Origin of the sequence: Deinococcus betulae, from assembly GCF_020166395.1 — a bacterium.
Classification (GTDB): domain Bacteria; phylum Deinococcota; class Deinococci; order Deinococcales; family Deinococcaceae; genus Deinococcus; species Deinococcus betulae.
Map to the genome: position 1 here is coordinate 1 of NZ_JAIQXU010000018.1, position 111,132 is coordinate 111,132.

The 111,132-nt window shown below is 67.2% G+C and carries 106 protein-coding genes; 66 read left to right on the forward strand and 40 right to left on the reverse strand.

The genetic code is table 11. From position 1 onward, the window contains the following. Positions 1 to 83: 83 nt before the first annotated feature. On the reverse strand, positions 84 to 1,505 hold the full coding sequence (gltX, locus tag K7W42_RS13725) for a glutamate--tRNA ligase (RefSeq protein WP_224575385.1): 1,422 nt from the start codon (positions 1,503 to 1,505) through the stop codon (positions 84 to 86). Between the two features lie 55 nt (positions 1,506 to 1,560). On the opposite strand from gltX, the gene K7W42_RS13730 reads away from it, so the two are divergent. Both K7W42_RS13730 and K7W42_RS13735 read left to right on the forward strand, forming a co-directional pair. Further along, entirely contained in the window at positions 1,561 to 2,094 is a 534-nt protein-coding gene (locus tag K7W42_RS13730; RefSeq protein ID WP_224575386.1) for a flavin reductase family protein, read from the forward strand. A gap of 300 nt (positions 2,095 to 2,394) precedes the next feature. Continuing rightward, positions 2,395 to 3,315 (forward strand): aminoglycoside phosphotransferase family protein, encoded by a 921-nt coding sequence (locus K7W42_RS13735; protein ID WP_224575387.1) that lies wholly within the window; start codon positions 2,395 to 2,397, stop codon positions 3,313 to 3,315. A 218-nt stretch (positions 3,316 to 3,533) separates the two neighbouring features. On the opposite strand, the gene K7W42_RS13740 is transcribed toward K7W42_RS13735, so the two are convergent. After that, a complete protein-coding gene (locus K7W42_RS13740) occupies positions 3,534 to 4,532 on the reverse strand; it encodes an MBL fold metallo-hydrolase (protein WP_255639365.1) in 999 nt (332 codons plus the stop codon). Between the two features lie 279 nt (positions 4,533 to 4,811). On the opposite strand from K7W42_RS13740, the gene K7W42_RS13745 reads away from it, so the two are divergent. Then, a complete protein-coding gene (locus tag K7W42_RS13745) occupies positions 4,812 to 5,441 on the forward strand; it encodes a hypothetical protein (protein WP_224575391.1) in 630 nt (209 codons plus the stop codon). On the opposite strand, the gene mutL is transcribed toward K7W42_RS13745, so the two are convergent. Continuing rightward, positions 5,428 to 7,080, reverse strand: a complete 1,653-nt coding sequence (mutL, locus tag K7W42_RS13750; RefSeq protein WP_224575393.1) for a DNA mismatch repair endonuclease MutL — start codon at positions 7,078 to 7,080, stop codon at positions 5,428 to 5,430. The genes K7W42_RS13745 and mutL overlap by 14 nt on opposite strands. A 267-nt stretch (positions 7,081 to 7,347) precedes the next feature. On the opposite strand from mutL, the gene K7W42_RS13755 reads away from it, so the two are divergent. Together K7W42_RS13755 and K7W42_RS13760 are read left to right on the forward strand one after the other, a co-directional pair. After that, the gene (locus tag K7W42_RS13755; RefSeq protein WP_224575394.1) at positions 7,348 to 8,112 is read left to right on the forward strand and encodes an ABC transporter ATP-binding protein; all 765 of its coding nucleotides are present in this window, start codon (positions 7,348 to 7,350) and stop codon (positions 8,110 to 8,112) included. Further along, positions 8,109 to 9,800 carry a putative ABC transporter permease subunit gene (locus tag K7W42_RS13760; RefSeq protein ID WP_224575396.1) on the forward strand — a complete coding sequence of 564 codons (1,692 nt, stop codon included), beginning with the start codon at positions 8,109 to 8,111 and terminating at the stop codon, positions 9,798 to 9,800. Before K7W42_RS13755 ends, K7W42_RS13760 begins: the two co-directional genes overlap by 4 nt. Before the next feature lie 11 nt (positions 9,801 to 9,811). Here K7W42_RS13760 and K7W42_RS13765 read toward each other — a convergent pair whose 3' ends face one another. Next, positions 9,812 to 10,075: a hypothetical protein gene (locus K7W42_RS13765; RefSeq protein WP_224575398.1), complete on the reverse strand. Its 264-nt coding sequence runs from the start codon at positions 10,073 to 10,075 to the stop codon at positions 9,812 to 9,814. 323 nt (positions 10,076 to 10,398) lie between these two features. Between K7W42_RS13765 and K7W42_RS13770 the strand changes: the two genes are divergently transcribed. Next, the gene (locus K7W42_RS13770) at positions 10,399 to 12,105 is read left to right on the forward strand and encodes a hypothetical protein (RefSeq protein WP_224575399.1); all 1,707 of its coding nucleotides are present in this window, start codon (positions 10,399 to 10,401) and stop codon (positions 12,103 to 12,105) included. A 37-nt stretch (positions 12,106 to 12,142) separates the two neighbouring features. Here the strand turns inward: K7W42_RS13770 and K7W42_RS13775 are convergent, their stop codons facing one another. From K7W42_RS13775 to K7W42_RS13785, 3 genes are read right to left on the reverse strand one after another with little or no spacing between them, the layout of a single operon-like run. Then, positions 12,143 to 12,448 carry a YciI-like protein gene (locus K7W42_RS13775; RefSeq protein WP_224575401.1) on the reverse strand — a complete coding sequence of 102 codons (306 nt, stop codon included), beginning with the start codon at positions 12,446 to 12,448 and terminating at the stop codon, positions 12,143 to 12,145. Positions 12,449 to 12,458: 10 nt separating this feature from the next. After that, complete coding sequence (locus tag K7W42_RS13780) at positions 12,459 to 13,196, reverse strand: class I SAM-dependent methyltransferase (RefSeq protein ID WP_224575403.1); 738 nt, start codon at positions 13,194 to 13,196, stop codon at positions 12,459 to 12,461. Positions 13,197 to 13,201: 5 nt separating this feature from the next. Then, positions 13,202 to 14,419, reverse strand: a complete 1,218-nt coding sequence (locus K7W42_RS13785; RefSeq protein WP_224575404.1) for a saccharopine dehydrogenase family protein — start codon at positions 14,417 to 14,419, stop codon at positions 13,202 to 13,204. Between the two features lie 56 nt (positions 14,420 to 14,475). Here K7W42_RS13785 and K7W42_RS13790 point away from each other — a divergent pair, with 56 nt between their 5' ends. The 11 genes from K7W42_RS13790 to K7W42_RS13840 all read left to right on the forward strand — a co-directional run bounded on the left by K7W42_RS13790 (position 14,476) and on the right by K7W42_RS13840 (position 28,863). Further along, a complete protein-coding gene (locus K7W42_RS13790) occupies positions 14,476 to 14,877 on the forward strand; it encodes a hypothetical protein (RefSeq protein ID WP_224575406.1) in 402 nt (133 codons plus the stop codon). Next, positions 14,874 to 15,209: a hypothetical protein gene (locus K7W42_RS13795; protein ID WP_157458572.1), complete on the forward strand. Its 336-nt coding sequence runs from the start codon at positions 14,874 to 14,876 to the stop codon at positions 15,207 to 15,209. The genes K7W42_RS13790 and K7W42_RS13795 overlap by 4 nt, the downstream gene beginning before the upstream one ends. A 508-nt stretch (positions 15,210 to 15,717) precedes the next feature. Then, a complete protein-coding gene (locus tag K7W42_RS13800; protein WP_224575408.1) occupies positions 15,718 to 16,683 on the forward strand; it encodes an NAD-dependent epimerase/dehydratase family protein in 966 nt (321 codons plus the stop codon). After that, a complete protein-coding gene (locus K7W42_RS13805; RefSeq protein WP_224575410.1) occupies positions 16,680 to 17,495 on the forward strand; it encodes an MBL fold metallo-hydrolase in 816 nt (271 codons plus the stop codon). The genes K7W42_RS13800 and K7W42_RS13805 overlap by 4 nt, the downstream gene beginning before the upstream one ends. Then, the gene (locus tag K7W42_RS13810) at positions 17,492 to 18,811 is read left to right on the forward strand and encodes a F390 synthetase-related protein (RefSeq protein ID WP_439648863.1); all 1,320 of its coding nucleotides are present in this window, start codon (positions 17,492 to 17,494) and stop codon (positions 18,809 to 18,811) included. The genes K7W42_RS13805 and K7W42_RS13810 overlap by 4 nt, the downstream gene beginning before the upstream one ends. Further along, positions 18,808 to 19,797 (forward strand): 3-oxoacyl-[acyl-carrier-protein] synthase III C-terminal domain-containing protein, encoded by a 990-nt coding sequence (locus K7W42_RS13815; protein WP_224575412.1) that lies wholly within the window; start codon positions 18,808 to 18,810, stop codon positions 19,795 to 19,797. Before K7W42_RS13810 ends, K7W42_RS13815 begins: the two co-directional genes overlap by 4 nt. A 293-nt stretch (positions 19,798 to 20,090) precedes the next feature. Continuing rightward, on the forward strand, positions 20,091 to 20,690 hold the full coding sequence (locus tag K7W42_RS13820) for a macro domain-containing protein (RefSeq protein WP_224575413.1): 600 nt from the start codon (positions 20,091 to 20,093) through the stop codon (positions 20,688 to 20,690). A 378-nt stretch (positions 20,691 to 21,068) separates the two neighbouring features. Further along, positions 21,069 to 22,388 carry a 3-phosphoshikimate 1-carboxyvinyltransferase gene (aroA, locus tag K7W42_RS13825; RefSeq protein WP_224575414.1) on the forward strand — a complete coding sequence of 440 codons (1,320 nt, stop codon included), beginning with the start codon at positions 21,069 to 21,071 and terminating at the stop codon, positions 22,386 to 22,388. 359 nt (positions 22,389 to 22,747) lie between these two features. After that, positions 22,748 to 23,029, forward strand: coding sequence for a YiaA/YiaB family inner membrane protein (locus tag K7W42_RS13830; protein ID WP_224575415.1), 282 nt, complete (start codon positions 22,748 to 22,750; stop codon positions 23,027 to 23,029). A gap of 55 nt (positions 23,030 to 23,084) precedes the next feature. Next, complete coding sequence (locus K7W42_RS13835; protein WP_369411363.1) at positions 23,085 to 24,206, forward strand: PQQ-dependent sugar dehydrogenase; 1,122 nt, start codon at positions 23,085 to 23,087, stop codon at positions 24,204 to 24,206. Positions 24,207 to 24,486: 280 nt separating this feature from the next. Then, the gene (locus K7W42_RS13840) at positions 24,487 to 28,863 is read left to right on the forward strand and encodes an SNF2-related protein (protein ID WP_224575416.1); all 4,377 of its coding nucleotides are present in this window, start codon (positions 24,487 to 24,489) and stop codon (positions 28,861 to 28,863) included. A gap of 32 nt (positions 28,864 to 28,895) precedes the next feature. On the opposite strand, the gene K7W42_RS13845 is transcribed toward K7W42_RS13840, so the two are convergent. Together K7W42_RS13845 and K7W42_RS13850 are read right to left on the reverse strand one after the other, a co-directional pair. Next, positions 28,896 to 29,456, reverse strand: a complete 561-nt coding sequence (locus K7W42_RS13845; protein WP_224575417.1) for a hypothetical protein — start codon at positions 29,454 to 29,456, stop codon at positions 28,896 to 28,898. After that, on the reverse strand, positions 29,453 to 29,776 hold the full coding sequence (locus K7W42_RS13850; RefSeq protein WP_224575418.1) for a hypothetical protein: 324 nt from the start codon (positions 29,774 to 29,776) through the stop codon (positions 29,453 to 29,455). Before K7W42_RS13850 ends, K7W42_RS13845 begins: the two co-directional genes overlap by 4 nt. 254 nt (positions 29,777 to 30,030) lie before the next feature. Here K7W42_RS13850 and trpE point away from each other — a divergent pair, with 254 nt between their 5' ends. From trpE to K7W42_RS13875, 5 genes are read left to right on the forward strand one after another with little or no spacing between them, the layout of a single operon-like run. Continuing rightward, positions 30,031 to 31,473 carry an anthranilate synthase component I gene (gene trpE, locus K7W42_RS13855; protein ID WP_224575419.1) on the forward strand — a complete coding sequence of 481 codons (1,443 nt, stop codon included), beginning with the start codon at positions 30,031 to 30,033 and terminating at the stop codon, positions 31,471 to 31,473. A 50-nt stretch (positions 31,474 to 31,523) separates the two neighbouring features. Then, a complete protein-coding gene (locus K7W42_RS13860) occupies positions 31,524 to 31,805 on the forward strand; it encodes a four helix bundle protein (protein ID WP_224575420.1) in 282 nt (93 codons plus the stop codon). Between the two features lie 43 nt (positions 31,806 to 31,848). Further along, positions 31,849 to 32,508: an anthranilate synthase component II gene (locus K7W42_RS13865; protein WP_224575422.1), complete on the forward strand. Its 660-nt coding sequence runs from the start codon at positions 31,849 to 31,851 to the stop codon at positions 32,506 to 32,508. Between the two features lie 20 nt (positions 32,509 to 32,528). Further along, positions 32,529 to 33,530, forward strand: coding sequence for an anthranilate phosphoribosyltransferase (gene trpD / locus K7W42_RS13870; protein ID WP_224575538.1), 1,002 nt, complete (start codon positions 32,529 to 32,531; stop codon positions 33,528 to 33,530). Positions 33,531 to 33,540: 10 nt separating this feature from the next. Beyond that, complete coding sequence (locus K7W42_RS13875) at positions 33,541 to 34,437, forward strand: ATP-grasp domain-containing protein (protein ID WP_224575423.1); 897 nt, start codon at positions 33,541 to 33,543, stop codon at positions 34,435 to 34,437. A gap of 19 nt (positions 34,438 to 34,456) precedes the next feature. On the opposite strand, the gene K7W42_RS13880 is transcribed toward K7W42_RS13875, so the two are convergent. Together K7W42_RS13880 and K7W42_RS13885 are read right to left on the reverse strand one after the other, a co-directional pair. Continuing rightward, positions 34,457 to 35,107, reverse strand: coding sequence for a hypothetical protein (locus tag K7W42_RS13880; RefSeq protein ID WP_224575425.1), 651 nt, complete (start codon positions 35,105 to 35,107; stop codon positions 34,457 to 34,459). Positions 35,108 to 35,112: 5 nt separating this feature from the next. Then, positions 35,113 to 35,574 (reverse strand): Lrp/AsnC family transcriptional regulator, encoded by a 462-nt coding sequence (locus K7W42_RS13885; protein ID WP_157458558.1) that lies wholly within the window; start codon positions 35,572 to 35,574, stop codon positions 35,113 to 35,115. 164 nt (positions 35,575 to 35,738) lie between these two features. Here K7W42_RS13885 and K7W42_RS13890 point away from each other — a divergent pair, with 164 nt between their 5' ends. The 3 genes from K7W42_RS13890 to K7W42_RS13900 are packed head-to-tail and all read left to right on the forward strand — an operon-like array spanning position 35,739 to position 38,919. After that, a complete protein-coding gene (locus tag K7W42_RS13890; protein WP_224575427.1) occupies positions 35,739 to 37,172 on the forward strand; it encodes a KamA family radical SAM protein in 1,434 nt (477 codons plus the stop codon). A gap of 14 nt (positions 37,173 to 37,186) precedes the next feature. Next, entirely contained in the window at positions 37,187 to 37,561 is a 375-nt protein-coding gene (locus K7W42_RS13895) for a hypothetical protein (protein ID WP_224575429.1), read from the forward strand. Beyond that, the gene (locus K7W42_RS13900; protein ID WP_224575431.1) at positions 37,558 to 38,919 is read left to right on the forward strand and encodes an acetyl ornithine aminotransferase family protein; all 1,362 of its coding nucleotides are present in this window, start codon (positions 37,558 to 37,560) and stop codon (positions 38,917 to 38,919) included. The genes K7W42_RS13895 and K7W42_RS13900 overlap by 4 nt, the downstream gene beginning before the upstream one ends. 75 nt (positions 38,920 to 38,994) lie before the next feature. Here the strand turns inward: K7W42_RS13900 and K7W42_RS13905 are convergent, their stop codons facing one another. Both K7W42_RS13905 and K7W42_RS13910 read right to left on the reverse strand, forming a co-directional pair. Next, positions 38,995 to 39,744 carry a hypothetical protein gene (locus K7W42_RS13905; protein WP_224575434.1) on the reverse strand — a complete coding sequence of 250 codons (750 nt, stop codon included), beginning with the start codon at positions 39,742 to 39,744 and terminating at the stop codon, positions 38,995 to 38,997. 43 nt (positions 39,745 to 39,787) lie between these two features. Continuing rightward, a complete protein-coding gene (locus K7W42_RS13910) occupies positions 39,788 to 40,276 on the reverse strand; it encodes a peroxiredoxin (protein ID WP_224575436.1) in 489 nt (162 codons plus the stop codon). A 45-nt stretch (positions 40,277 to 40,321) separates the two neighbouring features. Between K7W42_RS13910 and tilS the strand changes: the two genes are divergently transcribed. The 10 genes from tilS to K7W42_RS13960 all read left to right on the forward strand — a co-directional run bounded on the left by tilS (position 40,322) and on the right by K7W42_RS13960 (position 52,073). After that, positions 40,322 to 41,923: a tRNA lysidine(34) synthetase TilS gene (gene tilS / locus K7W42_RS13915; RefSeq protein ID WP_224575437.1), complete on the forward strand. Its 1,602-nt coding sequence runs from the start codon at positions 40,322 to 40,324 to the stop codon at positions 41,921 to 41,923. Positions 41,924 to 42,108: 185 nt separating this feature from the next. Then, positions 42,109 to 42,300: a hypothetical protein gene (locus K7W42_RS13920; RefSeq protein WP_224575438.1), complete on the forward strand. Its 192-nt coding sequence runs from the start codon at positions 42,109 to 42,111 to the stop codon at positions 42,298 to 42,300. 326 nt (positions 42,301 to 42,626) lie between these two features. Beyond that, complete coding sequence (locus tag K7W42_RS13925) at positions 42,627 to 43,394, forward strand: sulfite exporter TauE/SafE family protein (RefSeq protein WP_224575439.1); 768 nt, start codon at positions 42,627 to 42,629, stop codon at positions 43,392 to 43,394. Next, the gene (locus K7W42_RS13930) at positions 43,391 to 43,663 is read left to right on the forward strand and encodes a hypothetical protein (protein WP_224575440.1); all 273 of its coding nucleotides are present in this window, start codon (positions 43,391 to 43,393) and stop codon (positions 43,661 to 43,663) included. Before K7W42_RS13925 ends, K7W42_RS13930 begins: the two co-directional genes overlap by 4 nt. A gap of 200 nt (positions 43,664 to 43,863) precedes the next feature. Next, on the forward strand, positions 43,864 to 45,831 hold the full coding sequence (locus tag K7W42_RS13935; protein ID WP_224575441.1) for a radical SAM family protein: 1,968 nt from the start codon (positions 43,864 to 43,866) through the stop codon (positions 45,829 to 45,831). After that, positions 45,828 to 46,718, forward strand: a complete 891-nt coding sequence (locus K7W42_RS13940; protein WP_224575442.1) for a phosphotransferase family protein — start codon at positions 45,828 to 45,830, stop codon at positions 46,716 to 46,718. Before K7W42_RS13935 ends, K7W42_RS13940 begins: the two co-directional genes overlap by 4 nt. Positions 46,719 to 46,844: 126 nt before the next feature. Continuing rightward, positions 46,845 to 49,205 (forward strand): 3-hydroxyacyl-CoA dehydrogenase/enoyl-CoA hydratase family protein, encoded by a 2,361-nt coding sequence (locus K7W42_RS13945; RefSeq protein WP_224575443.1) that lies wholly within the window; start codon positions 46,845 to 46,847, stop codon positions 49,203 to 49,205. A gap of 25 nt (positions 49,206 to 49,230) precedes the next feature. After that, positions 49,231 to 50,412, forward strand: coding sequence for an alpha/beta hydrolase family protein (locus tag K7W42_RS13950; protein ID WP_224575444.1), 1,182 nt, complete (start codon positions 49,231 to 49,233; stop codon positions 50,410 to 50,412). Further along, the gene (locus tag K7W42_RS13955; RefSeq protein ID WP_224575445.1) at positions 50,409 to 50,846 is read left to right on the forward strand and encodes a hypothetical protein; all 438 of its coding nucleotides are present in this window, start codon (positions 50,409 to 50,411) and stop codon (positions 50,844 to 50,846) included. The genes K7W42_RS13950 and K7W42_RS13955 overlap by 4 nt, the downstream gene beginning before the upstream one ends. A 27-nt stretch (positions 50,847 to 50,873) precedes the next feature. Next, complete coding sequence (locus K7W42_RS13960) at positions 50,874 to 52,073, forward strand: thiolase family protein (protein WP_224575446.1); 1,200 nt, start codon at positions 50,874 to 50,876, stop codon at positions 52,071 to 52,073. A 57-nt stretch (positions 52,074 to 52,130) separates the two neighbouring features. Here the strand turns inward: K7W42_RS13960 and K7W42_RS13965 are convergent, their stop codons facing one another. Next, positions 52,131 to 53,036 (reverse strand): Ig-like domain-containing protein, encoded by a 906-nt coding sequence (locus tag K7W42_RS13965; protein ID WP_224575448.1) that lies wholly within the window; start codon positions 53,034 to 53,036, stop codon positions 52,131 to 52,133. 260 nt (positions 53,037 to 53,296) lie between these two features. Here K7W42_RS13965 and K7W42_RS13970 point away from each other — a divergent pair, with 260 nt between their 5' ends. The 4 genes from K7W42_RS13970 (at position 53,297) to K7W42_RS13985 (ending at position 57,177) form a co-directional block, all read left to right on the forward strand. After that, entirely contained in the window at positions 53,297 to 54,520 is a 1,224-nt protein-coding gene (locus K7W42_RS13970) for a cation:proton antiporter (protein WP_224575449.1), read from the forward strand. 215 nt (positions 54,521 to 54,735) lie between these two features. Further along, positions 54,736 to 55,941 carry a 23S rRNA (cytosine(2499)-C(5))-methyltransferase gene (locus K7W42_RS13975; protein WP_224575451.1) on the forward strand — a complete coding sequence of 402 codons (1,206 nt, stop codon included), beginning with the start codon at positions 54,736 to 54,738 and terminating at the stop codon, positions 55,939 to 55,941. A gap of 30 nt (positions 55,942 to 55,971) precedes the next feature. Further along, a complete protein-coding gene (locus tag K7W42_RS13980) occupies positions 55,972 to 56,385 on the forward strand; it encodes a hypothetical protein (RefSeq protein WP_224575453.1) in 414 nt (137 codons plus the stop codon). A gap of 60 nt (positions 56,386 to 56,445) precedes the next feature. Then, a complete protein-coding gene (locus tag K7W42_RS13985) occupies positions 56,446 to 57,177 on the forward strand; it encodes an HAD family hydrolase (protein ID WP_224575455.1) in 732 nt (243 codons plus the stop codon). Between the two features lie 282 nt (positions 57,178 to 57,459). Here K7W42_RS13985 and K7W42_RS13990 read toward each other — a convergent pair whose 3' ends face one another. After that, positions 57,460 to 58,257 carry a glycine-rich domain-containing protein gene (locus K7W42_RS13990; RefSeq protein WP_224575457.1) on the reverse strand — a complete coding sequence of 266 codons (798 nt, stop codon included), beginning with the start codon at positions 58,255 to 58,257 and terminating at the stop codon, positions 57,460 to 57,462. Between the two features lie 90 nt (positions 58,258 to 58,347). After that, positions 58,348 to 59,532: a GTP pyrophosphokinase gene (locus tag K7W42_RS13995; RefSeq protein WP_224575459.1), complete on the reverse strand. Its 1,185-nt coding sequence runs from the start codon at positions 59,530 to 59,532 to the stop codon at positions 58,348 to 58,350. Between the two features lie 35 nt (positions 59,533 to 59,567). Here K7W42_RS13995 and K7W42_RS14000 point away from each other — a divergent pair, with 35 nt between their 5' ends. The 8 genes from K7W42_RS14000 to K7W42_RS14035 all read left to right on the forward strand — a co-directional run bounded on the left by K7W42_RS14000 (position 59,568) and on the right by K7W42_RS14035 (position 68,471). Further along, on the forward strand, positions 59,568 to 61,421 hold the full coding sequence (locus tag K7W42_RS14000; RefSeq protein WP_224575461.1) for an N-acetylmuramoyl-L-alanine amidase: 1,854 nt from the start codon (positions 59,568 to 59,570) through the stop codon (positions 61,419 to 61,421). Continuing rightward, positions 61,418 to 62,113, forward strand: a complete 696-nt coding sequence (gene nfi, locus K7W42_RS14005) for a deoxyribonuclease V (RefSeq protein ID WP_224575463.1) — start codon at positions 61,418 to 61,420, stop codon at positions 62,111 to 62,113. Before K7W42_RS14000 ends, nfi begins: the two co-directional genes overlap by 4 nt. Next, the gene (locus K7W42_RS14010; protein ID WP_224575465.1) at positions 62,110 to 62,463 is read left to right on the forward strand and encodes an inorganic diphosphatase; all 354 of its coding nucleotides are present in this window, start codon (positions 62,110 to 62,112) and stop codon (positions 62,461 to 62,463) included. Before nfi ends, K7W42_RS14010 begins: the two co-directional genes overlap by 4 nt. A 10-nt stretch (positions 62,464 to 62,473) precedes the next feature. Beyond that, a complete protein-coding gene (locus tag K7W42_RS14015; RefSeq protein ID WP_224575467.1) occupies positions 62,474 to 63,163 on the forward strand; it encodes an SDR family oxidoreductase in 690 nt (229 codons plus the stop codon). Next, the gene (locus K7W42_RS14020; protein ID WP_224575469.1) at positions 63,160 to 64,110 is read left to right on the forward strand and encodes an NAD(P)/FAD-dependent oxidoreductase; all 951 of its coding nucleotides are present in this window, start codon (positions 63,160 to 63,162) and stop codon (positions 64,108 to 64,110) included. Before K7W42_RS14015 ends, K7W42_RS14020 begins: the two co-directional genes overlap by 4 nt. Positions 64,111 to 64,138: 28 nt before the next feature. Beyond that, positions 64,139 to 64,780: an HAD family hydrolase gene (locus K7W42_RS14025; RefSeq protein ID WP_157458535.1), complete on the forward strand. Its 642-nt coding sequence runs from the start codon at positions 64,139 to 64,141 to the stop codon at positions 64,778 to 64,780. A gap of 576 nt (positions 64,781 to 65,356) precedes the next feature. After that, on the forward strand, positions 65,357 to 67,825 hold the full coding sequence (hrpB, locus tag K7W42_RS14030) for an ATP-dependent helicase HrpB (protein ID WP_224575471.1): 2,469 nt from the start codon (positions 65,357 to 65,359) through the stop codon (positions 67,823 to 67,825). 1 nt (position 67,826) lies between these two features. Further along, a complete protein-coding gene (locus K7W42_RS14035) occupies positions 67,827 to 68,471 on the forward strand; it encodes a class I SAM-dependent methyltransferase (RefSeq protein WP_224575472.1) in 645 nt (214 codons plus the stop codon). 543 nt (positions 68,472 to 69,014) lie between these two features. On the opposite strand, the gene K7W42_RS14040 is transcribed toward K7W42_RS14035, so the two are convergent. Then, the gene (locus K7W42_RS14040; RefSeq protein WP_224575473.1) at positions 69,015 to 69,797 is read right to left on the reverse strand and encodes a methyltransferase domain-containing protein; all 783 of its coding nucleotides are present in this window, start codon (positions 69,795 to 69,797) and stop codon (positions 69,015 to 69,017) included. A 214-nt stretch (positions 69,798 to 70,011) separates the two neighbouring features. Continuing rightward, a complete protein-coding gene (locus K7W42_RS14045) occupies positions 70,012 to 70,614 on the reverse strand; it encodes a Rad52/Rad22 family DNA repair protein (protein WP_157459844.1) in 603 nt (200 codons plus the stop codon). A gap of 128 nt (positions 70,615 to 70,742) precedes the next feature. Here K7W42_RS14045 and hisB point away from each other — a divergent pair, with 128 nt between their 5' ends. From hisB to K7W42_RS14060, 3 genes are all read left to right on the forward strand, one after another. Then, positions 70,743 to 71,330 (forward strand): imidazoleglycerol-phosphate dehydratase HisB, encoded by a 588-nt coding sequence (hisB, locus tag K7W42_RS14050; RefSeq protein ID WP_224575475.1) that lies wholly within the window; start codon positions 70,743 to 70,745, stop codon positions 71,328 to 71,330. Further along, on the forward strand, positions 71,327 to 71,962 hold the full coding sequence (hisH, locus tag K7W42_RS14055; protein ID WP_224575477.1) for an imidazole glycerol phosphate synthase subunit HisH: 636 nt from the start codon (positions 71,327 to 71,329) through the stop codon (positions 71,960 to 71,962). Before hisB ends, hisH begins: the two co-directional genes overlap by 4 nt. Positions 71,963 to 72,209: 247 nt before the next feature. Next, a complete protein-coding gene (locus tag K7W42_RS14060; RefSeq protein WP_224575479.1) occupies positions 72,210 to 73,256 on the forward strand; it encodes a branched-chain amino acid aminotransferase in 1,047 nt (348 codons plus the stop codon). 117 nt (positions 73,257 to 73,373) lie between these two features. Here K7W42_RS14060 and K7W42_RS14065 read toward each other — a convergent pair whose 3' ends face one another. Beyond that, complete coding sequence (locus K7W42_RS14065; protein ID WP_224575481.1) at positions 73,374 to 74,018, reverse strand: TetR/AcrR family transcriptional regulator; 645 nt, start codon at positions 74,016 to 74,018, stop codon at positions 73,374 to 73,376. A 212-nt stretch (positions 74,019 to 74,230) separates the two neighbouring features. Here K7W42_RS14065 and hpf point away from each other — a divergent pair, with 212 nt between their 5' ends. From hpf to tsaD, 4 genes are all read left to right on the forward strand, one after another. After that, entirely contained in the window at positions 74,231 to 74,797 is a 567-nt protein-coding gene (gene hpf / locus K7W42_RS14070; protein WP_224575540.1) for a ribosome hibernation-promoting factor, HPF/YfiA family, read from the forward strand. Positions 74,798 to 74,911: 114 nt separating this feature from the next. After that, positions 74,912 to 76,027 (forward strand): butyrate kinase, encoded by a 1,116-nt coding sequence (locus K7W42_RS14075; protein ID WP_224575483.1) that lies wholly within the window; start codon positions 74,912 to 74,914, stop codon positions 76,025 to 76,027. Continuing rightward, positions 76,014 to 76,385, forward strand: coding sequence for a hypothetical protein (locus K7W42_RS14080; protein ID WP_224575485.1), 372 nt, complete (start codon positions 76,014 to 76,016; stop codon positions 76,383 to 76,385). Before K7W42_RS14075 ends, K7W42_RS14080 begins: the two co-directional genes overlap by 14 nt. Positions 76,386 to 77,001: 616 nt before the next feature. Beyond that, positions 77,002 to 78,045, forward strand: a complete 1,044-nt coding sequence (tsaD, locus tag K7W42_RS14085) for a tRNA (adenosine(37)-N6)-threonylcarbamoyltransferase complex transferase subunit TsaD (protein ID WP_224575487.1) — start codon at positions 77,002 to 77,004, stop codon at positions 78,043 to 78,045. Between the two features lie 90 nt (positions 78,046 to 78,135). Here the strand turns inward: tsaD and K7W42_RS14090 are convergent, their stop codons facing one another. Next, on the reverse strand, positions 78,136 to 79,848 hold the full coding sequence (locus tag K7W42_RS14090) for a long-chain-fatty-acid--CoA ligase (RefSeq protein WP_224575489.1): 1,713 nt from the start codon (positions 79,846 to 79,848) through the stop codon (positions 78,136 to 78,138). A gap of 297 nt (positions 79,849 to 80,145) precedes the next feature. Between K7W42_RS14090 and K7W42_RS14095 the strand changes: the two genes are divergently transcribed. The 5 genes from K7W42_RS14095 (at position 80,146) to K7W42_RS14115 (ending at position 82,721) form a co-directional block, all read left to right on the forward strand. Next, complete coding sequence (locus K7W42_RS14095; RefSeq protein WP_224575491.1) at positions 80,146 to 80,688, forward strand: nucleoside deaminase; 543 nt, start codon at positions 80,146 to 80,148, stop codon at positions 80,686 to 80,688. Positions 80,689 to 80,693: 5 nt separating this feature from the next. Then, entirely contained in the window at positions 80,694 to 81,587 is an 894-nt protein-coding gene (locus K7W42_RS14100; RefSeq protein WP_224575493.1) for a ribokinase, read from the forward strand. Positions 81,588 to 81,661: 74 nt separating this feature from the next. Beyond that, positions 81,662 to 82,162, forward strand: a complete 501-nt coding sequence (locus K7W42_RS14105) for a DUF1999 domain-containing protein (protein WP_224575495.1) — start codon at positions 81,662 to 81,664, stop codon at positions 82,160 to 82,162. Beyond that, the gene (locus K7W42_RS14110) at positions 82,162 to 82,386 is read left to right on the forward strand and encodes a heavy-metal-associated domain-containing protein (protein WP_157459851.1); all 225 of its coding nucleotides are present in this window, start codon (positions 82,162 to 82,164) and stop codon (positions 82,384 to 82,386) included. Before K7W42_RS14105 ends, K7W42_RS14110 begins: the two co-directional genes overlap by 1 nt. Positions 82,387 to 82,394: 8 nt before the next feature. Next, on the forward strand, positions 82,395 to 82,721 hold the full coding sequence (locus K7W42_RS14115) for a DUF503 domain-containing protein (protein WP_224575497.1): 327 nt from the start codon (positions 82,395 to 82,397) through the stop codon (positions 82,719 to 82,721). A 58-nt stretch (positions 82,722 to 82,779) separates the two neighbouring features. On the opposite strand, the gene lepB is transcribed toward K7W42_RS14115, so the two are convergent. Both lepB and K7W42_RS14125 read right to left on the reverse strand, forming a co-directional pair. Then, positions 82,780 to 83,562, reverse strand: a complete 783-nt coding sequence (gene lepB / locus K7W42_RS14120) for a signal peptidase I (protein WP_224575499.1) — start codon at positions 83,560 to 83,562, stop codon at positions 82,780 to 82,782. 81 nt (positions 83,563 to 83,643) lie between these two features. Further along, the gene (locus K7W42_RS14125; protein ID WP_224575501.1) at positions 83,644 to 84,492 is read right to left on the reverse strand and encodes a patatin-like phospholipase family protein; all 849 of its coding nucleotides are present in this window, start codon (positions 84,490 to 84,492) and stop codon (positions 83,644 to 83,646) included. Positions 84,493 to 84,685: 193 nt separating this feature from the next. On the opposite strand from K7W42_RS14125, the gene K7W42_RS14130 reads away from it, so the two are divergent. Continuing rightward, complete coding sequence (locus K7W42_RS14130) at positions 84,686 to 85,438, forward strand: serine/threonine-protein kinase (RefSeq protein ID WP_157459854.1); 753 nt, start codon at positions 84,686 to 84,688, stop codon at positions 85,436 to 85,438. Between the two features lie 490 nt (positions 85,439 to 85,928). Here the strand turns inward: K7W42_RS14130 and K7W42_RS14135 are convergent, their stop codons facing one another. The 8 genes from K7W42_RS14135 to K7W42_RS14170 all read right to left on the reverse strand — a co-directional run bounded on the left by K7W42_RS14135 (position 85,929) and on the right by K7W42_RS14170 (position 94,473). Continuing rightward, on the reverse strand, positions 85,929 to 87,530 hold the full coding sequence (locus tag K7W42_RS14135; protein WP_224575503.1) for an alpha-amylase family glycosyl hydrolase: 1,602 nt from the start codon (positions 87,528 to 87,530) through the stop codon (positions 85,929 to 85,931). A gap of 241 nt (positions 87,531 to 87,771) precedes the next feature. Continuing rightward, positions 87,772 to 88,914 carry an LCP family protein gene (locus tag K7W42_RS14140; RefSeq protein ID WP_369411365.1) on the reverse strand — a complete coding sequence of 381 codons (1,143 nt, stop codon included), beginning with the start codon at positions 88,912 to 88,914 and terminating at the stop codon, positions 87,772 to 87,774. Positions 88,915 to 88,949: 35 nt separating this feature from the next. Next, positions 88,950 to 89,537, reverse strand: a complete 588-nt coding sequence (locus tag K7W42_RS14145; protein ID WP_224575508.1) for a GNAT family N-acetyltransferase — start codon at positions 89,535 to 89,537, stop codon at positions 88,950 to 88,952. A gap of 413 nt (positions 89,538 to 89,950) precedes the next feature. After that, on the reverse strand, positions 89,951 to 90,448 hold the full coding sequence (locus K7W42_RS14150) for a hypothetical protein (protein WP_224575509.1): 498 nt from the start codon (positions 90,446 to 90,448) through the stop codon (positions 89,951 to 89,953). Positions 90,449 to 90,525: 77 nt separating this feature from the next. After that, positions 90,526 to 92,745 carry an AAA family ATPase gene (locus tag K7W42_RS14155; protein WP_224575511.1) on the reverse strand — a complete coding sequence of 740 codons (2,220 nt, stop codon included), beginning with the start codon at positions 92,743 to 92,745 and terminating at the stop codon, positions 90,526 to 90,528. A gap of 106 nt (positions 92,746 to 92,851) precedes the next feature. Beyond that, positions 92,852 to 93,169 (reverse strand): ATP-dependent Clp protease adapter ClpS, encoded by a 318-nt coding sequence (gene clpS, locus K7W42_RS14160; RefSeq protein WP_224575513.1) that lies wholly within the window; start codon positions 93,167 to 93,169, stop codon positions 92,852 to 92,854. Between the two features lie 106 nt (positions 93,170 to 93,275). Next, positions 93,276 to 93,851 carry a desiccation-associated late embryogenesis abundant protein gene (locus K7W42_RS14165; RefSeq protein ID WP_224575515.1) on the reverse strand — a complete coding sequence of 192 codons (576 nt, stop codon included), beginning with the start codon at positions 93,849 to 93,851 and terminating at the stop codon, positions 93,276 to 93,278. A gap of 247 nt (positions 93,852 to 94,098) precedes the next feature. Then, positions 94,099 to 94,473: a hypothetical protein gene (locus tag K7W42_RS14170; RefSeq protein WP_224575517.1), complete on the reverse strand. Its 375-nt coding sequence runs from the start codon at positions 94,471 to 94,473 to the stop codon at positions 94,099 to 94,101. Positions 94,474 to 94,554: 81 nt separating this feature from the next. Here K7W42_RS14170 and K7W42_RS14175 point away from each other — a divergent pair, with 81 nt between their 5' ends. Both K7W42_RS14175 and K7W42_RS14180 read left to right on the forward strand, forming a co-directional pair. Beyond that, the gene (locus K7W42_RS14175; protein ID WP_224575519.1) at positions 94,555 to 95,517 is read left to right on the forward strand and encodes a DUF1517 domain-containing protein; all 963 of its coding nucleotides are present in this window, start codon (positions 94,555 to 94,557) and stop codon (positions 95,515 to 95,517) included. Between the two features lie 386 nt (positions 95,518 to 95,903). Further along, on the forward strand, positions 95,904 to 96,230 hold the full coding sequence (locus K7W42_RS14180; protein WP_224575521.1) for an HNH endonuclease: 327 nt from the start codon (positions 95,904 to 95,906) through the stop codon (positions 96,228 to 96,230). Positions 96,231 to 96,437: 207 nt separating this feature from the next. On the opposite strand, the gene K7W42_RS14185 is transcribed toward K7W42_RS14180, so the two are convergent. Together K7W42_RS14185 and K7W42_RS14190 are read right to left on the reverse strand one after the other, a co-directional pair. Next, positions 96,438 to 97,172 carry a c-type cytochrome gene (locus K7W42_RS14185; protein WP_224575523.1) on the reverse strand — a complete coding sequence of 245 codons (735 nt, stop codon included), beginning with the start codon at positions 97,170 to 97,172 and terminating at the stop codon, positions 96,438 to 96,440. Positions 97,173 to 97,208: 36 nt separating this feature from the next. Continuing rightward, positions 97,209 to 98,033 carry a phosphatase PAP2 family protein gene (locus K7W42_RS14190; protein ID WP_224575525.1) on the reverse strand — a complete coding sequence of 275 codons (825 nt, stop codon included), beginning with the start codon at positions 98,031 to 98,033 and terminating at the stop codon, positions 97,209 to 97,211. Between the two features lie 74 nt (positions 98,034 to 98,107). On the opposite strand from K7W42_RS14190, the gene K7W42_RS14195 reads away from it, so the two are divergent. Next, the gene (locus K7W42_RS14195) at positions 98,108 to 99,682 is read left to right on the forward strand and encodes an ABC transporter ATP-binding protein (RefSeq protein WP_224575527.1); all 1,575 of its coding nucleotides are present in this window, start codon (positions 98,108 to 98,110) and stop codon (positions 99,680 to 99,682) included. Between the two features lie 592 nt (positions 99,683 to 100,274). On the opposite strand, the gene K7W42_RS14200 is transcribed toward K7W42_RS14195, so the two are convergent. From K7W42_RS14200 to murD, 3 genes are all read right to left on the reverse strand, one after another. Then, positions 100,275 to 101,093, reverse strand: a complete 819-nt coding sequence (locus K7W42_RS14200; RefSeq protein WP_224575542.1) for an EamA family transporter — start codon at positions 101,091 to 101,093, stop codon at positions 100,275 to 100,277. Between the two features lie 91 nt (positions 101,094 to 101,184). Further along, complete coding sequence (locus K7W42_RS14205) at positions 101,185 to 102,297, reverse strand: FtsW/RodA/SpoVE family cell cycle protein (RefSeq protein ID WP_224575528.1); 1,113 nt, start codon at positions 102,295 to 102,297, stop codon at positions 101,185 to 101,187. Continuing rightward, complete coding sequence (murD, locus tag K7W42_RS14210) at positions 102,294 to 103,595, reverse strand: UDP-N-acetylmuramoyl-L-alanine--D-glutamate ligase (RefSeq protein ID WP_439648864.1); 1,302 nt, start codon at positions 103,593 to 103,595, stop codon at positions 102,294 to 102,296. Before murD ends, K7W42_RS14205 begins: the two co-directional genes overlap by 4 nt. A gap of 76 nt (positions 103,596 to 103,671) precedes the next feature. Here murD and K7W42_RS14215 point away from each other — a divergent pair, with 76 nt between their 5' ends. Then, positions 103,672 to 104,850, forward strand: a complete 1,179-nt coding sequence (locus K7W42_RS14215) for a hypothetical protein (protein ID WP_224575530.1) — start codon at positions 103,672 to 103,674, stop codon at positions 104,848 to 104,850. 304 nt (positions 104,851 to 105,154) lie between these two features. Here the strand turns inward: K7W42_RS14215 and trmFO are convergent, their stop codons facing one another. From trmFO to K7W42_RS14230, 3 genes are all read right to left on the reverse strand, one after another. Further along, positions 105,155 to 106,564 carry a methylenetetrahydrofolate--tRNA-(uracil(54)-C(5))-methyltransferase (FADH(2)-oxidizing) TrmFO gene (gene trmFO / locus K7W42_RS14220; RefSeq protein WP_224575531.1) on the reverse strand — a complete coding sequence of 470 codons (1,410 nt, stop codon included), beginning with the start codon at positions 106,562 to 106,564 and terminating at the stop codon, positions 105,155 to 105,157. A 49-nt stretch (positions 106,565 to 106,613) separates the two neighbouring features. Then, positions 106,614 to 106,967: a hypothetical protein gene (locus K7W42_RS14225; RefSeq protein WP_224575532.1), complete on the reverse strand. Its 354-nt coding sequence runs from the start codon at positions 106,965 to 106,967 to the stop codon at positions 106,614 to 106,616. A gap of 240 nt (positions 106,968 to 107,207) precedes the next feature. Further along, on the reverse strand, positions 107,208 to 108,005 hold the full coding sequence (locus tag K7W42_RS14230) for a YdcF family protein (RefSeq protein WP_224575533.1): 798 nt from the start codon (positions 108,003 to 108,005) through the stop codon (positions 107,208 to 107,210). Between the two features lie 41 nt (positions 108,006 to 108,046). Between K7W42_RS14230 and K7W42_RS14235 the strand changes: the two genes are divergently transcribed. Then, positions 108,047 to 108,649 (forward strand): DUF305 domain-containing protein, encoded by a 603-nt coding sequence (locus tag K7W42_RS14235; protein ID WP_224575534.1) that lies wholly within the window; start codon positions 108,047 to 108,049, stop codon positions 108,647 to 108,649. Positions 108,650 to 108,942: 293 nt separating this feature from the next. On the opposite strand, the gene K7W42_RS14240 is transcribed toward K7W42_RS14235, so the two are convergent. Further along, positions 108,943 to 109,251, reverse strand: a complete 309-nt coding sequence (locus tag K7W42_RS14240; protein WP_224575535.1) for a hypothetical protein — start codon at positions 109,249 to 109,251, stop codon at positions 108,943 to 108,945. 84 nt (positions 109,252 to 109,335) lie between these two features. Beyond that, positions 109,336 to 110,199 (reverse strand): GNAT family N-acetyltransferase, encoded by an 864-nt coding sequence (locus K7W42_RS14245; RefSeq protein WP_224575536.1) that lies wholly within the window; start codon positions 110,197 to 110,199, stop codon positions 109,336 to 109,338. Between the two features lie 295 nt (positions 110,200 to 110,494). Between K7W42_RS14245 and K7W42_RS14250 the strand changes: the two genes are divergently transcribed. Continuing rightward, the coding region (locus K7W42_RS14250) for a DUF4258 domain-containing protein (RefSeq protein WP_224575544.1) at positions 110,495 to 111,132 on the forward strand (638 nt) is incomplete at its 3' end.

Here is a 111,132-nt window from a genome sequence, read left to right on the forward strand (position 1 = left end):
GACATCAGAAAGAGTCGCCTCTTGCCGTACACGTCAAAGGGCGGGCCACATCAACGCCCGCCCCGCTGCTGTGCCTGTGCGCCTTACCGCGCGGCCCGTTCCACGCGCGCCACCACCCGCGCCTGGCCCAACGTGGCCAGCAGCTCGGGCAGATCGGGGCTTTCCAGGGTGCCGGCCACCGCCGCACGCACCGGGGGCATCACCTTGCCCAGCTTCAGGCCGCGTTCTTCAGCGAAGCCCTGGAAGGCGGCCTTGATACTGGCCGCATCGAAGCTGGGGAGGTTCTTCAGGCGCGCGGCCAGATCGGGCAGGAGTTCCTTTGCGCCGTCCACGGCCGCCTGCGCCTTCTCGGTGACGGGGTACTCCTCGCTCCAGAAGTATGGCGTCTTGTCCAGAAATTCGCTGAAGACCTCGATGCGTGGGGTCATCAGGCGGGTCACGGCGCGGAAATAGTCGTCCAGGGGCAATTCGGCTTTCTGTCCGGCCAGGAAAGCGTGCAGGCGGCGGGCCACCTCGTCCTCCCCCAGCACCTCGCGCAGGTATTTGCCGTTGTACCAGCGCAGCTTGTCCAGGCTGAAGACGGGGCCGCCCAGCGTCACGTCTTCTAGCTTGAACACCCGCTGAAATTCGGCCAGGTCAAAGACTTCCAGGCCGTCCGGGTGGGTCCAGCCCATCGTGGCCAGAAAGTTCAGCATCGCTTCGGGCAAAAAGCCCTGATCCATGTACCACTCCACGCTGGTGGGGTTCTTACGCTTGCTGATTTTGGATTTGTCGGCGTTGCGCAGCAGGGGCATGTGGGCCCAGACGGGCTCGGGCCAGCCAAAGGCGCGGTACAGCAGCACGTGAATGGGGGTAGAGGTAATCCATTCTTCCGCGCGCACCACCTGGGTCACGCCCATCAGGCGGTCATCCACCACGTTGGCCAGGTGGTAGGTGGGAAAGCCGTCGGCCTTGAGCAGCACCTTGTCGTCAATCTCGCGGTTCTGAAAGTGAATGGGGTCGCGCAGCTGGTCGTTGACGACGGTTTCGCCCTCGCGCGGCACCTTTAGGCGAATCACGGCCGCCTCCCCGGCCTCTACGCGGCGCTCCGCTTCGGTGGGGTCCAGGTCGCGGCTGGGCACGGCGATTACGCGGCCCTCCTGCTGGGCAGTTTCGCGCAGGGTGCCCAGTTCCTCGGGGGTTTCGAAGGCGTAGTAGGCGTGGCCCGAGGCGACGAGCTGCCGGGCATAGTCGCCGTACAGGTCAAACCTCTCCGACTGGCGGTAAGGCCCATGCTCGCCGCCTTGCAGGGGCGACTCATCGGGGGTCAGGCCCAGCCACTGCATCATCTGAAAGATGCGCTTTTCACTGTCTGGCACGTAGCGGCCCCGGTCGGTGTCCTCAATGCGCAGGATGAACTTGCCGCCGCCCTGACGCGCCAGGGTGTAATTGAAAAGGCCAATGTACGCGGTGCCCACATGGGGGTCGCCGGTGGGGCTGGGGGCAATACGGGTCACGACAGACATGGGGCACAGCATACGGGGCGGCGTGCAGCGCGGAGGGCCGCTATCCTCAGGGGCGATGCTGCGCGAACGCACAGACCGCTTTTTCGGCTACTACCCCGGCACCGTGGCCCTGGTGACCGCCGTGCATGACGGCGTGCGCAACGTGATGGCGGCGGGCTGGCACACCGCCCTGAGCGCCGAACCGCCGCTGTACGGGGTTGCGGTGGGACGGGCGCGGGCCACCCACCCCCTGATTGAGGCCAGCGGCCGGTTTGGCGTGAACTTCCTGCCGTACAGCCGGGCGGGCGCGGTGCAGGGCAGCGGCGTGTACAGCCTGCACGGGGGCCACGACAAGCACGCGCTGCTGAGCCTGCCCACTCTACCCGGCGAGCCGCTGGCGCTGGCGAGCGCCTACCTGCACTATACCTGCACCCTGAGCGCGGTGCTGCCCACCGGCGACCACGACCTGATGGTGGGTCAGGTGCAGGCCGTCCACTACGACCCTGACGCCTACGACGACCAGGGCCTGCTGGTGGCCCAGCCCGCCATTTATCTGGGGCGCAGTCTGTACACGACCACGACCAAGGCCCGCACACAGCACGGTGGCTGAGGCGCCGCTGCGGCGTGCGGTGGCCCTCTGGCACCCTGACGGGCGGCGGGTCTGGCGCACAGCGGCGGGGCACTGGCCAGCGGTGAGACTGGATGCTGGGCAGCCGTTGGAGGCGGCGTTACGGGCAACGTTAGGTGAGGTCTGGCCCCTTCACTATTCGGACAAGCGGGTCTCATCCATGCCCAGGCGCTGAATGATAGCCAATGGTCAGGCGAAGGCGCCTGGAGCGAGGTCCAACCAGGCCTCATCACCCACGCCCGCCGCTGGCAGCGCCCCGGCTGGCCGGCGTAGGTAACCGCCTTGGCCGATGGGCTCTTAAAGACCGCCGGCCTGACGCGGCAGGGCGAGGTCGAGTGGCACAGCGCCCATGACCTGACCGCCACCCACACAGTCTCCACCGAGGCGGGCCGGGCCTGGCTGAATGTTAGCGAAACTGGGCAGGAGGCCGCCCTGAGTGCCCACCTGGGCGCGTGTCACCCTGGCCTCCTGCCGCCAGTCCTGGCGGCCGACCCGGCCCGGTGTGCCCTGCTGACCCTGGACGGCGGTGAGTTACTCGACAGCGCATCTGACCCACAGGCCTGGATACAGGCCCTAGAACGCCTGGCCGGGTTTCAGCGCAGCGCCGACGCGGCGGCCCTGGTTGGCCTGGGTGCGCTGGGCCTCCCCCTGACTGAAATGGCTGAGCGTGTGGACGCCCTCCTGGGCGAGACCGCCGCACTCCAGACCTGGGGCCTGGCGGCCGAGACCCTGACCACCTTGCAAGATGCGCGCTCCCGCATCCGCGCCGCGTTCAGCGACCTGCACGGTCACGGCCTGCCCAACCTGCCCGCCCACGGCGACGCCCACCCGCGTAATGCCCTCTATAGCCCGGCGCGCGGCGCGCTCCGGTTTGACTGGAGCGAGGCGGCCAGCGCCGCCCACCCCTTTATGGACGCCGGGTGGTTTCTGGCCTTCGCGCTTCACCCCGGCCGCGAGGGGCTGCCGGTTCGTCAGGCGGTGCCTGACCTGCCCCAGCGGCTGGTCACGGCCTATCTGCGTGTCCTGGGGGCACCGGACGCCGCGCCGCTGCTCTGGCGGGCACTGCCCCTGGCCCTGCTGCACCGGGCCGCCGTCTATGACCGCACCTTCCGCACCTGGACGGGCACGGTGCCGGGCGTGCGCCCCAATTACACGCCCTACTATTTGCGGCTGGCCGCGCGTGAAGTGGCCCGGCTCACTTAGAGCGGTCTTCAGTGTGGTTGAGTATGACCTCAAGCGTACTGAAGCGAGGGACCGTCACGGACGGCAGGCTTATGAAATGGATTGGTGTCTCGCTGCCCTGGGGGTGCAGGGGAACTCCGTTGGAGGCGCCGGGGTCCTCGTTGCGGGCAGCAGATTTAGGGTGGCAACAGAGGTCTGGGTGATCTCAGCGCTCTGTAGCTATGACAGCCTGCCCCCTCTCAGCCTGACAGAGTCCAGTCGTCGGGGAAGGCGGTGGCTGCAAAGGCTTCCTGCGCCACCGTCAGAAACTCGGGCCAGCGCTCGGGGGCGTAGCGGCGCGAGAGGTGCAGCAGCCGCAGCGCCCCCACGCCGCTGTCGGCGGCCAGCCGCGCCACCCTGTCGGCGGTGGTGTGGTGGTGGCGGGCGGCCAGGTCGGCGTCTTCTGGCAGGTACTGGGCCTCGGCGTACAGGATCTCTACCCCGGCCAGCCAGGAGGTCAGTCGGGTGTGCGCCGCGTCGTCCAGCAGAAAATCAGTCAGGTAGGCCAGGCTCTGGCCCGGTTCGCGGCGCAGCAGGGTGCGGCGAAGTTGCTCGGCGTCGCGGGGGCCAGCGGGGGTGTCGAGCAGCCCCGGCTGGCCGCTTTTCAGGGCACTCAGCCACGGCCCGCCCGGCAGGCCCAGCGCCCGCAGCGCCGCCGGGTCAATGTTTATCCGCTCGGGTTCCTGCACCCGGAAGCCCAGGCTGGCCCCGTGATGGGCCAGTGTCACTGCCGAGACGCTCAGGTGCGGGGTGCTCAGCAGCGGGCCGCCTTGGGCCCGCTGACCCGCGCTGTGCATCACGGCAAAGGCCTCCTCTGCCCGGAACAGAAAGGTCTGTATCTCGCCCGGCCCCACGTCGTGGACGTGCCACACGCCGCGCAGGTCAGGCGCGTGGTTCCACCAGAAGCCCTGAAAGCGGTGGTGCAGGATGCGCGCCGTTCCCGGCGGTCCCCAGATGTGGTTCTCGCGCGTCTGGCGGTCAAAGTTGACGCGGAAAAAGGCGTCAAAGCCACTGATATGGTCCATATGAAGGTGCGAGAGCAGCAGGTGGTCAACCTCCTGCACGGTGGCCAGGGGCAGGCTTTCGGCGGTGCCGGCGCCGCAGTCGAGCAGCAGGCGCGTGCGGCCCTGGCCCGATTCAGCGCTGACCAGCAGCGCGTTGTCGGCCGCTGGGCGGCCCAGAACAGTGACGTGAAGCATGGGGGGAGCCTCCACCTGACTCGGGGTCAACGGGTCAGGTTCAGTGAGAAGAGTGGGTGCCAAATAGGGCGCTGACCAGCTGGCGCTCTTGCGGCCGATAGATGGAAGAAAGACCGAGGCCTTCCAGTGGTTCGCCGGAGCGGAGGGAGGCGCCCGCATGGTGGCATCCTGCGACGCCAGGCAGCATCCGCCCAGTGACGTAAGCCTGACGCACGCCGCTGTAACGAACTTCACGCTGGCCGACATGAGATTGACGCGCCCGGCCCATGCTGCCGCCCGATGACTCTTCTCGCCCGGATGTTCCTTGTGCTGAGCTTCTTTTCGCCGCTGGCCTCGGCCGCCACCCTGGAAATCGGCGGTGAGATTCGCAATCCGCAGGCGCTGAGCCAGGTGGGGCCGGGTGCCGTGAGCATCTTGCTGACCAACCTCAGTGAAGGCTGGCTGCTGGGGGCAGGCCGGGTCAGTGGGGCGCGCTTTCACATCGCTCTTCCGCAGACGTTTAGGCCGCCGGTTCAGCCCCTGAGTGTCTGCGCGGGGGTCAAGGTGGCCCCGGCGGGCGCCCGCACCTACACCGCCGAAACCCTGCTGGCCTTTCATGCGGGAAGCAATTCGCTGGCCACCGTCGTGCAGGCCGATCACCCCACCAGCCCCACCCGGCGCGGGCAGTGGATGTACAGCGACCGCACCGTGACCATAAAGGGGCGCTGCGCCGGGCTGAACACCTATTACAACCTCACGCTGCGCCAGGGCTGGACTGGCGTGATGACCGTGTCGCGCGACGGCCGCTTTGAGGTCACGAACGCGGCGGCCCGGCTGCCCTACTGGGTGCAGCCCGTCATGACCCGCGCGGCCCGCACCACCTTTCCGGTGCTGTTCAGCGGCCAGCGCAGCGCCCTTACCGCCCGCTGACGCCGGGCGCGGCGTCGCGGCCCCGCGGCACGTCGCGCACGCCCCGGCGCCCGAAGGCGTGGGCCAGGTCACGCTCGCTCAGGCGCAGGGTGGTGGGGCGGCCGTGGGGACAGGCCCAGGGCTGCTCGCAGCCTGACAGCGCCGCCAGCACCGCCTCGCCCCGTGCGTGGTTCAGCATGCCGGCTTTCAGGGCCGGGGCGCAGGCCAGCCGCGCCAGCACGTCCCGCGCCGGGTCGCTGCCGGTGCCCAGCGCGGCTTCGACAATCTGCTCGTGTAAGCGGGGCACCGGCAGCGCGGCCAGGGCGGCGGGCAGCGCGCGCAGCCGCGCCAGACCGGCCCCAAAATCCTCGATGGCCAGACCCCAGGCGTGCAGGGCCGGGGCGCGTTCGTGCAGGCAGGCCAGTTGCTCGGGCGTCAGGTGCAGCAGCTCGGGCTCGGGGAGTTCCAGGGGGGGCGCGGCCTGCACCTCGCGGCGCAGCTGCTCGTAGAGGGCGCGCTCGTGCGCGGCGTGGGCGTCCACCACCCACAGGTCGCCCTCGCCCTGGGCCAGCAGGTACAGCTCCTGATACACGCCCACCAGGCTCAGCGCTGGAAAGTGGCCGTGCGGAGTGGGCGGCGCAGCATCTGGCGTCAGCAGGGCGGGCGCGGCGCGCGCCAGCGGGTGTCCGGCCAGCGCCTCCTCCACGGCCGCGCGCACCCCAGCTGCCACCGCGCCCAGATCGGCCAGGGCCACGACCTGCTTGGCGGGGTGAACGTTGGGGTTGTGTTCCTCCGGGGCCACCGTCAGGTCCAGCACGCACAGCGGCGCCGTCCCAGCAGGCAGAAGCTCGGCGTAAGCGTCAATCACGGCGCGTTCCAGTTCAGGTGGGGCCAGCACCGGGCGGCCATTGACGCTGAAATGCATACGGTCGCGCCGGGGCCGCGTGAGTTCGGGGCGCGAGACCACCCCGCGCACGGCGCCGCTGCTCACGGGCAGCACGCGGTTAGCGTTCAGGGGACCGTACACACTGGCGACGGCGCCCCGGTGGTCGGCAGGGGCGTGCGTCAGCCGCACCTCGCCGTCCACGGTCAGGCGCCAGTGCAGCCCCGGCCAGTGCAGCACGTAGCGGCCCAGCAGCGCTGTGACCTCGCGCGCCTCGGTGGCGGGGGGCGCCTGGGTGCGCAGGCGACCGGGCAGCCGCGCAAACAGCCGCCGAACTGTCACGGTGGTGCCGGCCGGGGCTGAGGTTCGGCCGACCCCCACCTCGTCGCCGCAGGCCTGCACCTCGGCTGCGCCCACCTGCGCGGCCGGGCGCGTGACCAGCTGCAGCTCGCCGGCCTGCGCCGCCGCCCACAGCGCCTCGCCCCGGAAGCCCAGGGTGGTCACGCGCAGCGCCGCCCCGCTGTCGGGGGCCAGCTTGCTGGTGGCGTGCCGCAGCGGCGCCAGCCCCACCGACCCGGCCGGAATGCCCGCGCCGTTGTCCCGCACCCGCACCAGGGTCAGGCCGCCGCCGTCCAGTTCGACCTCGATGCGGCTGGCGCCCGCATCCAGCGCGTTGTCCACCAGCTCACGGACCACGTCCAGCGGGCGTGACACGACCTCACCCGCCGCAATCAGGCGCGCGACGTGGTCGGGCAGAACGTGAATAGGGTGGCCCATGTGCCCGGTCAGGGTAGCGCCCTCTTTGCCGGGCATTGCTGAGCTGGATTCCAGTCGTGGGCGGCCTCGGGGCGGCGGGAAAAGTGTGGAACAGGCCATGAAGCAGGGGCAGACTAGTCTTGGCCGCGCCCCACAGCCCAGGAGCATCAGCCCTATTCAGAGCCTGGTGTGATCTGCCCTCATGGCGCATCCGGCACAGCTCACCTCAACGCCCTCCCGCCCAGAGCGTAACCCCCCTGTCAGACGCGGCCCCCTACGCTGGCCCACATGATCGAAGTCCAGAACTACACCAAGCGCTACGGGCGGCACGAGGCGGTCAGCAACCTGAGCTTCACGGTGCAGCCCGGCGCGGTGTTTGGGCTCCTGGGCAGCAACGGCGCGGGCAAAACGACCACTATTCGCGCCCTGGTGGGGCTGACCCGCCCCACGGCCGGCACTGTGCGCGTGCAGGGCCACGATGTCTGGACCGAGCCGCTGCATGCCAAGGCGGCCTTTGGTTACATCCCCGACCGGCCCTACCTGTACGGCAAACTGACGGCCCGCGAGCTGCTGCGCTTCGTGGGCCAGTTATATGGGGTGCAGGGCCCCGACGCCGAGATTGACCGCTGGCTGGCTTTCTTTCGCCTGACTGAGTTTGGGAACGAGCCCATCGAAACCTATTCCCACGGCATGCGGCAAAAGGTCGCCATCATCGCCGCGCTGCTGCCCGACCCCCCAGTCCTGATTGTGGACGAGCCGATGGTGGGCCTAGACCCCCACGCCGCGCGCCAGGTGCGCGAACTCTTCCGGGCACACGCCGACCGGGGCCGCACGGTGCTGCTGACCACCCATTCCCTGCCACTGGCCGAGGCCGTGTGTGACCGTCTGGTGGTGCTGGACCGGGGTAAGGTGTTGGGCGAGGGCACGATGGATGAGCTGCGGGCGCAGACCGGAACGGCCGCTGGCGGCGTACACGGTGACAGCCTGGAGCGCATTTTCTTCCGGCTGCTTGAAGAGGAGCAGGCCGCGCAGGCCCAGGTGGCCGGGGCATGACAGTTCGCCCTGCACCTGGGACCCGGCCTGGGCCACCCCCTAGTCTGTGGGCCTTGAAGCTGCGGGCGCTGCGGCGCACGGTCCAGCGTGGCCCCAGGTGGGGCTATGGGCTGGTGGGCCTGCTGGCCGCCCTGCTGCTGACCGGCGAGGTGTACGGTACCTGGCGGGCACTGACCTTTCTGGGCCGCTTCGGGGACATCGGCCTGAATGTGTTTGCGCGGGTGCTCGAAATTGGTCTGATTACCCTGTCTAGCGGCGTGACGTTCAGTGCGACGACAGCGGCCATCTCGACGCTGTACCTCAGCGACGACCTGAATTTTCTGTTAACGCAGCCCATTGCCACGGTGCGCGTCTTTGCCCTGAAGGTGAGCGAGACCTTCCTGAATGCCGCCCTGGTGCCCCTGTTCCTGAGTGTGCCGCTGCTGATGACGGTGGCCGTGTACTTTGGGGCGCCGCTCTGGGCCTACGGCGTCATGCTGTTGGCGGCTGTGCTGGTCTTTGCGGCCCCGGTGGGGCTGGGCGCCCTGCTGGCCGTGGGGCTGATGCGCGTCGCCCCAGTGGGCCGCGTACGGGAAGTCAGCACGGCCCTGGGCGTCCTGATCAGCGCCGGACTGGTCTATGCCATTCGCGCCCTGCGCCCCGAGGTGCTGGTGCAGAGGCTCCAGGACCCGGCCCAGGTCGAAACCGTGCTGCGTAACTTTGCTGGGCCGGGCAGTCCTTTGCTGCCGCCTTCGTGGGCCGCGCAGGGGGTGTGGCAGGCCGCGCAGGGCCGACTGGCGCCGGCGCTGCTGCCCCTGGTGTTGCTGACTGCAGGGCTGCTGGTGGCCGCCACCCTGTTGGCGGCCCGCGCCTACCAGGAGGGCTGGGCGCGGGCGCTGGACTCCAGCACGCCGAGGCTGGACCCCCGGCCGCGCCGCGCCGGCTGGGCCGAGCGGTCGCTGGTCAGGTTAGGACGCGGCGGCAGCCTGGCCAGCAAAGACCTGCGCGTGACCCTGCGTGACCCGACGCAGTGGAGTCAGCTCCTGGTCGTGGCCGCCCTGGCGGGTGTGTATCTGGTCAGTGTGCGGGCCGTGCCCATTCCGGTACCGCAGTTCCGGGGCATCCTGGGCTATATCCAATTGGCGTTTCAGGGCTTCATCGTGGCGGGGGTGGCGGTGCGGCTGGCGTTTCCCGCCGTTTCGACCGAAGGCCGCGCCTACTGGCTGCTGCGCACGGCTCCTATCGCTCCGCGCCAGATTGTCCTGAGCAAGTTTCTGGGCGTATTGCCTGTCACGCTGACGCTGGGGCTGGGCATGGGCCTGGCGGGCGCCCTGAGCCTGAATCTGGGGCCGACGCTGCTGCTGCTGAGCGGCTTGGTGAGTGTCAGCAACGCCTTTGTCATTACCGCGCTGGGTGTGGGTTTGGGGGCGGCGGCGCCCCGGTTTGACGCCGATAACCCTGCCGAAATTGGGGTCAGCCCTGGCGGCCTGGCCTTTATGGGCCTGAGCCTGGCGTACTCGGTGCTGTGCTTGCTGCTGCTGGCGCGTCCAGCAGCGGGGAGCGTGCTGCGCCCTGACCTCTATCCGGGGTATTCCGCGCTGGTGACGGTCGAGGGGGTACTGGGATTGATATGTCTGGCGCTGGTGACGGGACTGGGAACGTGGCTGAGCTTGCAGGCGGGGTGGAGGCGGCTGGACGGGTTGGAGTGAAGCTGTAAAAGTTATGCCGCCTGTTGCCGATTGCTGACCATCCGCAGCAGATCGAGGGTCGAGTTGAGGTCTGGTAGCAATTGGCCTAAGTAGACGAGTTCATCGAGAAGCGGGAGAATGATTTGGCATTCCTCGTGCGCGAATTGCGTGGGTGGGGTTAACTTAAATGCCAAAGCCAACGTGTGTATCGCGACCGAGGGATGCGCCATGCGATTAGCATCCACAGCTTGGAGATACAGATGAAGTCGGATATTGCTGGGGTAGGCGCTGACCATATATTCAGAGGCTACGAGAGGTATGGAACACGTGATCGACTAGAGCCCGCTAAATTCAAGTTATATAAAAATCTGAGTGTGGGTCTATCAGATATAATGATATTTTGATCTAGTGTTGACCGTCCAGAGATCGTTTATACTTAGCGAATGGTGAGACGTTTACTTCAGATTTTTGTGGCTTTGTTTTGCTTTTACAGTAATTGTACGGTTCATGCTGCTAAGTGCGTACCTAGTAGCAGTTGCTTGCACGGAGATCCTGCGGTAGATCCAGCGGAGCGGGGAGAACCAAATGTTGGTCTTACATGAGCTTTATAGATGCGTAAATGGATTACGACATTCCAAATCTGTTCGATTATTCTGAGTTTATTGATTGGGTTGACAGACGGGAGGCAGTCGGAGCCGATCCAAATGAAATAGCTGACTCCCTTCTGGCACTGAACACTCCCATTGGATATTTTAGAGCTGCTTCGTTGGCTCTAAAAATACGTCCCAAGCCTGTTGGTGATATTGAGGCTTGGTTAGAATATGCCTACAAACATGGAGACTTAACACTCAGGCTGCTCTGTTCTGTATTTAGAGTTTATGCCCAAGTTCAAATTTCCCGTTTTGATGACACACCTGAAGACAAAGCTTCCCAATACGCTATTGAGAAATATATAGATTTAAGTGCTAGAGCTAATAGATTGCCGCCTCATGTATTAAAAGCTGAAATAGGGTACTTGATCTTAGATGGCTTAATTAGGTCATATAAAAGAGTTAATGACATTGGAGAAATTGAAAAAATTTCTAAGAGTTTTATTGATAGGGCTAAAGAATTTGACAGCCCTTTAATCTATCAGAACTCTATTATAAATCTAGCGAACGCATACGCCTTCGTGGGGCGTATGAGTGATGGATTGGAAATACTGTTAGACAGCGATCTGATTGGCAGTATTAGATCCAACAGTGAAAAAATATTTTTCAATATGAATGTTGCCAGCTTATCTATGAATTTAGGAAATATTAAAAGATCCCTAAATGCAATAGATGTGGGAATTGAAGATGAAGTGAAGAATGATGTATCACGCAGTATGTCGCAGATGATACGTGCCTATTATGGTTTTGAGAGCGGAGAATTTGTGATACCTGATATTCCTCGCTATCATTGGCATGTTGAAGTGATGCAAAAGTTCGCTCAGGTTGCATCCATTGCTCCTATTGGAAAGTTACTTCATCAACAAGAGCAGCATCTTCGTGTGGTCTTGACCCTTTCTGAACGCTCAGTGACTAAAGAGTCGTACGAAACGGACAAACTATTTGGACACTGGGTTAGAGGCCGTGCGCGCCTTATGCTAGGTGAATATGGAATGGCCATCCAGGAAATTACTCCTGTTACATCTCTAGGTTATGAGGAACTTTATAATCGGGCTCTCCTAGCGGCAATTGACCTAGAACTGGCGATGACGCCTCTGGATACGCTTCGTCGGCCGATTTCTGAACTTGAACAGCGCTTTCGTCAAGTCTTCGATGATGCGCGTAATATTCGCTACGCCGATCCCGAAGGGCTAGCAGGATTAGTCTTACGTTGGCATCCACAGGCCGCCGCTTATGCCGCGCTTATGCCTAACCCTGTTCGAGAATGTTTCCCCGCTATGGACTTCATTATGCGGGTATCGGGTCGTACATCCTGGCGTGGCCAAGCGATACCTGCCCCTCTCGTGCCCCATTTGATTCGTCTCGGTTTACGGGTGCCGACTCTTGGGATCACAGTAGGTGGGAACGTGGCCTATCAGATCAATCGACTGACCCGACAACAAGAGAGGGTGACTATCTGGGGCCCCGTCGTTTCTGTATTTCCGTTGTTAGTTGCCTTGGCGCGGGGTGGACAGGATCATCTGTCGGTTGCACGGCGCGCGTGGCGGGATTTCGGCGTGTTGCCAGGTGGTCAGCACGGTGATTTAGAGCTGCAGGATATCGTGGAAGTGTGGCACGCAGTCTTGGAGGCACAGCGCCCTCTGGATGATGGTTTACGCGCGCTCCAGCGGCTTTAGCACGGTATCCATATCAACTATAGTTGATCTCCCTCTCTCAAAGCAGTTCGGGGAGAAGAACTGCTTCTCGTCCCACCACCGTCATCCAGCGCCGGACTTCCCAGTGCCCCACCAGCCCGTTCAGAACGTAGGGGGCCGCCAGGGCGAAGGCTTCGGCTGCTTCCGGCCCTTCGCCCTGGAACAGCAGAACGGCGCCGTCGGCTGGGTTAGCCAGGGCGCCGGCCAGTACCAGCTCGCCCCTAGCCTCAGCCGCTTTGGCGTGGGCCAGGTGGAGGGCGCGGAGGGGCTCACGGCGGGTCAGATAGTCGGGCACGAGGTCGCGGTAAAACAGCAGATAGTGCATAGATCTCCTTTCAGCCCTGGGCCTGCGCGTCAATCAGGAGCGTCTGGGGCACCTGCGCCATCAGGCCCGCGCCGCCCGTCAGTTCGTGTAGACCACGCAGGAGAAACCCGGCGGCCAAGAGATCGTTGACCAGCGTCGAGAGGGTCCGGTGATACGCTCCCAGTCGCCCGCGCACGCCACTGCCGCCGGACTGCCAGTGTCCTTCTTGCTGGTACGTCTGCACCCGGTAGGCCAGGCGCTCCCCAGCCTCATCCAGCACGAAGCGGGGCGCTGTCTCTTCGTGAAACGGCGCCTCAAAGCAGGGGTGGAGCAGCGAGAAGACGAAGGGGCCCCCTGGCACCAGCACCCGCGCGGCGGCGCCGAACAGGGCGCGGTGATCGGGAATGTCCATTAGGGCCAGCTTGGACACGGCTATGTCCACCGAGGCAGTCGGCACCGTGGACAGGGTGTGCGCGTCGTCTACCCGGAAGGTCAGGTGGGGGTCGGCGGCGCGCTGATTGGCCACCTCAACCAGGGCTGGGGCCAGGTCAATGCCCAGCACCGACGCTGGCCCAAAGGCACACAGCCGCCGGGCCAGGTGCCTCTCACCGCAGGCGATATCCAGCACGCGGGCACCGGGCAGGTCTGGCCCCAGCAATTCGTCGTAGCGGGCCAGCAGGGGATGCCAGAAACTCTCTGGGTCGGCCAGCAGCCTGTCCACGAAGGCGACGTAAAAGTCAGCCGCCTCCTCGTAGACCGGCCGCGGCATGGCCCTCAGTCCTTGACCAACTCAATGCCCGCCAGCTCGTCAATCGGCAGGCCCCACTTGTTCATGGCGTCGAAGAAGGGATCGGGGTCCAGCTGCTCCACATTCCAGACGCCGGGCTGCAGCCAGTCGCCACTGAGCATCAGCATGGCGCCGATCATGGCGGGCACGCCGGTCGTGTAGGACACGCCCTGCGCCTGCACCTCGCGGTAACAGTCGGCGTGGTCCTTGACGTTGTAGACGAAATGCACCTTGGGCTGGCCGTCCTTGCCAATGCCCTTGGCCTGCACGCCGATGCAGGTCTGGCCAGTGTAGTTTTCAGCCAGACTTTCGGGCGCGGGCAGCACCGCCTTCAGGAACTCGATGGGCGCAATCTGCTGTCCCTTAAAGTCAATGGGTTCAATAGAGGTCATGCCGATGCCTTCGAGCACGTTCAGGTGCTTGATGTACGCCTCGCCGAAGGTCATCCAGAAGCGGGCGCGCTTGATGGTCGGGAAGTGCTTGACCAGCGATTCCAGTTCCTCGTGGTACAGCACGAAGCTCTTGCGGGTGGCGACTTTGGGGTAGTAGATGTCCTGGGAGATTTCCAGCGGCTGGGTCTCGATCCACTCGCCGTTGTCCCAGTAGCGCCCGTTGGCCGTGATCTCGCGGATGTTGATTTCTGGGTTGAAGTTGGTCGCAAAGGCCTTGCCGTGGTTGCCGTTGTTGCAGTCCACGATATCCAGGTAGTGAATTTCAGAGAAGTGATGCTTGGCGTGGTGCGCGGTGAAGGCCTGGGTGGCGCCGGGGTCAAAGCCGCAGCCGAGCAGCGCCGTCAGGCCGGCCTCCTTGAAGCGGTCCTGGTAGGCCCACTGCCACGAATACTCGAACTTGGCCACGTCCTTGGGCTCGTAGTTGGCGGTGTCGAGGTAGTGCACGCCGGTTTCCAGGCAGGCGTCCATAATCGTCAGGTCCTGGTAGGGCAGGGCCACGTTGATGACCATCTTCGGGCCAAAGCGGCGAATCAGCTCCACCAGCTCGGGGACGTTGTCGGCGTCCACGGTGGCGGTCGTGAACACCGCTTTGCTGTCCGGCATGTGCTGCTTGATCTCCGCAACGATCTTGTCGGCTTTGCTGACCGTCCGGGTGGCAATCAGGACTTCCGAGAACACGCTGTCGTTCTGGGCGCACTTCTTGGCGACCACGTTGGCGACGCCGCCAGCTCCGATGATGATGACCTTGCTCATGGGGTGCAGTGTACCGTGAGGCTTCTGGCCTGGGCCGGCGCGCTACGCTGGACCGCGTGAGCAAGCGCCGCCCGGTTCCCACCCCACCGCCCCCCCCAGCCCCGGCGGGCCTGCGCGGCAGCGGCGACCTGCGCGAGGTCACGCCGGAGGTGCGCGCCCGTACCCAGCGCACGTTCTTGACCATCATTGTGGGCTTTTTTGCCCTGATTGGCGTGGTGGTCGCCACCCTGGCGGTGCAGGGCCGCGTGGTGCGCGACTACGCCGTGCGGGTGGCCGAGGCGGTGCAGGCGGCGGCGCCGCCCTCCAGCGTTGGCTACACCCAGACCTGCGCTCAGGTGCTGCCCGGCGCATTGCCACGCGGCGCCCAGGCGTGCGAGGTGGCCGTGGACGGCGGCCAGGTCACCGTGACGGTGACGGTGCAGGGCGAGCGGCAATACCGCGTGACGAGGCCCGAATGAACACTCTTGCGCTGCGCCGCGCGCTGGTGCTGGGGGCGTTTGTGGCGATGCCGCTGCTGCTGGGGTGGCAGGCGCAGCAGGACCGCGCCGCCCGGACCCGCACCGCCCACACCTATACCCAGGCCGTCACGGACGCCGCGCGCCGTGCCTGGCAGGACGACCCTGGTAAGCCGTTTCTGGAGGTGGGCAGCGTGGAAAGCTGTCTGGGTCCCGCCTACCGTGGCGTGGCGGCTCCGGCGCGGCTCACGGCCTGCGAGGTCTCGCGGCTCCCGAACGGGTTTGAAGTCACGCTGACCCTGGGGACCCTGACCCTCTCTACCACCGCCCCCTGAGGGCCAGCACCATATTGGTGACCCCTTCGTTGAGCACTGGTGGCGGGGTCGAGACGCCCCTCAGGGCATCCTGAATCTCAGCAACCATTAGGGTAAAGACCTTGGCCTCGCCCCCTGTCAGCCGCCAGAGTTGATACCCGCTCTCATCGGTGGGCAGGGCGGCGTCGCGGAGAGGCAGGTAGCCCAGTTCAGTTTGCCCACGGCCCGGCCCAGACTGAGGTCACGGCAAGCCGTCCACGCGGACGTGCAGGGTTGGGCCCTCTGGACCATCGTCGCGGCGCGGAAGTCAGCCGGGTGCTGGCGGGTTCCTGCGGGCGGATGCGGGACAGCCAGCGCTACCGGGCGGCAAAGGGAAGGGTCGTCATGGTGCCTGGCGTAAAGTGTGTGGCGGCGCTCTGACCTGGACTTCCCGGCGCAGCCCCCAGTCCGGCAGCTGGTCCGCGGGCTCCTTTTAACCGCGTTCCAAGGTCGCGCTTCACGGGCCCTGAGGTCTCATACTCAGAGACCGATGAACGTCCTGGTTACGGGCGCAACAGGTTTTCTGGGCGGCGCGGTCGCCCGCCGCCTGGTGGCTGCTGGACATGAGGTGCGCGGCCTGGGGCGGGACGCGGCGCGCGGGGCCGAGTTGCAGGCGGCCGGGGTGACCTTTGTGCCCGCCGACCTGCGTGGGGCCGACTGGGGAACGCTGCTGCGCGGCACCGAGGCCGTGGTTCATGCGGCGGCCCGCTCGACCCTATGGGGGCGCTGGGCGGACTTCCAGGCCGACAACATTCGCCCAAGCGGTGAACTGGCCCGCGCCTGCGCGGCGGCTGGCGCGCGTCTCGTTCACGTGAGCACGCCCAGCGTGTACAACGCCACGGGCCTGACCCGGCAGGTGCGCGAGGACACGCCGCTGGGCCCCCACTTTGACAGCCTCTATGCCCGCAGCAAGTGGCTGGCCGAAGAAGCGGTGCGCGCCGCCCTGCCGGACGCCACCGTGCTGCGCCCGCGCGGCATCTACGGCGTGGGAGACACCAGTCTGGTGCCTCGGCTGGCCCGCGCGCTGAAGACTGGGCGGCTGCCCCGCCTGACGCGGGCTGAGGTCTGGACCGAACTGACCCATGTACGCAACGTGGTTCAGGCCGCCGAACTGGCCCTGGCCCGCCCCGCGCCGGGGGTCTTCAACGTGACTGACGGGCAGGCAGTCCCCCTCTGGGCCACGGTTGACCGCCTGGCCGACGCGCTGGCGTTGCCCCGCCCGGCCCGTTACGTTCCCGCGCGGCTGGTGGAGGGCGCGGCCCACCTCCTCGAACTGGGTGCGCGGCTTCACCCGGCCCGGCCCGAGCCGCCGCTGACGGCCAGCGGCGTGCGCCTGCTGACCCGTCCCATGACGCTGGACCTGACCCGAGCCCGCGAGCGCCTGGGCTACGTGCCCGCCGTGACCCCAGAGGCGGGCCTGGCCGACGTTTTCGCCCACCTGAGGAGCCAACCATGAATTCAGTGCGGGTTCTTTCTCTCCAGGCCGGTGAATGCCTCAACCTGGCCGCCATCACCGAGCGCGGCGCCGCGTGGCGGGTGCAGACGTACCCGGCCGGGTTTTCGCTGCTGCTACATCCCACCCGCGGCCCGGTGCTGTTCGACACCGGCTACGGGGCGCCCGTGCTGGGGGCCATGCGCCGCTGGCCGGGGGTGCTCTACGGCCTCGTGACCCCGGTGCGCCTGCGTCCCCAGGACACCGCGCGCGCCCAGCTGGCCGTGATGGGCTTTGCGCCTCAGGACGTGCGCCACATCATCGTCTCGCACCTGCACGCCGACCATGTGGGGGGCCTGCGCGACTTTCCGCAGGCGACCTTTCACCTCAGCCGCGCGGCTTACAGACCCTTGCAGGGCCTCAGGGGCCTGCGGGCGGTGCGACGGGCCTTTTTGCCCGAAGCGCTGCCGGACGACTTTGAAGCCCGCACCGAGTGGCTGAATTTCGTGCCGGCGCCGCCTGAGCTGGCCCCCTTTCCCGAGGTGGCGGACGTGTTTGGTGACGGCACGGTGCAGGCCGTGCCGCTGCCCGGTCACGCACCCGGCATGGTGGGACTGCTGGTGCCCGAGGCCGAGGGCCTGACGGTCCTGGCCGCCGACGCCGCGTGGAGCGTGCGGGCCGGGCGCGAGGCCCGTCCGGTTCATCCCGTGGCCCGCGCCGCCTTTTTTGATCCGGTGCAGGAAGAGGCCAGCGGCGCGCAGCTGCGGGCCTTCTTGCAGGCCAATCCCCGTGCCCGCCTGCACGTCAGCCACGACACCCCGGAAGGCTGGCGGTGAGGGCCTTGCCGACCCTGCTGGCCGCGCTGGATGACACGCGGCTCACCTTTCGCCGCCGCTCCGCCCTGGAAGCCCACCAGGCGCGGCTGGCCCAGGGGCACCTGCGCTGGGTGGCCGCGCACAGTCCGGCAGTGGCCGCGCGGTTCCGGGCGGCTGGGCTGCCCCTGTCGCGCTGGCGCGAGTTACCCCCGACGGACAAGGCACAGATGCTCGCCACCTTTGACACCCTGAACACGGTGGGGGTCACGCTGGAGCAGGCCCTGGCCACGGCCCGCCGAGCGGAACAGACCCGCGAATTTACCCCGCCACTCCTGACTCCACGCGGCCCGGTCACGGTGGGGCTGTCCACCGGCACCAGCGGCACCCAGGGTGTCTTTCTAGTCAGCCCTGAGGAACAGGCGCGCTGGGCCGGCACCGTACTGCGCGCGCTGCTGCCCGGCGGGCTGGGCGGCCTGACGCGGCGGCACCGCGTCGCCTTTTTTCTGCGCGCGGACAGCCCCCTGTACCGCAGTGTGGGCAGCCAGCGGCTGACCTTCCGCTTCTTCGACCTGCTGCGGCCCCTGCCCGACCTGGTGCGGGAGGTGACAGCCTATCGGCCCACCCTGGTGGTGGGGCCGCCTGCGGTGCTGCGGGCCGTGCAGGATGCGGGGGCCGCCCTGCGCCCCGACCGTGTGGTCAGCGTGGCCGAAGTGCTGGAGGACGATGATGCCCGGCAGCTGCGCGCCTGGGGCCCGGTGGTGCAGGTGTACCAGGCCACCGAGGGGCTGCTGGCCCTGCCGTGCGAATACGGCGAGCTGCACCTGACTGAGGCGCACGTTCACTTTGACCTGGAAGCCGTGGGCGGCGGCCTGGTGCGGCCGGTCATCACCGACCTGCGGCGGCGGGCCCAGCCCTTCGTGCGGCACCGGCTGGACGATCTGCTGCGCCTGAAGGATGACCCGTGCCCCTGTGGCCGGGCGGCGCGGCGCGTGGCGGCGGTTGTGGGCCGGCAGGACGACGCCCTGCAGCTGCCGGGTCCGGGCGGCCCGGTGACCGTCTGGCCTGACTTCCTGCGGGGGGCGCTGGCAGGTGTGCCGGACCTGCGCGACTACCGCGCCGAACAGACCGGTGAGGGGGCGCTACGCCTCTTGCTTGAGCCGTGCACCCCAGAAACGGCGCCCGCCGCCACGGCCGCGGTTCTGGCGGCCCTGGCCCGCAGCGGGGCCGACCCGGCGCAGGTGACGCTGCGCGCCTCCACACTGCCGCCCCCCGTGCCCGGCACCAAGCGCCGCCGCGTGACCCGGAGCTGGCGGCCCGCAGCAGAGGAAATCCTATGACCCACTATCTGGGCGTTCGTGTCCTGGCCACCGCGCAGGCGTTGCCGTCGCGCATAGTCCCAACCGCCGAGGTCGCCGCGCTGTGCGGCGTGCCCGCCGAACTGGCCCTGAAACGCAGCGGTGTGCGGGAGCGCCGCTGGATTTCGGGGGCAGAAACGGCCCTGACCCTGGGGGCCCAGGCGGCCCGCGACGCCCTAGCCGCAGCGGGCCTGACGGTGGGCGATGTGGACGTACTGCTGAACGCCAGCGGCAGTCAGCTGCAACCCATTCCTGACGGCGCCGCCCTGTTTGCCCGCGAATTGGGCCTGCGCGGGGCCGCCACCTACAGCCTGCACGGCACCTGCCTGAGCTTTCTGCTGGCCCTGCAGCACGCCGCCCTGCTGATTCACACCGGTCAAGCGCGCCACGTCCTGATTATTTCCAGTGAGGCGGGTAGCCTGGGCCTGAACCCCGCGCAGCCCGAAAGCACGCTGCTGATTGGTGACGGGGCCGCCGCCGTACTGCTGGGGCCGCCCGAGCGGCCTGGGCAAGGCGTGCAGGCCGCGCGCATTGAAACCTACCCGGAAGGCGCCGATCACACCCGCATTCGGGGCGGCGGCACGCTGAAAATGCCGCAGCAGCCGGGGGTGCAGCTCGCCGACCTTACCTTTGACATGCAGGGCCTGCAGGTGCTGAAACTGGCCTCGCGGGTGGTGCCCGCCTTTCTGGAGCGGCTGCGGCCAGGGCTGAGTACCGGATTACCAGGCATTGACCGGGTCGTGCCGCACCAGGCCAGTCAGGCGGGGCTGGACCTGATGGGGCGCTATGAGTGGCCAGCGGCCCAGATAGAAGTGACCCTGCCCACGCTGGGAAATGTGATTGCCGCCAGCCTGCCGCTGACCTTGCATCAGGCGCTGTCGCGGGGGGCGGTGGGGGCAGGGGAGACGGTGCTGCTGGTGGGGACGGGGGCGGGGCTGATCGCGGGCGGGGTAATTTTGAGGTTGTAGAGGGGTTGGGAGTGCTGGCCCCCTCTCCAGACGAGAGAGGTCTTCGCCTGGCTAGGGAGCTCGTCGGTACGCCTGAGACCCTGTGGAGTTTCAAGGATGGTCTTCCTCACGAAAACGACGACTCGAAACTCTGCTTGCAGACGATGATGAGACGACTGCTATGTTCTGGAGGCGCCGACAGTGGCTTTCCATCTATATCTCGCTCTTTTGCACAGCTCTTTGAGTCTGCTTAGAGTTCATCTGGCATGCTGCTGGATTCAATCGGAATCCGTGTGACAAGCTGACACGTAAGGATGCGCCCATCACTCACCCTTTACCTGCGGGACCGGAACGAAGAGGTCGTCTCTGGCTGGCAGCAGCAGTTCGCCTTGCTGCCGAATGTTCACGTCTCGCAGGGCGATATCTTCGATCTCCGTGCAGACGCGGTTCTCAGCCCTGCCAACAGCTTTGGTTTCATGGATGGGGGCATTGATCTGGTCTATACCCAGCGCTTCGGCTGGCAGCTGCAAGAACGCCTGCAAGATGAGTTGCGCCGTCACTTCTTCGGAGAACTGCCGGTTGGTCAGGCCCTGGTGATCGAGACTTACGACGCCGAGATTCCGTACCTGATCTGTGCCCCCACCATGCGCGTACCGAGCCAGGTGCCCGAAAGCGTGAATGCTTACCTGGCGTTCCGGGCTGCCTTACTTGCGGTGCGTGCCTTTCAGCAGGAGCACCCAGGAGCAATCACCTCGGTGCTGAGCCCTGGGCTGTGTACGGCGATTGGCGGGATGCCAGGAAACCGCAGCGCCCAGCAGATGGCGGCGGCGTACGGCGTCTGTGTGCTTGGCCAGGAGAACCGTCCGATGACGCTGGGCCAGGCCGTCCAGGAGCACCACCGCCTGCTGAGCTGAATGCTGAAGTGGTGCTCCTGCGCTGCGGCTCTGCTTCTACAGACAGACCAGTCGTGACACTACCTCTGGCACGAGAGAGAACAGCTGAGGGCACTGGCAAACTGCCATTGCTTCGACTGCGTATGGCGTCCCTATATCCAGCCTCGACGCCATCCTGTCGCTTCTTGCCTGCGCGTCCCAACCCCTCACCTGAATCTGGGCGAGAACAGGGCAAGGTGGCGTGGTGCGTGTTGGCTCCTCTTTTGAAGTGCTCGGTCTTTCCTCTTCAAGCTGGAGAGGCTTTCAGAGGTGTGCTCCACCCTTCAGATCCCTTTTGGCCTTCACCCCTGTCCATTTCCCTGTGCTTCCCCGCCCACTGAGCCCGCTACTCTGACCCGCATGGACGGCCTGCCGGATAAGTTCGATGTCATCGTGTACCCCGCCGCAGAACTGCGCGGTGAACTGCGGGCGCAGCCCAGCAAGAACTACACCACGCGTTACCTGCTGGCCGCCGCGCTGGCCCAGGGCGAAACGCGCGTGGTGGGGGCCGCAACCAGCGAGGACGCGGGGGCCATGCTGCGCTGCCTGCGCGACTGGGGTGCGGGCGTGGCCCTGGTGGGCGAAGACGTGGTCATTCGCGGCTTCGGCGCGCGGCCCAGCGCGGGCGTCACCCTGAATCCGGGCAATGCCGGGGCCGTGGCGCGCTTTCTAATGGGCGTGGCGGCCCTGACCACGGGCACCACCTTCGTCACCGATTATCCCGATTCGCTGGGCAAGCGGCCCCAGGGGGACCTGCTGGAGGCATTAGAGCGGCTGGGCGCGAGGGTACAGAGCCAAGACGGACGGCTGCCCGTCACCATCAGCGGGCCAGTGCGCGGCGGGGTGGTGGAGGTCAGCGCCGAGCGGTCCAGCCAGTACGCCAGCGCGCTGATATTCCTGGCGCCGCTGCTGCCGGGCGGGCTGGACCTGCGCCTGACGGGCGACATCAAGAGTCACGCCCCGCTGCGGCAGACGCTGGACACGCTGGCGGCCTTTGGGGTGCAGGCCAGCGCGGCGGGTGACCTGAGCCGCATCACCATTCCGGGCGGGCAGGCCTACCGCGCCGGGCGCGTGACGGTGCCGGGCGACTATCCCGGCAGCGCGGCGATTCTGGCGGCGGCCGTCACCCGTCCGGGTGTGGTTCGCCTGACCAACCTGCGCGAACACGACCTTCAGGGCGAGCGCGAGGCCCTGGCTGTTCTGCAAGAAATGGGCGCCGATCTGACCCGCGAGAGCGACACTGTGACGGTGCGGGGTGGCCAGCCGCTGCACGCGGTCACGCGCGACGGCGACGGCTTTACCGATGCCGTGCAGGCCCTGACGGCAGCGGCCGCGCTGGCCAGTGGCACAACCACCTGGGAGAATGTCGCTACCCTGCGCCTGAAGGAATGCGACCGCATCTCGGACACCCGGCGCGAGTTGGAGCGGCTGGGCCTGACGGTGGAGGAGACGGCAGACAGCCTCACTGTGACAGGAACTCCGGCCCTGGCCGGGGGCGTCACCGCTGACGGACACGGCGACCACCGCATGATCATGCTGCTAACCGTGCTGGGCCTGAATGCCCAGGCGCCTCTGCGGATTACTGGCGCGCACCACATCCGCAAGAGTTACCCGCAGTTTTTCCGGCATCTGGAAGCGCTGGGCGCCCGCTTCGAGTACCCCGAGGCCACCCGCGCCTGAAGGGGAGGAGGTTTGCGCCGCTCGCTTCTCCCTTTGCAGGGAACTGGGAAAGCTCAGCCCGCATCGCGTCGATTCGGGGCCGACCGCCGCAGGCTCTGAGCAGCCACAGCGATGAGATGGCAGCGATAGAGGAGAAGGCTGGCGCCCTTCCGGCGTGCCCTGGAAGTCAGCGCACTCCTGTGAGGAGCTGGGGGCACTGAGCTGTGTGTCTCGGCCGCTTCGCCCCTTTCTCAGCCCCCGCTTCTCAACGCTGTCACTTTCCCGATGCCCCAACTTGGACGCTGTGCAGATGCGGCAACAGAAAGGCAGAAGCGTCTCTACACTGAGGGTCAGTTCTCTGACAGGAGGCTACAGATCCCATGACCCAGTACACGAACCCCGACATTCACGGTGACTCGCCCGCGTGGCTCAGTTTTATCTGGATTGCGTTTCTCGTCAGTCTTAGCCTGATGGTGCTGGGCATCTACTTCATTCCGGTGGACTGGTGGATTAAGGGCTACCTGTATATGGGTACTCTGTTCCTGACCGCCAGCACCTTGACCCTCAGCAAGAGCCTGCGCGACAAGCATGAACACGAGCGCCTGGTCAACCGCGTCAAGAGTGCGCGCACCGAGCAGGTCCTCAGCAAGTACGAAGGCTAAGCGGCCGCTGAGCGCTCCGCCATCTGCGCCTCACCCCGCCCTGCTGTGATGGGGCATGACCCCACGTGCCTGCGCCGCCCTGCTTACGCTCGCCCTGATGGGCACTGCCTGCACCCAGTCGGGCACCAAGCCTGAGCCCACCCCGCCGGAAACGAGTGGATTTACCGTTCCAGCGGGCTTTACGGTCACCCTGTACGCCGAAGGCTTTAAAAAGCCGCGCCTGATGACGGTGGCCAGCAACGGTGACGTGCTGCTCAGCGACACGGAAGCGGGCACGGTCTACGTCCTGCCCGACCGCAACCGCGACGGCAAGGCCGACAGTAAAGAGGTGTATGCCAGCGGCCTGAATCAGCCGCACGGCCTGGCGATTCAGGGCGGCTTTCTGTACGTGGCCAACACCGACGGCGTGGTGCGCTTTCCCTACGCGGCGGGCGACACGAAGGCCAGTGGGACGGCGCAGGCGGTGGTGGCGCTGCCGGCGGGCGGCGGCCACTCCACCCGCACGGTGGTGTTCGGGCCAGACGGCCGCATGTACGTCTCGGCCGGCAGCACCTGCAATGTCTGCGAGGAAACGGATTCCCGCCGCGCGGCAGTCTGGGTCTACGACGCCGACGGCAAGAACGGCCGGTTGTTTGCCAGCGGCCTGCGCAACGCCGTGGGCCTGGAGTGGTCAGGGGGGCAGCTGTACGCCACCAACAATGGCCGCGACCAGCTGGGCAACGACATTCCCCCTGAAGCCTTCTGGCGGGTAACGGACGGCGGCTTTTACGGCTGGCCGTACTGCTACCCCACCCAGGCTGGCCAGCCACAGGTCTGGGACAGTAATTTTGGCAAACGCACGGCGGCCACCTGCACGGGCGCCGCCCCGGCCCTGGGGCTCACCACCGCGCACTCGGCGCCGCTGGGCCTGGCGTTTTACACGGGCACCACCTTCCCGGCCGCCTATAAGGGGCAGATGTTCGTGGCGCTGCACGGCAGCTGGAACCGCACTGAAAAAAGCGGCTACAAGGTGATTACAGTCAATCCCCAGACCGGCCTGACCGCCGATTTCCTGACTGGTTTTCTGAAAGGCGATGCCGTCGCTGGCCGCCCGGTGGACCTCGCCGTGGCGGGAGACGGCGCCCTGCTGCTCACCGACGACGGGGCTGGCAAGGTCTGGCGGATTCAGGCCCGCTGACAACGGCTGCCTGTTCTATTGAGGGGCCAACCACGCCCCGCCACTCCACTTTTGCCACTGTCTCTGTCGGAGACTCACTGTGTTCGCCCCAGCGTGGTTGAGGATTATCACCCTCGACCACGCCGAGTTCTGCTGTGGGGACCCGCCTCCGGGTCACGTCCAACAACCTCCACCGCTTTTTTCCTGGGCGCGCTAGACTCGGGGGCGTGTTTGTTCCCGCCGCATTGCCGCTCCTCGCCCTTGTGTCGGGACGGGCTGCCCGCTCCGCACCCCGCGCGCCGTGAAGCTCAGCCGCCTGCCGCCTGGGTTCGCCCTGGACACTGCCGCGCAGGGACTGGCGCTGCGCGCCGAAGCCGTGCAGGACATCCAGAGTGCCTGGACTGACCTGGGCTGGCACGCCGAGGCCAATGTGACCGACGGCGGCATGGTGTACCACGCCACGGCCGACCTGCTGCCGCCGCCTGACCCGCAGCTGCGGGGCTCCAGCTGCACCTGTGGCCGCTACCGCTGCCGGCATGTGGCCGCTCTGGTGCTGTCCACCGACCCGCCGCCCGGCCCGCGCCCAGTCCCCAAAGACGCTGCGCCCGAGGACGCGCCGGCTGAAGAACCGCTGGACGCCCGCACCCAGCAGTGGCTGGCCTCCTTTACTGAGAGCCGCAGCCCCGGCCGGGGGAGGCAGTTTGAACTGCGCTACGTGCTCCGCCTGCTGCCCCCCAGCAGCACAGTCGGCGGCGCGCGGCGGGTAGCGCTGCGGCTGGTGCGCCTGCCGGTGCGCAGCGAGGGCGGCGCCGACCTGCGCGGAGCCGAAACCTACGCGCTGCCCCGGACGCTGTCGACGGCCCCTGCCTTCGCTCGGCGTGACGCGGGCCTCCTGCGGCTGCTGGAGGTGGCGGCCACCCCCACCCACGAACCTGGGCGCTGGCAGGAAGAACTGCACGCCCTGAACGACCACCCGGCGGCCGACCTGCTGCTGGAGCAGTTGCTGGAAACGGGCCGCCTCTGCTGGGAGCGCCCTGAACTGCCCCTCCTGCGGGGACCGGACCTGCGCGGCACCCTGGCCTGGCTGGCCGATGGACGCGGCGCCCAGACGCCGACCCTTCACCTGGAAGACGCGCCTAACGCTGTAGTGCTGCCCACCCCGCGCCCCTGGGCGGTGCAGCCCCAGGCGCAGCAGCTCTGCCGCGTGCAGGTGGGCGCGCCCGCCGACACAGTGGCGCGCTTTCTGGCAGGGCCGGCCCTGCCTCCCGCGCAGGCGGTGGCGCTGGCCCACGCCATCACGGCGTCTGGGCTGAACCTGCCCATTCCCCAGACGGTGCAGGTGCGCGAGGAGCGGCTGCCGTACACCCCGCAATTGCACCTGAGCGCGCGCCCAGCCCTCCACCACGCTTATAGCGGCGCCCGCACCCCGGTGACGCTGCCCGTCGCCGAACTGCGCCACGCCTACGCGGGCCTGACGGTGCCGGACGCCCACAGCCCCGGTGGGCCGGCCGTGTTCCGGGGCGGCGTCCTGACCCGCGTGACCCGTGACCCGGAGGCCGAGCGCGAGGCCGCGCACACCGTCGCCCTGGCCGGCTTTCTGACCCTGGACGACGCTTACGGCCACGAATACACCCTGAGTGCCCCCGGCGACACCGAGACCCTGCTGACGGCCGGTGACGACGACGCCTGGATGGACTTCATGCGCCGGGGCCGGGCCGACCTGGAACTGCAAGGGGTCAGTGTCCACGTTCACCCCGATTTTCCTCTGAATTACGCCGAGATCACCGACTGGTACGGCGAGGCCGACGACAGCCACGGCGGCTGGTTCACCCTGGACCTGGGCATCGTGGTGGACGGGCAGCGCCTCTCGCTGATTCCCATCCTGGCCGACCTGATCGCCCGCCAGCCGCACCTCTTTACTCCTGAAGCCCTGGCGGAGCTGCCCGACGATGAGGTGCTGCACGCATCCCTGGACGATGGCCGCCGCGTGGCGCTGCCTGCTGGCCGGGTGCGGGCGATTCTGGGCGTGCTGGTGGAGTTGAATCTGCGTGACCTGCCGCCAGGGCCCCTGAGGCTCCCGCTGCTGGACGCCGCCCGCCTGGCCCAGCTGGAAGAGGCGGTGCAGGCCCGCTGGCTGGGCGCCGAGCGCCTGCTGGAACTGGGGCGCCGCCTGCGCGACTTTACCGGTGTGCGTGACATCGAGCCGCCGCCGGGGCTGAGGGCGGACCTGCGCCCCTATCAGCGCCAGGGCGTGGCCTGGCTGCAATTCCTGCGGGAATACGAGATGGGCGGCATTCTGGCCGACGACATGGGGCTTGGTAAGGCGCAGCCACTGGACGCCCGCCTCCTGACGCCGCTGGGCTGGCGCCGAATGGGCGAGGTGCAGGTGGGGGACCACGTTATCGGCCGTGACGGGCGCCCCACTCGGGTGATTGGCGTCTATCCACAGGGGAAGCGGCCTATCTACCGCGTGACCCTGACCGACGGCGCCAGTGTGGAGGTAGATGAGGAGCATCTCTGGGCCGTGAACACCCCGGTTCGCAAGCGGCGCGGCCTGCCGGAACGGGTGCTGACCACCGCGCAGATTCGGGCCTCGCTGACCGACGCGGCAGGCAACCTTAGGCATTACCTCCCGGTGGTGGAGGCGGTGCAGTTTGCGCCGCAGGCCTTATCCGTTGACCCCTATACCCTGGGTGCTCTGCTGGGCGACGGCCACCTGACGCATGGGTTGGGCATTACGTCAGAAGACGAGTTGGTTGGGGCCCTGGCGTTGCCTGCGGGCGTGGAAGCCCGGCACGCCGAGCGCCTGACGGAGCGGGTCAGCACCTACCGACTGGTGAGTGGCGGGCGCTGGACCCCCAACCCGCTGAAAGATGACTTGAAAGCCCTGGGCCTCCACGGCTGCAACGGCCGGGCCAAGTTCATTCCGGAGGTGTACCTGCGCGGCAGTCCCGAACAGCGGCTGGCCGTGCTGCAAGGCCTCCTGGATACCGACGGTTACGCAGGCGTGGTGATTGAGTACGCCAGCGTGTCCGAAGCCCTGGCGCGCGGCGTGGTGGAACTGGTGCAGTCGCTGGGGGGCACTGCCCGTCTCCGGCAGAAGGTGACCACGCACGTCTATCAGGGAGAGAGGCGCACCGGCCACGCCTGGCGCGTGACACTCAAGCTGCCTGCGCATCTTGACCCTTTCCGGCTGACCGCCAAACTGGCTGCATATCGCCGCCCCACCAAGTACCCCCCCAGCCGGGGCATTAAGAGCATTGAGTACGTGGGCGAAAAGGAAGCCCAGTGCATTGCTGTGGCTGCCGCCGACCGGCTGTACGTCACCGAGGCTTATATCGTCACGCATAACACGGTACAGGCCCTCGCGCACCTGCTTCTGGAGAAAGACTCTGGCCGCGCCGACCGTCCCAGTCTCGTCGTGGCGCCCACCAGCGTCATCGGCAACTGGCAGGCCGAAGCCGCCAAGTTTGCCCCAGAGCTGCGGGTGCTGACCCTGCACGGCAAGGACCGCCGCGCCCAGTTTGCCCAGATTCCGGCCCATGACCTTGTGCTAACCACCTACCCGCTGCTGCCGCGTGACATCACCGAACTGGGCGCATTTTCCTACCACCTGGTCATTCTGGATGAGGCCCAGAACATCAAAAACACGCGCACAGCGGCGGCCAAGGCGGCGGGCAGCTTGTCCGCCCGGCACCGGCTGGCGCTGACCGGTACGCCGCTAGAAAACCACCTGGGCGAGCTGTGGTCGCAGTTCAACTTTCTGGCCCCAGGTCTGCTGCACGACGAAAAGACCTTCCGTGACCTCTACCGCACGCCCATCGAAAAGCGCGGTGAGGCCAGTCGCCGCGCCGCCCTGTCGGCTCGCGTGCGCCCCTTTATCCTGCGGCGCGAGAAGCGGGACGTGGCGCGCGAACTGCCGCCCAAGACCGAGATTCCGGTGCGCGTGACCCTGGACGGCGATCAACGCGACCTTTACGAAACGGTGCGGGTCACCACCGAAACGCGGGTGCGCGAGGAATTGCGTGCGCGGGGCCTGGCGCGCAGCACGATTGCCATTCTGGACGCGCTCCTGAAGCTCCGGCAGGCGGTCACCGACCCCAGGCTGGTCAAACTGGAGGCCGCGCGCGGCGTGCAGGGCAATGCCAAGTTCGACTGGCTGCAAACCCACCTGCCGCAAATGGTGGAAGAGGGCCGCCGCGTGCTGATTTTCAGCGGCTTTGCCACCTTGCTGCGTCACCTGGAAGACTGGCTGCGCGAAGAAGGCATGCCGTATTCCATGATTACTGGCAGCACGCAGGACCGCCAGGGTCAGATTGACGCCTTTCAGAGCGGCAAAACCCACGTCTTCCTGATTACCCTTAAAGCGGGCGGCGTGGGCCTGAACCTGACGGCCGCCGACACCGTGATTCACTACGACCCCTGGTGGAACCCGGCGGCCGAGGAGCAGGCGACGGACCGCGCCTACCGGATTGGTCAGGACAAACCGGTCTTCGTTTACAAACTGATTGCGGCGGGCAGCGTTGAGGAGCGCATTCTCGACCTCCAAGCCCGCAAAGCCAGCCTGGCGCGCGGCATTCTGGACGGTGGGCTGAGCGACGCCACCCAACTGACAACGGCCGACCTGGACCGGCTGTTTGCACCGCTGGAGGACGAGGAAGACGTGGTGGCTGGCTAAAACGGGTGTGTCTTGCCGTGGGTGCCTGCCGCTTAGGGGCAATCCCGGAACGTCAGGCCTGTCTTTCCACTCTGCCTTTCGGAAAAGTTCAAAGTGTGCCCAAAAGTCCAGGGGAACGAGCCAGCATCTTGGTAGCTGAAAGAGTACGTTCCAGGCTGCGTGTACCTATATGAAATGGGAAGGTCGAACGTGTGCGTTCTCGTGACCTCTCCGTCTCCCCACGTCAGCACGAGGTCTTCATCTCTCTGCGGTTCGCGGTAGTCAAAGAGGGAAACTGTGACCAGAAAGTCGTCCTGCTCCTTGATTTCCAGATGCGCGACTCTTCTCGGCCAGCGCAGTGAGTTGCTCAGGTATGGAGTCCAGACTGTCTCAATAGCTTCGTAAGTGCCGCCTTGGTCCTGGCCCAGAAGCCATTCAAGCTCGCGCGCTTCTCTTAACCCCATGCCGAAGGCGTTCATTGCCAGGGCGTAAGCTTCAAATCTGCTGACCTCTGGGCGGGTCAGAAGGTCCCGCGCGAGCGCTGTGCCTGAAGTGCCTTGCCGCGCCTGCCGCCGCAGGTCCAGAACGAGGCGAACGCGGCCACTGACGTTCATGTGTTCTCCTGTGAGGTGGCGACCTGTGGATTGGTGGGTGAAAAGGACACCTGCTGCCCCACAATGTCCTGCGCCAGTGACCCTTTAAGTTTTGCGATGACCACTGCGGCGGCGGCCTGGGAAGAGCCCGTGCTCAGTTCCCTGTCAACACACTCAACCCCCAGCACCTGCAAAGAGCGGTGGTCATGGGGGGCGGGAAAGCCGCTGACCCAATCGCCTTTCCTGACCGTGCCTTCAAGGTCGGCCAGTTCCAGCGCCCAGCCTCTTCCATGAACTTGAAAGGCGGCACTCACGACAGCGGAGGCTGAGGAACCAGGCATGCCACCAAGTCTAGAGAGATGAAGTGTGCAAAGACTGCTCAAGTAATGGCCAGACCCTTTTGTGTAGACAGCCCCCAGCCTCTGGCCCCTGCTTAACTTTCCCCTGCGCGCTATGCTGCGGCGGTATGACCGTTGCCCGCGCGTGGTGGTGGCCCAGTTTCGCCTGGGTCTAAGCTTCGCTGTTCCCTTAACCGGACGCGCCCAGGTGGAAAACTTCCATCCGGGCGTTTTTTTGTGTGCCTCAGAGGAGACCCATGACGCTGCCCCCCACTGACCGCGCCCCGCTGGCTGTTGCCGTGCAGGAGCTGAACGCCGACCTCGACACGCCGGTCACCGCCTACCTGAAAGCCGCGCAGGGCGAGGAGGTCGCCTTCCTGCTGGAAAGCGTGGAGGCGGGCGAGAAGCTGGGCCGGTACTCCTTCATCGGGGTAGGCGAGCAAGGCCGGTTTGAGGCGCGGGGCGGGCAGGTGGTCAGCAGCGGCCTATTTGGCGAGTTTGCGGGGCCAGAAGCCGACCCCCTGGCGCGGCTGTATCACGGGGTCACGCGCGGAGAGGTTGCGGGCACAGTGCCGCTGCCCGCTGGCCTGCCCGCGCTGATTGGTGGCGCGGTGGGCTACGCCGCCTACGACCTCATTCGCAGCTACGAGCGCCTGCCGGACGACAACCCCGACGAGCTGGGGGTGCCGGACGCCTGTTTCGTGGCGCCGCGCGGGATGGTTATTTACGACCACCTCAAGCACCGCCTGATCGCTGTGGCGGTGGCCGCAGACCAGGCCGGGGCCGATGCCGAGGTGGCGGGGTTGGTGGGCCGATTGCGCGGCCCCCTCCCCCCGGTGCCGGGTCAGGCAGGGGCCGCTGCCCCCAGCTTTAGCAGCAACTTCACGCCTGAGGGCTTTCAGGCAGCTGTCAACCGCGCGCTGGAGTACATCCGCGCCGGGGACATCTTTCAGGTGGTGCCCAGCCAGCGCTTCAGCGCCGACCTGGGCGAGCTGCACCCATTCGCGCTGTACCGCGCCCTGCGCCGGGTCAACCCTAGCCCCTACCTGGGCTACTTGCAACTTGGCCCTGTCACGCTGGTCGCCAGCAGCCCCGAGAGTCTGCTGGCCAGCGACGGCGTGCGTGTGACCACCCGGCCCATCGCAGGCACCCGCCCGCGCGGCCAGACCCCAGAAGCCGACGCCACCCTGGCCGAAGAACTGCTGGCCGACGAGAAGGAACGCGCCGAACACCTGATGCTAGTGGACCTGGGCCGCAACGACCTGGGCCGGGTCAGCCGCTACGGCAGCGTGCGCGTGCAGGACGCCTTTGCCATTGAGCGCTATAGCCACGTCATGCATATCGTCTCTAGCGTGACGGGCGAACTGCGCCCCGGTCAGACGCCCCTGCACGCCCTGGCCAGCGTGCAGCCGATGGGCACGGTGTCCGGCGCCCCCAAAATTCGCGCCATGCAGATTATCGACGAGCTGGAGCCGGTGCGGCGTGGTCCCTACGGCGGCTCGTTTGGGTACATCGCCTTTGACGGCAGCATGGACATGGCCCTGACCCTGCGCACCATGGTTATTACGGATGGCCGCGTGCATATCCAGGCCGGCGCCGGCGTGGTCGCCGACAGCGACCCTGCCGCCGAAGAGCAGGAAACGCGCAGCAAGGCGGCGGCCCTGATGCGGGCGGTGGAGATGGCTGCTGGTGGGCTGTAAGTGGAGAGTGGGCCGTGGTGAGTGGAGAAAATAAAGGTGCGCCGGGAAGTGTGCGCGACCTGGTGATCTGGCAGGAGGGGATGCAACAGGTCGAAGCCATCTACGCCGTTACGGCTTGCTGGCCGGGGTCAGAGCTGTATGGCCTTACCAGTCAGGCTCGCCGGGCAGGCATTTCGATTCCGGCAAATATTGCTGAGGGTGTCGGCCGTGGGTCGGCGGCGGAACTCGCGCGCTTTTGCCGAATTGCTCTTGGCTCGGCATATGAACTGATGACGCACCTGAAGTTTTCAAGCTCAGAAGAGCTTGAGCCCGCCTTGGCCCCTCTCTCTTAATGCGCCGTATCACCCGTTTCATCCAGATTCAGGAGACCCGAAAATGACGCTGACCGACCTACTCCCCACTTCCCATTCCCCACTAACCGTCCTCCTTATCGACAACTACGACTCGTTTACCTACAACCTCGTCCAGTATTTCGGTGAACTGGGCTGTGACCTGACCGTCTGGCGCAACGACGCCTTCACGCTGGACGAGGTGCGGGCGCTCAATCCCGACGCCATCGTGGTCTCGCCGGGGCCGTGTACGCCCGCCGAGGCGGGACAAAGTGTGGCCGTGATCCGCGAACTGGGCTCCACCTATCCGCTGCTGGGCGTGTGTCTGGGGCACCAGAGCATCGGGGCGGCGTTTGGCGCGCAAGTGGGGCGGGCGCGGCAGCCGGTCCACGGCAAGACCAGCCCGGTGCGGCATGACGGGGCTGACCTGTTTGCTGGCTTGCCCGACGGCGTCACGGTCACCCGCTACCACTCGCTCGTGGTGCGTGACCTCCCGCCCGAACTGGTGGCGATCGCGTGGACGACGGACCCCGAAGAAGAGATTGTGATGGCGCTGCGGCACCGGGAGTACCCCGTTTACGGCGTGCAGTTTCACCCCGAGAGCGTCGCCACCCAGGGCGGGATGGACATGCTGCGCAATTTCCTGACGGCGGTGCGCGAGCATCAGGCCATGAGGGGACAGCAGGCAGAAGGGCGCGGCGCGTGACGGCCATACACGCGCGGCTGATGAACGGCGAGCGGCTCTCGCAGGTCGAGGCGGCGGCTTTCATGCGCGAGGTGATGGTGGGTGACATGAGCAGCGTGCGGCTGGCGGCGGCGCTGGCGGCCCTGCGCGTGCGCGGCGAGACCGCCGAGGAAATCGCGGGGTTTGCCCAGGCCATGCGGGAAAACGCCGTGCGCGTTCAGGTGCAGCCGCGCGAGGTCTTGCTGGACGTGGTGGGCACGGGCGGCGACGGCGCGCACACCTTTAACATCTCGACCACCACCGCGTTCGTGGTGGCCGGGGCGGGGGTGCCTGTCGCCAAGCACGGCAACCGCGCCGCCAGTAGCCGCGCGGGCAGCGCCGATGTCCTTGAAGCCCTGGGCGTCAATCTGGACGCCGCGCCCGAAGTTGTCGAGGACGCCATCAACACCCTGGGCGTGGGGTTTATGTTTGCGCGCAACTACCACCCCGCACTGCGCCACGCCGCGCCCATCCGCTCGGAACTGGCCGCCCGCACCGTCTTTAACATCCTGGGGCCGCTGTCTAACCCGGCGGGCGCCACGCATCTGGTGGTGGGGGTCTTCAAGCCCGAACTCACGCGCACCCTGGCCGAGGTTCTGCGGCTGCTCGGTGCCAGCGGCGCTACGGTCGTTCACGGTGCGGGTCTGGATGAATTTACGGTCTGCGGCGTCAATACGGTGTCGGGCCTGCGTGGCGGTGAAGTCGTGGACCGCGAACTGCACCCCGAGGAGGCGGGGGTGGCGGTCCACCCACGCGCGGCCATCGTGGGCGGCACGCCCGCCGAGAACGCCGAGATTACCCGCGCGCTGCTGACCGGGGGCGGTACACCCGCCCAACGCGACATCGTGGCCCTGAATGCCGGCGCGGCGCTGCGCACCGCTGGCCGCGCCGACAGCATCCGCGAGGGGGTCGAGCAGGCCCGCGAGGTGATGCTCGGCGGCGAGGGCTGGGCCATGCTGGAGCGCTACGCGGCCCACACGCAGCGCGGCGGGGTCAGGCTGTAGCCTGCCGGACATGCTCCTGTTTCCCGCCGAGCCGTTTTCCGCCCGCGTGCCCGACGAGGCCTACTGCGCTGAACTGGACGCGGCGCAGGCGCTGGGTCTGAACACTGCGCTGCTGGACTTTGAGGCGCTGCTGGACGGTGACCTGACCCGTGCCCTGCGCTGGGTGCCGGCCGGGGAGGGACAGGCGATCTTCCGGGGCTGGATGATGGCCCCGGACACCTATGCGGCCCTCTTTGACGCCCTTCAGGGGCGAGGCTGGACGCTGCTCAACACGCCCGCGCAGTACCGGCACACCCACTGGCTGCCCGACTCGTTTCATCACATCGCGCCCCACTCGCCCGACACGCGCTGGATTCCGGCGGCCACACCGGGCGCCCTGAACTGGGCCGAGGTGGACGCGGCGCTGGCCGCCCTTGGCCCAGGGCCAGTGGTGGTCAAGGATTACGTCAAGTCCCGCAAGCACGAATGGACTGAAGCGTGTTTTATTCCTGACGCGGCTGATCTCGGCCACGCCCGCACAGTGATTCGCACCTTTGCCGAGCGGCAGGGAAGTGGCTGGCAGGGCGGTCTGGTGCTGCGCCGCTTTGAACCCTTTCAGGCGCTGGCCACGCACTCCCGCAGCGGCATGCCGCTGACCCGGGAATACCGCCTCTTCGTGGTTGACGGTCAGCTGGCGGCCCAGGCCGAATACTGGGAGGAGGGGGAGTATCCCTCTCAGGCGCTGCCGACTGGTTGGCTGGCTGAGGTGATAGGGAGGGTGGACAGTCGCTTCTTTACCGTAGATGTGGCCCAGCGCAAGGACGGCGTGTGGCGCGTGGTGGAACTGGGCGACGGTCAGGTGGCGGGCCGGCCGGAGCGCCTCTCCCCAGAGGCCCTGATGCAGGCGCTGTCAGCAGTTGGATGCTGAAGACAGATCATGAGCTGAATCACTTGACGCTTGCTCCACACGTGACATGCACCGCGCCAGCGAGGTAGAAGGATTCGTCGAAGGGGCGCACCCCTAAGGCACCGGCGTAGTGGCGCAGACAGGTCAGGTCAAAGCGGCGTTGGCGTCTCCGAAACCGGTAGCGCACAGTGTCCTCGAAGGGAAGGGGCGTTCCCAACTGCCAGAAGCGCCAGAAGCCATTCTGGTTGCGCAGGCCGACAGAACGCCGCCAGTCAGAGCGGTGCGGCTCCAGAACGGTGAACCCCAACGCTTCTGTCGGCTCGGTGTTCGTCTGCCAGGGAAGGGCCTCGATCCAGAGGGCCCGGCAAGCGAGGCTACGGGCCAGATCAGGAACAATGGCCTGCATGTTGGTGCCCAGGGGATAATCATTGAAGTAAGCCGTCCACCTGCTGTCAGTTGGCACGAAGAGGTGTGGACGCCCCAGAAACGACAGAGGCCGCAGCCGCATCAGACTGTTGCCTGTCTGTTCCTGAAGAGGCGGGGAAGTCCTGCAGGCGCGCCCCAGCGCCCGCTGCTGCGTTCCGAACCCCTGCACCACCTGCGGCAGCGGCGCCTCCAAAAAACTCAGTTGCGTTGTGGTGGGGAGGGCCGCGCCCCCGAAAGGCAGCTCATCGGCCAGGATGAGGGGCACCTGTTTTACTTCGGCGGCAGCAGCAGTTTGCCTTCCAGCGGCGTGCTCAGCACGATGCTGGTGTCACAGGTAAAGCCCATATTGATCAGCTCGGTCAGCATGGATTCCAGGGCGCCCACGTCGGGCACCGCCACCTTCAGGATGCAGGAGTTGTCCCCGGTGACCGAGTGGCACTCCAGCACGCCGTCGTGTTTGCCCGCCCAGCGCACCAGCGTGGGGTCGTTGCGGCCGCTGTCCTGCACCCCGATAAACGCCGTGATGGTGCGGCCCAGGGGCTTACTGGCGACCCTGACGCCGTAGCCCAGAATCACCCCCGCGTCTTCCAGGCGGCGCACCCGCTCAGTCACGGCCGGGGCCGACAGCCCGACGCGGCGGCCCAGTTCACGCATGCTCAGGCGTGAATCGGTTTGCAACTCCTGCAGGATGCGGTGATCGAGAGGGTCAAGGGTGCCGCCGGACTGTCTCATGGCGCCCACCTTAGCATTTGGAAGGTTAGGGGTGGCGTTTGAGAGTTTTCTGTCTGCTTGAGGTGTGCATTGTGGGGGCGGCGGGCATTCCAAAGGCACGTGTAGAACGCGGAAAATAAAGGAGAACTCAATTTCTGTTTCACCCTTTTGCCCCGGAGGCCCCCATGCCCATTCACCCCCAGGCCACAGTCCGCAGCCAGCAGATGCTCCCCCGCAACCACCGCGCCCCCAAGTGGGCCGACGTGCCTGACGCCCAGTGGTACGACTGGAAATGGCAGCTGAAAAACCGCATCAACTCGGTGGCCGAGCTGGAAGAGGTCATTCGCCTGACCCCCAGCGAGCACGCGGGCGCCAGCGCCGATGGCATTTTCCGGCTGGACATCACGCCGTACTTTGCGTCCCTGATGGACCCGGAAGACCCCACCTGCCCGGTGCGGCGCCAGGTCATTCCCACGCACCACGAACTTGAGCCCTTCACGGCGATGATGGAAGACAGCCTGGCCGAGGACAAACACAGCCCCGTGCCCGGCCTGGTGCACCGCTACCCCGACCGTGTGCTGATGCTGGTCACGACACAGTGCGCGTCCTACTGCCGCTACTGCACCCGCAGCCGCATTGTGGGCGACCCCACCGAGACCTTTAACCCCGCCGAATACGAGCAGCAGCTGAACTACCTGCGCAACACGCCCCAGGTGCGCGACGTGCTGCTCTCGGGCGGCGACCCCCTGACCCTGGCGCCCAAAGTCCTGGGTCGCCTGCTGGCCGAGCTGCGCAAGATTGAGCACATCGAGATCATCCGCATCGGCACGCGCGTGCCCGTGTTTATGCCCATGCGCGTCACGCAGGAACTGTGCGATGTTCTCAGCGAGAACCACCCAGTCTGGATGAACATCCACGTCAACCACCCCCGCGAAATCACGCCGGAAGTGGCTGAGGCCTGTGACCGCCTGACCCGCGCCGGCGTGCCGCTGGGCAACCAGAGCGTGCTGCTGCGCGGCGTGAACGACCACCCGGTCATCATGCAGAAGCTGGTGCGCGAGCTGGTCAAGATTCGCGTGCGGCCCTATTACATCTACCAGTGCGACCTTGTGCACGGCGCTGGCCACCTGCGCACCACCGTCAGCAAGGGCCTGGAAATCATGGAGAGCCTGCGCGGCCACACGTCCGGCTACAGCGTGCCGACCTACGTTGTGGACGCCCCTGGCGGCGGCGGCAAGATTCCGGTGGCGCCTAACTACGTGCTGTCTCACAGCCCCGAGAAGCTGATTCTGCGCAACTTTGAAGGCTACATCGCCGCCTACAGCGAACCGACTGATTACACCGGCCCCGACATGGTGGTGCCCGACGATTGGCAGCGCAAGGAGCCCGGCCAGAGCGGCATCTTCGGTCTGATGGAAGGCGAGCGCATTTCCATTGAACCCAAGGAATTCAGCGAGAGCCGCAACCGGCCCGGCGCCACCAAGCACCGCCTGAACAGCCGCGAAGACAAGTGGGTCGCGCACGGCGTGGGCGCCGCTGTGACCGATACCGCCCCCGACGGCATGGTGCAGGCGCCGCAGCCGGTCGAAGGTGAAGCGCAGGCCGTCAGCGGCGACTGAAAAGAGATAAGCGTATGGGTGCCTTCGATGTCCTGATCGTTCCTCGAAAGTGTGAAGGTTGCCAAACCTTTGTTCAGAGCCGCTGCCAGTTCAAGTATGGGACGCCCTGGCAAAGAGAATTTTCATTCGGCGATGAATTGACGTGGGAAAGCAAACCCATACGCTGGAACGGTCAGCCCATGACTGGCCTGATTTCTGTAGACGCTGAAATTGAGCCATGCCCCGTCTGTGAATTTGAATATGAATTCAGCATCGTCTACATCGATGACGGCAGATTTATCGGAGCTGGTCGAAATGGCGAAAGATTTCGATTTAAGAGTGATGAATACGCCACCGCAGTATTGAACTGTTTGCACGACGAATCCACATCTATAGAGGAGTCCCCATGACCACCCTGCCAAAGCCCCGCCAACCCGAACTCAAAACCGCTCTCCCTGGCCCGAACACCGCCGCCATCATGGAGCGTGACCGGGCGCACCTCTCCACCTCCTACATGCGTCCTTACCCCTTCGTGCCCGAGCGCGGCGAGGGCGTGTGGCTGACCGATGTGGACGGCAACACCATGCTGGACTTCTTTGCCGGCATTGCGGTGTCCACCACCGGCCACGCCCACCCGCATGTCGTGAAAGGCGTGCAGGAGCAGGTGGCGAAGTTTACGCACGTCTGCCTGACCGACTACCCGCAGGAAATCACCACCAGCCTGGCCGAGCGGCTGGTCAAGCATGTGGAAAAGCCCGGTGAAAAGTGGCGCGTGTTCTTCTCCAACTCGGGTGCCGAAGCTGTCGAGGCGGCCGTCAAACTGGCTCGCAACCACACTGGGCGCCAGCACATTATCTCGACGATGGGCAGCTTCCACGGGCGCACCTACGGCGCCATTACACTGACCGGCAGCAAAACCAAGTACAAGCGCGGCTTCGGCCCGTTGCTGCCCGCCGTATCCCATGTGCCCTACCCCAACCCTTTCCGCCCCCCGCTGGGCAGCACCCCCGAGACCTGCGGGCAGGCGGTGCTGGCACACATTGAAGAACTGTTCGTGGGCATCCTGCCTGCTGATGAGGTCGCGGCCATCATCGTCGAGCCCATGCAGGGCGAGGGCGGTTACATCGTGCCGCCGGCCGACTTCCTGCCGGGCCTGCGGGCCCTGTGCGACAAGCACGGCATCATGCTGATTTTCGATGAGGTGCAGGCCGGGATGGGCCGCACCGGCAAGATGTTCAGCTTCCAGCACTTTGACGTGCAGCCCGACATCATCACGTCCGCCAAGGGCATTGCCTCGGGCATGCCGCTGGGGGCGCTGCTGGCCAAGGACAGCGTCATGACCTGGCCGGTGGGCTCGCACGGCTCAACCTACGGCGGCAACCCCGTGGCGGCGGCGGCCTCGCACGCCACGCTCGACCTGCTCGAAGGTGTCATCAAGCATCCTGGCTGCGGCGACAGCTTGATGACTAACGCCTCATTGGTGGGCGACTACATCATGGCCGAGCTGAAGGGCATGCAAGCAGAATTCCCGTTCCTGGGCGATGTGCGTGGCCGGGGCCTCTTTATCGGGCTGGAATTCGTAAAGCCTGACGGCAGCCCAGACGGCGCCCTGCGCGACCGCGCCAGCATGGCGATGTTTGAAAAGGGTCTCCTGAACCTTGACTGCGGTGAGGCGGTTATCCGCATCAGCCCGCCTCTGATTCTCACGAAGGAAGAGGCGGCGACGGGCCTGGAGATCATGCGGGCAACGCTGAGAGAGCTGAAGTAAGGAACGGGGTTTGAACAGCGGGGAGCGTGGTGAGGAAAACCTCAGACCACGCTCCCCGCTTTTGATTCCCCCTCTTTACCGCTCTTCTGTCTGCGCGTCTGGTAAAAGGGTCCAGTCGTTTGTGGGCAGCGCGCCGCTGGTCAGGCGGAACGTGGTGTCTACCTCGGCGCCCTTGGTGATGGCAGTCACATCCAGCGTCATGCGGTTCCAGCCCTGGGTCAGCTGACCGGCAACCACGATGGTCATTTTGTTCAAGTAGCCCTGCTCCCGCCACTGACAGGACTGGGTGCCCCGCATCTGAACAGGCCGCTCGGCGTAATACATCAGTCCGGTCTGGGTGCGGCCAAGACTGGCGGCCTGGGCCTCGTCGTACTGGCCAGTGCTGATCACCGAGAAAATCTCACCCCCCGTGTTGACCGCCTTGACACTCAGTGCCAGTTGCACCACGCGGGCTGTGGGGTCGCTGGTCTGGATGGCCCCGGTGCAGGTGGCCCCCGGCGGCGGCTCAAACAGCGTGGCGGGCAGAGGGCTGCGGGTCGCTGGCGGCAACAGGCTGCTGTCCAGGGCGGCTGGCAACTTCAGGCTGAATTGCCCGCTGGCGCTCATGGGGGCGCTCACGATGACCTTGCTCACACCCAGGCTGCTCGCCACACGCCCCTCTACCTGGCCTGCGCCACCCCGCCACGGCACCGCGATCAGGGCCTCATCCGTGTGCTCTGACTGGGCTTTCACGGTGCCGGTGAGGGTGGTCTGGGCGGCGGCAGTGGTCCCGGCCGCCAGGCCAGTGAGAACCATCAGCGCAGCGCGGAGGACAGGGAGCTTCACCCGCTGAGTGGAGGCCAGAGGTGAGCCGTCCAGACACAACCTTTTAACCACGCGCTGCCTGCCCTGCGCGCGCCGCTTGCTGCCGTTCCAGTTCCGCCAGGGCGCCGGTCACATGGCTCATGGGGTTGGCGCTGCGGTGAACCCAGGCGACGGCCCCCTGCGGGTCAATCAGGAAGGTGGCGCGGGCGGCCATGTTCAGCAGTCCACCCAGACCGCCGATCACCCCGTAGGTGCGGCACAGGCTGCGGTCGCTGTCGGGAATCAGGGGGTAGCTCAGCGAGCAGCTGTCGCGGAAGGCCGCCTGCCGGGCTTCGGTATCGGTGCTGACGCCAACGACCTGGGCGCCCAGCCGCTCAAATTCTGGCAGGGCCGCTTCAAAGCGCTGCGCCTCGATAGAGCAGCCGGCCGAACTGGCACGCGGGTAAAAGTACAGCACCACCCACCCGCCCTGCAGGGCCGACAGCTGGACCTCGCGGCCATCGTCACTGCGGCGGGTAAAGTCGGGGGCCGGCTGGCCGACTTGAACACTCATGCGCCCGATTCTAGGCGCCGGCCCCTGCCTCCGTAGAATGCGGGGGTGAAGGTGTTGCTAACGCCGCTGCGGCCCTATAGCGGTCAGGTCGTCGTGGTGGGCGTGTCGGGCGGGGCCGACAGCGTGGCGCTGCTGCGGGCGCTGGTGCTGGCGGGCGCGCGGCCTGTGGCGGCGCACTTAGACCACGCCCTGCGGGCAGCCTCAGCGGCAGATGCAGTGTGGGTAGGCGAACTGGCCGCTGCGCTGGGCGTGCCGTTTGAAACGGTGCGGGTGGACGCGGCGGCAGTGGCGCAAAAGCGCGGCTGGAATCTGGAAGACGCCGCCCGGCGCCTGCGCGCCGACTTTCTGGGCCGCATGGCCCGGAAGCACGGCGCCCAGGCCATCCTGACGGCCCACACCCGCCGCGACCAGGCCGAAACGGTGCTGCTGGCGCTGCTGCGCGGCGAGGGCGTGTTGCACGGCATCCCCCCGGTGCGCGGCTGGGTTCACCGCCCCTGGCTGGCGGTGGCCCGCGCCGACCTCGAAACCTTTTTGCATGCGTTGGGCCAGAGTTGGCGCGAGGATGAAACCAACGCCGACCCCACCTATACCCGCGCCTGGCTGCGCGGGGCGGTCATGCCGGTCCTGGCTGCCCGCTTTCCCAGCGTCGAGGCCGCGCTGGCCCGTGTCGCGCAGTACCAGGCCCAGGATGACGCGGCGCTGCGGGCGCAGGCCAGCCGCCTCACGGCACACGGCCCGCTGGAGCGGCAGCCGCCTGCCGTGCTGCGCCGCTGGATGCACGCGCAGTTGTCGGGCGCGGGCCTGCGGTTTCATGCCGGTCATCTGGAGCAGCTGGTCGGGGCACTAACGGCAGGGGAGACCGCGCACCTCACGTTGCCGGATGCGCGCGCCGTGACGGTGACGGGCTCGAAGCTCTGGCTGGCCCCCGTTTCTTTGCCCGAGCCCGCGTTTGTACTGCCGGCCGGCTGGCAGCGGCGCACCCGGCAGCCCGGCGACCGCATCACCTTGCCCGGCGGCACGCGCAAGCTCAGCGACGTGCTGACCGACCTGAAGGTGCCGCGTGAGGACCGGGACCAGGTGCTGCTCCTGGTGTCAGGAGAGGAGGTGCAGTGGGTAGGGGTACAGCCCCCCGTGTGGGCGGTGGGCGCGCGTGAACAGGTGGGCGCCCCACCCGACCCCTGGCACGCCGCGATGGGGGAGGCGCTGGTGCTGGCGCACCAGGCCGCTGCGGCCGGCGAGGTGCCTGTGGGCGCCGTGGTGCTTGGCCCAGACGGCGCCGTGGCAGGCCGGGGCCGCAACACCAGCCGCGAACACGTCGACATGACCCGCCACGCCGAGCTGGCCGCCCTGCGAGAAGCCGCCCGCACTCTGGGCACCCCCTACCTGACGGGCTGCACCCTGGTCGTGACCCTGGAACCCTGTCCCATGTGCCTGGGCGCCGCGCTGGAGGCCCGCGTGGGGCAGATTGTCTACGGCGCCCCCAACTCCAGAGCCGGGGCGCTGGGGGGCCAGCACGACCTGCTCACCGCCCACTGGGGCCACGCGCCGGGGGTGACCGGCGGCGTGCGCGCCCGCGAAGCGGCCCGGCTGCTGCGCCAGACGTTTCAGGCGGTGCGGGCCGCCAAACAGCCGGACGGCCCCCCATGAAGCTCGCCGCTGACACCCTGACGTGGCACGACGCATCTATAGACGCCCTTCACGCTGACCCGCCGCATCTGGTCTGGACGATTCAGGTGTTCCGCTGGGACATTCACTAGGACGGGGATGCGCAGCCCGGCCAGCTGGTCTTTGAGGATGTCCAGGGTGTTGAGGCCCAGCACGACCTGCAGGGGGTGCCCCTGACCGGCGAGGTGGCTTGGGAGGTCTTAGAAGCCCAGTTCGGGCGCCTGGGCGATGAGCTGCGCTGCCGCTTTCTGCTGGCCCTGCCGCTGGTGACCACGGCGCAGGGCGGCAGCGGCTACGCTGAAGTGGTGGTGTCGTGCCGCGACGCCTGGTTTGTGCCTGCATCTGAAGGGGAAGTGTAAAGGGGCCTCTGGCTGTGCCGTTCACCACTTGGGACAGAACTGACGTTATCGGGTGGGACCATCGCCGTTCTCACTCCAGCGCAGGCGGCGGCTGGTGGCGGGTCACTTCAGTCTTCTTGAGAGCCATCCTCAGGCCCTCTCTGTGGTATTCCGGCAGCCGTCCTGTTCCCGTGCAGGTATCTCGGTGCGTCCCGATAGCCTTGCTGACAGAACGGCTGGGGTCAGCGCTCATCTGTCGCCCCTCTTGAAAAGCGGACGCTCACCTCTGCCTGGCTTCCCTCATGCGTTAGCCTCCGGGGCGTGAAAGCAGGCAAGAAAGGACTGGGGTGCTGAGCGCCCTGACGCTGGCGGTGATCGGCATTGGGCTGCTGGCCGGGGTGCTGGGGGCCATCCTGGGTCTGGGCGGCGGTGTGGTGGTGGTGCCCGCCCTGGAATTTGTGCTGCCCCTGTTTGGCCGTGACATCACGATTGCGCAGGCCGTGGCGGTCAGTCAGATTGGCGTGCTGGCGGTGGGCCTCAGCGGCGCGGCCAGCTACTTGCAGCAGGGGCTGGTGCGGGCGCGCACCGGCTACCTACTCTCGCCCTACACGATTGTGGGCGGCGCGCTGGGGTCGTTTCTGGGGCTGGTGCTGCCGGGCCGTGCGGTGGCCACCGTCTTTGCGGCGCTCCTGCTGTATTCGGCGTATAACCTCCTGCGCGGCCTGAAACGGGTGGAGCAGGAGCGTCCCCCCAGCCGGCTGGTGCCGCCCGCCATGACCTTTGCCGGCGTCATGAGCGGCCTGCTGGGCATAGGCGGCGGCACGGTGCAGGTGCCGGTCCTGAACTTGATGGCTGGGGTGCCTATCCGGCAGGCGATTGCCACCAGCACCTTCATCATGGGCCTCACGGCAGTGGGCAACGCGCTGGTGTATCAGGCCGGTGGGCTGCTGGACGTACGCCTGGCGGCTGGGATTGCGCTGGGGGTGCTGCTGGGCGCGCGGGCGGGGGCCACCTTACAAAGCCGCATTCCCGCCGCGCAGCTCAAACTGCTGTTCAGCCTCCTGCTCATCTTCACCGCCGGGCAACTGCTCTGGAAATACTGGGGGCACGCATGAGTGCGGAGCCGCGCCCAGATACGGAGCTGGCTGGACTTCCTGCCTGGCTGTACCCGCTGGGCTTCTGGGTGGGGGTGGTGCTGCTGGCGCTGGGCCTGCTGGTGCCTTCTGCGGTGTGGGTGGGCGTGGTCTGGGTGGCAGCCGTGCCCGTGCTGGCCGCGCTGTGGGTGGCGCTGAGCGGCTGGCGCACGGACCGCCGCCTGAGCGTGGCGGCGCTGCTCGCCCTGGCAGGGCTGGGGCTGGTGGTTGTGGTCCGGCAGTTGCTCTGAGGGTTCAGAACAGGTGTGGGGTTCCACCTGACGTGCAATGGCATTAGGCGGTCAGTAGAGAAACAGGGCCTTGGGTTCGCCTTCCGCTGCCATTCGCTCTATCTGACGCCTGAATGTTTTGGATTTAGTTGATCTGTTCGGACTGACCCTGCGCCAGCTTCGTCGCGCCCTGTCGTCGCTGAGGCCTCTACACTGCTTCTATGCTTCCCGCATGGCGTTTTCGCAGTGAAGGTGGGCAACTGACGGCCTTTTGCACGGCGACGGGTGCCCGGCTGAGTAGCGGCCTCACGCCTACTCGACTTCGCGCACCAGAGCTGCTGGACGTGAAACTGACGGATGTGTGCAGCGTGGGCTGCGCGTTCTGCTATCAGGACTCGCGCCCAGACCGGCGCCATGCCCAGCTAGAGGACGTGGCCCAAATTGCCGCTGAGGCGGGCCGCGCCGGAGTTTTTGAGGTCGCGCTGGGTGGCGGCGAAGTCAGCGAATATCCGGATTTTCTGGCGGTCCTGCACCTGTTTCGGGGGGCAGGCGTCGTGCCCAACTTCACCACGCGGCGGATGCGGTGGCTGGCGCAGCTGTGGCCGCAGGTGCGGGGCCTTGTAGGCGGCGTAGCAGTCAGCGTGGGCCGCGCCGCCGAGGTGCGCCTGCTGGGCAGCCTGATTCCAGCGTCCGAGCGCCTCAGCGGGCAGTTGGTTGCCCAGGTGGTCATGGGGACCGTACAGCGGGAAGAATTGCGCTCGCTGGTTTGGGAAGCAGGCGCGGCAGGCATTCGCGTGACCCTGCTGGGCTTCAAGGATGTGGGACGCGGGCAGACGTTCCAGCCTTTGCCATACACCTGGTGGCTGGCCGACTTAGCCGACTATGTGCGGCACACGCCTGTCAGCATCGACACCGCACTGGCCGCCGAATGCCCGGCCGACCTGGCCGCGCTGCTGGTCCCTGGCTCGTACCACACCGAAGAAGGCCGCTTCAGCGCCTACGTGGACGCCGTGGCCATGACGCTGGCGCCCAGCAGTTATCACGCTGGGCCGGTGCATCCCTTTAGAGCCGACTGGCTCCAGCACTTCGCCTCGCCGGGTTTTGTGCAGGGGCCAGTCACGCCGCCGGCACGGGGTCGGGTCCGCCTGGGCTTCGCCACCAATTCCAGCAGCAGTCATTCTTTGGTGTTGCTGCGAGAACCCGTGGCGGATGACCCGGCTGATCCCGCCGAGTGGGAAGAGGCGTTTGCCACCAAGTACGGCGAGTTCACAGCCGCCAGCCTGGAGGCCAAAAGGTATTACCTAGCCGCCGTTCTGATGATGGCCCAGGAGCATCTTTTCCCTCGGCAGACAGAAGCCGAAGCGCAGGCCCTGATTCGCCGCCTCTGTGATCTCCCGGAAGGGGCACCCCTCAGCGCCGAAGGTATAGACCACCAGAGCGCCCTGTGGTTTAAGCCGAATCCGGCGGGGGCCGGCCCACACCCTCACCAGTTTGAGAGAGTGAAAACCGTGCTGCTGGCGCCGCCTACCAGCATCTTTGGTCGGAGCGACATGGGAGGCGACGAGGACGCGCTGCGCTGGCAGCAGGTGGACTTTATGCTGGACAGCGCCGACTTCATGTACATGCTCTCGCTGGACGAGGCCGAGCAGCCTCTCCCGCCGCGCACACCAGCGTTGAGCGAACCGCTGTACCTGCTGGGCCTGGTCCGGGGGCAGCGCTTTCTGGCCGTGGTGCAGCGCGCACTGGCGGCGGGCCTTTCCTGGGCGGAGGTCAAGGCGGCCTTGCTGGAAGGCGGCGAGGATGACGAAGAACAGGAGCCCGACCACCCAGCCCTGTTCCTGAAGGTGCTGGCTGCCGCTGGGCTACACCCCCCCGCTTTCCTGCTGGCTCAGCCAGACCGTGACCGGGCCACTGGGGGCGGGCAGTGGTTCTCGCTTTATCTGAAAGCCCCGCCTGAAGACCTTGACCGGTTCATGGCGCGACTTGAACGCCTCTGGGCTGAGGCCCCAGCGTTCTCGCACACAGTCCTTGACTACGCCACGTCTGACCTGGGGTTCAGCCGCTTTGACCGAGACCAGTTCGGCAAGCTGCTCAAGGCGCTAGAGAGGGGGGGGCGCTTTGTTACGGCTGTCGGTCCTGAGCAGTTCGGCATCTTCCTACGCATCACGGACTACCTGAAGCGCCTGTGAACGGGGATGCGCTGCCTGTGCTGAGTCCAGCCGAAGTGGCGGCCCTTCTGCCCCCGGACCTGGCAGAGAAGCCAGTCAGCTGGCTGGGAGAAGGCACTGACCACCGCGTCTACCGATTGGGCCAGGCGCGGGTCCTGCGCTTCCCCAACTGGTCCGGCGGGGGAGAGGCGCTGCGGAGAGAAGCGGCCCTGCTGACGGCCCTGGCCCCAGCGCTACCGTTGCCGGTGCCAGCCGTGCTGGGCTGGGGCCAGCCGGCGCCGTCATGCCCAGAAGGTTTCGCTGTGGCGCGCTGGCTGGACGGCCGCTCTGGTCTGGGTGTGGCGCTGCCTGCGCCTGACCAGGTGGGCCGAAGCCTGGGCCACTTCCTGAACGCCCTGCACCGCGTTCCTCGGTCGTCCATAGACCTTCCGACTGACCACGATCCCACCGGCGCGGATTGGCAGGAAGCCGCGCACGAGGACCTGGCGGCCGGAGGCGACCTCGTTGATTTGGCCTTCTGGGCGCGTGTCGTGGACTCGCCCCCGCCTCTAGACGTAGCCCTGGTGCCCATCCACGGTGACTTTGCCGCCGAACACGTTCTGCTGGATGTGGCTGGCCGGCCCTGCGGCGTGCTGGACTGGGCCGACGCCGCCCTGGGTGATCCGGCGCGCGACTGGGCCGGGCTGCTGCACTGGGCCGAGCCAGACCTGTTGGCTGCTGCGTTGGCGGTTGCGCCGCAACCGGCTGCCCTGCTGCGCCGCGCCGCTTGGTACGCCACCTGCCGCGCGCTGGGCGACCTGGCTTACGGTGTGGTGGAAGGCAAAGAAGCGTATATCCACGCTGGACAGCGGGCGCTCGACCACCTGGCGCGAGGCAGTGTGCAGGCGGTGGGGAAGCCCATCCTCTAACTTCGGCCCGCTGTATTCCTCGCCTGCCGCTTCCTTGCTCATGCCCCTCCGTTCAGTGGACAAACGCCCCTGCCCCGCCTTAAACTTGAACCGAGTCTAATTTTTCACCATCTCGCAGGAGGTCGCATGAAGATTCAGCCCCACCGTATTCAAAAGGCTGCCGTGCTCGGCGCGGGCGTCATGGGCGCTGCTATTGCCGCGCAACTCGCCAACGCCGGGATTCCCGTTTTGCTGCTCGACATCGTGCTGCCGGACAACCCCGACCGCAATTTCCTGGCCAAGCAGGGCGTCCAGCGCGCCCTGAAAGCCCGCCCCGCCGCCTTCATGGACGCGGGCCGCGCCGCCCTGATTACGCCCGGCAACCTCGAAGACGACCTGAAGAAACTGAAGGATGTCGACTGGATTCTGGAAGCGGTCATCGAGAAGCTGGACGCCAAGCGCGACCTGTGGGAGCGCGTGGAAAAGGTCGCCAAGAAGACAGCCATCATCTCCAGTAACTCGTCGGGCATTCCCATGCACCTCCAGATTGAGGGTCGGGGTGAGGATTTCCAGCGCCGCTTCGTGGGCGCGCACTTCTTCAACCCGCCGCGCTACCTGCACCTGCTGGAAGTCATTCCCACGCCCAAGACCGACCCAGAAGTCGTGAAGACCTTCAGCGAGTTTGCTGAAACGACGCTGGGTAAAGGCGTGGTTGTCGCCAACGACGTGCCCGGCTTTGTGGCCAACCGCATTGGCGTATACGGCATCGTGCGCGCCATGCAGCATATGCAGAAGGCCGGCCTGAGCCCCGCCCAGGTGGACCAACTGACCGGCCCCGCGCTGGGCCGCGCCAACAGCGCCACCTTCCGCACGGCGGACCTGTCGGGCTTGGACATCATCTACCACGTGGCCAACGACCTGGGCAAAGCCACGCCCGAAGACGAAGATTTCACTCTGACGCCTGCTTTCCGCGCGCTGGTGGAAGACAAGAAGTTCCTGGGCGACAAGACCGGCAGCGGCTTTTACAAAAAGACCAAGGACGAGAAGGGCAAAACCAAGATTCTGAACCTGAACCTGGACACCTTCGAGTACGAGGACCAGGGCAAGGTGAAAGTGCCCGCTGTGGACGCTGTCAAGGGGCGCCCCCTGGCTGACCGCGTGAAGGCGCTGTACGCCGCCGAAGGCCCCGAAGGCGAGTTCCTGCGCGGCGTGATGAACGACGGCTTCTGGTACGCCGCCAAGATGGCGGGCAACGTATCAAATCGTCTGCAAGACATTGACAACGCCCTGAAATGGGGCTTTGGCTGGGAGCAGGGGCCGTTCGAGACGATGGACACCCTGGGTGTGCAGACGGTCATCGCCAATCTGGAAGCAGAAGGGCGGCCTCTACCCCCCCTGCTGGCCGCCATGAAGGCCAGTGGCCGCCAAGCCTTCTACCAGGGCGAGGAAACCGTGACGCCCGCCGGCGAGGCCACGAAGTACGAGGCGCCGTACTTTATCCTGACCGACCTGAAGAAAGACGCCACCAGGGTCGTCAAGAAGCGCGCCGGAGCCAGCGTCATTGACCTGGGCGACGGGGTGCTGCTGGCCGAGTGGCACGCCAAGATGAACGCGCTGGGCGAAGATCAGCTGCGGACCGTGCAAGACGCCCACAAGTTGGTGCAGGAGATGGGCTATGCAGGCCTGGTGATTGGCAACCAGGGCGAGAACTTCAGCGCGGGCGCCAACCTGCCCCTGATTCTCTCGCAGGCCCAGGCCGACGAGTGGGACGAACTGGATGATGCCATCAAGCAGTTCCAACAGGTGACGACCAGCCTGCGCTTCAGCCCCCACCCCACGGTTGCGGCTCCCTTCGGCCTGACGCTGGGCGGCGGCGCCGAGTTCACCCTGCACGCCGACCATGTGGTCGCCAGCGCCGAGCTGTACATGGGCCTGGTGGAAGTCGGCGTGGGCCTGATTCCCGGCGGCGGCGGCACCAAGGAAATGCTGCTGCGCTTTACGGATATGCAGCAGCCGGGCCAGCGCGTGGGGGCGACCCTGCTGCCTGCCGTGCAGCGCGCCTTTGAACTGATCGGCACCGCCAAAGTCAGCACCAGCGCCCTGGAAGCGCGCAACCTGGGCTTCCTGCGCAGCAGCGACACCGTGGCAATGAACAAAAACCACATCCTGGAGGATGCCAAGCGGCAGGTGCTCGCGCTGGCCCCCGGCTACGTGCAGCCCACGCCTCGCCAGGACATCCCTGTGATGGGCGACGCCGCCATTGCGGCCATCAAGAGCGCCCTGCACGGCATGCACCAGGGCGGCTACATCACCGATTACGACCTTGTGGTGTCCGAGCAACTGGCGCGCGTGCTGTCGGGCGGCACCGGCAACAACCGGACCGCGAAAGTCAGCGAGCAGCATCTGCTGGACCTGGAACGCGAGGCCTTCCTGACGCTGCTGGGCAAGAAGGGCACGCAGCAGCGCATTGACCACATGCTCAAGACCGGCAAGCCGCTGCGCAACTAAGGCGCACACCTGACAGGATGACCCCATGACCCGCCTGACTGACCGACTCCGCACCGTTCGCAAACGCCGCGCCCTGGCCTGGGCCGCGCTGGGCTACGCCGCTCTGGTGTTCGCTGGCGCGCTGTTCGGGGCCGACATCACCCTGCGGTCTAAAACCCGCTGGGTGAAGGGTGTGTTTGTGCCGGTGGGGCGGCGCGGCAACGACATCTACCTGCCGGCGGGCTCGGAAACGCTGTCGCGCGGGGTGGTGGGCGTGGTGCCGCTGCTGCCCAACCGGGGCCACGCGGTGCTGGGCGGCGGCAAGTTGACGGGTACGCTGGTCAAGCGCCCAGTGCTTCAGGAACGCGGCGTGCTGCCCAACGGCGCGCTGGCGTGGGTGTCCACCTTCGTCTACAACGGCACGCCGGCGCAGTTGGGGGTGGCCTTTGAAGACACCGCTGTCTCTACGCCGCTGGGCGAGATGCCCGCCTGGCACATTCCGCCCACGGGTGAGGTGCCGGAGCACTCGGACGCCCTGGTCATCGTGGTGCACGGGCACGGCGGGCAGAGGGCTCAGGCGCTGCGGATGTTGCCCGCGCTGCAGCGGACGGGAGCAGGTTCCCTGTTCGTCACTTTTCGCAATGCGTATGGAGCGCCCCGCTCAGCCAACGGTTACCTGACCCTGGGCGACCAGGAAGCCGAAGACATCTGCGCCGCCCTGACCTGGGCCAAAGAACACGGCTACCAGCGCGTTGTTCTGTATGGCTTCAGCATGGGTGGAAATGTGGTGCTCAGTGTTTTGCGCGAGAAGCACCAGCCCTTCCCCCTGCCTGTGCTGGGTGTGGCGCTGGACTGCCCGGTGCTGGACTGGCGGGCCACGATTCTGTCGCAGGGCACGCGCTTTGGCCTGCCGAAGTTCCTGGCCCGGCATGTGGCGGCCTTTACGCAGTATGTGGTGACGCGTCGCAGTGGGCAGGACTTCGACACGGTGGACCAGTTGCGCGCCGCGCCAAAGTTCACCCTGCCCATGATTCTGTGGCACGGCACCCGCGACCGCACCATTCCAGTGTCGCAGGCAGACGCCCTGGCTGCTGCCCGCCCCGACCTGATTGAGTACCACCGCGTCGAGGGCGCTAAGCACATCCGCTGCTGGAACATTGACCCGGCAAAGTACGACGCTCAGCTGGAGGCGTTTGTGGGAAGGGTGCTGAAGAAGGTGGACGTGTGACTGAGCCCTTGGTCATCATTCAGCACCTTGGTCTGTTCGAAAATAAGCAGGCACGTCAGGAAGCAAAGTTGGCGATGAGACTGCCTGTCATCAAAATTGCTCACTCAACAGTGGCCGTTGCTCATTTTGTGTCGTCAATCCGAGAATACAGGGTGCTTGAATACGACAATCTTGTCTTTGCCCAACCCCAAGAGCTAGGCCTAAAGCTCCAAGAGGGTCTATTGAGAGCGACTCCCTTTTCTGCCCATCCGTTTGGCTCGCCCAAAAATGTTGAATTAGCTCTTGGCGAAACGGCTAGATTCGAATGGAGACGTCTATTGAAGGTCAATATCATGACTCACAAGGTCATCAATATTGCTCTAGTTCAGAGACCCGTCAAACAGGATCTCTTCTTTCATGCTCCAGACCACCTAATCCACCTCGAGCTTTCATGAATTCTCGAATAAGAGGAGAGAATTTGTATGCGTGACGCTGTTATTGTTTCGGCTGTTCGGACTCCTGTTGGACGCGGCGTGAAAGGCACGCTCGCCAATACTCGCCCTGATGACCTAGCCGCCCTGGTGCTGAACGAGGCCGTCAAGCGTGCGGGCGTAGACGCCGCCGTCGTGGAAGACGTGTACCTCGGCTGTGCCATCCCCGAAGCCGAGCAGGGCCTCAACGTGGCCCGTCTGGCCGCCCTGCGCGCGGGCATGCCCGACAGCGTAGGCGGCGTGACTGTCAACCGCTTCTGCTCCAGCGGCCTGCAAACCATTGCGATGGCGGCGGCGGCCATTCAGGCAGGCCAGGCTGACGTTATGCTGGCGGGTGGCGTGGAATCCATGAGCTTCGTGCCCATGAGCGGCCACAACCCCAGCCCCAACCCCGACCTGGTGGACAGCCGCCCCGGCGCGTATATCGGCATGGGGCTGACCGCCGAGAACGTGGCGACCAAGTACGGCATTTCCCGCGAAGATCAGGACGCCTTTGCCCTGCGCAGCCACCAGCGCGCCGCCGCCGCCCAGGACGCCGGCAAGTTCGACGCCGAAATCGTGTCGGTGCCGGTGCGCGTGGACAAGGCCAAGGGCACCAAGATGAAGTCTGACACCATGCAGTTTGACAAGGACGAGCTGATTCGCCGCGACGCCAACCTGGCCGATATGGCCAAAGTTCGCCCGGCGTTCAAGGCGACCGGCTCGGTCAGCGCGGCCAACTCCAGCCCCTTCAGCGACGGCGCCGCTGCCGTTCTGCTGATGAGCGGCGAGAAGGCGCAGGAACTGGGTGTCAAACCTCTAGCGAAGTTCCTGGGCTTTGCGGTGGCGGGCGTGGAACCCGAGCTGATGGGTATTGGCCCCGTTAAGGCCGTACCCAAGGTGCTGGCCCAGACGGGCCTGACTCTGGCGGACATTGATTTGATCGAGTTGAACGAAGCTTTCGCCGCGCAGTCGCTGGCGGTCGCCCGTGAACTGGGGCTGGACGAGGAGAAGCTGAACGTGAACGGCGGCGCCATCGCTCTGGGGCACCCCCTGGGCTGCTCGGGCGCCAAGCTGACCACCAGCGCCATCTACGAACTGGGGCGCCGGGGCGGCGGCAAGGCCCTGATTACCATGTGCATCGGCGGTGGCATGGGTGCGGCGGGGATTATCGAGGTTTACCCGGCTGAAGAACGGCAAGCAGCCGACTGAGCAGGATAAGAAAGGGGGACGGGAGCTTAGTGCCTCCGTCCCCCGTTGCTTTGGCGTTTATTTCAGGAAAGTGCGTGCGGCGTTGCGTACCGCGTCAGGGTTGGTCTTCAGCTGGGTCAGGTGGCCCTGGCGCTGAGCCAGCGCTCCAGTCACCAGTGCGCGGGCCTGTGCTTTGGCGGCGCTCTGGGCGCCCAGCCCGCTGGGCACAGAGGTGGATGACTGAATGAGCAACACAAACACGTCTTGCGTGGGTTCACCGGCCGCATTGAAGATGGCGCCGCTGCCTTCAAAGGCGGCTTTGCCCTGGAAGGTGCCCATCTGCTGGTCGTCGTCTATCCCAATGAAATAAAAGCGCAGGTCATTGAGGTTCTCGTCAAAGGAGAAGGCTGTTTCCAGTCTTGCTCTGGCGGTAATCTCCCCCAGCAGGCTGTATCCGGCGCGGGTCTCGGCCTGGTTCCGGTAGATGCCCAGCGCCGCCGTCTGTCCGTTCTGACGGCCTTCATCGTCAAAAATGACGGCGCCCTGGTCAACAAAGGTGCCGGCCGCGTTGACCAGACCCCAGCCCCAGACGCCCTGGTACAGCGTGGGGGCAACATTCACCGTCACCTGTGTACCCGCCGCGCTCATGTTGCCAGCAGCGTCATAGGCTTTAGCCGTGAAGTTCTGAATGCCGTTGTCTGCATTGCTCACGGTGCGGCGGGCTTCGTAGGGCGCGGTGGTGTCACTGCCCAGCAGGGTCGTACCCGCAAAAAAGTCCACCCGTGCCACACCAACAGCGTCCTGAGCGCTGGCCGTCAGCGTCAGGGTTCGGCCGCTCTGAACGCCCTGAAGCGTCACAGTGGGCGCGGTGGTGTCGGCCGGAGGGGGCGGCGGGGTGGTGCCACCGTCGCCGCCGCCGGGGCAGGCGGTCAGCAGGGCGGTGCAGGTTAGCAGAGGCAGGGCCAGTCGGGCGGAACGCTTCACGTCAAGCAGCTTAGAGTGTTCTCACGCCCCGCGCTGCCTCAATTGCTGCGGCTCCTTTGCCTCATCTGGCCTTAGGGTCGGGGCCAGGAAGACTCTGGGTGCAGTAGAGTGAACGCAGAACAGTGCCGCCACCGTGCGGCGGGGTGCGGCCCCTATAGGCCGCTTGGGTGGAGACAGGTCAAGTTGGCCTGTCTCTATTCTTTTGTGCCGCCGCTGAGGCCCGTCCCCATGTTCGATCCGCTTCCACTGGAGGTTTCCTTATGTTCAAGTTCCTTTTTACCTTTCTGCCCCTGCTGTCTGGTTCGGCGCTGGCGGCCAGTTCGGGAGAGACGGCCGGGTTGCTGCTGGGTCTGTTCTGGGTGGTGCTCGCGGCCACTCTCTGCGGGGCGCTGGCCAGCCGCCTTGGGATGCCGGCCGTGGTGGGGCAGGTGCTGGCCGGGCTGCTGATTGGCCCCGGCGCCCTGGGACTGGTGCAGGCCGACGACTTTCTGCTGAGCCTGGCCGAACTGGGCGCCGTGTTCCTGCTGTTCATGGTGGGGCTGGAAACCCGCTTCCGCGACCTGCTGGCGGTGGGCAAGGAAGCCGTGCTGGTGGCCCTACTGGGCATCATCCTGCCCCTGGGGCTGGGCCTGGGGTTCGGGTTGTGGCAGCACCTGGGCACCGTCAGTGCCCTGTTCGTGGGCACGGCGCTGGTGGCGACGTCGGTGGGGATCACGGCCAAGGTGTTGCAGGAACTGGGCGTGCTGGACGCCCGCTTTGCCCAGGTCATCCTGGGTGCAGCGGTCATCGACGACATTCTGGGCCTGACCCTGCTGGCGGTGGTCAGCGGCCTGGGCACCGGGCAGAGCATGGGCGCGGCGCAGGTGGGGCTGATTCTGGGCCTCAGCCTGGGGTTCGTGGCGCTGGTGCTGACTGTGGGCCTGCCGCTCATTCGCCGTTTCGAGTCGCGCCTGCGTAGCCTCAGCGTGTCGCGCATGTTTAACGTGGCGGTGGTGACGGGCCTGGGGGTGGCGGCGCTCAGCACGGTGGCAGGCCTGGCGCCCATCATCGGGGCGTTTCTGGCTGGGATGGTGCTGGCAGAAGTTAAGGACGAGCTGGAATTCGAGTCGAAAGTGCATGCCCTGGAAGCCTTTCTGGCCCCCATCTTCTTCGTGGTAGTGGGCTTGCAGGTGGACCTGAGCGTGCTGACCAGCGCCGCAGTGGTGCTGGCCGGGGGCGCCCTGACGCTGCTGGCGGTGGTGGGCAAGGTGCTGGGCGGCCTGCTGGGGGCGCGCAGCCTGGGTCAAGAGGCCCTGCTTGTGGGCACCGGCATGGTGCCGCGCGGCGAGGTGGGCCTGATTGTTGCCAGTCTGGGCCTGGCCGCCGGGATCATTGAGGGACCGGTGTATGCCCAGGTGCTGCTGATGGTGCTGCTGACCACGGTGCTGGCGCCGCTGGCCCTGCGGGTGTTGGTCCGGCGAACAGCAGTCGGTTCGGTGTCCTGAGGGTAGGGAGGAGGTGGACTTGTGTGGTGGCGCAGTGCCGGGAAAGAACGGGATACAGTTCTGCAAAAGCAGATCGGTGCACCTTTCTCGTCAGGTCTGGCCTCGGGAAAGCCACGTAATTATAGGTGAATTGCTATCCCCTGGGCAGTCTGACCACTGGAGATGAGGCCGCCACGCCGAGGCCGACTCTGCGCCCCATGCGCTACCCTGCGGGGATGCCGGACGCCGCCTCTGCCCCCCGTGCCCGCCTGCGCCTGCGGGTGTCGCCCGCTGCCGAGACCCATATCCGCGCCGGTCACCCCTGGGTGTACGAATCAAGCCTGCGTGACCAGAACCGCGAAGGAGAGGCTGGTGAACTGGCCGTCATCTACGACCGCCGCGACCGCTTTCTGGCCATCGGCCTGTACGACCCGGCCAGTCCGCTGCGGGTGCGGGTGCTGCATCAGGGAACGCCCGCCACCCTGGACGATGCGTGGTGGACCGCCCGCCTGGACGCTGCCTTGCTGCGCCGCGCGCCGCTGTTTGGTCCCGACACCGACGGCTACCGGGTGGTGAACGGCGAATCTGACGGCTTTCCAGGTCTGGTGGTGGACCGCTACGCGCAGACGCTGGTGCTCAAGCTCTACACGGCGGCGTGGTTCCCACACCTGGAACGGGTGCTGGGGCTGCTCGCCGCCCGCTTTCCTGGGTTCGCGGCAGTCCTGCGCCTCAGCCGCAATATTCAGACCCAGGCGGGGGCACTGGGGCTGCATGACGGTCAGGTGGTGGCGGGTGAGGTAGAGGACGGCACTGTCGTCTTTCACGAAACAGGCCTGGCCTTTGAAGCCGATGTCCTGCGCGGGCAGAAGACCGGCTTTTTTCTGGACCAGCGCGACAACCGCCGCCGCGTCGAAAAACACGCGCGGGGCCGGCGGGTCCTGAATGCCTTTTCCTTCAGCGGGGGCTTTTCGCTGTACGCGGCGCGGGGGGGCGCAGCCGAGGTGGTCAGTCTGGACATCAGCGCGCACGCCCTGGCGAGTGCCAAGCGCAATTTCGCCCTGAATCCGGAACTTAATGCGCCTCATGAGACGGTGCAGGCTGACGTTTTCGAGTGGCTGGCCGAACCGGGACGCCCCTTTGACCTGGTGATTCTCGACCCCCCTTCGCTGGCCCGGCGTGAGACGGAACGGGCCGGAGCCATTCGGGCATACGGCAAGCTGGCGGCCGACGGGATTCGGCGGCTGGAGCGCGGCGGCATTCTCGTCAGCGCGTCGTGCTCGGCGCATGTCAGCGCGCCTGAGTTCTGGGACGCGGTGCGCGGAGCGGCGGGGCGCAGTGGCCGTGTGTGGCGCGAACTGGCCACCAGTGGGCACGCTCCAGACCACCACGCGACTTTTCCAGAAGCGCAGTACCTCAAGGCGATTTTCCTGCAACTGGATTAGATGCAGGCCTTCAGATGTATGTGTGGGCTGGTGCTGGCTTTCTTGGTCGGAACGGCGCTGGCCGCGCTTTGTTCACCCGCCCAGGACGACCGGCGGGCGCGTTTGGAGGAGCGCTTTGCTCAGTCGCAGGCCCGCTGGGCACAGGCCGCTCTGACGACCTATCTGCTCGAAGGCACCCAGCTGCAGGGCGGTCAAACAAGCAGCTTCCGTGCGGTGGTGCCGAGTAAGACTCGTATGGAGACCGCCGGCCCAATCAACAGTGTGGAACAGCTGTTTGAACTGGTTGGAGAACTGTTGGAGGTCTCGCGGCTGACCTGCTTCGATGTGCTTGCCGTATTTCACGGTCGGTATGGCGCTCCCATGTGGGTGACCTTGCAAGTGCCTGTCTCGGGAGGGCTCCACCGGGTCATGGTCCAGGTCACCCGCTTCGGGCCCGGTCCCTGACGCCGTTCCTGCGCCAAGGCGCCGCCTGTTTCCAGAAGACACCCGCTCTACACTCCGTCCATGACGCCGCTGCGGGCTGTGATTCTGGACCTGGACGACACCCTGTTTGACGATACGGCCTGCACCCACGCGGGGCTGCGGGCGCTGGCGACGGGTCACCGCCTGACCCTGGACCCCCACGACCTGTTTGCCCAGCACGCGGCGCACATCCGCGCCATTGACCCGCTGCTGTTTCGGGGCGAGCTGACGGCCCACGGCGCGCGGGTGCTGCGTTTTACGCGACTGCTGACGGACCTGGGGGTGCCGGCGCCCGACGGTGAGGCCGCCACCCACACCTACCGCAGTGCCTACCGCCAGGCGTGGACGCTTCTGGACGGTGCCGGTGCCCTGCTGAGTACCCTGCGGGCGGCGGGCCTGAAGCTGGCGGTGCTGACCAACTACGTGCGCGAGGTGCAGGCTGAAAAACTGGCGCACTTCGGGCTGGAGGGCCAACTGGACGCGCTGCTGTGCATAGACGATCTGGGCTGCGCCAAACCTGACCCCCGCGCCTACCACGCCGCCTGCGCCGCGCTGGGTGTCCGGCCCGAAGCGGCCGTGATGGTGGGCGACTCCTGGGCCAACGATGTCGAGGGAGCGCGTCACGCGGGGCTGCGGGCGGTGTGGGTGAATCGGGCGGGCCACCCCGCCCCCGACCCCCAAGTGCCCTCTGTACAGCGGCTGGTGGATTTACCGGCGGTGCTGGGGCTCCCGCGTTCCGGGGCAGAGGGTGTCTGGCGAGAGGGGAAGACCTGAGCTGGACGCCAGAGGAAGCGGACTCATACGCACTCCGATTGAATCGAGCAGAATGCTCGGTGAAATCCGAGCGGACTTGGAAAGCTGCGCAGCAGAGCGAGAAGGAAAAAATGCGGATTTCGCGATATGGAAGCGCAGGCGGTGCCTTTCCGGCTGTGCTGCAATTAAGCGGAATCCGTATCAGACAGCGGCGGAGCAGGGTGCACGGAGTTCGCGTTGCGGAGGCGCAGACCGTGCGCTTCCAACGGCGCCGTTAGGCAGTGGGTTCCGTTCGGCAGGGCCTCAGCTGCCGCAGCCCCCGCCACCGCAGCTGCTCCCGCCGCCATCGCTACATCCGCCGCCGCTGTCCCCACTGGAACTGGTGTCACAGCTGTTGTCGGCTTGGCCTGAACTGGTGTCCAGACCGATGAAGGCCAGCGCCCCGGTGTCGCTGTCGCGGTATCGGCGCGGTGCGTGGCGTGGTGTCCGGGGATGGCCGCGCCTGCCCAGCACCAGGAGCGTCAGCAGCCCGAACACGGGCAGGGTCAACCAGAGCGGCAGGCCTAGCAAGGTGAGGAGCAAGGTCAGCCCGGCGCCGCTGGCCAGCCACAGGGCCGCGCCGCGCGTGCTCCCCTGCACTTGCGGGGCCGGCTTGGGTGCGCGGCGCGCGTCTGGCCACAGGTCTGCTGGGGGCAGCTCTCCAAAGGTCTGGGCGTAGGCGTCCAGCGTCTGCTCGTACTGCGTGCGGAAGTGGGCGGCGTCGCTCGGCTGGCCGTCGCCGGGTTCATGGTGCAGGGGCCGGGGCAGCAGCGGCGTCAGGCGCTCCCAGTAATCGCGGGTGAACAGCAGGTGGGTGTGCCACAGCTCGTCCACCGCTTTCGACGGGGTGACGGGGTGGGAGCAGACCGCAGCCAGATACAGAAAGCGGCGGTATTCCTGGGCGGCGCGGGCCGTAAAGGCCGGGGTCCAGCGGGCGTCCTGGGCCGCGCGGCGCAACAGGGCCGGCGGAAACTCGTAGGCGCTCAGGGCAGCCCACAGGAGCGGGGTAGACAGGGAAGCGGTGTTGACCAGAGGCTGACGAACCGTTTCTTCAGAACGCATGGCCTTTCTCCCTTGACGGCGGGCGCGGCGGGCTGACCAGGACGGTCGGCACTGGCCCTGTTCCGTCGCCTTCAGCGTGCGCCGCCTGTGTCAGTCGCTCGTCAGGCGACGCTCAAGCGCTGGGGGGGTGGGCGTCTCATCTTCAGGCCCGGCTGACACGGCAGGCTGAAGAGGTTGCGGCGCGGCCTCTGGCCCCCGGCTCGCCACCGCACATTCGTAGGCGTTCTGGACGGCTTTCACCAGGTGCTCACTGCTCAGGACGCCGCGCAGGTCCAGCAGGTTGACAATCTCGTGAGGGTTCAGGGCCGGATTGACGCAGGCACGCAGCAAGCCGTAATGCACCACGCTGGTGCCGGGCCGCGCGCCGCCGGCCGGCGTCCAGGTCTCGCGCAGGGTCGGCAGCAGCGTGGAGGCAAAACACACCACCTCGGCGTGGTGGCGGCGCAGTTCCTTGTGCAGCGCCCCCACCGAATGCACCCCCACGTAATGCAGCAGCTGGGCCAGGCGCTGCGGGCGCTCGGGGTCCGGCCAGCCGGTCAGCAGCGGCACCTGCAGGGCCTGCGCCACCGCTTCGTCCAGATCGCGCACCGGGGGCAAGCCCAGCAGGTGCGTCATGCTGGCGGCGTCGATAAACACGCTGTCCGGGGCCTCGGCCACCCGCTGCGGCAGCGTGGCGGCGTAGTCGCGCGACAGGCGGTGCAGGGCCATGAATTCCTCGTCGGCCATCTCCAGCAGGCCCGCCAGGCGGTAAAAGCGCCGCTGCACCTCGCGTGGAATGGCCTCGCGGTTCTTGTAGCCCAGGTCATGCTCAATCTCGGCCCAGGCGTGCTGGAGGATGGAGCGAATCTGCACTTCAAACTTCAGACCGGCAAAGGCCGCCAGGCCGGGGGTTTGCGGCGTCACCTCCACGACGTAATGCACGCCCAGATACCCGAAACGGTCCGGGTCGTGCATCTTGCTCTTGTCCATCGAGTTGTCCCAGTCGATGGTGTGGTGCTCCTCTAACAGCCGCGCGACCAGGCCCACATCCGACTCGAAATAGGTGATCACGCGCGCAGCCACCAGGTCGGTCACGTCGGCCAGCGCGCCGTAGCGGCCGGGTTTGCGGCGCAGTTTGTCTCCCAGACTGGCACGCTTTTTCACGCGCCCGGTGACGTGGTGAATGTTCAGCCCCGCCTCGGTAATCAAACTGGCGGTGTGCGCGACCGCCGCGTCCCGCAGCGCTTCATAGGTCGGCAACTGGGCGTCAAAAGCCGTCAGCAGCGGGTCGCTCATGGAGTTGCAGCATACGCCGTGCTATCTCGGGGAGCATGCGCGTTTGCAAGCCCCCTCTTTCGCTGGTCTTGGGTCTCGCCCTGCTGACGGGCGCCGCGCAGGCCGCGCCGGACGTTTACGTGGCCTACCCGCCCGACGGACACCGCGTGGCCGCCGATCACGTCATTCTGGAAGGCAGCGTGACGCCGGGCGCCACATTGACGGTCAGCGGCACCCCAGTGCCCACCGGCCCCGATGGCCTGTTCATGACGTGGTGGCCGCTGAAAGCCGGCGGCAATGTCCTGCGGTTGGTGACGCGCCTGGGCGGCCAGAGTGCGGCGCGGGTGCTGACCGTCACGCGCACCGTGGCCCGCGCGCTGCCGGCGGTGCGCACCGCCATTGACCGCGCCAGCGTGCAGCCCGCGCAGCCGCTGGACTTCTGGGACGCGGCCAACGATAGCCCGGCCGAGCGGCGGGTGCCGGTGCGCTTTCTGGGGTCGCCGGGCGGCCGGGCCACCTTCCGGGTGGCGGGCGGCCCGGCGCAGCCGCTGCCCGAGGGGCCGGCTGGGGTTTACAGCGGGGCCTATACGCTGCCCACTGGGCTGACCCTGACCGGCGCGGCATTGACAGTCAGCCTGACGGGCCGCGATGGGCGCACCGTCAGCGCGGCGGCGCCGGGCCGCCTCAGCAGTGCGCCGGCCCTGGCCCGCAGCGTCACGCAGCTGCCGGGCAGCGTGCCGGGCCTGGGCATCAACGCCGCCGGCACGGTCCTGACCACCATGAACGGCGAGGCGCTGCTGTACCCACGCGAGGGCATGACCTTCCGGGCTGTGGGCCGGGTCGGGGCTCACCTGCGGCTGCGCCTGGCCCCTGGGCTGGGTGCCCTGGTGACGGCGGCGCAGGTCTCGCCGCTGGGCTTTGCCCCGCCTCCCGCCCTGAGCGGCGGCGGGGTGACAGCCGAAGGGGAAGGGGAGGGGACCGTTCTGTCCGCCCTCCCCACGGCCACCAGCGGCACGCCGCCCAAATCGGTGTCCACCACCGTCTCCACCCCGGCGCTCTCGGTGCGGGTGCCACTGGGCTCCGCGCGCCCACCGTTCACGCTGGAGCAGCCGGACGCCCGGACTCTGGCGTTGACGCTCTACGGCTCATTGGTTGCGCCGCTCACAGTCCCTGCAGAGCGGCCCCCAGCCATGGCCGGTGCCGAGGTGCAGGCGGTGGCCCCCGGTGTCACCCGGTTGACCCTGCGCCTGGCCCAGGCGGCCTGGGGCTTTACGGCTGCTTACGACGGCCCCGACCTGCGCCTGAGGGTGCGCCTGCCGCCCAGCCTCAACCCGGCGCAGCCGCTGCTGGGGCGCGTGATTACGCTAGACCCCGGCCACGGAGGCACTCAGAACGGAGGGGCTGGCAGCTTGCGGGTGCCGGAAAAGGGGCTGGTGCTGCCGATTGCCCGGCGGGCGGCCGAATTGCTGCGTGCCCAGGGCGCCACCGTTTACCTGACCCGCACCGCCGACGTCACCCTGGGCCTGACCGAGCGTGGGCTGGTGGCCGAGGAAACGGCCAGCGACCTGCTGATCTCGGTGCATGCCAACGCCCTGCCCGACGGCCGCGACCCACGCGGAATTCGGGGCCCCGAGGTGTATTTTTCCCATCCGCAGGCGCAGCCGGTGGCAGCGGCCATCCTGGCGGCGCTGCGGGCGCGTCTGCCTGACCTGGGGCCGGGCGCAGGCCTCAAACCGGGGGCCGACCTGGCCCTGACCCGCCCCACCACCCAGCCCAGCGTGCTCGTGGAACTGGCTTACCTGACCGATGCGGGCAACCTGCGCCTGTTACACAGCTCGGCCGGCCAGGAGCGGTTGGCGCAGGCGCTGGCCCAGGGCGTCGCTGACTTTTACGCTGGAGCGGCGCGGTGAGGCCCGACCTGCTGGCGCCGCCGCCCAGCCCCCAGGTGGCCGAGGAGTGGCAGCGCGCCTGGGCCGAGCTGGTGGTCGCCCAGGACGACCTGGGTCCCGTGGCCACAGTGGCGGGCGTGGACGTGGCCTACCACGACCAGAGCGGCGAACTGGTGGCCGCTGCGGCCCTCTTGGATGCCCAGACCCTGACCGTACTGGAGGAGGTGACGGTGCGTGACCAGGCGCAGTTTCCCTATATTCCAGGTCTGTTTTCCTTCCGCGAATGCTCGCCTGTGGCGCGGGCGGTGAAGGCCCTGAGCCGACGCCCCGACCTGATCGTCTGCGACGGGCATGGGCGGGCCCATCCGCGCCGCTTTGGCCTGGCCTGCCATCTGGGCGTGGCGCTGGACCTGCCCACCATCGGCTGCGGCAAGACGCGCCTGACGGGTGCAGAGACGCTGCCGGGACCGGACCGAGGCGCGCATACGCCGCTGCTGGACGGCGCCGAAGTCCTGGGGGCCACCCTGCGGACCCAGAGTGGCGTGCGGCCGGTGTACGTCTCGGTGGGCCACCGGGTCTCGCTGCCCACGGCCCTCACCTGGGTGCTGCACTTAGCCCCGCGCTACCGCCTGCCCGAAACCACGCGCGCCGCCGATGGGTTGGTGCGCCGCACGCTGGCCAGTACAGAGACTCAGCCAGAGGTGCAGCCATGAGTGCCCTACGCCCCTATCTGGGTCAGCAGGTGCAGGTGGTCGTGGACCGGCCCCTGGGGTCAGTGCATCCCCGGCATCCGGACCTGGTGTATCCCGTCAACTACGGCGAGGTGCCGGGGACCCTGGCGGGTGACGGTCACCCCATTGACGCCTACCTGCTGGGCTGGGACGAACCCGTGCAGGCGGCCCAGGGCGAGGTGATTGCCATTATCGAGCGCCTGGACGACGCCGAAGACAAGCTGGTGGTGGCCAGGGGCGGCACCGCCTGGACGCCCGAATCGGTGGGCACCATCATCCGGTTTCAGGAACAGTATTTTCGCACGCGCCTGCTGTGGGCCGAAGGGCGTTAACGTTGGGGCCATGACCCAGCGGCCCCTCACCCTGATTACCGGCGCGGCGGGCGGCATTGGCTCGGCGCTGGCCCGCACCCTGGCCCCGACCCACGACCTGCTACTGGCTGGGCGCGGCGGCCTGACCCTAGCTGCCCTGTGCGCCGAACTCCAGGCCCAGTCACTGCTCCTGGACCTGACCCGTCCCGAGACGTTCGCGGCGGCGCTCTCCGGCATTCCGCGCGTGACCAACCTCGTCCACAGCGCGGCCGTGGTCGAACTGGGCGCGGTGGCCGACCAGCCCCACGACGTCTGGACCCACACCCTGGCGGTCAACACGGTGGCGCCCGCCGAACTGACGCGGCTGCTGCTGCCTCAGCTGCGGGCCGAGCGGGGCACCGTGGTCTTCGTGAACAGCACGGCGGGCTTGCGGGCGAACGCGGACTGGGCCAGTTATGCGGCCAGCAAGTCTGCCCTCAGAGCCCTGGCCGACGCTCTGCGCGACGAGGAAGCGGCGCACGGCGTGCGCGTTACGAGCATCTATCCTGGCCGCACCGCCACCCCCATGCAGGCCAAAGTGCGCGCTCAGGAAGGCGCCGACTACACCCCCGAGGCGTTCGTTGATCCGCAGACGGTGGCGGCCACCATCGCTTTCGTGCTTCAGGCGCCGCGCGACGCCACACTGCCGGACCTGAGCGTGCGGCCGGGGCCACGCCCATGACAGCTGCTTACGACGCCGTGGTGGTGGGCGCGGGGCCGGCGGGCCTGAATGCCGCGCTGGTGCTGGGCGGCGCTGACCGCCGGGTGCTGCTGCTGGACGGCGGCCCTCCCCGCAACGTGCGGGCGCAGGCGGCGCACGGGGTGTTCACCCGCGACGGAGTGACGCCCACGCACCTGAAAACCATCGGCCTGGCGGACCTGGCGCCTTACCCCGTGACGGTGGTGCCTCAACTGGCGCGGGAAGCAGCGTTCACCTCCGACGGGTTCGCCTTGCGCCTGGAAGGCATGTGGGTGCGGTCACAGCGCCTGCTGCTGGCCACGGGCGTGCGCGACGTACTGCCCACCCTACCCGGCCTGCGCGAGCGCTGGGGCAAGACGGTTCACCACTGCCCCTACTGCGACGGCTGGCCCAACCGGGACGCCCGGCTGGGCGTACTGGGTTCGGGCCAGGAGGGGCACCATCTGGCGCTGAGTGTGCGGTCCTGGTCGGACGAGGTCACGCTGCTCACTGACGGCCCCGACGAATTAACGGCCGAGCAGCGGCTGGACCTTCAGCGAGTGGGCATTACCGTGCAGACGGGGCGCCTGTTGCGGCTGGCGGGCCGGGAAGATGTGCGTGTGGGGTTCCGGGGCGGCGGCGACCTGTGCCTGGATGCGCTGTTTCTCAATCCGACCCAGCAGCAATGCAGCACCCTGCCGGCCGCGCTGGGCTGCGACCTGAACGACAAGAGCCGCGTAGTGGTCAACGAGAACGGCATGACCAGTGTGCGGGGCGTGTGGGCCGCCGGCGACATGACCGGCGCGCCCCAGTACGTCATGAGCGCGGCGTCGGGCGGCATGACGGCCGCCGTCTCGCTGAACACCACCCTGATTCACGAGGAAGTGCGCCGCATGGGCGCGGCTTTCCACAAGTCCCCAGACGAGGGGCCAGAGGGTGAGGCGTCCTAAGGCGACTCGGCTGGCTATCCTGCGTGTGATGCCTGCGGCCGTTCCCCACGCGATTCTTTTCGATCTAGATGGCACCTTGCATGACCGCGCGGCCACTGTGCGCGCCTGGTTGGCGGAGCATGTGGCGCGGTTTGAGCTGCCGGAACGGTACGCCGGGCGGTTTGTCGAGCTGGACGACCACGGCTACCGTTCCAAGACGCTGGTGATGCCGCAGCTGGTCAAAGAACTGGCTTTGGCGCATGATCCGCAGGCACTCTTCGAAGATTTCTGGACGCATATGAATCACGCTGTGCCTATGTCACACGCCCACGACGTGTTGCGGGCCCTGCGTTCGCGTGGCGTTCGGCTGGGTATCGTCACCAACGGCTGGGAGGCGGTGCAACAGGCCTGCCTGGCCCGCTGTGGCCTGAGCGACTTGGTGGACGATGTGGTCATCAGCAAAGTGGTTGGCTTCAGCAAGCCGGACCCGCGCATTTACCAGTTGGCGCTGGAGCGGCTTAGGGTTGGGGCTGCTGACGCCTGGTTTGTGGGGGACTCGCCGCGCAACGACATTTGGGGGCCGCAGGCGGTGGGGCTGCGGGCGGCATATTTGCCGACGGGGCATGGGTTGGGGGGGGAGGTGCCGGAAGTGGTGCTAGGGGATTTGCGGGGGGTGTTGGGGCTTGGGTAGGTTTTTAGGCGGCTTTACCCCACCCCCCAGCCCCCATCCCCAGGGGGGACGGGGGAGCAGACGTTGGCACTGGGCAAGAGTTTTGACTGGCGTCGGCCAGCTTGCTCTGTTCGTCCACGTGTCTGGCTTCGACGCCATCCGCTGCCCCCGCGAAAGGGCCTGCGCGCTGCGCGCACAATGGCCTCGCCTGGACCTGGGCGGCACTGGGGCAAGGGGTCTTGGTGCGCTCGGTGGGTTCTACTTTCAAAGGCAAAAGCGCGCAAGTAACAGCGCCTTTTTCTGTCTTTTCAAAAGTAAAACCTCGTGTTTAAGTGTCCCTATACTCCAACTTTACGGGGCCAGCAACGGAAGCCGTCGTGCGCGCAGCGCGCGGGCGTGGGGCGATGGGCGGCAGGTGTGCCATGGCGTCTACCGCGCAGAAAGAATTGGCTTCTTCGCCGCATCAGTCAACCCCTGCCCAGTGCTAACGTTGCTCCCCCTACCCCTTTGGGGTAGGGGGCTGGGGGGTGGGGCACAGCCGTTCAAACCCCATCCAACCCAAAATCATAAAGCCACTCACCCCTTACCATTCACCCCGTGACCCTCCCCATCCAAGACGTCATTCCCGCCGTGCAAGCGGCCCTGGCCACCCAACCGCTGGTGGTGGTCCAGGCGCCGCCCGGCGCAGGCAAAAGCACGGCCCTGCCGCTGACGCTGCTGGATCAGCCCTGGCTGGCCGGGCAAAAGATCATCATGCTTCAGCCCCGGCGGGTGGCGGCGCGGGCGGTGGCGGCGCGGCTGGCGCAAGGTCTGGGGGAAGAGGTCGGCGCCACCGTGGGCTACCGCGTGCGCTTTGAAGCGCGGGTGTCGGCCGCCACGCGGCTGGAGGTGGTCACTGAAGGCATTCTGACCCGGCGGCTGCAACACGATCCGGAACTGGCCGGCGTGGGCCTGGTCATTCTGGACGAGTTTCACGAGCGCTCGCTGAATGCCGACCTGGCGCTGGCCCTGCTGCGCGAAGTGCAGGGTGCTCTGCGGGGCGACCTGCGCGTGCTGGTCATGAGTGCCACCCTCGACCCAGCCCTACCCGGCCGCCTGGGGGCGCCGCTGATTGAAAGTCAGGGCCGTGCTTACCCCGTTGAGGTGCGGTATCTGGCCACTGACCCGACCGGGCGCGTGGAAGACCTCGTGGCGCGGCAGGTGCGCGCGGCGCTGGCGGCCCAGCCGGGGGACGTGTTGGCCTTTCTGCCCGGCGTGCGGGAGATTCGGGGCGCAGCGGCGCAGCTGGCCGACACGGACGCCGCCGTGCTGCCTCTCTACGGCGACCTCCCAGTGGCCGAGCAGCAAAGGGCGCTGCGCCCCGACCCCCAGGGGCGGCGCAAGGTAGTGCTGGCGACCAGCATCGCGGAAACCTCGCTGACCATTGACGGCGTTCGGGTGGTCGTGGACGGCGGCCAGAGCCGCTTCGCCCAGTTTGACCCGGCTTCGGGCCTGTCCCGCATGGTCACGGGCCGGGTCACACAGGACGCGGCGGCGCAGCGGGCGGGCCGGGCCGGGCGCACGGCGCCGGGGGTGGCCTACCGGCTTTGGAGCGAGCGCACCCAGCCCCTCTTGCCGGCGGCCCGGCCCCCCGAGGTCTTGGAGGCCGACCTGGCCCCCCTCACCCTGGAACTGGCGCAGTGGGGCGTGCAGGAGCCGGGCACGCTCTGGTGGTTGGACGAGCCGCCCGCGCGCCGGGTCCAGGCGGCCCGCGAGGTGCTGCGCGGTCTGGACGCCCTGGACGACGCGGGCCGCGTCACGCCGGAGGGCGCGCGCCTACTGGACTTTCCCACCCATCCACGGCTGGCCCATCTGCTGAGCGCGGCTGAGGACGCTCCCCTGGCCGCCGATGTGGCCGCGCTGCTGGAAGAACGCGACCCGCTGCCGCCAGGGTCCGGCGCAGACCTGACCGACCGGGTGGCCGCGCTGCGCGCCTGGCGACGCGGCGAGCGGGGAAGGGGGGACGCAGGCGTGCTGGACCGTACCGAGCGCTTGTCCCGGCAGTGGCGCGGCCTGCTGAGAGTGCGCCCAGACGATACCCCGCCCGATCCGTTCGCGGTGGGCGCCCTGGTGGCGCGGGCCTACCCGGAGCGGGCGGCACTGGCGCGCGAGTCGGTGTCTGGGCTCAGGAGCGGGCGCTTTCTGCTGGCGGGCGGCCAGGGCGCCGCGCTGCCCGAGGGGGACGCCCTGGCCGGGGCGCGGGCGCTGGCCGTGGCCCACCTAGACGCTGGGCAGGCGGAAGGGCGCATCTTTCTGGCCGCGCCGCTGGACCCCGCCGCGTTGGAGGCCGGCGCCGAGTGGACCGACGCCGTGCGCTGGGACCCCCGCAGCGGCACCCTGCTGGCCCAGCGAGAGCGGCGCTTTGGGGCGCTGGTGCTGGAGACGCGCCCCCTGCGCGACCTGCCCCCGGAATCGCGGGCAGCGGCCCTGACGGGAGCCATTCGCGCGGAAGGGCTGCACCTCCTCACTTTTGCCCCCGAGGCGCAGGCGCTGCGGGACCGCGTGGAATCGCTGCGCGCCTGGCGCCCCGAGGACAGCTGGCCGGACCTCAGTGACGCCGGCCTGCTGGCTACCCTGGACGACTGGCTGGGGCCCGTTCTGGGTAGCGCGCGCTCGCGTGAGGACCTGGCCCGCCTGAACCTTCTGCCGGCCCTGCAAGCCCAGCTCCCCTGGCGGCTGCTCGCTCAGCTGGACGACCTGGCTCCCACCCACCTGACCGTACCGACCGGCAGCCGCATCCGCCTGACCTACCGCCCCGGCGAGGCGCCCATCCTGGCGGTCAAGTTGCAGGAACTCTTCGGGCTGGCCGACACGCCGGCTGTCAACGGCGGGCGCACCCCGGTGCTGCTGCACCTGCTGTCGCCGGCCGGGCGCCCGGTGCAGGTCACGCAGGATCTGCGCTCGTTCTGGAACTCGTCGTATTTCGAGGTCCGCAAGGATCTGCGCGGCCGCTATCCCAAGCACCCCTGGCCGGATGACCCCTGGACCCACGCCCCCATGCGCGGGACCAAAAAGCGGGGCCAGTAGCGTGTGGGGCGCCCTGATGGCGGCCCTGTACGGTCCGGTGGGCTGGGCACGGGCAGCAGACCTACAGCGGCGGCTGTTACCCCACCTGGTCTCTGGCTCAGTGCTGGACCTGGGGGCCGGTACCGGCCACACGGGGGCGCTGCTGGCCCGCGCGGGCTGGTCCGTCACCCTGGCGGATGTCCGGCCGCACCGGGGCGCCGCTGGGCAGTGGCTGGTGGCTCAGCCGCTGGCCCGGCATCTGGCGCGGCGGCTGGGCCTGCGCCGAGTGCTCTACGACGGCCGGACTCTGCCCTTCCAGGACCAGGCGTTTGGGACGGTACTACTGGCGTTTGTACTGCATCACTGCCCCGACCCGGCGGCGGTCGTGCGTGAGGCGGCGCGGGTCTCGGGCGGGCGGCTGCTGGTGCTGGAGGACGTGGAGCCAGGTGGCGCGCGCCCGTCTCGCCGGGCCCAGGCCCTGGACGCCCTGATGAACCTAGAGGTGGGCCACCCCCAGGCCCAGCGCTCCGGCGCCGAATGGCGAGCGCTTTTTGCGAGCTGCGGCCTGTGCGTATTGGCCGAGGAGGGATGGACGTCCACGGTGCTGGGCGTTCACCTGGGCCACCGCCTGTTCGTGCTGGAGGCCGAGGGCTCAGCGGTGGCCTGACGCTCGGTGCGGACTGGGCTGATATCCAGCGTCACGCCAGCAGGGACAAAAAAGATCTCCAGGCCGCTGCTCAGAGCAGCACCTTAGGGCGAGCGGAGAGAGATAAACAGCGGTTGCAGAGTTAAGGGGGTGCCTCCCTGCCTCAACGTAACGGAAGACCGCTGCTTAGGAGGACATTTGTGCCCGGCCCCTTCCGGCTGCGAGAGCGCGGTGACGCCCCGACAATTAGAGATGACCCGGCCCCACCCGCCTGGTGAGGTCCGATATGGAGGCCGTCTGTTTCGTTTCCAAACCGGCAGAGCGCAGGGTTGCACACGCCACGCCCGGAACCCGTTGTGCTCCCCGTCGTATTGCGGCGCCGCTTTTCAAGTCCGCTCAGATTCAACCGGTGACAAAGACCATTGAAGCGGAATCCATATGATCCTTCGTGTACAGAGCCACAAGAAGGCCCAGCCGCTCAGGGCCAGGGTTTGAACATCCGCCACATCTGCGCCACACCGCTGCTCAGCTGCTGGCCCAACAGGGCAGTCCCCCAGTCAGAGGTCAACCTCTCTGTGACCCTTTGTGCGCCGCAAACAGCACCCGCGTAAAGGCGTAATACAGGCGCTCGCCAGTAAATGCCGCCTTCAGCCGGGCGCGGTAAGCCGCCAGAAAGCGCTCGCCTGCCGCCCCGTCCAGCCGCGACAGATACGGCACCAGCGCCGTGCCGCGCGTCCAGTCAATCAGCCCTTCGGCGCCGTCCAGCACCACTGGATAGACCTTGCTCAGGGCCGTGATGTGCTGTCCACCCAGGGCGTCCAGCATCTCGGCGTATGCGGCGGGCGTCAGCACCGGCGAGGCGCCGTGGGCAGTGCCAAACCGGCTGTAGCCGCCCAGCTCAGCGGCAAACTCGTCGGCCGTCTCGCCCAGCAGGCGGTGACTGGGGTGGTCGTGGTTGGCCGGCACCTGCACCGCCAGCACGCCGCCGCCCCGTAGGTGGTTCCACAGCCGCGCCAGCAGGGCCGGGTGGTCCGGCAGCCACTGCAACGAGGCGTTGGCGTGAATCAGGTCAAAGTGGCCCTGCAACCCAGCGATATCGCCCTGCACGAACGTCAGATTTGGGGCGGCGCCGTGCGGTGCGCGCGCCAGCATCTCGGGGCTGCTGTCCAGCCCGGTCACCTGGGCCCCCGGAAAGCGCCGCGCCAGGGTCAGGGTGTGGTCGCCCGCGCCGCAGCCCAGGTCAACGATCTGCTCGTACGGCTGATCTGGAATCAGCGCGTGGAGATCGGCCACAGGAGCGCTGCGGGCCACTTTGAACTGGTCATAGGTCGCTGGATTCCAGGTCATGACCTCAGCGTAGGCCGGTCCAGAGCCGAGGTGTCAGTACCCTGGTAGTGACAATAGGTAGGCCATAAAAATCCCGCGCAGAGGCGGGATTCACAGGCTTAGGTTTACAGCAGCCGGGCCAGGGTGCCGCCCAGCAGCATCAGCAGCAGCAGGGACGCCGTGAAGGTCAGCAGTTGGCGCGATCCTGGGCGGCTCCGCTCATCGGTGTGCCGAATCATGCCGCGCGGCCCGTCTGGGGAGCGCTGGGGTGCAGGCTGCCCAGGGCGGCCTTGAGGTGCTTGTACACCTCACGCTGGAGGTCCAGGTCTTCGGGCAGTTCGTAGCGCAGCTGCTCCATAGCCTGCATCAGGTGGGCGCCGCCGGGGGTGCGCTCGTGGTCAGGGCGGGCCCAGTCGGGCAGTTCGGGGGAGCTGACGGGCGCGCGCTTCGTGTCGTCCCAGTCGGCCCAGGTTTTGGGCAGGTCGTACAGGTAACGGCCGATGCCAAAATGCACGGCGCAGCGCTTCAGCGCGTCGCTGGCGGCAGCCTTCAGGGTGCCCAGGTCGCCTTCGGGCGCCTCGCCAATGTCCTCACGGGTGACGCCCAGCACAGTCAGGCGGCCCTTGACGGTGGGCAGGCGGGTGCCGGCCACCACTTCGACCTCAAAGCTCCAGGCATCGGGGCAGATGGCGTCCAGGCGGTCCTGCACCGCGCGGGCATCGATATGGGCCAGGAGCATCGCCCGCGTGCGGTCTTTGCTGATGGCGCCCGGCTTCCATCCCACCAGATGAGCGGGAAACGGGGCCTGAAGTCGTTTCTGAACATCGCTCAGTTTCATATATTTAGTTTATAACAGAACGCGATTACGGTCAAGACAGAACGGGCCTCTGGTTCTTCTGCCGTTTGCCCGTCTGGATGTTCGACAGGTCCGTGCCTCTGGCCTCTGGCGCCGCTAGCATAGGCGGCATGAGCCGTGCGGCCACCGTGACCCGAACCACCAGTGAGACGGACATCAGCGTTCGTCTGGACCTTGACAGCGCCGCCTACAGCCACCCCGAGACGGGCCACGGCTTCTTTGACCACATGCTGGACGCCCTAGCCCGCCACGCCCGCCTGGGCCTCACGGTCAAGGCGACTGGGGACCTGCACATCGAGCCGCATCACCTGATCGAAGACACCGGCATCACGCTGGGGCAGGCGCTTACGCAGGCGCTGGGGGACCGGCGGGGCATAGAGCGCTACGGCAGTGCCTTCGTGCCGATGGACGAGACGCTGGCGCACGTGGTCGTGGACCTCTCGGGCCGGGCCCACCTGGCTTTTGAGCCGGAGACGCTGGACGTGTGGGGCACGGCGGGCGGCATGACCCACTACCACCTGCGCGAGTTTCTGCGGGGGCTGTGCAACCACGGCGGCGTGACGCTGCATGTGCGGCTGCTGGCTGGGCGCGAGGCCCACCACGTCATTGAGGCTGTCGTAAAAGCCCTGGCCCGCGCCCTGCGCGACGCGGTGGCGCTGACCTCAGACGCCCTGCCCAGCACCAAGGGCAGCCTGTGAGCGCGCCTGAAGTCCTGCTGCTGGATTACGGCGCAGGGAACGTGCGCAGCGCTGCCAAAGCCCTGGAGCGCGCGGGCATGGCCGTCAAGGTCAGCGCTGATCCGGCGGACGTGGCTGGGGCGCGCGCCGTGGTGGTGCCCGGTCAGGGCCATTTCCGGCAGGTGATGGAGGCGTTTGACGAAAGTGGCTTCCGCGCGCCGGTGCTGGCCGCCGCGCAGGCCGGCACGCCCCTGCTGGGGATCTGTGTGGGCATGCAGATGCTGCTGGAAGGTTCCGAGGAGGCTCCCGGCGTGGCGGGCCTGGGCCTGATTGGCGGCACGGTGCGCCGCTTTGAGCATGTGCCGGAACGGAAGGTGCCCCAGATGGGCTGGAACAGTCTGGACAAGGTCGGGAACAGCCCCCTGCTGCGTGACCTGGCCTGCCCGGCCTATGCCTACTTCGTTCACAGTTTTTACGTCCCCATTGAGACGGAGGTGGACGCTGGGGCCATCACAGAGTACGGCGTGCCCTTCTGGGCGGCGCTGAGCCAGGGCAACCTCCACGCCACGCAGTTTCACCCCGAGAAAAGCGGCGCGGTGGGGCTGGCGATTCTGGACCGGTTCCGGCGGTATGTGCTGGAGGAAAAAGAATAAAGGGGGCGCGGCACCGTCGCGTTTTAACGGGTGCCTTAGCCCAGATTCAGCGGCTGGGTTGAGGCGGCGTTCTCTTGCAGTCCCTCCTGCGGTGCTGCCGAGAAGACTCTGGGTGCTCCTCTGAGGGGGTGGGGAGTCCAGTGGCAAAAGGACTCAGCCTCGCCAGTCCCGGCGCCCTTCTCCTGCTGTCCGGCCTTCTTGCCTGCCCCCATTGGCCTGGCCCCCCACTCTGCGGGACAATGGCGCCATGACGAGCCAGACCCCCGCCGCCCGCCCGCCTGTGAATCTCGACTGGTCCACGCTGGGTTTCAGCTATATCCGCACCGATGAGCGGTATCTGTCGCACTGGCGCGGCGGCGCCTGGGACAGTGGCACGCTCACCCTGGACAACGTGCTGCACATCAGCGAGGGGTCCACGGCGCTGCACTACGGCCAGCAGTGCTTCGAGGGCCTCAAGGCCTACCGCGCCGCCGACGGCAGCGTGAATCTGTTTCGGCCTGACCGCAACGCCGCGCGCATGCAGGAAAGCTGCCGCCGCGTCCTGATGCCCGAAGTCAGCACCGAGCAGTTTATCGAGGCCTGCCGCCAGGTCGTCAGGGCCAACGACCACTGGATTCCCCCCCACGGCACCGGCGGCGCGCTGTATCTGCGGCCCTACGTGATTGGCGTGGGTGACAACATCGGCGTGCGCTCGGCGCCCGAGTTCCTGTTCGGGGTGTTCGCTATTCCTGTCGGGGCCTACTTCAAGGGTGGGCTGACGCCCCACAACTTCATCACGTCCGGGTATGACCGCGCCGCGCCGCAGGGAACCGGCGCCGCCAAGGTGGGCGGCAACTACGCCGCCAGCCTGCTGCCAGGCCTGGAGGCCAAGCAGCGCCAGTTCGCCGACGCCATCTACCTGGACCCCGCCACCCACACCAAGATTGAAGAGGTAGGGGCGGCCAACTTCTTTGCCATTACCAGGGACGGGCAGAGCTTCGTGACCCCCCAGTCGCCCAGCATCCTGCCCAGCATCACCAAGTACAGCCTGCTGCACCTGGCCGAACACCGCCTGGGCCTGAATGTGGTTGAAGGCGACGTGCTCATTGACGACCTTGACCAGTACAGCGAGGCGGGGGCGTGTGGCACGGCGGCTGTCATCACGCCTATCGGCGGCATTCAGCACGGCGACGACTTTCACGTTTTCTACAGCGAAACCGAGGTTGGGCCGGTTACCCGCCGCCTGTACGACGAACTGACCGGTATTCAGTTTGGCGACCGCCCTGCGCCCGAAGGCTGGCTCGTCCAGGTGTAAAGCAGAGTGAGAGAGGCCGGGCGTGGGAGGGGAGACCTGACCGCGCCCTGCCTCTGGAAGAACGAGAGACCTGCCGTTCATGTCTGGCAGGTCTCTCGCGTCCTCTCTCCTGGTTTTTTACCTCACCTGATCGCGCGCCGTCGCCTCTGGGGCCAGGGCGCCGTGCATCAGCAGGCTGAACCGCTCTTGCCAGTCACGCAGCACATCACGCTGATCTCGGTGCCCACCGTGTAACAGGGCCAGGATAAAAGCGTCCACCAGCAGGGCGCTCAGCATCTGCACGTTGGCTTCGGGGCGCAGGCGACCCTGGGCCTGCATGGCCAGCAGGACCGGTTGCACCAGCGCCGCCAGGGTGATGGCGGTGCGCAGGCCATCGCCGGGGCGGGTGGCGGGAACGGTAGCGCCCTCAGGCGGGGCGCCCAGCACCGCCTGACCCACCGCGCCCACCAGATGCCGGTAGCGCACCCCCAGGTCCGCCATGCGGGCGGTGACCTTGTCCCAGACGAGCTGGGGGTTGGCCCCGGCGGTGAGGCGTTCCAGGGCGTCGTCGCGGCTGGCCTGCACCGCCTTTTCAAAGTGAGCCAGGAGCATATGCACCTTGCTGGGAAAATAGCGGTAGAGGTTGGTGCGGCTGACATACGCCGCCTGCGCAATGTCCTGCGCGCTGATAGCGTCCAGGCCGCTGCGCGCAAACAGTTCAAAGGCCGCCCGCGCGATGCGCTCGCGCCGGGCCTCATCCTGTTCCTGCCGGTCCACCTTCACAGGCCCAGTGTAGCGCCGCCCCTAGTCCTTGCCGGTGAGCGGGTCTTCACGCAGCCGGGGTACCGCCGGGGGCGGCGCACTCCACTCCGGAGCATACCCCGTCACCTGTGGCCAGCGCTGTAAGAGAACCGCATGACAGTCTCATGACCCTGGGCCTAGAGTGGGTCACCGGAGCCTACCCTTCCCTCCGGCAAAAGGACGAGGTGAAAGCCGTGCATATCTATAAGCTGTCGGGCCGGAACGTTGATGTCACTGACGCCATGCGGGACTACGTCGAGGAGAAGCTCTCTCGCCTAGACCGTTTCAATGACCAGATTACCGACGCTAGGGTCACCCTCACGGTGCGGGACGTGCGCGACGCCGCGCGGCGCAACCGGGTTGAGGTACAGCTGAACGTTCCACACGGCATTATCCGCGCCGAAGAACACCACGCCGACATGTACGCAGCCATTGACCGCGCCGGCGACGTGCTGGAGCGGCAACTGCGCAAGTTCAAGACCCGGTATCTCAAGCACCGTCACGACGCCGCGCCCCAGCCCGAGCCGGGCCCTGCCGAGGCCGATGTGGACGCGGGCCTGGACGATGTGACCGAGTTCGTGCCCGAAATTGTGCGCCAGAAGCGCTTTGACCTGCGCCCCATGAGCCCCGAGGACGCCGTGGCCCAGATGGAAGCCCTGGGCCACGACTTTTATGTGTTCATGCACATGGACACCGGCAGCTGCGGCGTGGTGTACCGCCGCAAAGACGGTCACTACGGCCTGATTGAACCCAATGCCTGATTGAACCGAGCGACTGATTGAAAAGCGTCTGAGCGCGCCGGGCTAAGCGGGGGCACCTCCAGGGGTTGTCCCCGCCGCCCTGTGGTGAGTGCCTATCTGCTACCCTGCGGCGTTGTGATCGCCCACGTGATCAATCCCGGAACCAGCGGCGTGAAACTCGCGTGCGCGACCCTTAGGCCCAGTGTCAATCCGGCGCTGCCTGGTCAGCTGCACCTGGAGCTGACCCGCGCCGAGCTGCCGCTGGCCGCGCCCCCCAGCGCCGCCCAGGTGCCCGAATTGGCCCAGGCCATCCTGGACCTGACGGCGGCCTGGCCGGCCCCGGACGCGGTGGTGGGCCGGGGCGGGTTTATTGGCCGGGTGCCCACTGGCACCTACCGCGTGACCGACGAACTGGCTGCCTGCGCGGTGCGCGGTGAGGGCGCCTTTGATCCGCCCAACCTGGGCGGGCCGCTGGCGCTGGCGCTGGCGGGACACTGGGGCGTGCCGGCGTTTATCGTGGACCCGCAAAGCGCCGACGAACTGCTGCCCGAGGCCCGCGCCACTGGCCTGCGCGGCGTGACGCGGCGCGGTGAATTTCACGCCCTGAACGCCCGCGCGGTGGCCCGGCGCGCGGCGCACGAGGTCGGGAAACGCTTTCACGAGGCCCGCGTGGTCGTGGCGCACCTGGGAGCCACGACCAGCGTGACCGCCTTTGACCAGGGCCGGGCGGTGGACACCACCGGCTCGGGGGCGGACGGCGGGCCGCTGGGCGCCATGCAGAGTGGCCCTGTGCCGCCGCGCGCCCTGGTGCGCCTGACCCAGACCCACGGTGACCGCACCCTGACCCACCTGGCCTGCGAGGGCGGCTTTCTGGCCCTGACTGGCAGCGCCAACCTGCGTGACCTGGAAGCCCGCGCTCCCGGCGACCCCGAGGTGCAGGCGGCGGCCGCCACCTTCGTGCATCAGGTGGCCAAGGCCATCGGCGAGCAGACCGGCGCCCTCAGTGGCCGCCCCGACGCCCTGGTGCTGACGGGCGGTATTGCCCGCTGGGAAGATCTGGCCGACCGCATCGAGCGCCGGGTGGCCTGGATGGCCCCGGTGTTTATTATTCCCGGCGAACTGGAACTGGAAGCGCTGGCCGAGGGTGCCGGGCGCGTGTTGCTGGGGCTGGAAGCTGCGCGGGACTGGACGCCGCCTGCTGGGCCTGGGGAAAAGCCTGTGGTCGCTGGAGACAGCCGTGGCCCGGCGTAGACCCTCGCGCGCGCCGGACCCCATTCGGGCGACCAGCATGTGGCGCGTGGACCAGGTGTTTCTAACGCGGCGCGGCGTGCGCGTAGAGGTGATCTGCTCGCTGGTCAATGACCAGGGGGGGCTGCGCAACCTGTCGGTCACGGCGCCCACCGATGACCCGGTGACAGCCGTGCGTCACGCCGCGCGCTTTATCGCGGGCAAGGGCAACGTCAGCGGTGCGCGGCAAGCCCGCGTGCGCTGGGCGCGCGAGCAGGCCACCACCGAGCAGGATGCCCTGATCCGGGACCGGCTGCTGGAAGATGAATTTCTCGACGAGTTTGAAGAGACTCTTTCGGCAGTCCGCGACCAGCAGCGCTAGCAACTGACAGCGAAAAGTGCTTATAGCCTTGTTACGATGAACGCTCAAGGTGAGCAGAGATCGTATGGGTGCGGTCTGTTTCGTTGAGAAACCCGGCGAGCGCCGGTCTGCACATTCCATGCCCGAAACCCGCTGGGCTCCTTCTCGCTCTGAGGCGCAGTTTTGCAAATCCGCTCTGATTCAAGCGTTTTTGTAAGTGGTTGAATCGGAGTCCGGCTCAGAAGACAAAGGCTTTGGCCTGGCTCTGGAACGTTGGTCATGCTGTTCATTGGACGTAGCGAGCAGAGTGGCTGTGCGGAGCAGCTGGAGTGATCGGCTGCTGTTGCAGGCCCGTTATGCAGAGAATTCCTTGGGGCCGTGGGGTGCCAGATCAGGAAAGGACGGCCGCCAGCCGCTTTGCTGATAAGGCTTTCGCCCCTGGAGTGTGCAACAACGGTTTAATTCAAGTGGTCCTCAAAAGCTGAGCGGCAGCCAGAGGCGAAGAAAACGAATTGACGGGCGTGACGTTGGCAACCCCATTCCGTTTCAAGTGCTAAACGAAACAGATGAAATCCGTCTAACGGCGCGGCCACACGCCTTACCATGCGCCTTGGCCTTCCCCTGGTACACTCCGCCGGTGACTGAGCTGTCCCCCGCCTCTGGCTCCCAGCTGATTCTGGGCATTGATACCTCCTGTGACGATACCGGTGTGGGAATAGTCGAGCTGAGGCCGGGCGGCGGCGTGCAGGTGCGGGCCAACCGCGTGTGGTCACAAACCGTTCACGCGCAGTACGGCGGCGTCATGCCTGAACTGGCCAGCCGCGAGCATGTCGAGCGCATTGACGGCATTCTGGGCGAGGCGCTGAGCGAGGCCGGCGTGACCCTGCGCGACTTGGACGCGGTGGCCGCCACCTCTGGCCCCGGCCTGGTGGGCGCGCTGCTGGTGGGGCTGATGTACGGCAAGGGGCTGGCGCAGGCGCTGGACGTGCCCTTTTTCGCCTCGCATCACCTGGAAGGCCACATCTACGCGGCGGCCAGCGAGGCCGAGCTGAGCGCGCCGTATCTGGCGCTGGTGGTCAGCGGGGGCCACACGCATCTGTTTGACGTACCGCAGGCCGGGCACTATGTCCTGATGGGCGCCACCCGAGATGACGCGGCGGGCGAGGCGTTTGACAAGGTGGCCCGCCTGGCCGGACTGGGCTATCCCGGTGGCCCTGCCATCAGCGAGGCTGCCACGCGCGGCGACCCCGGCGCGGTGCCCTTCAAAGAGCCGCTCAAGGGCCAGACAGGCTTTGACTTCAGCTTCAGTGGCCTCAAGACCGCCGCCCTGCTGGCCCACCGTGCCGGGGCGGCGCCAGACGACCTGGCCGCCAGTTTTCAGCGGGCGGCGGTGCAGACCCTGGTGAAGACCACCGTGCGCGCCGCCCAGGCAGCGGGACGTCAGACGGTCGTGGTGTCCGGCGGGGTGGCTGCCAACCGCGCCCTGCGCGAAGCTTTTGGGACCACCGGCCTGCGTGTGGTCTTTCCCGGTCAGGGCCTGAACACCGACAACGGCGCCATGATCGCCCTGGCCGCCGCCGCCGCCATCGAAGCGGGCCGCACGCCCAGCCCGCTGGGGGAAGGGGCAGTGGCCTACGCGCCGCTGGCACATGGTCAGTGGCCTGCGGCAAGTCCGAAGTAGAACAATCAGAGAGGTGGGGCGCGGCAACTTGAGTGCCGCGCCCCACCTTCATCTATTCCCACTCACCACTGCCTACGCACCACTTCCCGTTTACGCGCTCTTTGCCCCACTCTGCGCGTCCCGGGCTTCCTGGGCCAGCTGGCGGCGCAGAATCTTCATGGCGGCGGTTTTGGGCAGTTCACTGCGGAATTCTACGCTGCGGGGCACCTTGTAGGGGCTCAGCACCGCCTTGCAGTGGGCAATAATCTCGGCTTCGGTGGCGCTCTGGCCAGGCTTCAGGGCCACCACGGCGTGGACACTCTCGCCCCGGTAAGCGTCGGGCAGGCCCACGGCGGCCGCTTCCAGCACCGCCGGGTGGCTCATCAGGACCTCTTCGACCTCGCGGGGGTAGATGTTGAAGCCGCCCGCGATAATCAGGTCCTTCTTGCGGTCCACAATCCGGAAATAGCCCTGGTCGTCGGCCGTGGCCATGTCGCCGGTCATCAGCCAGGTCTGCCCGAACGCCTCGCGCAGGGTCTTGGCGGTTTCGTCAGGACGCTGCCAGTAGCCCTTCATCACCATCGGCCCGGCCACCCACAGCTCGCCCACCTCGCCCGCCGGAACCGGCTGGCCGTCGTCCCCCACCACCACCGCGTCCACACCTGGCATGGGCAGACCGATGCTGCCTTCTTTCTGGTTACCGAAGATGGGGTTGGTGTGGGTAATTGGGCTGGCCTCGGTCAGGCCGTAGCCCTCGACCAGATTGGCGCCGCCCGTGATCTCTTTGAACTTGCGCGCCGTTTCCAGCAGCAGCGGCGCCGACCCGCTGATACAGGCGCGGATAGAGGTCAGGTCATGCTTGGGGGTATCGGGGTGGTTGTTGATGGCGTTGTACAGGGTGGGCACGCCGGGAAACAGGGTCGCCCCCGAGGCCGAAATCTGCGACAGCACCATCTTAATGTCGCGCGCATTGGGCACCAGGGCAATGGTCGCGCCAATCAGGATGCTCAGGTTCATGGCCACCGTCATGCCGTACACATGGAAAAACGGAATGGCCGCCAGCGTGATTTCGTGGCCCTCGCGCAGGTCGGTCATCCAGCCCCGGGCCTGCTCACAGTTGGCGACCAGGTTGACGTGGGTCAGCATGGCGCCCTTGGGCACGCCTGTCGTGCCGCCTGTGTACTGCAGCAGCGCCACGTCCTGCGCGCTGACGCTCACCGGCTGCGGATTAGGCGCCTGCGAGGCCACCACCTTTTTCATGGACAGCACGCGCTCGCCGTAAGGAACAGCCACCCAGGTGCCTTCTTTACGGGCCTTGACGGGATACAGCAGGTTTTTCGGGAAAGGCAGGGCGTCCTGAATGCCGGCCACCAGCACGCGCTTGACTGGCACGCGGCCCTGAATCTCGGCGTAACGTGGGTAAAAAGCGTCCATGATCACCAGCGTTTCGCTGCCGCTGTCCTTGAGCTGGTGTTCCAGTTCGGTTGCGGTGTACATGGGGCTGGTGTTGACAGCCACCGCGCCGGCCAGCAGGGCGCCGTAAAACGCCACCACAAACTGCGGCATGTTGGGCAGCATGATGGACACGCGGTCGCCCGGCTGCACGCCCATCTTTTGCAGCGCGCTGGCAAAGCGCCCGGCGTCCTGCCACAGCTGGCGGTAGGTGGTGTTGGCCCCCAGAAAGGTCAGGGCCACGCGGTCAGGGTATTTGCTGGCGGTGCGTTCCAGCAGGGCCGGCAAGGTCAGGCCACTGGCGGTAAAGCTGTGGGGCACGCCGGCTTCGTAGCGGCCAAGCCAGGGACGGGACAGGGTGGGTTGGGTCATGAAGCGCTCCTTTGTGGGGGGACACACGGCCCCACGGGGGGTGCGTGCCGGGGGCACCGGGCGGGTGATTGCGGCCAATCAGGGCAGGTGAACCAGGAATGAAATTAGACTCAGTATAAGGTAAACCCTTGCGGCCGCAAGGGTTTCCCCCGCCAGGGGAGGGGCGGCGGCCCTGGGCAGCGCCGTCCCAGAAGGTGCGTCACGTGGGGTAGAAGGGACAGCGGCGCCTCTGGGTTTGCAGCGGCAGATGAACAGATGCTCAGGCCACAGGCGGCGGCCGGCTGGCACACTTGGCCCATGGCTGTTTCCCTTCCCGACCTTGACCACGCCCGTTATCTGCGCGCTGCTCTGGCCCTGGCCCGCGAAGCCCAGGCGGCGGGCAGCGCCCCGGTGGGGGCCGTGCTGGTGGACGCCCAGGGGCAGGTGGTGGCCCGTGGGCGCAACCGCGTGGGCGAAACCCAGAGCGCCGACCACGTGGGCCAGGCCAGCGTGGCGCACGCCGAGATGGACCTGTTTTTTCAGGTGGGCGAAGTGGAGAGCCCCGAGACCCTGACCCTGTACACCAGTCTGGAACCGTGCCTGATGTGTGGCGGGGCCAGCGCGCTGCTGGGGGTCGGCCGCCTGGTCTGGGCGACGGCCGACCCCTGGGGTGGGTCCGGGCGGCTGCTGCGCTGGGCCGACCACCCCGCCATGCAGCACACCGAGGTGGTGCCCACCCCCGACCCGGCGCTGGAACATGAGGGTGCCCTGCTGTTCGCCCCCGAAGCCCGGCGCGCCTTTCCAGACGAAGGCTGGGCACTGTGGCGCCAGCGTTACCCCGAAGAAACGGTGGGGGTCTGAGGCGCGTGGGCGTGCTCGTGGTGGGCAGTATCAATGCGGACCTGACGGTGACCGCCCCCCACATTCCGGCCCCCGGAGAGACGGTGTTGGGCCGGGAACTGCGAGTCGGTCCTGGGGGCAAGGGGGCCAACCAGGCGGTGGCGGCGGCGCGGGCGGGTGCCAGGGTGAGTCTCGTGGGGGCCGTGGGCCAGGACAGCTTTCAGGCCGATGCTCTGCGGCTCCTGCACGCTGGGGGTGTCAACCTGAGCGGCGTGCAGGTGCGCCCAGAGGCGACGGGCGTGGCTCTGATTACCGTTTCGGCCGGTGGAGAAAACGCCATCACGGTGGCCAGCGGGGCCAATGCGGCCCTCACACCAGGCGATCTGCCCGCCAACCTGGGTCCATGGACCCACCTGCTGCTGCAACAGGAGCTGCCGCCGGACATCACTCTGGCGGCGGCGCAGCGGGCCCACGCGGCCGGCCTGCACGTTACCCTGAACGCTGCGCCCAGCCGGGAAAAGGCCCCAGCGCTGCTGGCCTGCACCACTCATCTGGTCGTCAATGAGCACGAACTGGCGGCGCTGGCTGGAGAAGACAAAGACGTGGCCGAAGCGGCGCGCACGCTGCTGACCGCAGGCCCCCGCGCCGTGACCGTCACGCTGGGCGCGCAGGGCAGCCTGACGGTCACCGACGACGGCGAAACGCACCGCCTGGCGGCGTTTCCCGTGACGGCTCTGGACACGACGGGCGCGGGCGATACCTTTTGCGGCGTCGTGGTCGCGCGGCTGGCCCAGGGCGAGGCGCTGCGCCCGGCGCTGCACTGGGCTGGGGTGGCCGCCGCCCTGACCTGCACCCGCCCCGGCGCGCAGGCAGCCATGCCGGACTGGGCCGAAGTTCAGCAGGCAGGGGCGGGCGCCTAGTAAGGCCGTTTTGCTCGGTGCCACTACCCTCTGCCGCGCGGACATCTGGAGAGCAAATGCTCTAGCCTGCCGCCATGCGGTACCGCACCTTTAGCGAACAGGATTATGTCCCCTTGCAGGCGCTGGATTTGCTCGCCCAGCGGGCTGCTGATCCAGCCTTTGATACCCTGCCTGCGCGTGAGCAGGAGGGCCGTCTGCACACCAGCCTGCCGGCCCTGAAGTTCTACGAGCGCAGCGAGCATTCTTTTGTGGCCGAGGAGGACGGTCAGCTGCACGGCGTCGTGCTGGCGCAGTCGGTCTGGCAGGGCGACCGGCCCACCGTGCTGGTCCGCACCCTGACCACCCGCCCCGGCGCGGCGCCCGAAGTGGCGGCCAGTCTGCTGCACGCCACCGTGAAAAGCGCCTATGACGCGGCTGTCTACGAGGTGCATTTTGCCCTGACCCCTGACCTGGCTGGAGCCGCTCTTCAAGAAGAGGCGGTGGTCACGGGCCGCTACGCGGTCTGCCATCTGGGCACCCGCGCGCAGACCGCGCCTGGCGTGCGGCTGGGCACGCCGGGGGCAGGTGACGCATAATGACGGGCATGACCCCGAAAGCCACCCGCGTGCTGCTGGGCGTGCGCGGCATGAGTCGCGACGCTGGAACCACTGTTTCTCAGGCGCTGGCCGCCCTCCCCGGCGTGGTGAAAGCCACCCCCGACGAAGGCCAGATTGAAGTGCATTACGACCCCTCGCAGCTGACCGTCATGGACCTCGTGCGCGCCGTGCGCCGTCAGGGTTTCCTGGCCGGGATGCTCTAGGCGCGGCCGTGGCCCTGGGCTACGTGGGCGTCCTGACCATCCGGGTCGAGATGCCATGGGTCAGCAACCTGAAAGAAAAGCGGGCCCTGGTGCGGCCAGTCGTCGAGCGCCTGAAAAGCCGCTTTCCCCTGACGGTGGCCCGCCTGGACGGTCTGGACGCCCACGACTGGGAAGTGCTGGGGGTAGCGACCATCAGCAACGATTACGGCTGGGTCGAGGAAACCCTAAAAATGGCCGCCGACTATATCGCCAAGGAAGGGCCGTACCGCGTGACCAGCGAGCAGGTCGAGATCATGGTGCTGGGCGAAGCCGAAGACGCGGAAGACGAGGAGTAATTGAAAGCCAGCAGCGGGCCGCAGAGGAACTGTCTCTGCGGCCCGCACTGCGTCTGGGTTATTTGTTCAGGGCGTTTTGCAAGTCGGTGAAGGCGGCGGGGCGGCCCAGGGCGCGCCAGTTCAGCTCGTCTTCGCCGCTCAGCTCCTTGACCGATTCGGAAGAGCAGTCATAGGTGGCAGTGGCCTTGCGCATAATCGGCCAGATCACGGCGGCGGCGCGGCCGGCGATGTCTCTTCGTGGCACCGGCCCAAACAGGCGAGAGTCCTCGCTGCCCCGCTCTGTGCGGTTGTCACCCATCACAAAGTAGGTGCCAGCGGGCACCGTAATTTCCGGCTGGTCAGGCATCACGCCGTTGGCGCTGCTGGTGGCCTGGGTGGCCAGGGGGCTTTCGGTGTCCCAGCAGCCTTGCTGCTGCCAGTAGGCGGTGGTCCAGCTGGAGTCCAGCTTCACGCCGTTGACCGTCACATCGCCGGCCTCCACCCGAATGGTGTCGCCGGGCAGACCGATCAGGCGCTTGATCAGGAAGGGCCGGTACGTCCACAGGTTCAGGGGCGCCGACTTGGTGAGGTTGGGAATCTTGGCGCTCGCCTCGCGGGGGGGTTTGAAAATCAGGATGTCGCCGCGCTTAAACTCGCCCACGCCCGCCTTGTGCAGCCAGGTTTCGTACTTGGGCACAAAGACGCGCTCACGGTCACGCAGGTTGGGCATCATGCTCACGCCGTCCACGCCGACCAAGGTGGCCACGAACTGCGTAATCACCACCGCGAACACGATGGGTTCCAGCAGTTCCTTCCACAGTTTCTGGAGAGGGGTTTGGGCGGGCTTTACAGGTTGGGTCATGCACCGCGCAGAATACCGGATGCCAGCGGCCAGCCTCTCTCATCTGCCGCGTGGGGGTGAGGTGCCCAGGAGCGCCGGGGCTCACCGTGGAGTTTGTAAAGGCGTTCCGCCGGCGTCAGCATTAGCGTCTGGGGCTGGGGTCAGGGTCAGCAGACGCGGCAGCTGGGTCAGGGCGGCCTCACGTCCGGCGGCAATGGCCTGCTCGGTGCGGCCAAAGGTAATGAGGTCAATGTCCCCCAGCTGGGGACGCAGCTGCACGTCCGGACGGTAGAGGTTCACGCGGGCGTCGGTCAGCTGCGCCTGCATGATTTCCACAGCCCGGCGCAGGGCGCGCACCGGTCCCAGACTGGCCTCGCGCCGCCACAGCAGCACCCGGCGCTCCTGAAGTTCCAGGGGGTCGGGGGCCGTGACATTCACTGCCAGCACCTGCCGCGCGCCCAGAAACAGGGCGGCGTCCACCGGCAGCTGGTTCAGAATGCCGCCGTCCGAGAGCAGCATGTCCTCGTAAGGCACCGGTTCCAGGGCGCCGGGATAGGCGGTGGTGGCCCGCAGCGCGTCGTGAAGATTGCCGCGCGTGAGGTACACCGCGCGCCCGGACAGCAGGTCGGTGGCGGTGATGGCCAGCGGGGTGGACAGATCTTCAAAGGTCTCGGGCAGATGGTGGCTCAGCCAGGCCCTCAGCGCCGACTGCCGGAGCAGCCCGGGGCCAGGCCGGAAATCCAGCAGGCGCCGCCAGGACACGCCCCGGGCCAGGCGTTCCAGTTCAGCGGCGCTGTACCCAGCGGCGATAAAGGCGCCGACTAGGCCGCCCATACTGGTGCCCGCCACCACGCCGGGGCGCAGCCCGTGGGCCTGCAGCACCTCCCACACCCCCACATGCGCCAGGCCCCGCGCGCCGCCGCCGCCCAGCACTAGGCCGTAGCCTTTCACGCGGCGCTCCGGGGAAGTGGCGGCCAGCTGGGGGCCGGGAAAACGGCCGTCGTGGGCTGCGGACAGGAAGGCATATTCGGATTGTAGGCACTTCTTGAACTGAGTTCAGGAGGCGTGCTCCCCCGCCGCAGGGGGCGGGGCCTCCCCCCAGGGGCTAGGCGCCGCCCCCCCTGCGTGGTGTAGTTTGAACAGGATGCCTCTGGCGGGACAGGTGGTGGGAAACGGCGTGCGGCTGGTCAGGCCGGTGGGCCGTGGCTCGCACAGCCTGGTGTATTTCGCCGTGGACAGAGGCGGGCAGCCGTGTGCGGTCAAGATTTTTCCGGCGCATCTGGAAGGCTACGCCGACCGCGAGTATCAGCACGGGCACGCCCTGGAGCACCCCCGGCTGGTGCGTGTGATGGCGCGCGCGACCGTTGACGAGCAACCCGCGCTCATCAGCACCCTGGCTCGCGGCGAGGTGTTGTTTCAGCGGTATGCCCAGCGCCCGGCCGTCTCGACCGAGCGCCGCCCCTTCTTGCTGACGATGGTGCATCTGCTGGACGCCCTGGGGTATCTGCACGCCCTGGGTCTGGTTCACCGCGACATCAAGCCGGAAAACGTGATGGTCGAGGACGACGGCAGCGCCAAACTGGTGGATTACGACCTGTCTGGTCCCGCTTTCGAGACCTTCAGCACGCCCCTGCGCATGGGCACGGCCGCCTTTCAGAGCCCTGAGGCGGCGCGCGGTGAGGCTCTGGGGCCAGAAAGTGACCTGTATGGCGTGGGCATCCTGTTGGGCTGGGGGATTCACGGCGCCCTGCCCGACCCGGAAGAACCTTACCCGCTCAGCGCTGACCCGCTGGGCGCGCTGCATCTGGCCCTGACGAGTGCTGACCGGCACGCGCGCCCCAACGACGCTGCTCGCGTGCGCCAGGAACTCCTGAGGCTGGCAAGCCTGCCGTATTGAGGAAAGACCCAGCGTCAATTTGAAGCGAGCAAGGCTTGTAGGAAAGCGAAGCTCGACTGCTGAGCAGGGTCTTCGGCGTCATGGCTCTCCATCAAGCGGGCAGAAGGCAGCTGTTCGCCTGTGACTATTCCAGTCTGATACGGAGGCCATCTTTCTCTCCGCACACAGGAGCAGAAGTGGTTTGCCAACGCTGCATTCCTGTGGTGCTGCGTGCGCATCTACTCGGGCTGAACATTAGTTTGCATCTGCTGTGGCCGAAATCCGGCTTAAATGGATTGCGCTTCATGACGGCATAGCAGAGAAAGGCACTGTCTGCGCCTTTATAACAGCAGCATCCGGCTGTTCTCCTTCTCGCTCTGCTCGGCGTGAATCCAGCAGTCTGCCTGGTTCAATCGGAACCTCTCTGAGGTGTGCGGCTCTGTCACCACGGCAAAAACCGTTCGGAGCCGGGGCGCTGTTCTGCCCCGGCTCCAGGTGCTCCTTTCAGGTTTCAGCGCAGAATCCGGGCCTCGTGGGAACGCAGGGGCGCGCCGCTTCCCGGTTGGTCGCCGTGACTGCTTAGGAGGGTCTGGCCTGCGGTCAGCTCGGGTAGGTCGGCGCTGTCGCCCGTGAAGTTCAGCAGCACCGTCAGGCGCTCGCCGTCGCCCTCGCGGTAAAAGGCAAAGACACCAGGGGCCGCGTCCACGCTGCGGTAGGTGCCGCCCACCAGGGCCGGGTGGTCCGCGCGCAGCCGGGTCAGGGTCCGGAAGTAATGCAGGTCGCTGGCAGGGTCGGCTTCCTGCGCCTGCACATTGACCTGCGCGGCGTCACCGGCCAGGGGCAGCCAGGGCTGGGTGCCGGGGGCGCTAAAGCCTGCATTGGGTGTGGCGTCCCACTGCATGGGGGTGCGTTCGGGGTCGCGGCCAGCAGCGGGGCTGTCGGGTTGTTGCAGGCCCGCCGGGTCCACCATCTGCTCGTAGGGAATCGGCACGTTTTCCATGCCAATCTCGTCGCCGTAGTACACGGTGGGGGTGCCGCGCAGGGTCAGCAGTAGGGTCTGGGCCACGCGGTACTGCGCCGCGCCCACCCGCGTTTTAAAGCGGTGCTGGTCATGGTTGCCCAGCACCCAGTTGGGCCAGCTGCGGGCGTCCAGACACGCCGCGTCGTAGCTGTCGGCAAAGGCGCGCACGCCCGCCGCCTCCCAGGCCATCAGAATCAGGTGAAAGTTAAACGGCAGATGCACCATCTGGGCGTCTTCCCGGCCGGCGTAGGGCAGCAGGCGCTCTACGGGCAGGTAAATCTCGCCGACCATCATGCGGTCATCGAACTCGTCCAGAACGGCGCGCATCTCACAGATGTACTCGTGGGTCTCGGGCTGATCCTGGGTGTAGGGATGCAGCAGGCGCCAGTGCTCCGGCTGGCCGACCTGCCACTCCGGGTTTTCGGGTTCGTCCAGGTAGCGGTCGTCCTCGGCCAGCAGCCAGATCACGTCCACCCGGAAGCCGTCCACACCCCGGCGCATCCAGAAGCGTAGGGCCTCGAACATGGCCGCCCGCACCGCCGGGTTGCGCCAGTTCAAGTCCGGCTGGCTGGGCAGGAACTGGTGCAGGTAATACTGGCCGCTCGCCTCGTCCAGGGTCCAAGCGGGGCCGCCAAAAAAGGACCGCCAGTTGTTGGGCACGCCGCCGTCCGGGGCGGGGTCGCGCCACACGTACCAGTCGCGTTTGTCGCTGTCTCGGCCCTCCAGCGCCGCCTGAAACCACTTGTGGTCTGAGGAGCTGTGGTTAGGCACATAGTCCAGCATGACCTTCAGGCCCAGTCGGTGCGCTTCTTGCACCAGGGCGTCAAAGTCGGCCAGGGTGCCGAACAGCGGGTCGATATCGCAGTAGTCGGCCACGTCGTAGCCAAAGTCGCGCATGGGACTGGTGAAGATGGGCGAGAGCCACACCGCCCGCACGCCCAGGCTGGCCACATACGGCAGCCGCCGCGTGATGCCGCGCAGGTCGCCCACACCGTCGCCGCTGTCGTCCTGAAACGAGCGCGGGTAAATCTGGTAGATGATGCCGCTTTGCCACCATTTCAGCTCGCCAGTCAGTGGGGAAGGGGAAGTCATGTGGGCAGGGTAACAGGCAACGGCAAGCGACTAAATCGTTTCAGAAAAATCTGTCTAGATAAGATGACTGAAACAAGCGGAGCGTATGACGGCCTACTGCGCTAGTTGAGGGTGGTAGTCGTTTTCACAGCAAGGTTCCCCGGCATTGAGGGTATAACCCCCCCCTCCACCCTCACCAGCTCACGGCCAGGCTCATTCGTTTGAGGGCTACGCTCAGGCGCACGGCAACTCTGAGCGCCTCTTATTCAGCTGGTGTATCGCTGCCCAGACGCACGGTTACGTCGGCTCCAGACGCCCCCGAGGCCTGTGAGACGGCGCCATGCCCCACATCCTGTAACACTCGGGCCGCCGCCGTGCCGGTGGCTGTGGTCGTGGCAGGCCCGCGCGCCTCGTTGACAATCCAGACGTTGGTGTACCCCAGACCTTCCAGCCGGGCCTTAAGGCGCCGGGCGCTGCCGTCGGGGGCGTCGGTGTTCACGACCGCCACCCCCAGGCTGCGCGGGTCGTTGGGGTCGCGGAAGTGCTGAGCGATGGTGGCGTTCAGGCCGGTGCGGTCCACTTCCCAGATGCTGGCTGATCCCCGGAAGCTGGGGCGACCAGGCACGCTGTAAGTCATGAGTTTGGTGCCGCCCAGGCCGGCACCCGTCAGGGCCGCCACCTGCGCGCGCGTCAGGTTGCTTTTCATGTTGCGGTCGGTGGCGCCGATCATGCCCGGCAGACGCCACCAATTCAGCGGGCTTTTGGCCTGTGCCGTCAGTGCGGAAAGAAATTGCTGCTGCCGGGCGATGCGGCCAATATCGCCCAGTTTGTCTTTGCGAAAGCGCAAGAAGCCCACCGCCTGTTCTCCCTTCAGGCGCTGCGTTCCCGCCTTCAGGTCAATGTGGAGGTTGCCCGCGTTGTCGTCGTACTTCATGGCCTGCTCAATGTTCACAGTCACGCCCCCTGCCGCGTCGGTCAGGGCGGGCAGGGCGTTGAGACTGAGCAGCACGTAGGCGTCCACCGGCACGCCGGTCAGGGCCTGGGCTGCTCCCATCAGCATCTCGGGGCCGCCGTGGACATTGGCGCCGTTGATTTTCCCCCAGCCGTAGTCCGGCATATTCACCCAGGAATCTCGCGGAATGCTCAGCAGATTCACGCGCCCGTCTGGCCACGCCTGCGCCAGCATGATGGTGTCGGTGCGGCCATCATAGTTTTCTGGCTTGGCGGGCCAGGGCCAGACCGGCAGCTTGTCGTTGTATTCCACGTCCACGCCGGCCAGCAGCACGGTCACGGGACCGCCTGCCTTATCTGGAAGCGCTGCATACCGGGACAGAAAGGGGACAGCGGGAGAGAGCAGGGCGCCCACACCTGCCAAAGCGACCAGAACGAAAACAGCGGCGCGCACGCGGCGAGCATAGCGCCCCGGGCGGGGCGGGTGAATCATTCCGAAGGTGCAGTGGGGGGCAGGTCGCGCGTCAGGTGGGTGTAGTGGCCACCAGCCAGGGTGCGGTGGCCTGCCACCACAAACCCGCTGCGCTCGTAGAGCCGCGCGGCCGGGTTGCCATCCTGGGCCAGCAGGCCCAACCGGGGCAAACCCAGTTCACGCGCCCAGACAGCGGCTGCCGCCAGCAACTGCGCCCCGATGCCCTGATTGCGCGCCGCCTCGCTGACGGCCAGCGTGTCCAGATACAGCTCGCCGGGCGTGCCCTCCTGCTCAATGTGGTCTGCCTGGCCCAGAGCCCGCAGACGCGCCCGCAGCGGCTGGTCCAGGAGTTCGGCGGCGGCGCCTGGATAGGCCAGCAGCAGGCCCAAGGGCCGCCCATCGCGCTCGGCCACCCGCACCCTCTCGAAACTAAGGCGGTGGCCGCTGAGAGGGAACAGCTGCTCGATAACCTCCGCTGCTTCCGCGTCAGAAGGCGTGCCTGTCAGCGCCCAGCCAATGGGGCCAATGGTCGCCTGAATCAGCGGTGCAGCAAAGGGCGCGTCGGTGGGTGTGGCCGGGCGGATGGTCACAGGAGCAGGCCTCATCGGCTCAGGATAGGCAAAAGAGTCTTGGCAGACACAAGGTAAATCAAAGAAGGCACCTGGCTTGAAGGGCCACATAGGATCATTAGGGAAAGGCCTATCGCCCTCAGCGCTTAGTGCCTGCTCTAGCACCCGGGCTTACAGACCCAGTGAAAGCCAAACCTGGCTACAGGGCGGGGAAGAAAGCGAGTTTCTGCGTCCAGATCGCTGGACGATGGCGCCTTTCATCTTGAGAGGGTGAAGGCACCTCTTCAGAGCGGGTGCTCGCAGCAGAAAGCCAAAGGCAGAACTGGTCGAGCTGTACCGCGTTCATTGCCTTCAACACTCAATAAGGCGGTAAGCCAGCGGCGACCCGATTCAAAAGAGCCGCACCGGGCCTCCATCTAGAGGCCCGGCGCGGAACGGACAGCTGAGTTTTAGTTCAGGGTGATTTTGGTGGCGTTCAGGGTGCTGGCGGCCTCGTCAATGTCGCCTTCCACAGCCACATTGGCGTCAGCGCGGTCAGTACCGAAGAACTCGTCTGCGCTGGTGGCGGCGCCCTCAAACACGGTATCGGGGCCAACCGTCACGGCGTAGTTGGCGTCGTTCTCGTTAAGGGTAAAAGTCTGTGCGGTGCCGTCAAAATCGGTCACGCTGCCTTCCAGACCGTCACCGGCCGCCATATCCAGTTCTTCGCTGGTGTTGGCGTCATCATTGTTGGTCAGGGTGCTGTCGGCGCCGGGGTCAGCCGCGTCATCGGCAACTTCACCAGTATCGGTGGTGTCGGTGCTGGTGTCAGCGGTCGTATCGGTGCTGGTGGTATCGGTCGTTTCCGTCGTGGTGGTGTCAGTGGTCGTATCAGTCGTAGCGTCGTCCTGGGGGGCGCAAGAAGCGAGCAGGGCGGCAGTAATGAGGGCCAGCAGGGTGGGTTTCATGCCTGCTATCTTCTCGGCTCTCCCTGGGGCGCGGCATGAGGAAAGATGCAGGGAACCTTTACATCCCACCACTTGCCTTAAGTAAAGGTGAACTCGCCGTTCTGGACATCAGCTGTGATTGCTCCCCCACCCTTGAGGCGGCCAAACAGCAGTTCATCGGCTAAGGGCCGGCCCAGACGGGTTTCAATGACTCTGGCCAGGGGGCGGGCGCCCAGCGCGGGGTCGTGACCCAGCTCCGCCAGGCGGGCGCGGGCGGCGGGCGTGACGGTCAATGTCACGCCGCGCTCCTTCAGCTGGGCCTGGAGCCCCCGCAGGAACTTGTCCACGACGCCGCCCATGATGTCCGGGGACAGGGGAGCAAAATGCAGCACCGCGTCCAGGCGGTTGCGGAATTCGGGGGTAAAGGTGCGTTTGACCGCCTCGTTTTCCTCACCGGGGCGGCCCACCCGCGAAAAGCCCAGCGCCGGGCGTGCGGCGTCGGCGGCCCCCGCATTGGTGGTGAACATCAGCAGCAGGCCGCGTCCATCTACCTTCTTGCCGGTGTGGTCGGTCAGTGTGCCGTGGTCCATCAGTTGCAAAAAGAGGTTGTACACGTCGGGGTGCGCCTTCTCGATCTCGTCCAGCAGCACGACGGCGTGGGGATGCTTGGCTACGGCGTCGGTCAGCAGGCCGCCCTGGTCAAAGCCCACATAGCCGGGAGGCGCGCCGATCAGCCGCGCCACGGTGTGGGCCTCCTGGTACTCACTCATGTCAAAGCGGGCCAGGTGGATGCCCAGCCGCTCGGCCAGGGCGCGGGCCAGTTCAGTTTTGCCGACCCCCGTGGGCCCCGCCAGCAGGAACATGCCCTGCGGTTTCTGGGGGTCGCGCAGCCCGGCGCGGGCCAGTTTGACGGCACTGGCGACGGCCGACACCGCCGCGTCCTGCCCAAACACACGCGCCTTCAGGTCGGCTTCCAGGGTGGCCAGCGAGGTCACCTCCTCGGCCTTGACGGTGCCCAGCGGCACGCGGGCCATGCGGGCCACGGTGGCCTCTATGTCGGGCACGTCCAGGGTGCCGCCCTGCCCAGCGCTGGACCGCGCGGCCCCGGCTTCATCCAGCACGTCAATGGCCTTGTCGGGCAGAAAGCGGTCACGCAGGTGGCGCACCGACAGGCGCACCGCCGCGTCCAGCGCCGCTGGGGTGTAGGTGACCCCGTGGTGCGCGGCGTAGCGCCCCGCGAGGCCCTGCACGATGCTCAGGGCGTCCTCCTCGCTGGGTTCGGGGACCTCCACGGTCTGAAACCGCCGCCACAGGGCGCGGTCTTTTTCCAGGTGGCGCAGCTCAGCGGGGGTGGTGGCCCCCAGCACCCGCAGCCCCCCCCGCGCCAGCGCAGGTTTCAGAAGGTTGGCGGCGTCCACGCTGCCGCCTTCGGTGGCCCCGGCGCCGACCAGGGTGTGCAGCTCATCAATAAACAGCACCGCGTTCTGCCCGTCCAGCGCGGCCAGCACGGCCTTCAGGCGGGCCTCGAAATCCCCCCGGTAACGGGTGCCGGCCAGCAGGGCACCCAGGTCCAGAGCGTACACGGCGGCGCCGCGCAGGAATCCGGGGGCCTGCCCACCCACCACGCGCTGCGCCAGCCCCTCGGCCAGCGCGGTTTTGCCCACGCCGGGTTCACCCACCAGGACGGGGTTGTTCTTGGTGCGCCGCGCCAGGATGTGCGTCACGCGCTCCAGTTCCGGCGTGCGGCCAATCACTGGGTCAAAGGCGCTGGCGCGAGCCTGAGCGGTCAGGTCGCTGGCATAGGCGGCTAGCGGGTCCGGCTCGGCTTCGGCGGGCTGGTCGGGGCCAGTGGCGTCCACACCGGCCACCCGGCGCTCCCGTTCGCGGCCCGGGACCTTGGCCGCGCCGTGGGACAGGTAGCTCAGGACGTCCAGGCGCGTCACACCCTGAGCTTCCAGGGCGGCGCGGGCGGCGCTGTCTTCTTCTTCCAGCAGCTCGGCCAGCACCCGCGCGCCGTCGGCCTGCTCGCGGCCCTTGCCGCTGGCGTGCAGTTGCAGCACGGCGCCTTCCACGACCCGGTGAACGCCCAGGGTAAAGTCCGGCTCGGCGTCCTCCAACTGCTCCAGGGTGTTTAGATGGTGGCTGAGGTCGCCGCGCAGCCGCTCGACATCCACCGCCAGGGCCAGCAGGGCTTCCAGCGCTTCAGGGTCGTGGGTCAGGGCCAGCAGCAGATGTTCCTGGGTCACGTATTCGTGCCCGGCCTCGCGGGCGTAGTCGGCTGCCCGCCCAATCGTGACTTGTAAGTGGTCGCCAATCATAAATACCTCTGCACACGGAAGCGCGCGCCTCCACGGTCCTGTGAGGCCGTGTGGCTGGGCTGAGGACAGGGAGGACGCTGCCTCCAGGCTGAGCAACTGTCCCGCCTCATTCGCTCGCCTCTGGCTCGGCAACCACCCGCAGCGGGTGGCCCTCTCGCTGGGCGTGGCCCATGACCTGTGCCACCTTCGTTTCGGCCACGTCGCGCGGGTAGACGCCCGCCACCCCCTGCCCCTTGTGGTGAACCGCCAGCATAATCAGCTGCGCGTCCTGCTCGGCTTTGTGGAAATAGCGGCGCAGCACCAGCACCACGAAGTCCATCGGCGTGTAATCGTCATTGAGCAGCAGCACCCGGAACAGCCGGGGCCGCTCTGTCTCCGTGCGCTCCAGCGTCTGGGTGCTGTGCTGTTCGTCCCGGCGCGTCATGGGGCCGAGTGTAGCGGGCAGGGCGCCAGGCGGCAGGAACGTGCCTTACGGTCAAGGTTAACCCCCCTCCACAGGGGAAGGGGGGCGCCAGGGGAAAACTGGGTGGTCAGGCTTTGGGGTTGGGCTGCCCGGCGGGCCGGGTGGTGTCCTGGGCGGCCGTTTTGAGATCGGCAGCGGCCGGGGTGGCGGCGGTTTTTGCCTCGGCGCCCGCCTGCTTGGCCGCGTCCTTGAGGTCATTGCCGGCCTGCTTGGCGTCGGCAGCCGCCTGGCCGGCGTTCTGTTTCACTTCAGTCTTGACGTCCGCCGCCTTGTCGCTGGCGGTGTTCGCCACGTCGCGGGCGGCAGCGCCAGCCTGGGTGGTCGCCCCACTGACAGCCGTTTTCACGTCGCCGGCCACCTCTTTGGCCTTGTCCAGCGCCGCCTGCGTGCCGCCCGAGGCGGCGTCTTTGACCTCGCCGGCCTTCTCGGCAATGACGGCGCCCGCATCCTTGGCGGCGTCTTTGGTCTTCTCCCAGCCCTTGGTGACGCTCTGGCCCACGTCGTGGGCGGCGTCTTTCAGGCCCAGTTCGGCCAGCTTGGCGTCCAGGGCGCGGCGGTTTTGCTCGCGGCTGAAGTAGTACGCGCCGGCGCCCACCAGGGCACCCAGCACCAGCAGCCGTTTCAGGGGAAAGTGATGACTCATGAGAAGCAGCCTACGCCCCCCTCATCTGTGCAGGATGAGCTGCAATTTACGCGCAGTTCACGCCGTTGCAGCTTGGTCCCGATTCCGAACATTCCTCAGGGTAGGAGGGCGTTGGGCTGGCTGGCGCTGCAAAGCGGCACCGTCCAGGGTGGAGGAGAGGGTACGGGGCTCCGGGAATTGGACTTGCAAAGCACCGACGGGGCAATCTTAGGTGCCCTTCTGACTCTTCCGAAAACGGATGAATTTCCTACGGCCCGCCCAGCCCCAGGCGCCGGGCCAGCCCTTCGCTGAAAATCCAGTCCTCGGGCTCGTCCAGGCCCTGCACCTCGACCAGCACGCAGCCGCGCGCCAGGTAAAACGCGGCAATTGTGCTCCAGGCCTCGTCTTCGGTGGCGGCCGTTTCTTCGATGTCGTCCAGCGTTCCCCACAGGTCACCGTCCACCTCGGCGCTGCGCAGGGCCTCGGCGTGGGCGCTCAGGGCCCAGGCGTCCACCGCCTCGTCTGGGGCGTAGGTTTCGCCGGGCCGGCGCACGTCCAGGCGGTCATCCCGCTCGTACAGGGACGCCAGGAAGGTGGCCCAGGCATCTGGGGTCAGGACAAAGGCAGAGGGGCGCTCGCTCACGCCGGCCAGTGTACGGGCCGCTGCCGCAGGCCGTGAAGAAACGGTGCAGGCGCGCCCAGGGCAGGCCAGTACACTTGCGCTATGACCGCGTTTACGCCGCGCCGCGCACCCCTGCTGCTGACTGTGCTTCTGACCTGCTTGCTGGTGCCCCTGCTGGCTGGGTGGGCCGGGGCGCAGTCCGGTGGAGGCTTTGGCGGGCGCAGTTCGGGCAGCTCGGGGGGGAGCTCCGGCGGCAGTTCGGGGGGGTACAGCAGTCCGTCGCGTGGGGGGGGGTACAGCGGCGGCTACGGGGGCGGGTACAGCGGCCCCATCATTATCAATAATGGCGGCTACGGCGGTGGGTACGGCTACAGCAGCGGCGGGGGCGGCCTGATTGGCCTGCTGGTGCTGGGCGTGGTGATTTTCCTGGTGGTGGGCGCCCTGCGCCGGGGTCTGGGCAGCGGCGGCGCACGCGGGCTGGGGGCCGTCAGCGGCACTGCGCAGGCCCTGAGTGTGCAGTTGCTGCTGGCCGAGGGGGATGAGGTCAAGCGCGCCCTGGGCCGCGTGGCCCAGAGCGGCGACCCCGACACCAACGAGGGCCTGACCCGCATGTTGCAGGAAGCCGCACTGGTGGTGCTGCGCCACCCCGAGCGCTGGGTGTACGGCAATGTGGAACGCGCCCAGGGCTCGGCCGCCACCGCCGACAGCCAGGTGGGCGCCTGGGCCACCCAGGCCCGCGCCGCCTTTACCGAGCAGACCACCAGCAACTACCAGAACCGTGATCCCCACAGCGGCTATCAGCGCCGCGACGACTACACCTTTCAGGCTGACGCCGGCGACCAGTACCTGGCAGTCACGATTGCGGTGGCCGCCCACACACTGGCGGGGCTGCCCCCAGCCGGCGCCACCAACGCCGGTGAAGCCCGCGCCGCCCTGAGCGCCCTGAGCAGCGTGACCCCCGGCGACCTCATTCGGGCTGAAGTGGTCTGGAGCCCCGACGCTCCGGGCGAATTCCTGAGCGAGGACGAGGCCATTCAGAAGTATCCCGAGCTGACAAGGCTGTAGGGGAGGATAGGGGCCTGATGTCCCGCGCTGAACGGGTGTGGGAGCCCTCTGGCGAGAAGGCCAGGCTGGCGCTCTCTCAGCTGTGTATGCGCTCCGTGACCTGGCTGGACGGACTTCAGGCTTTGCTCGCTGGAGTTAGCCCCTCATCGAGCTTGCTGCCTGATACCGACTCCGATTGAATCGCTTGCAAAAGCGGTTCAATCCGAGCGGAGCGAGCAGGAGAGAAACGAGGTCCGGGCGTGGAGCCGGCAAATCGGCTCCTTTCCGATTTGTCGGCGGAACACACAGAGTCCGGAGGAGCCCTTCTCTGAAGCACAGCTGTGACCCCTTTCTCCTGCAACTCTGGGCACGGTCTGGGGTCGCGTTGGCACCCTATGCTGCTTCCAATGGCCCGCCGCCGCGCTCCCTCTGCCTGGCCTCCGCCGCCCCGGCCGCCTGACTGCTGCGCCCTGTGTGAGCGTGAGGTGCCGCAGCTGACAGAGCACCACCTGCTGCCCCGTTCTCAGGGCCGGCGGCAGGGGCTGAAGGCCGCCGAATTGCCGACCACGCTCCTGTGCCCGGCCTGCCACAAGTTCCTGCACCGCACCCTGACGAATGCGGAACTGGCCCGCGACTACCGCGACTTGCCCGCACTGCGTGCCCAGGAGGACGTGGCCCGCTTCGTGGCCTGGATTCGCCGCCAGCCCCCTACTAAAGCGGTGCGGGTGAAGTAATACGGACTCCGATTGAATCGTTTGCAAAAATGATTCAATCCGAGCGGGCTTGCAAAGCTGCGCAGCAGAGCGAGCAGGAGAAAAAGCGGGCTGAAGGGCGTGGAGTTAACGAATCGGTTCCTTCATTTGTTAACGAAATAGACGGAATCCGTATAAAAATCAGGCGCGCTGAGAGCGTTTCTCAGCGCGCCTGACCCGCCAACAGCTTTATTTCAGCGTGCCCACATAGGCGGCCACGGCGGCCAGGTCGCCGTCCGTTATGGGTTTGAGGGCAATGCGCATGGCGTCGGGGTAAGCGATTCCCACGGGCGGCAGGGCGCGGTACTCCTTCAAGGCCGCCAGAACAGCGGTTTCACCCAGGCCAACCAGACTGGGAATGCCCAGGGCGTCGGCCCCCTGCCCGTCTTCGCCGTGGCAGACCACGCAGGCCATGACATTGCGAGCCGGGTCGCCTTCCAGATATAGGGCTGTGCCCTGAGCCAAGCGGGCAGCAGCCGTGGCAGCGGGTGGGGTGGAGACCGGGCTGGCCGGCGGCGTGGTGGGAGCCGCTGGGGTAGCTGGCGCTGGGGTGCTGGGCACGGGGGCCGCCGGTGTGGCGCCGGCCTGGGCGTAGTGCGCCGCCACATCCACGATGTTCTGGTCCGACAGCTGAGAGGCCACCCCCTGCATGACAGGGTTGCGCCGGGTGCCGGCCCGGAAGGCCACCAGCGCCTCCTGAATTCGGGCCGCACTCTGGCCTTCCAGCACAGGCGCGCGTCCCCCGGCCCGGTGGCAGCCGGCGCAGGAACTGGCCGCCAGGGTTGCGCCGCGCGCCGCGTTCGGGGTGGCGCTCAGGGCGCCGGCAGAGGAGGGGGTGGTCTGGGCCAGCACGGCGCCCGCCAGCATCAGGGCCGGCAGGCCAGCGGCAACAAGACGAACAGACAGGCGGTAACGTGTGCCCATAACAACCTCCCAAAAGCCTGCGGGTGAACTGCTGCTTTAGTGTACGGGCTGCGGCGCCGGGACCGACACCCCGGTCTGTGCAGGCAGCCAGCGGCGCAGCACGGCGGGCACCACCTCGGCCGCGACGACCACCAGCAGGGCGTAGCGCAGCACCCGCACGACGGTCAGGTCTTTGAGGGCGTCGGGCAGGGCGCTCAGGCCAAAGTAGACGGCGAACACCATCACCAGGCCGGCGACCGCCACGATCAGGCGGCCCGTCAGGTCACGCGGCGGGGCGAAGGTGGGGCGGGTCACCCAGAAGCCGGCCAGCAGGCCCAGGCCCACCCCCACCTCGCGCGGGGTGTTCGCCGGCAGCACGGCGGCCACCACCAGCACCAGTGCCGGAGGCAGCCAGCGGCCCAGGTCGTGTTCCGGGAAATGGCTCCGGGCAGCGGCGTAGGCGAACAGCCCGCCCAGCAGCAGCCCCACCACCACGTCGCTGGGATAGTGCACCCCCAGCGCCAAGCGGGAGACCGCCACCACCGCCACCAGCAGCGCCGCCGCCACCCACAGCCAGCGCCGGCCCAGCTGCGCGGCCATCCCGAACCACAGGGTCGCGCTCATCTGGGTGTGGCCACTGGGCAGCCCCGGCCCGCCGGCCGTCGCTTTGGCCGCCTCAGAGGCCACCGAGGGATCATTGAAAAAGGGGCGCGGCAGGTCCAGGCCGTATTTCAGCGCCGAATTGACCAGATAACTCAGGGCAAAGGCCACGCCCAGGTTGCGCCCGCCACTGGGCCACACCAGCCAGGTGTACAGCGCCAATGCCACGATAAAGACCTCGTCACGCCCCAAGTTCGTGACCGCCATCCAAAAACTGTCCATGTGCCGCCTATTGTGACTTATTTTTCACATGGTCGGGTGCCGCGTGGCCACTGCGGCGCGGTAAACTGCGGGGTATGACTCTTGCTCAGCCTGACGTTTTGCAGGCCACCACTCATAAGGCGCCCAACGCCCTGGAACTGCGCGGAATTACCAAGCGCTTTCCGCTGGTGCTGGCCAACGACGATATTTCCATGCATGTGCGGTGGGGCAGCGTGCACGCCCTGTGCGGTGAAAACGGCGCCGGCAAAAGCACCCTGATGAAAATCGTGTACGGCATCCAGCCGCCCACCAGCGGCCAGATTGTCGTGGACGGCGAAGTCGTGGACCTGACCAACCCCAGCGAGGCCATCCGGCGCGGCATCGGCATGGTGTTTCAGCACTTCATGCTGGTCGAGACCCTGACCGTGACCGAGAACGTGATTCTGGGCGCCGAGCCGACCAGTGGCGGGGCCATCAACTACGCCGCCGCGCGCAAGCGGGTGGCCGAGCTGATCAAGCAGTTCAACTTTGACCTGAACCCCGACGCCACCGTAGGCGAGTTACCAGTGGGCCTCCAGCAGAAGGTCGAGATTCTGAAGACCCTGTACCGGGGCGCGCGCATCCTGATTCTGGACGAGCCGACGGCGGTGCTGACCCCCAGTGAAACCGACGAACTGTTCGACTTTCTCAAGAACCAGTACGCCGCCAGCGGCAACGCCGTCATCTTCATCAGCCACAAGCTGCATGAGGTGCTGCACATCAGTGACACCATCAGCGTGATCCGCGACGGCCGGATGATCGGCACCATTTCGGCCCAGGGGGCCACCACCGAGCTGCTGGCCCGCATGATGGTGGGGCGCGAGGTCACCCTGAAGGTGCAGAAAAAAGCGGCCCAGCCAGGCGCCGCCGCCCTGGACGTGCAGAATGTGGTCGTGAAGGGCGAACACCGCAACGCGGTGGACAACGTGAGTTTTCAGGTGCGCGCGGGTGAGGTCGTGGGCATTGCCGGCGTGGAGGGCAATGGCCAGAGCGAGCTGATCGAGGCGATTACGGGTCTGAGAACCTACAGTGGCCAGATCACCTATCTGGGCAAATCGGCCAAGGGCGTGCGCGAGGTTGAGGCGTCGGGCCTGTCCCATGTCCCTGAGGACCGCAACGAACGCGGCCTGGTGCTGGAGATGACCACCGCTGAGAACTACATTCTGGGCGAACATGACCGGGCGCCGTTTGCTGGGCCCTTTGGCTTTCTGAAGCGCGACGTCATTGAAGACAACGCCCGTAAGCTCAGCGAGCAGTACGACGTGCGCCCCCGCAGCGCCAGCCTGCAGGCCGGGCGTTATTCGGGCGGCAACGCGCAGAAACTCATCGTGGCGCGCGAGATGCGCAAGGGGCCCAAGATTCTGGTGGCCAGTCAGCCCACGCGCGGGGTGGACATCGGCGCCATCGAGTTTATTCACAGCCGGATCGTGGAGGCGCGCGATCAGGGCCTCGCCGTGCTGCTGGTCAGTGCTGACCTGGGCGAAGTGATGAACCTGGCCGACCGCATTCTGGTGATGTACGAGGGCAAGGTGGTGGGCGAGGTGGACGCGGCCAACGCCACGGAAACGCAGCTGGGACTGCTGATGACGGGCAGCGGTGAGGACACGACGACGACGAAAGCGGGCTGGTAAGGCTCGGTGGATGGGGCGCCTCCGGTGTGGGGGCGCTTTTTTTGTTTTTCGGCGGGGGTGCCCCACCCCCCAGCCCCCATCCCCAGAGGGGACGGGGGAGCGGGCGTTGGCACTGGGCAAGAGTTTTGACTGGCGTTGGCCGGCTTGCTCTGTTCGTTTTCGTGTCCGGCCTCGACGCCATCCTGCCGCCCACCGGAAGGGCCTGCGCGCTGCGCGCACAATGGCCTCGCCTGGACTTGGGCGCTGAGGGGGCAAGGTGTGTCGGTGCGGCCCAGAGGTTCGACTTTTGAAAAGACAAAAGAAAGGCGCTTAAGCAGAAGCGCCTTTCAAAAGTAGACCCTCGTGTTTTAAGCGTCCCCACCTTGCCCCGTTACGGGGAGAGCAACGGAAGCCGTCGTGCGCGCAGCGCGCGGGCGTAAGCCGATGGGCGGCAGGTGGACCACGGCGTCTATAGCGCCGAATGACCTGGCCTCTCCGCCGCGCCAGTCAATCCCTGCCCAGTGCCAACGTCCGCTCCCCCTGCCCCTCTGGGGGAGGGGGCTGGGGGGTGGGGCAAGTCAGTTCAGACGCTCTCTATCCATAGGGCAGAACATTAACCCTCCCCACTCTCCTTCTTCCCCGTCAAACTGATCCCCGCACTCGCCGCAATCACGCACCCCATCGCTAGCCACTGCACCAGCGTCAGGCGTTCATGCAGAAATAGGAACCCGCTGAGGGCCGCAATCGCCGGTTCCAGACTCATCATCACGCCAAAAATCCGGGCCGGAATGGCGCGCAGGGCACGCATTTCGAGGGTGTAGGGCAGGGCACTGGAGAGAGCCGCCACCGCCAGGCCCAGCAGCAGGGCGTGCGGCGAGAGCAGGGCGGGCCCGGCCTGCACGGCGCCGAAGGGAAGCACCATCAGGGCCGCCACCCACATGCCCCCCACCACGCCGGTGGTGCCGGGAACGCGGCGGCCCACGGCTCCCCCCGCCAGGATGTATCCGGCCCATAGGGCGCCGGCGGTCAGGGCCAGAACGACGCCCTGGGCCGACACCTGCTGCGCGGCCTCACCGCCCACCGGGGCAATCAGGGCGATGCCCAGGCCGGCCAGCGCCACCCAGGCAATATCCAGGGCGCGGCGCGACAGGGCCAGGGCCAGCAGCAGAGGCCCTACGAATTCCAGCGTGACGGCCAGCCCCAAGGGCAGGTAGCGCAGCGACTCGTAGAACACCAGGTTCATCAGACCCAGGGCGGCGCCGTAGGGCACGATAACCAGCCACTGCGCGCGGGTCAGCTGGCGCAGGTTGGGGCGCAGCACCAGGGTCAGCAGCAGGGCCGCCAGCACCACCCGCAGGGCCGTGGTGCCGGCGGCACCCAGCGTGGGAAACAGCGTTTTGGCAAAGGCGGCGCCACCCTGAATGCTCAGCATGGCCAGCAGCACCGCCGGAATGGGGGGCAGCGAAAAGCGGGACCGGGAGGCGCTGACGGCGTTCGCCAGCGCTGCCTCAGTTGGCACCGGTTCAGTCGGCACTGAGGGCCACCGGGTTGTCGTTTTCGCTTTGCTCGGGCAGGTGGCGCCGGACCTCGCGCATGGCCGAGTGGATGACAGCCATCGCCATGCTCATGGTCAGCAGACTGGAAAAGCCGTAGCTGACCAGGGGAAGGGGCACGCCCGTGACTGGAAAGATACCGGCCGCCACGCACAGATTCACGAAGGCCTGACCCACGATCATGAACATGGCGCCGATGGCCATCACGCTGGCCCCGTGAATCTCGGGCGTCATGGGGCGCACGCGGCTGGCCAGGTGGGCCACGTCCAGCGCGGTGGCCACGATCAGCCAGTAGGCAAAGAGCAGCATCGCCACCCCCAGCAGCCCCGAGGTAAAGCCCACCGACGCCACAATCATGTCGGTGTGCTCGCCAAAGTAGTTGTAGCGCGGGCCGTCGGGTCCCTGGCCAGGAATACCGCCCATGCGCAGGTCGCGGTGGGCCATGCCAATCTGGTCCAGGCCCTGAGCCGTCACGTCGTCGCGGGTCTGGTAGCCGATCAGGCGCTCTTTGATATAGGGATGCTGTTCCAGGTAAATCCCGGCCACCGGAATAGCCATCAGCCCCAGCGCCAGCATGAAGCCGCTGATATTGCTGATGCGCACACCCGCCGCGTACATCAGGATGATGCCCAGGGCAAACATCAGCACGCTACTGCCCAGGTCCGGCTCCCAGAAGATGAGACCAGTGGTGAGCAGAATCATGCCCGTGGCGCTAATCAGCTTGTTCTGTACGCCCCTGCGGGCAAAAAAGGACGCCAGCATCAGGACCAGGCCCAACTTGGCCATCTCGGACGGCTGAAACCGGATGACCCCAAAGTTCAGCCAGCGCTTGGTGCCGGAACTCTCGGCGGTGCCCACCCCGATAAAGTGCACCAGCACCAGCAGCACCAGGGTGACCACCCAGACCCACGGCCCGACCTTCAGAAAGGCGCGGGGCCGCAGCCGGGCGACCACCAATGTCAGGCCCAGCGCCAGCAGCGCCTTGGGCCCGTGGTCGAGAATCTTGTCCGGGTCGGCCGCCGCAATCCCCAGCATTCCCAGGCTCAGCAGCAGCACCTGGGCGATGAGCAGCTGAACACTCATGCCTCTGCCTGCCCGGCGGCCAGCGCCTGCGCCGCGCGGCGGAAGCTCTCGCCGCGCGCCTTATAGTCGCGGAACTGGTCAAAACTGGTGCCCACTGGGGCCAGCAGGACAGTGCCACCATCCGGCAGGGCCTCCAGGCCGGCCTGCACCGCCGCCCGCATGGTGGCCTCGCCGTCCTCGCCGGTCACCACGCGGTAGGGCAGCCCCAGGCTGCGGGCCAGCGCCTCGCCGTCCTCGCCAAAAGCGATGACCTGCGTGACTCGGCCCTGCGCGGCCTGCCGCAGCGGCGCCAGTTCGGCGCCCTTATCCCGGCCGCCCACCAACCAGGCCACCGGGGGGTGGGCCCGGTCCAGGGCCGCCTGCACCGCCAGGGTGCGAGTGGCAATCGAGTCCTCGATAAAAGTGACCCCATCTTTCTGCGCCACCGTTTCAAAGCGGCCCGCGACGGGCTGCGCGCTCTGGAGGGCGGCGGCCAGCAGGCCAGGGTCGGCGGCGCGGCCCAGGTGAACCAGCAGCGCCTCAGCGGCCAGCAGGGCGGCGGCGGCATTGGCAGGGTGAATGCCGGCGGGGAGGTCGGCTGGGTAGAGAACGGAAGTGCCGTCAAATAGGGCCAGCCGCGCCGGGTCGAAGCGCCGCACCTGGGCGCGGGTCGGCACATCAAGGCCAGCGGGCAGCACGAGGACGTCGCTTTCTTGCTGCGCCGCCGTGATGTTCAGCTTGGCGGCGTGGTAGGCCGCCGGGGTGCCGTGCCGGTCCAGATGGTCAAGGCCCAGGTTCGTGATCACGGCCACCGGCAGCCGCAGGCCCGGCACCCGTTCCAGCTGAAAACTGGACAGTTCTGCCACCGCCACCTCGGCGCGGTCCACCACGTCCAGCAGCGGCGGGTCAATGTTGCCGCCCTCCAGGGCATTCAGACCGCAGGCGCGCAGCAGGTGGGCGATCAGGACGGTGGTGCTGCCCTTGCCCGCCGTGCCGGTGACGCCCACCATCGGCAGGGCCGGGTGGGCGCGGGCGGCCAGGGTGACCTCGCCAATGACCTCGGCGCCCGCCGCGCGCAGCCGCTCCAGGTCAGGGTGGTCAATGGGCACGCCCGGCGCGGCGACCACCGTGCTGTACGCCTGGGTCACGTCGCCGCGTGTCCAGCCCAGTTCGGCCATCAGCGCCTCGTCCTCGGGGGCGGGCCGCGCGTCGGTCCAGTCGGCCTGCTTGCCCTCACGGGCCAGAAAGCGGGCCACGCCCCGCCCGCTGCGGCCCAGTCCATATACCAGCACCCCGTCACGCTTCACGCCCTCAACCATAGAGCAGCGCAGGCCGCCCTTGTGAAGCGCCCATCTGGTGGGAAACAATCGCAGGGCATCTTCCGGAGGTTTGTTCATGAAGCGACCAGCTGCTCTGTCTATTCTGACGCTCTTGCCCCTGGCCCTGGCTGGCGGCGCGCCGCCCCCGGTTTCCGTGGTCCTGGCGGCGCCCACCCTGGCCGCCCCCGTGCGGGAGGTCACGCTGGCGGCGGCCCCCGACGGCACCCTGCACTTGGGGGCAGTGATGGATAGTGGGCGCTTTAACAGCGGGCGCGGCACCTTTACTGGGCGCGTGGTGCGGGTGTGGCGCGCCTCTGGCCAGGGCTGGGTGCCCCTGGGTGACGTGCTGAATTACCGCCAGCCCCGCCCGGCCTCTAACCTGAATCTGGTGCTGGATGAGCGCGGCGCGCCGGCCATCGTCTGGAACGAGAACTACGGCGACAACGATGTCGTAGAGCTGCGGGCCTGGCGCGAGCAGGAAGGCTGGACCGACTGGGGCGCGCGCTACCTGGGTGACGACCTGCCATATGCCGCTCGCACGCGCGCCGTGGCGGCCTGGAGCGGCGAGATCGTCTTGGCCTGGGGCGAGTATCTGCGTAAGCCCGACGGCAGTCAGCTGACCGTGCGGCGCTGGAATGCAGAGCAAAAAAGCTGGGTGCGTGGCCCGGCTTTTAATGACATTCGGGCCTTTTCCCGTACGCCTGCCCTGGCCCTGACCCGGACGGGGGCGCCTGTGGTGGCGTGGTTACAGGGCGAGGTCACCGGGAGTCGGGTGCTGGCCGCCCGCTGGACAGGGCAGGCGTGGCAACCGCTGGGCGGGCCCCTGAACCGCGCCCCGGCCTACGTGGCCTCGACCCGACTGGCGCTGGACGGGCAAGACCGGCCCACCGCCGCGTGGCTGGAACAGGTGGGCGGGCAGGACACCCTGCTGGCCGCCCGCTGGACAGGGCAGGGTTGGCAGCCGCTGGGCGGGCCGGTCAGCCGCCTGTACGCCTCGTCGCCGTCGCTGGCGGTGGCCCCAGATGGACAGGCAGTGCTGGCCTGGATTGAGGAGCGGCTCAGTGACGGCCTGGGGCAGATGCGCGCCGCCCGCTGGGACGGCCGGGCGTGGGTGACCTGGCCTGTGCTCAACCGTGACCCGCGCCGGGACGCCCGCTCGGCCTCGGTGGCAGTGGACGCAAAAGGCCACATCACCGCCGCGTGGCGCGAGGATGTGGCTGGGAAATATGCGGTGCAGTTGAGGCGGTTGCAGTAGGTCTGTCCAGCACGTTGTGCATGACCGGTGGAGGCACGCCGCATACGCACGCCAGCTCTACCAGTGGCACAACAAGTCTGATCCGAATGGGCTCTGGGCCTACTGCAGACGAATCGGCGCTGTTCTAGTGCGTGGGCGCGACAGGCGGCGTTCATCTGAGCCGCGTCGCCCTGGAAGAGGTTGACCGCCGCCAGGGCTCTGGGCCAAGCGGCGGTCTGCTGACTGGCTGGGCTGCAAAGCCCCGCTCTGTTGCCCAGGCCTCTTGCTCTAGAGGCCCTTGGGCTCTACCGGGATGGTTCTACTCTCACCGCGTGGCGGGAGCAGCCAGCGCCGCTTCAGTCTCGCCGTCGTGGGGTACGGGGGGCGGCGTGACTGTCAGGCCCGCCTCCTGCTGCGCCCAGGTCATAAAGGCTGCCAGGCCCCGGCGGAACATCACCGGGCGCTTTTCGCGTTTGCCCAGTTTGCGGGGCTTGCCCGTCCTGGGGTTCACCTCGGCCGGAAGTTCAGGCACCAGCGCCCAGTTGACGTTCATGGGCTGGAAGCCCTTGGGGTTGGCGCTGGCTAAGTAGCGCACCAGGCCGCCCAGCATGGACTCGGCTGGTGGGGTCAGCGGGGGCAGACCCAGGGCCAGGCGCGCAGCGTTGGTGCCGGCCAGCCAGCCGGTCGCGGCGCTTTCCAGGTAGCCCTCGGTGCCGGCCAGCACCCCGGCCACAAACTTGGTCGGGTCGGCCCGCAGCCCCAGCGTGGCGTCCAGCACCTGCGGCGCATTCAGGTAGGTGTTGCGGTGCATGACGCCGTAGCGCACGATCTCGGCCTGCTCCAGCCCCGGAATCAGGTTCACGACGGCCTTCTGGTCGCCCCACTTCAGCCCGGTTTGAAAGCCGACCAGCGACCACATCCGGCCCTCGCGGTCTTCCTGCCGCAGCTGGGCCACCGCGTAGGGCCAGCGCCCGGTGCGTGGGTCGTCCAGGCCCTTGGGCGACATGGGGCCAAAGCGCGGCGTGTCCACGCCCCGGCGTGCAATTTCTTCGATAGGCATGCAGCCCTCGAAAAACTCCAGCTTTTCCCAGTCGTGGGGCGTGTGGGCGCGGGCCTGTTCCAGCGCGTCAAAAAACGCCAGATACTCCTCTTTGGTAAAGGGGCAGTTGATGTAGTCGGCGCTCTGGTCGTAGCGCCCGGCCCGCCAGGCGACATCCATGTTGATGCTGTCAAACGCCAGGACCGGCGCGGCGGCGTCGTAGAAGCTCAGGCGCTCGCTGCCCGTCAGCCGCGCCACATCGGCGGCCAGCGCGTCAGAGGTCAGTGGCCCGGAGGCAATCACGGCAATGCCGTCCGGCACGGCGGTGACTTCCTCGCCCAGCACCTCAATCAGAGGGTGCTCCCGCACGGCGCGGGTCACGCGCGCACTGAATTCGTCACGTTCCACGGCCAGGGCGTTGCCGGCAGGCAGCTTGGCGGCGTCGGCGGCGCCCACAATCGCGCCGCCCACACTGCGCAGTTCGGCCTGCAAGAGCCCCTTGCTCTGCATCTCGCCCTCGCCGCCCAGCGAATTGCTGCACACCAGCTCGGCAAAGTTGCCGCTGCGGTGGGCTGGGGTCATCTTGACAGGGCGCATTTCATACAGGCGCACCCGCACGCCCAGCCCGGCGGCGGCCAGCGCCGCTTCCGAACCGGCCAGGCCCGCGCCTATGACGGTGATTGTCGGCTCATTCATCAACCGGCCAGTGTAGGCGATAGGGGAGGGGATGTTTGTGGGGTGGGGGCTACGCGTGCGGCGCAGTACGGCGGCGCCAGAGCAGCAGTGCCGCGAGCACTCCTTCCCAGACAGCGCTGATGGTCAGGGACAGCAGGAGCCATAGCGGCAGCAAAAACACCAGATACAGAACTGCCTCGCCCAACATCAGATAAATAGGGGTTGACAGGAGCAACACATAAAGGATGAAAGGCGGGAGAATCAGAAGCGTGGCTCGGCTCCAGGCGCGGCCCACCAGTCTGCGGCCAAAGTGTGCAGGTTCACTGGAGCGCCGATATTTATATGACAGGCGCCCTGTGGGGATGGGCGGTGCCGGTGTTTCTCTGGCGCGCCACACTGGCAACCCCAGCGCCAGAGCCAGCATGACCAACCCTAGAGGCACAGCGACTAGCGGTTCACTCACAGCGGCTGCCAGCTCCATTGAGGGGGTCAAAACATCCCCCTCAATTCCACTTCTGCCGCTGTCTCTTCCAGAGACTTACTTCGTTCGCCCCAGAATGGTTGAGGGGCATATCCCTCAACCATTCTGGGTTCTGCTCTCAGAAGGAGGCTCATGGCTCCAGCCTAGAGCAGGCTGCGTGTGCACTCCGCAGAACTTGCGGTCCTACCGCTCCGGTGTGCCGCCCAACATCGCCTTGACGCGCGACAACCCCTCATACGCCAGAATGCGCGCGGCGTACAGGCGGTCATGGGGAAAGGGCAGGGTCAGATCGAAGCGCGTTTCGGGCGCCGGCACGCTGGTCACCGGCACCCCTTGCGCCCGGAACAGCGCGGCGGCCCGGCGGGAGTGGCTGGGGGTGGTCACCAGCAGGACCCGCCGCCACTGCCGGGCGCGGGCCAGGTCGCGCACCCGCGCCGCCTCGTCCCGCGTGGTGGTTACGTTGGCCAGGGTGAAGACCTGTGGCCCGGCGGCTCCGTACAGCGCGCGAATGTGCGCCTGTTCAATGGCGCTCATCTTGGGACACCCCTGCGGCCCAAGCCGCCCCGACTGCTCTGAGACGGTCACCACGGGCGCGTACCCCGCCCGCCACAACTCCAGGCCGCGCACCAAACGCGCCAGACTGCTGGGCTCCAGAACCGCCGAGCCACACTGCACGCCGCCGCCCAGAATCACGATGGCGTCGGCCTGTACGGGCGACTGCGCCAGCGTCAGAGCGTTGAGGGGTGCGCGCAGAATGGGGGTCAGCAGGCACAGGGCCAGCGCAAAGGCCAGGGCTGCCGCGCCCACACGCAGACCTTGCCAGACCGGTGCCCACGCGCCCGCTGCCCCGCACAGCCCCACAAGCGTCAGCAGCAGCGGGGCAGGCGCCCGCACCTCGCCAAAAAAAGCGGCCAGGACACCCAGGGCGGCCCCCAGGCCCATGCCACCCACCACCGACGGCCACCGCACGAAACGCTGCATCCGGGGCAGTTTACCCAGGCGCCCCTTTCTATACTCCGGGGATGCGCCGCGCTGCTGTTCCTGCCCTGCTGGTTCTGGTCGCCCTGGTGGCGGCCGCCCTGCTGCTCACCCCCCGCCTGCTGCCGCCCACAGAAGACAGCCGCGAGGTGCGCTTTGTGCGCGAGATGATTCAGCACCACACGCAGGCGGTGGACATGGCTCTGCAGGTCCGTGAGCAGAGTTCCGACGCCACCTTGCGGACCGTGGCGCTGGACATTCTGCTCTCGCAGCAGGAGCAGATTGGGCAGATGCGCGGCTGGCTGACTCTATGGCACCGGCCCTGGGGCGGCCCAGGCATGAGCGCCGACCACGCCCGCATGATGGGCATGGCGACCCAGGCCGAGGTGAACCGCATTGGCACCCTGCCGCCCGCGCAGGCTGAGGTGCAGTTTCTCCAGCTGATGACCCGGCATCACCAGGGCGCCCTGACGATGGTGGCCCCGGTGCTGGAGGGCCGCGTGCAGCCCGCCGTGGAGGCCCTGGCCCGCCAGATTCAGGCCACCCAGGCCGCCGAGATTCGTCTGATGACCACTCTGCTGGCAGACCGCGGGGCCAAACCACTACCGGCCCCAGCAGGAATGGGCGCAGGTGAGCATCAACATTAAATAGCCACGCGACGCTTGTTGAGCTGGGCAGCCCTGGCTTCTGCTTGCAGAATAGACTGCTCTGATGGCAAGTCCTGTTGGACAGGCACTGTTGTCCCTTGCCACCTAATCATCACAACTCCGAAGGACCTACCCGTCTGATGGCTGGACTCTGCGCGGCTTGGCTGCTGGGCGGACTGCTCCACACAGGCGCCGCCTCTGCCGTCTTGCACTCTTGACGCCGACGCCCGGCAGCAGCCAGCACAGCTCGGCCGGCTTCCCAACTTACGCCACTTGACCAGGTACTCCTGACCCTACCCTAGCTCTTCGTCCCAGTCGTCCTGTTTCTCCGCTCGTCTGGCCCTGCGGCGTTCCTCTTTGCCAGCTTTGCGTTTGGGGCGTGGGGGCAGGGCTAGAATGTAGGGCCGCTCGGGCTGGCACGGCGCGGGCACCTCGCCCAGCGTCTCGCCGGGGTCAGCGGTACGGAGGTTGCCCGCCACATGCAGGTGGCGCTCCCCGCAGTAGGGGCAGGCGTCCACCACCCAGAACATCACGCGGGTGCCGGGCATATCGCGCAGGGTCACGTAAGCCATCTGGGGGGTCCGCCGCTCCTTCTTGCCCATAGGGGCGCAGCCTAACCTGGGCACCCACACCTGTCTGTGGCCAGGGCGAGGTTTAGCGGCCCTAAGCCCCTGCGCCCTACCCCGTTACACGTCCTCGTCGCCCTCTTTCATGTAGGTCACCACGCTGCGGCAGTGGGTCAGGCCGGCGCGCGCATACAGGGCGCGGGCCGGTTTCATGTGGTCGTGGGCGCGCGCGCGCAGCGTACGGACTTCGGGGTGGGTCTCGGCCTCGGCGGCGGCCAGGGCCAGCAGGGTCAGGCCGTAGCCCTGGCCGCGCTCGGCGGGATGCACCGCCACATAGGTCACATCGGCGCGCCCGTCGTCGGGGCTGAATTCCAGTTCGGCGAAGCCCACCGGCTGCTCGCCGCGCATCAGGGCCACCAGGCGCACGTCGTCACGGGCAAAGTGGCTGTCCATCTGTTCCGGGGTCCAGGTCAGCCGCTCGGCCCAGGTGTCCTCGCTGGCCCGGAAGAGCTCGCGGTACGCTGCCAGTGGCAGCTGCCGCGAAATGCGGTGGCCGGCAGGCGCGCAGGCGTGGGGGGTCAGGCGGGACAGGGGCGCGTCGTAAAAGGCCGTGGTGTGCATGGGCGAAAAGCCCTCGTCTTCCAGTGCCGAGCGCACTGGCAGGTTGTCGCGCGCCGCGAAGGCGTACACCGGCAGTCCGTCAGCGTGGGCCAGGGCGCGGCGCAGCAGGGTACTCAGGTGGGCGTCTCCTTCACCCACCGGGCCTTCCATCACCAGGCCGTCCCGAAACGGCGAGAGGGCGCAGTACGCCACCACGCCCTCCTCGCCCGCCTCGACCAGGCAGGTGCTGTCTTCACACTCGGCCCGTAAGTCCCGCTCGGTGCGCGCGCCCGGCGAGAACACCTCACGTTCGGGCGCGTCGTCCATCCAGGTCAGCAGGGCAAGCACATCGGGAACATCGGCAGCCAGCATGGGACGAATCATCGTGGTCTTACCTCCAGAGAGAAGGTGAGCGAAGAAGCCGGGTGTAACACCGAACACCTTCAGGGTAGACACCCGCCGCCGGGCCTGTCTGCCCCGCAGCTCACGCCGCGCCGGGCCGGGCGCGTGGTATGCTGCCCGCATGCCCTGAACAGGGTACGCCGCCTGCCTCCCCACAGACACGAAGCCGTGTTTGAGGGGCCTTTTCTTTTTCAGAAGAGGGCGGCCGACGCGCCGCTGGGCAGGAGGGTTTCTTCCGGAGGTGAAGGTCGCCGTGACGAAACAGACTGCCCAGAAAATGGCCGCGCCCCTGGGGCGCCGCTCGCAGGAGCCTCAGGCCGCCCGGCCACGTGAGGTCCAGGCCAGCACGGATCTGCTGTCGCTGCGCGCGCAGCTGGCCCGCGCTGAAAAGGCCGCCCGCCGCACCCCGGCGCCGCCGCCACCACGGCCCGCCGCCCTGCAAACCCCCCTCAAGCCGCAGCGTCAGGCCGAATTACTGGGCGTGACCACCGATGATTTCAGCCTGGCCCGCGCCCACGCCCAGCTGCGGGACGCGGTGTATGACAGCCGCTATCACCTGTGTCCCCACGCCATCAGCCATGCCCGCGCCGAGGGCTTTCTGGAACACGACGTGCTCAACGTCCTGCTCACCGGGCGCGTTCGGGCGGTGTACACCGACGACCGTCGCTGGCTGGTGTGCGGCTACTTTGAAGCCTGTGGGGTGGCGCTGCCGCTGCACGTGGTGGCCCAGCCGCAGCGGGACGGCTTTGTGGACATCGTGACGGCTTTTGTGCCCAAGCACCCGCACCACATCATCAGCCGGGCGCGCCTGGCGGTCATGCTGCGCTACGACGACCAAACGGTGCGGGCGCGCACCGCCCATGCCGGCAACCGTGTGGGCCACCGGGGCAAAGGTCGCTGGAAAAAGAGCGCGTA

Bases quoted from the DNA above. Each gene is read 5' to 3' on its own strand.
- gltX (WP_224575385.1), bottom strand. From the start codon at position 1,505: ATGTCTGTCGTGACCCGTATTGCCCCCAGCCCCACCGGCGACCCCCAT.
- K7W42_RS13730 (WP_224575386.1), top strand. From the start codon at position 1,561: ATGCTGCGCGAACGCACAGACCGCTTTTTCGGCTACTACCCCGGCACC.
- K7W42_RS13740 (WP_255639365.1), bottom strand. From the start codon at position 4,532: ATGCTTCACGTCACTGTTCTGGGCCGCCCAGCGGCCGACAACGCGCTG.
- K7W42_RS13745 (WP_224575391.1), top strand. From the start codon at position 4,812: ATGACTCTTCTCGCCCGGATGTTCCTTGTGCTGAGCTTCTTTTCGCCG.
- mutL (WP_224575393.1), bottom strand. From the start codon at position 7,080: ATGGGCCACCCTATTCACGTTCTGCCCGACCACGTCGCGCGCCTGATT.
- K7W42_RS13755 (WP_224575394.1), top strand. From the start codon at position 7,348: ATGATCGAAGTCCAGAACTACACCAAGCGCTACGGGCGGCACGAGGCG.
- K7W42_RS13760 (WP_224575396.1), top strand. From the start codon at position 8,109: ATGACAGTTCGCCCTGCACCTGGGACCCGGCCTGGGCCACCCCCTAGT.
- K7W42_RS13765 (WP_224575398.1), bottom strand. From the start codon at position 10,075: ATGGTCAGCGCCTACCCCAGCAATATCCGACTTCATCTGTATCTCCAA.
- K7W42_RS13770 (WP_224575399.1), top strand. From the start codon at position 10,399: ATGGATTACGACATTCCAAATCTGTTCGATTATTCTGAGTTTATTGAT.
- K7W42_RS13775 (WP_224575401.1), bottom strand. From the start codon at position 12,448: ATGCACTATCTGCTGTTTTACCGCGACCTCGTGCCCGACTATCTGACC.
- K7W42_RS13780 (WP_224575403.1), bottom strand. From the start codon at position 13,196: ATGCCGCGGCCGGTCTACGAGGAGGCGGCTGACTTTTACGTCGCCTTC.
- K7W42_RS13785 (WP_224575404.1), bottom strand. From the start codon at position 14,419: ATGAGCAAGGTCATCATCATCGGAGCTGGCGGCGTCGCCAACGTGGTC.
- K7W42_RS13795 (WP_157458572.1), top strand. From the start codon at position 14,874: ATGAACACTCTTGCGCTGCGCCGCGCGCTGGTGCTGGGGGCGTTTGTG.
- K7W42_RS13800 (WP_224575408.1), top strand. From the start codon at position 15,718: ATGAACGTCCTGGTTACGGGCGCAACAGGTTTTCTGGGCGGCGCGGTC.
- K7W42_RS13805 (WP_224575410.1), top strand. From the start codon at position 16,680: ATGAATTCAGTGCGGGTTCTTTCTCTCCAGGCCGGTGAATGCCTCAAC.
- K7W42_RS13815 (WP_224575412.1), top strand. From the start codon at position 18,808: ATGACCCACTATCTGGGCGTTCGTGTCCTGGCCACCGCGCAGGCGTTG.
- K7W42_RS13820 (WP_224575413.1), top strand. From the start codon at position 20,091: ATGCGCCCATCACTCACCCTTTACCTGCGGGACCGGAACGAAGAGGTC.
- aroA (WP_224575414.1), top strand. From the start codon at position 21,069: ATGGACGGCCTGCCGGATAAGTTCGATGTCATCGTGTACCCCGCCGCA.
- K7W42_RS13830 (WP_224575415.1), top strand. From the start codon at position 22,748: ATGACCCAGTACACGAACCCCGACATTCACGGTGACTCGCCCGCGTGG.
- K7W42_RS13835 (WP_369411363.1), top strand. From the start codon at position 23,085: ATGACCCCACGTGCCTGCGCCGCCCTGCTTACGCTCGCCCTGATGGGC.
- K7W42_RS13845 (WP_224575417.1), bottom strand. From the start codon at position 29,456: ATGAACGTCAGTGGCCGCGTTCGCCTCGTTCTGGACCTGCGGCGGCAG.
- K7W42_RS13850 (WP_224575418.1), bottom strand. From the start codon at position 29,776: ATGCCTGGTTCCTCAGCCTCCGCTGTCGTGAGTGCCGCCTTTCAAGTT.
- trpE (WP_224575419.1), top strand. From the start codon at position 30,031: ATGACGCTGCCCCCCACTGACCGCGCCCCGCTGGCTGTTGCCGTGCAG.
- K7W42_RS13865 (WP_224575422.1), top strand. From the start codon at position 31,849: ATGACGCTGACCGACCTACTCCCCACTTCCCATTCCCCACTAACCGTC.
- trpD (WP_224575538.1), top strand. From the start codon at position 32,529: ATGAACGGCGAGCGGCTCTCGCAGGTCGAGGCGGCGGCTTTCATGCGC.
- K7W42_RS13875 (WP_224575423.1), top strand. From the start codon at position 33,541: ATGCTCCTGTTTCCCGCCGAGCCGTTTTCCGCCCGCGTGCCCGACGAG.
- K7W42_RS13885 (WP_157458558.1), bottom strand. From the start codon at position 35,574: ATGAGACAGTCCGGCGGCACCCTTGACCCTCTCGATCACCGCATCCTG.
- K7W42_RS13890 (WP_224575427.1), top strand. From the start codon at position 35,739: ATGCCCATTCACCCCCAGGCCACAGTCCGCAGCCAGCAGATGCTCCCC.
- K7W42_RS13895 (WP_224575429.1), top strand. From the start codon at position 37,187: ATGGGTGCCTTCGATGTCCTGATCGTTCCTCGAAAGTGTGAAGGTTGC.
- K7W42_RS13900 (WP_224575431.1), top strand. From the start codon at position 37,558: ATGACCACCCTGCCAAAGCCCCGCCAACCCGAACTCAAAACCGCTCTC.
- K7W42_RS13910 (WP_224575436.1), bottom strand. From the start codon at position 40,276: ATGAGTGTTCAAGTCGGCCAGCCGGCCCCCGACTTTACCCGCCGCAGT.
- K7W42_RS13930 (WP_224575440.1), top strand. From the start codon at position 43,391: ATGAGTGCGGAGCCGCGCCCAGATACGGAGCTGGCTGGACTTCCTGCC.
- K7W42_RS13935 (WP_224575441.1), top strand. From the start codon at position 43,864: ATGCTTCCCGCATGGCGTTTTCGCAGTGAAGGTGGGCAACTGACGGCC.
- K7W42_RS13945 (WP_224575443.1), top strand. From the start codon at position 46,845: ATGAAGATTCAGCCCCACCGTATTCAAAAGGCTGCCGTGCTCGGCGCG.
- K7W42_RS13950 (WP_224575444.1), top strand. From the start codon at position 49,231: ATGACCCGCCTGACTGACCGACTCCGCACCGTTCGCAAACGCCGCGCC.
- K7W42_RS13960 (WP_224575446.1), top strand. From the start codon at position 50,874: ATGCGTGACGCTGTTATTGTTTCGGCTGTTCGGACTCCTGTTGGACGC.
- K7W42_RS13970 (WP_224575449.1), top strand. From the start codon at position 53,297: ATGTTCAAGTTCCTTTTTACCTTTCTGCCCCTGCTGTCTGGTTCGGCG.
- K7W42_RS13975 (WP_224575451.1), top strand. From the start codon at position 54,736: ATGCCGGACGCCGCCTCTGCCCCCCGTGCCCGCCTGCGCCTGCGGGTG.
- K7W42_RS13985 (WP_224575455.1), top strand. From the start codon at position 56,446: ATGACGCCGCTGCGGGCTGTGATTCTGGACCTGGACGACACCCTGTTT.
- K7W42_RS13990 (WP_224575457.1), bottom strand. From the start codon at position 58,257: ATGCGTTCTGAAGAAACGGTTCGTCAGCCTCTGGTCAACACCGCTTCC.
- K7W42_RS13995 (WP_224575459.1), bottom strand. From the start codon at position 59,532: ATGAGCGACCCGCTGCTGACGGCTTTTGACGCCCAGTTGCCGACCTAT.
- K7W42_RS14000 (WP_224575461.1), top strand. From the start codon at position 59,568: ATGCGCGTTTGCAAGCCCCCTCTTTCGCTGGTCTTGGGTCTCGCCCTG.
- K7W42_RS14010 (WP_224575465.1), top strand. From the start codon at position 62,110: ATGAGTGCCCTACGCCCCTATCTGGGTCAGCAGGTGCAGGTGGTCGTG.
- K7W42_RS14015 (WP_224575467.1), top strand. From the start codon at position 62,474: ATGACCCAGCGGCCCCTCACCCTGATTACCGGCGCGGCGGGCGGCATT.
- K7W42_RS14020 (WP_224575469.1), top strand. From the start codon at position 63,160: ATGACAGCTGCTTACGACGCCGTGGTGGTGGGCGCGGGGCCGGCGGGC.
- K7W42_RS14025 (WP_157458535.1), top strand. From the start codon at position 64,139: ATGCCTGCGGCCGTTCCCCACGCGATTCTTTTCGATCTAGATGGCACC.
- K7W42_RS14040 (WP_224575473.1), bottom strand. From the start codon at position 69,797: ATGACCTGGAATCCAGCGACCTATGACCAGTTCAAAGTGGCCCGCAGC.
- K7W42_RS14045 (WP_157459844.1), bottom strand. From the start codon at position 70,614: ATGAAACTGAGCGATGTTCAGAAACGACTTCAGGCCCCGTTTCCCGCT.
- hisB (WP_224575475.1), top strand. From the start codon at position 70,743: ATGAGCCGTGCGGCCACCGTGACCCGAACCACCAGTGAGACGGACATC.
- K7W42_RS14060 (WP_224575479.1), top strand. From the start codon at position 72,210: ATGACGAGCCAGACCCCCGCCGCCCGCCCGCCTGTGAATCTCGACTGG.
- K7W42_RS14090 (WP_224575489.1), bottom strand. From the start codon at position 79,848: ATGACCCAACCCACCCTGTCCCGTCCCTGGCTTGGCCGCTACGAAGCC.
- K7W42_RS14095 (WP_224575491.1), top strand. From the start codon at position 80,146: ATGGCTGTTTCCCTTCCCGACCTTGACCACGCCCGTTATCTGCGCGCT.
- K7W42_RS14105 (WP_224575495.1), top strand. From the start codon at position 81,662: ATGCGGTACCGCACCTTTAGCGAACAGGATTATGTCCCCTTGCAGGCG.
- K7W42_RS14110 (WP_157459851.1), top strand. From the start codon at position 82,162: ATGACGGGCATGACCCCGAAAGCCACCCGCGTGCTGCTGGGCGTGCGC.
- lepB (WP_224575499.1), bottom strand. From the start codon at position 83,562: ATGACCCAACCTGTAAAGCCCGCCCAAACCCCTCTCCAGAAACTGTGG.
- K7W42_RS14130 (WP_157459854.1), top strand. From the start codon at position 84,686: ATGCCTCTGGCGGGACAGGTGGTGGGAAACGGCGTGCGGCTGGTCAGG.
- K7W42_RS14135 (WP_224575503.1), bottom strand. From the start codon at position 87,530: ATGACTTCCCCTTCCCCACTGACTGGCGAGCTGAAATGGTGGCAAAGC.
- K7W42_RS14145 (WP_224575508.1), bottom strand. From the start codon at position 89,537: ATGAGGCCTGCTCCTGTGACCATCCGCCCGGCCACACCCACCGACGCG.
- K7W42_RS14150 (WP_224575509.1), bottom strand. From the start codon at position 90,448: ATGAAACCCACCCTGCTGGCCCTCATTACTGCCGCCCTGCTCGCTTCT.
- K7W42_RS14155 (WP_224575511.1), bottom strand. From the start codon at position 92,745: ATGATTGGCGACCACTTACAAGTCACGATTGGGCGGGCAGCCGACTAC.
- clpS (WP_224575513.1), bottom strand. From the start codon at position 93,169: ATGACGCGCCGGGACGAACAGCACAGCACCCAGACGCTGGAGCGCACG.
- K7W42_RS14165 (WP_224575515.1), bottom strand. From the start codon at position 93,851: ATGAGTCATCACTTTCCCCTGAAACGGCTGCTGGTGCTGGGTGCCCTG.
- K7W42_RS14175 (WP_224575519.1), top strand. From the start codon at position 94,555: ATGACCGCGTTTACGCCGCGCCGCGCACCCCTGCTGCTGACTGTGCTT.
- K7W42_RS14180 (WP_224575521.1), top strand. From the start codon at position 95,904: ATGGCCCGCCGCCGCGCTCCCTCTGCCTGGCCTCCGCCGCCCCGGCCG.
- K7W42_RS14185 (WP_224575523.1), bottom strand. From the start codon at position 97,172: ATGGGCACACGTTACCGCCTGTCTGTTCGTCTTGTTGCCGCTGGCCTG.
- K7W42_RS14190 (WP_224575525.1), bottom strand. From the start codon at position 98,033: ATGGACAGTTTTTGGATGGCGGTCACGAACTTGGGGCGTGACGAGGTC.
- K7W42_RS14195 (WP_224575527.1), top strand. From the start codon at position 98,108: ATGACTCTTGCTCAGCCTGACGTTTTGCAGGCCACCACTCATAAGGCG.
- K7W42_RS14200 (WP_224575542.1), bottom strand. From the start codon at position 101,093: ATGCTGAGCATTCAGGGTGGCGCCGCCTTTGCCAAAACGCTGTTTCCC.
- K7W42_RS14205 (WP_224575528.1), bottom strand. From the start codon at position 102,297: ATGAGTGTTCAGCTGCTCATCGCCCAGGTGCTGCTGCTGAGCCTGGGA.
- murD (WP_439648864.1), bottom strand. From the start codon at position 103,595: ATGGTTGAGGGCGTGAAGCGTGACGGGGTGCTGGTATATGGACTGGGC.
- K7W42_RS14215 (WP_224575530.1), top strand. From the start codon at position 103,672: ATGAAGCGACCAGCTGCTCTGTCTATTCTGACGCTCTTGCCCCTGGCC.
- trmFO (WP_224575531.1), bottom strand. From the start codon at position 106,564: ATGAATGAGCCGACAATCACCGTCATAGGCGCGGGCCTGGCCGGTTCG.
- K7W42_RS14225 (WP_224575532.1), bottom strand. From the start codon at position 106,967: ATGCTGGCTCTGGCGCTGGGGTTGCCAGTGTGGCGCGCCAGAGAAACA.
- K7W42_RS14230 (WP_224575533.1), bottom strand. From the start codon at position 108,005: ATGCAGCGTTTCGTGCGGTGGCCGTCGGTGGTGGGTGGCATGGGCCTG.
- K7W42_RS14235 (WP_224575534.1), top strand. From the start codon at position 108,047: ATGCGCCGCGCTGCTGTTCCTGCCCTGCTGGTTCTGGTCGCCCTGGTG.
- K7W42_RS14240 (WP_224575535.1), bottom strand. From the start codon at position 109,251: ATGGGCAAGAAGGAGCGGCGGACCCCCCAGATGGCTTACGTGACCCTG.
- K7W42_RS14245 (WP_224575536.1), bottom strand. From the start codon at position 110,199: ATGATTCGTCCCATGCTGGCTGCCGATGTTCCCGATGTGCTTGCCCTG.